General features: G+C 56.1%; 94 protein-coding genes, 1 tRNA gene and 1 pseudogene (1 of these 96 running past the window's edge). 77 read left to right on the plus strand and 19 right to left on the minus strand.

From position 1 onward, the window contains the following. Positions 1-54: 54 nt before the first annotated feature. Entirely contained in the window at positions 55-753 is a 699-nt protein-coding gene (lexA, locus tag G5S47_RS02710) for a transcriptional repressor LexA (RefSeq protein ID WP_006681700.1), read from the minus strand. 189 nt (positions 754-942) lie between these two features. Between lexA and G5S47_RS08485 the strand changes: the two genes are divergently transcribed. Both G5S47_RS08485 and nrdR read left to right on the plus strand, forming a co-directional pair. Next, entirely contained in the window at positions 943-1,413 is a 471-nt protein-coding gene (locus G5S47_RS08485; protein ID WP_006681699.1) for a LysM peptidoglycan-binding domain-containing protein, read from the plus strand. A 69-nt stretch (positions 1,414-1,482) separates the two neighbouring features. Beyond that, a complete protein-coding gene (gene nrdR, locus G5S47_RS02720; protein WP_006681698.1) occupies positions 1,483-2,028 on the plus strand; it encodes a transcriptional regulator NrdR in 546 nt (181 codons plus the stop codon). A 27-nt stretch (positions 2,029-2,055) separates the two neighbouring features. On the opposite strand, the gene G5S47_RS02725 is transcribed toward nrdR, so the two are convergent. The 3 genes from G5S47_RS02725 to G5S47_RS02735 all read right to left on the minus strand — a co-directional run bounded on the left by G5S47_RS02725 (position 2,056) and on the right by G5S47_RS02735 (position 7,385). Further along, complete coding sequence (locus G5S47_RS02725) at positions 2,056-3,777, minus strand: AMP-binding protein (protein ID WP_006681697.1); 1,722 nt, start codon at positions 3,775-3,777, stop codon at positions 2,056-2,058. Positions 3,778-3,858: 81 nt separating this feature from the next. Beyond that, complete coding sequence (gene serA, locus G5S47_RS02730; protein ID WP_040318683.1) at positions 3,859-5,064, minus strand: phosphoglycerate dehydrogenase; 1,206 nt, start codon at positions 5,062-5,064, stop codon at positions 3,859-3,861. Between the two features lie 65 nt (positions 5,065-5,129). Then, positions 5,130-7,385, minus strand: coding sequence for a HelD family protein (locus G5S47_RS02735; RefSeq protein ID WP_006681695.1), 2,256 nt, complete (start codon positions 7,383-7,385; stop codon positions 5,130-5,132). Positions 7,386-7,643: 258 nt separating this feature from the next. On the opposite strand from G5S47_RS02735, the gene G5S47_RS02740 reads away from it, so the two are divergent. Then, positions 7,644-8,804: a PAC2 family protein gene (locus tag G5S47_RS02740; RefSeq protein WP_131367668.1), complete on the plus strand. Its 1,161-nt coding sequence runs from the start codon at positions 7,644-7,646 to the stop codon at positions 8,802-8,804. A 38-nt stretch (positions 8,805-8,842) separates the two neighbouring features. On the opposite strand, the gene G5S47_RS02745 is transcribed toward G5S47_RS02740, so the two are convergent. Further along, on the minus strand, positions 8,843-9,670 hold the full coding sequence (locus G5S47_RS02745) for a spermidine synthase (RefSeq protein ID WP_103633558.1): 828 nt from the start codon (positions 9,668-9,670) through the stop codon (positions 8,843-8,845). 62 nt (positions 9,671-9,732) lie between these two features. Here G5S47_RS02745 and dinB point away from each other — a divergent pair, with 62 nt between their 5' ends. The 22 genes from dinB to dnaE all read left to right on the plus strand — a co-directional run bounded on the left by dinB (position 9,733) and on the right by dnaE (position 33,960). Next, complete coding sequence (dinB, locus tag G5S47_RS02750; RefSeq protein WP_006681692.1) at positions 9,733-10,983, plus strand: DNA polymerase IV; 1,251 nt, start codon at positions 9,733-9,735, stop codon at positions 10,981-10,983. 35 nt (positions 10,984-11,018) lie between these two features. After that, positions 11,019-11,417, plus strand: a complete 399-nt coding sequence (locus G5S47_RS02755; RefSeq protein WP_006681691.1) for a DUF3040 domain-containing protein — start codon at positions 11,019-11,021, stop codon at positions 11,415-11,417. Between the two features lie 583 nt (positions 11,418-12,000). Beyond that, positions 12,001-12,432, plus strand: coding sequence for a division/cell wall cluster transcriptional repressor MraZ (gene mraZ / locus G5S47_RS02760; RefSeq protein WP_006681690.1), 432 nt, complete (start codon positions 12,001-12,003; stop codon positions 12,430-12,432). A gap of 115 nt (positions 12,433-12,547) precedes the next feature. Further along, positions 12,548-13,528: a 16S rRNA (cytosine(1402)-N(4))-methyltransferase RsmH gene (gene rsmH, locus G5S47_RS02765; protein WP_219585775.1), complete on the plus strand. Its 981-nt coding sequence runs from the start codon at positions 12,548-12,550 to the stop codon at positions 13,526-13,528. Continuing rightward, positions 13,525-13,920 carry a cell division protein FtsL gene (gene ftsL, locus G5S47_RS02770; RefSeq protein WP_006681688.1) on the plus strand — a complete coding sequence of 132 codons (396 nt, stop codon included), beginning with the start codon at positions 13,525-13,527 and terminating at the stop codon, positions 13,918-13,920. The genes rsmH and ftsL overlap by 4 nt, the downstream gene beginning before the upstream one ends. An 11-nt stretch (positions 13,921-13,931) precedes the next feature. Further along, positions 13,932-15,692: a peptidoglycan D,D-transpeptidase FtsI family protein gene (locus G5S47_RS02775; protein WP_006681687.1), complete on the plus strand. Its 1,761-nt coding sequence runs from the start codon at positions 13,932-13,934 to the stop codon at positions 15,690-15,692. A 40-nt stretch (positions 15,693-15,732) separates the two neighbouring features. Then, positions 15,733-17,139: a UDP-N-acetylmuramoyl-tripeptide--D-alanyl-D-alanine ligase gene (locus tag G5S47_RS02780; protein WP_219585776.1), complete on the plus strand. Its 1,407-nt coding sequence runs from the start codon at positions 15,733-15,735 to the stop codon at positions 17,137-17,139. Continuing rightward, entirely contained in the window at positions 17,136-18,221 is a 1,086-nt protein-coding gene (gene mraY / locus G5S47_RS02785) for a phospho-N-acetylmuramoyl-pentapeptide-transferase (protein WP_006681685.1), read from the plus strand. Before G5S47_RS02780 ends, mraY begins: the two co-directional genes overlap by 4 nt. After that, positions 18,218-19,642 (plus strand): UDP-N-acetylmuramoyl-L-alanine--D-glutamate ligase, encoded by a 1,425-nt coding sequence (murD, locus tag G5S47_RS02790; RefSeq protein WP_006681684.1) that lies wholly within the window; start codon positions 18,218-18,220, stop codon positions 19,640-19,642. The genes mraY and murD overlap by 4 nt, the downstream gene beginning before the upstream one ends. Then, complete coding sequence (locus G5S47_RS02795; protein WP_006681683.1) at positions 19,643-20,926, plus strand: FtsW/RodA/SpoVE family cell cycle protein; 1,284 nt, start codon at positions 19,643-19,645, stop codon at positions 20,924-20,926. A 5-nt stretch (positions 20,927-20,931) separates the two neighbouring features. Continuing rightward, positions 20,932-22,047: a UDP-N-acetylglucosamine--N-acetylmuramyl-(pentapeptide) pyrophosphoryl-undecaprenol N-acetylglucosamine transferase gene (locus G5S47_RS02800; protein ID WP_006681682.1), complete on the plus strand. Its 1,116-nt coding sequence runs from the start codon at positions 20,932-20,934 to the stop codon at positions 22,045-22,047. Between the two features lie 60 nt (positions 22,048-22,107). Next, on the plus strand, positions 22,108-23,445 hold the full coding sequence (murC, locus tag G5S47_RS02805) for a UDP-N-acetylmuramate--L-alanine ligase (RefSeq protein WP_050998829.1): 1,338 nt from the start codon (positions 22,108-22,110) through the stop codon (positions 23,443-23,445). Next, positions 23,417-23,557, plus strand: coding sequence for a hypothetical protein (locus G5S47_RS02810; RefSeq protein ID WP_165544437.1), 141 nt, complete (start codon positions 23,417-23,419; stop codon positions 23,555-23,557). The genes murC and G5S47_RS02810 overlap by 29 nt, the downstream gene beginning before the upstream one ends. A gap of 121 nt (positions 23,558-23,678) precedes the next feature. Further along, a complete protein-coding gene (locus tag G5S47_RS02815; RefSeq protein WP_006681680.1) occupies positions 23,679-24,491 on the plus strand; it encodes a cell division protein FtsQ/DivIB in 813 nt (270 codons plus the stop codon). 127 nt (positions 24,492-24,618) lie between these two features. Next, on the plus strand, positions 24,619-25,884 hold the full coding sequence (ftsZ, locus tag G5S47_RS02820; RefSeq protein WP_006681679.1) for a cell division protein FtsZ: 1,266 nt from the start codon (positions 24,619-24,621) through the stop codon (positions 25,882-25,884). Between the two features lie 3 nt (positions 25,885-25,887). After that, a complete protein-coding gene (locus G5S47_RS02825) occupies positions 25,888-26,652 on the plus strand; it encodes a purine nucleoside phosphorylase YfiH/LACC1 family protein (protein ID WP_219585777.1) in 765 nt (254 codons plus the stop codon). Between the two features lie 180 nt (positions 26,653-26,832). After that, complete coding sequence (locus G5S47_RS02830; protein ID WP_006681677.1) at positions 26,833-27,303, plus strand: cell division protein SepF; 471 nt, start codon at positions 26,833-26,835, stop codon at positions 27,301-27,303. A gap of 10 nt (positions 27,304-27,313) precedes the next feature. Further along, positions 27,314-27,622 carry a YggT family protein gene (locus tag G5S47_RS02835; RefSeq protein ID WP_006681676.1) on the plus strand — a complete coding sequence of 103 codons (309 nt, stop codon included), beginning with the start codon at positions 27,314-27,316 and terminating at the stop codon, positions 27,620-27,622. A 281-nt stretch (positions 27,623-27,903) separates the two neighbouring features. Further along, positions 27,904-28,545: a DivIVA domain-containing protein gene (locus G5S47_RS02840; RefSeq protein WP_006681675.1), complete on the plus strand. Its 642-nt coding sequence runs from the start codon at positions 27,904-27,906 to the stop codon at positions 28,543-28,545. Positions 28,546-28,718: 173 nt separating this feature from the next. Next, positions 28,719-29,267, plus strand: coding sequence for a signal peptidase II (gene lspA, locus G5S47_RS02845; RefSeq protein WP_006681674.1), 549 nt, complete (start codon positions 28,719-28,721; stop codon positions 29,265-29,267). Then, positions 29,260-30,177: an RluA family pseudouridine synthase gene (locus G5S47_RS02850; RefSeq protein ID WP_006681673.1), complete on the plus strand. Its 918-nt coding sequence runs from the start codon at positions 29,260-29,262 to the stop codon at positions 30,175-30,177. Before lspA ends, G5S47_RS02850 begins: the two co-directional genes overlap by 8 nt. 231 nt (positions 30,178-30,408) lie before the next feature. Next, positions 30,409-33,960 carry a DNA polymerase III subunit alpha gene (gene dnaE / locus G5S47_RS02855; RefSeq protein ID WP_219585862.1) on the plus strand — a complete coding sequence of 1,184 codons (3,552 nt, stop codon included), beginning with the start codon at positions 30,409-30,411 and terminating at the stop codon, positions 33,958-33,960. A 113-nt stretch (positions 33,961-34,073) separates the two neighbouring features. Here the strand turns inward: dnaE and G5S47_RS02860 are convergent, their stop codons facing one another. After that, positions 34,074-34,307 carry an RNA-binding S4 domain-containing protein gene (locus G5S47_RS02860; protein WP_006681671.1) on the minus strand — a complete coding sequence of 78 codons (234 nt, stop codon included), beginning with the start codon at positions 34,305-34,307 and terminating at the stop codon, positions 34,074-34,076. Positions 34,308-34,423: 116 nt separating this feature from the next. On the opposite strand from G5S47_RS02860, the gene hisD reads away from it, so the two are divergent. The 12 genes from hisD to thiL all read left to right on the plus strand — a co-directional run bounded on the left by hisD (position 34,424) and on the right by thiL (position 44,007). Further along, entirely contained in the window at positions 34,424-35,761 is a 1,338-nt protein-coding gene (gene hisD / locus G5S47_RS02865) for a histidinol dehydrogenase (protein ID WP_050998828.1), read from the plus strand. 4 nt (positions 35,762-35,765) lie between these two features. After that, entirely contained in the window at positions 35,766-36,881 is a 1,116-nt protein-coding gene (locus tag G5S47_RS02870) for a histidinol-phosphate transaminase (RefSeq protein WP_219585778.1), read from the plus strand. Continuing rightward, complete coding sequence (hisB, locus tag G5S47_RS02875) at positions 36,878-37,495, plus strand: imidazoleglycerol-phosphate dehydratase HisB (RefSeq protein WP_006681668.1); 618 nt, start codon at positions 36,878-36,880, stop codon at positions 37,493-37,495. The genes G5S47_RS02870 and hisB overlap by 4 nt, the downstream gene beginning before the upstream one ends. A 32-nt stretch (positions 37,496-37,527) precedes the next feature. Continuing rightward, positions 37,528-38,283 (plus strand): hypothetical protein, encoded by a 756-nt coding sequence (locus G5S47_RS02880; protein WP_006681667.1) that lies wholly within the window; start codon positions 37,528-37,530, stop codon positions 38,281-38,283. 3 nt (positions 38,284-38,286) lie between these two features. Further along, complete coding sequence (gene hisH, locus G5S47_RS02885; RefSeq protein WP_006681666.1) at positions 38,287-38,922, plus strand: imidazole glycerol phosphate synthase subunit HisH; 636 nt, start codon at positions 38,287-38,289, stop codon at positions 38,920-38,922. Positions 38,923-38,952: 30 nt separating this feature from the next. After that, complete coding sequence (priA, locus tag G5S47_RS02890; RefSeq protein ID WP_179370485.1) at positions 38,953-39,681, plus strand: bifunctional 1-(5-phosphoribosyl)-5-((5-phosphoribosylamino)methylideneamino)imidazole-4-carboxamide isomerase/phosphoribosylanthranilate isomerase PriA; 729 nt, start codon at positions 38,953-38,955, stop codon at positions 39,679-39,681. Positions 39,682-39,684: 3 nt separating this feature from the next. Beyond that, a complete protein-coding gene (locus G5S47_RS02895) occupies positions 39,685-40,476 on the plus strand; it encodes an SseB family protein (RefSeq protein ID WP_257878493.1) in 792 nt (263 codons plus the stop codon). A gap of 365 nt (positions 40,477-40,841) precedes the next feature. Next, positions 40,842-41,429 (plus strand): translation initiation factor IF-3, encoded by a 588-nt coding sequence (infC, locus tag G5S47_RS02900; protein ID WP_006681663.1) that lies wholly within the window; start codon positions 40,842-40,844, stop codon positions 41,427-41,429. 42 nt (positions 41,430-41,471) lie between these two features. Beyond that, the gene (rpmI, locus tag G5S47_RS02905) at positions 41,472-41,666 is read left to right on the plus strand and encodes a 50S ribosomal protein L35 (protein ID WP_006681662.1); all 195 of its coding nucleotides are present in this window, start codon (positions 41,472-41,474) and stop codon (positions 41,664-41,666) included. Positions 41,667-41,690: 24 nt separating this feature from the next. Continuing rightward, positions 41,691-42,071: a 50S ribosomal protein L20 gene (rplT, locus tag G5S47_RS02910; RefSeq protein WP_006681661.1), complete on the plus strand. Its 381-nt coding sequence runs from the start codon at positions 41,691-41,693 to the stop codon at positions 42,069-42,071. A 33-nt stretch (positions 42,072-42,104) separates the two neighbouring features. Then, positions 42,105-42,938: a TrmH family RNA methyltransferase gene (locus tag G5S47_RS02915; RefSeq protein WP_006681660.1), complete on the plus strand. Its 834-nt coding sequence runs from the start codon at positions 42,105-42,107 to the stop codon at positions 42,936-42,938. A gap of 79 nt (positions 42,939-43,017) precedes the next feature. Continuing rightward, the gene (gene thiL / locus G5S47_RS02920; protein ID WP_006681659.1) at positions 43,018-44,007 is read left to right on the plus strand and encodes a thiamine-phosphate kinase; all 990 of its coding nucleotides are present in this window, start codon (positions 43,018-43,020) and stop codon (positions 44,005-44,007) included. 103 nt (positions 44,008-44,110) lie between these two features. Here the strand turns inward: thiL and rpmB are convergent, their stop codons facing one another. Further along, positions 44,111-44,302, minus strand: a complete 192-nt coding sequence (gene rpmB, locus G5S47_RS02925; RefSeq protein WP_006681658.1) for a 50S ribosomal protein L28 — start codon at positions 44,300-44,302, stop codon at positions 44,111-44,113. Positions 44,303-44,864: 562 nt separating this feature from the next. On the opposite strand from rpmB, the gene G5S47_RS02930 reads away from it, so the two are divergent. From G5S47_RS02930 to G5S47_RS02965, 8 genes are all read left to right on the plus strand, one after another. Further along, positions 44,865-46,532 (plus strand): hypothetical protein, encoded by a 1,668-nt coding sequence (locus tag G5S47_RS02930; RefSeq protein ID WP_219585779.1) that lies wholly within the window; start codon positions 44,865-44,867, stop codon positions 46,530-46,532. Continuing rightward, on the plus strand, positions 46,529-48,685 hold the full coding sequence (locus G5S47_RS02935) for an ATP-dependent DNA helicase RecG (RefSeq protein WP_219585780.1): 2,157 nt from the start codon (positions 46,529-46,531) through the stop codon (positions 48,683-48,685). Before G5S47_RS02930 ends, G5S47_RS02935 begins: the two co-directional genes overlap by 4 nt. Before the next feature lie 63 nt (positions 48,686-48,748). Then, positions 48,749-49,330 carry a 16S rRNA (guanine(966)-N(2))-methyltransferase RsmD gene (rsmD, locus tag G5S47_RS02940; protein ID WP_179370480.1) on the plus strand — a complete coding sequence of 194 codons (582 nt, stop codon included), beginning with the start codon at positions 48,749-48,751 and terminating at the stop codon, positions 49,328-49,330. Between the two features lie 102 nt (positions 49,331-49,432). Next, positions 49,433-49,915 carry a pantetheine-phosphate adenylyltransferase gene (gene coaD / locus G5S47_RS02945; RefSeq protein ID WP_179370479.1) on the plus strand — a complete coding sequence of 161 codons (483 nt, stop codon included), beginning with the start codon at positions 49,433-49,435 and terminating at the stop codon, positions 49,913-49,915. Between the two features lie 27 nt (positions 49,916-49,942). Further along, entirely contained in the window at positions 49,943-50,659 is a 717-nt protein-coding gene (locus tag G5S47_RS02950) for a hypothetical protein (RefSeq protein WP_006681653.1), read from the plus strand. Beyond that, positions 50,652-51,200, plus strand: coding sequence for a YceD family protein (locus G5S47_RS02955; protein ID WP_006681652.1), 549 nt, complete (start codon positions 50,652-50,654; stop codon positions 51,198-51,200). The genes G5S47_RS02950 and G5S47_RS02955 overlap by 8 nt, the downstream gene beginning before the upstream one ends. Positions 51,201-51,277: 77 nt before the next feature. Next, on the plus strand, positions 51,278-52,006 hold the full coding sequence (rnc, locus tag G5S47_RS02960; RefSeq protein WP_040318679.1) for a ribonuclease III: 729 nt from the start codon (positions 51,278-51,280) through the stop codon (positions 52,004-52,006). Positions 52,007-52,147: 141 nt separating this feature from the next. Beyond that, positions 52,148-52,762 (plus strand): response regulator, encoded by a 615-nt coding sequence (locus tag G5S47_RS02965; protein WP_040318714.1) that lies wholly within the window; start codon positions 52,148-52,150, stop codon positions 52,760-52,762. 80 nt (positions 52,763-52,842) lie between these two features. Here G5S47_RS02965 and G5S47_RS02970 read toward each other — a convergent pair whose 3' ends face one another. The 5 genes from G5S47_RS02970 to G5S47_RS02990 all read right to left on the minus strand — a co-directional run bounded on the left by G5S47_RS02970 (position 52,843) and on the right by G5S47_RS02990 (position 61,004). Continuing rightward, positions 52,843-54,486 carry a sensor histidine kinase gene (locus G5S47_RS02970; protein WP_006681649.1) on the minus strand — a complete coding sequence of 548 codons (1,644 nt, stop codon included), beginning with the start codon at positions 54,484-54,486 and terminating at the stop codon, positions 52,843-52,845. After that, complete coding sequence (gene cydC / locus G5S47_RS02975) at positions 54,486-56,243, minus strand: thiol reductant ABC exporter subunit CydC (protein ID WP_103633580.1); 1,758 nt, start codon at positions 56,241-56,243, stop codon at positions 54,486-54,488. The genes G5S47_RS02970 and cydC overlap by 1 nt, the downstream gene beginning before the upstream one ends. 4 nt (positions 56,244-56,247) lie before the next feature. Next, positions 56,248-58,131, minus strand: a complete 1,884-nt coding sequence (gene cydD / locus G5S47_RS02980) for a thiol reductant ABC exporter subunit CydD (protein ID WP_219585781.1) — start codon at positions 58,129-58,131, stop codon at positions 56,248-56,250. A gap of 189 nt (positions 58,132-58,320) precedes the next feature. Further along, on the minus strand, positions 58,321-59,442 hold the full coding sequence (cydB, locus tag G5S47_RS02985) for a cytochrome d ubiquinol oxidase subunit II (protein WP_006681646.1): 1,122 nt from the start codon (positions 59,440-59,442) through the stop codon (positions 58,321-58,323). A 17-nt stretch (positions 59,443-59,459) separates the two neighbouring features. After that, positions 59,460-61,004, minus strand: coding sequence for a cytochrome ubiquinol oxidase subunit I (locus G5S47_RS02990; RefSeq protein ID WP_103633583.1), 1,545 nt, complete (start codon positions 61,002-61,004; stop codon positions 59,460-59,462). Positions 61,005-61,535: 531 nt separating this feature from the next. Between G5S47_RS02990 and G5S47_RS02995 the strand changes: the two genes are divergently transcribed. From G5S47_RS02995 to G5S47_RS03045, 11 genes are all read left to right on the plus strand, one after another. After that, positions 61,536-64,280 carry an Rne/Rng family ribonuclease gene (locus tag G5S47_RS02995; RefSeq protein WP_219585782.1) on the plus strand — a complete coding sequence of 915 codons (2,745 nt, stop codon included), beginning with the start codon at positions 61,536-61,538 and terminating at the stop codon, positions 64,278-64,280. A gap of 213 nt (positions 64,281-64,493) precedes the next feature. Next, a complete protein-coding gene (gene rplU, locus G5S47_RS03000) occupies positions 64,494-64,802 on the plus strand; it encodes a 50S ribosomal protein L21 (protein ID WP_006681643.1) in 309 nt (102 codons plus the stop codon). Between the two features lie 33 nt (positions 64,803-64,835). After that, positions 64,836-65,096: a 50S ribosomal protein L27 gene (rpmA, locus tag G5S47_RS03005; RefSeq protein ID WP_006681642.1), complete on the plus strand. Its 261-nt coding sequence runs from the start codon at positions 64,836-64,838 to the stop codon at positions 65,094-65,096. A 108-nt stretch (positions 65,097-65,204) separates the two neighbouring features. Continuing rightward, positions 65,205-66,725: a GTPase ObgE gene (gene obgE / locus G5S47_RS03010; RefSeq protein ID WP_006681641.1), complete on the plus strand. Its 1,521-nt coding sequence runs from the start codon at positions 65,205-65,207 to the stop codon at positions 66,723-66,725. A 29-nt stretch (positions 66,726-66,754) separates the two neighbouring features. Further along, positions 66,755-67,870: a glutamate 5-kinase gene (proB, locus tag G5S47_RS03015; protein WP_219811054.1), complete on the plus strand. Its 1,116-nt coding sequence runs from the start codon at positions 66,755-66,757 to the stop codon at positions 67,868-67,870. 37 nt (positions 67,871-67,907) lie between these two features. Then, positions 67,908-69,191: a glutamate-5-semialdehyde dehydrogenase gene (locus G5S47_RS03020; protein WP_006681639.1), complete on the plus strand. Its 1,284-nt coding sequence runs from the start codon at positions 67,908-67,910 to the stop codon at positions 69,189-69,191. After that, positions 69,188-69,880 (plus strand): nicotinate-nucleotide adenylyltransferase, encoded by a 693-nt coding sequence (gene nadD, locus G5S47_RS03025; RefSeq protein WP_103633586.1) that lies wholly within the window; start codon positions 69,188-69,190, stop codon positions 69,878-69,880. Before G5S47_RS03020 ends, nadD begins: the two co-directional genes overlap by 4 nt. Positions 69,881-69,927: 47 nt before the next feature. After that, positions 69,928-70,467: a ribosome silencing factor gene (rsfS, locus tag G5S47_RS03030; RefSeq protein ID WP_103633587.1), complete on the plus strand. Its 540-nt coding sequence runs from the start codon at positions 69,928-69,930 to the stop codon at positions 70,465-70,467. A 2-nt stretch (positions 70,468-70,469) separates the two neighbouring features. Next, positions 70,470-71,273 carry a histidine phosphatase family protein gene (locus tag G5S47_RS03035; RefSeq protein WP_006681636.1) on the plus strand — a complete coding sequence of 268 codons (804 nt, stop codon included), beginning with the start codon at positions 70,470-70,472 and terminating at the stop codon, positions 71,271-71,273. Positions 71,274-71,405: 132 nt separating this feature from the next. After that, positions 71,406-71,478 (plus strand) — tRNA-Ala (locus G5S47_RS03040). A gap of 116 nt (positions 71,479-71,594) precedes the next feature. Continuing rightward, the gene (locus tag G5S47_RS03045) at positions 71,595-71,783 is read left to right on the plus strand and encodes a hypothetical protein (RefSeq protein WP_103633589.1); all 189 of its coding nucleotides are present in this window, start codon (positions 71,595-71,597) and stop codon (positions 71,781-71,783) included. Positions 71,784-72,047: 264 nt separating this feature from the next. Here G5S47_RS03045 and G5S47_RS03050 read toward each other — a convergent pair whose 3' ends face one another. Beyond that, complete coding sequence (locus G5S47_RS03050; RefSeq protein WP_103633590.1) at positions 72,048-73,265, minus strand: amidohydrolase; 1,218 nt, start codon at positions 73,263-73,265, stop codon at positions 72,048-72,050. A gap of 438 nt (positions 73,266-73,703) precedes the next feature. Here G5S47_RS03050 and G5S47_RS03055 point away from each other — a divergent pair, with 438 nt between their 5' ends. From G5S47_RS03055 to G5S47_RS03075, 5 genes and pseudogenes are all read left to right on the plus strand, one after another. Further along, complete coding sequence (locus tag G5S47_RS03055; RefSeq protein WP_219585783.1) at positions 73,704-74,936, plus strand: YPDG domain-containing protein; 1,233 nt, start codon at positions 73,704-73,706, stop codon at positions 74,934-74,936. A gap of 187 nt (positions 74,937-75,123) precedes the next feature. Then, positions 75,124-76,244: pseudogene (locus G5S47_RS03060) on the plus strand (IS1249 family transposase). Positions 76,245-76,596: 352 nt separating this feature from the next. Further along, positions 76,597-79,971, plus strand: coding sequence for a tetratricopeptide repeat protein (locus G5S47_RS03065; RefSeq protein ID WP_219585784.1), 3,375 nt, complete (start codon positions 76,597-76,599; stop codon positions 79,969-79,971). A gap of 795 nt (positions 79,972-80,766) precedes the next feature. Further along, positions 80,767-81,471 (plus strand): DarT ssDNA thymidine ADP-ribosyltransferase family protein, encoded by a 705-nt coding sequence (locus G5S47_RS03070; protein ID WP_219585786.1) that lies wholly within the window; start codon positions 80,767-80,769, stop codon positions 81,469-81,471. Continuing rightward, positions 81,464-82,174 carry a DarT1-associated NADAR antitoxin family protein gene (locus G5S47_RS03075; RefSeq protein ID WP_219585787.1) on the plus strand — a complete coding sequence of 237 codons (711 nt, stop codon included), beginning with the start codon at positions 81,464-81,466 and terminating at the stop codon, positions 82,172-82,174. Before G5S47_RS03070 ends, G5S47_RS03075 begins: the two co-directional genes overlap by 8 nt. Positions 82,175-82,401: 227 nt before the next feature. On the opposite strand, the gene G5S47_RS03080 is transcribed toward G5S47_RS03075, so the two are convergent. The 3 genes from G5S47_RS03080 to G5S47_RS03090 form a co-directional block, all read right to left on the minus strand. Beyond that, positions 82,402-82,971 (minus strand): sugar-binding domain-containing protein, encoded by a 570-nt coding sequence (locus G5S47_RS03080; RefSeq protein WP_308339594.1) that lies wholly within the window; start codon positions 82,969-82,971, stop codon positions 82,402-82,404. A 282-nt stretch (positions 82,972-83,253) separates the two neighbouring features. Beyond that, positions 83,254-85,179 carry an Eco57I restriction-modification methylase domain-containing protein gene (locus G5S47_RS03085; protein WP_219585789.1) on the minus strand — a complete coding sequence of 642 codons (1,926 nt, stop codon included), beginning with the start codon at positions 85,177-85,179 and terminating at the stop codon, positions 83,254-83,256. A 512-nt stretch (positions 85,180-85,691) separates the two neighbouring features. Continuing rightward, complete coding sequence (locus G5S47_RS03090) at positions 85,692-86,987, minus strand: alpha-amylase family protein (RefSeq protein ID WP_219585790.1); 1,296 nt, start codon at positions 86,985-86,987, stop codon at positions 85,692-85,694. A 180-nt stretch (positions 86,988-87,167) separates the two neighbouring features. On the opposite strand from G5S47_RS03090, the gene G5S47_RS03095 reads away from it, so the two are divergent. The 3 genes from G5S47_RS03095 to G5S47_RS03105 all read left to right on the plus strand — a co-directional run bounded on the left by G5S47_RS03095 (position 87,168) and on the right by G5S47_RS03105 (position 89,728). Continuing rightward, complete coding sequence (locus tag G5S47_RS03095) at positions 87,168-88,493, plus strand: MFS transporter (protein WP_103633600.1); 1,326 nt, start codon at positions 87,168-87,170, stop codon at positions 88,491-88,493. Positions 88,494-88,628: 135 nt separating this feature from the next. After that, positions 88,629-89,459 (plus strand): Sir2 family NAD-dependent protein deacetylase, encoded by an 831-nt coding sequence (locus G5S47_RS03100; protein ID WP_257878494.1) that lies wholly within the window; start codon positions 88,629-88,631, stop codon positions 89,457-89,459. 65 nt (positions 89,460-89,524) lie between these two features. Beyond that, positions 89,525-89,728, plus strand: a complete 204-nt coding sequence (locus tag G5S47_RS03105) for a PRD domain-containing protein (protein ID WP_257878495.1) — start codon at positions 89,525-89,527, stop codon at positions 89,726-89,728. 114 nt (positions 89,729-89,842) lie between these two features. Here the strand turns inward: G5S47_RS03105 and pepN are convergent, their stop codons facing one another. After that, entirely contained in the window at positions 89,843-92,398 is a 2,556-nt protein-coding gene (pepN, locus tag G5S47_RS03110) for an aminopeptidase N (protein ID WP_219585792.1), read from the minus strand. A 182-nt stretch (positions 92,399-92,580) separates the two neighbouring features. Continuing rightward, positions 92,581-94,632 (minus strand): M13 family metallopeptidase, encoded by a 2,052-nt coding sequence (locus G5S47_RS03115; protein ID WP_219585793.1) that lies wholly within the window; start codon positions 94,630-94,632, stop codon positions 92,581-92,583. Between the two features lie 326 nt (positions 94,633-94,958). Here G5S47_RS03115 and glpA point away from each other — a divergent pair, with 326 nt between their 5' ends. The 11 genes from glpA to smc all read left to right on the plus strand — a co-directional run bounded on the left by glpA (position 94,959) and on the right by smc (position 112,290). Next, on the plus strand, positions 94,959-96,590 hold the full coding sequence (glpA, locus tag G5S47_RS03120) for an anaerobic glycerol-3-phosphate dehydrogenase subunit GlpA (RefSeq protein ID WP_179370436.1): 1,632 nt from the start codon (positions 94,959-94,961) through the stop codon (positions 96,588-96,590). Further along, complete coding sequence (glpB, locus tag G5S47_RS03125) at positions 96,587-97,837, plus strand: glycerol-3-phosphate dehydrogenase subunit GlpB (protein ID WP_103633604.1); 1,251 nt, start codon at positions 96,587-96,589, stop codon at positions 97,835-97,837. The genes glpA and glpB overlap by 4 nt, the downstream gene beginning before the upstream one ends. Positions 97,838-97,848: 11 nt before the next feature. Next, a complete protein-coding gene (locus G5S47_RS03130; RefSeq protein WP_103633642.1) occupies positions 97,849-99,087 on the plus strand; it encodes an anaerobic glycerol-3-phosphate dehydrogenase subunit C in 1,239 nt (412 codons plus the stop codon). Between the two features lie 254 nt (positions 99,088-99,341). After that, a complete protein-coding gene (locus tag G5S47_RS03135; protein ID WP_219585795.1) occupies positions 99,342-100,220 on the plus strand; it encodes a DUF4349 domain-containing protein in 879 nt (292 codons plus the stop codon). Between the two features lie 346 nt (positions 100,221-100,566). Next, positions 100,567-103,845, plus strand: a complete 3,279-nt coding sequence (gene ileS / locus G5S47_RS03140) for an isoleucine--tRNA ligase (protein ID WP_103633606.1) — start codon at positions 100,567-100,569, stop codon at positions 103,843-103,845. Between the two features lie 138 nt (positions 103,846-103,983). Beyond that, on the plus strand, positions 103,984-105,651 hold the full coding sequence (locus G5S47_RS03145; RefSeq protein ID WP_219585796.1) for a bifunctional folylpolyglutamate synthase/dihydrofolate synthase: 1,668 nt from the start codon (positions 103,984-103,986) through the stop codon (positions 105,649-105,651). A 95-nt stretch (positions 105,652-105,746) separates the two neighbouring features. Continuing rightward, a complete protein-coding gene (gene dhaK, locus G5S47_RS03150) occupies positions 105,747-106,739 on the plus strand; it encodes a dihydroxyacetone kinase subunit DhaK (RefSeq protein ID WP_219585797.1) in 993 nt (330 codons plus the stop codon). An 8-nt stretch (positions 106,740-106,747) separates the two neighbouring features. Further along, complete coding sequence (gene dhaL, locus G5S47_RS03155) at positions 106,748-107,380, plus strand: dihydroxyacetone kinase subunit DhaL (RefSeq protein WP_103633609.1); 633 nt, start codon at positions 106,748-106,750, stop codon at positions 107,378-107,380. Then, entirely contained in the window at positions 107,377-108,078 is a 702-nt protein-coding gene (gene dhaM, locus G5S47_RS03160; RefSeq protein WP_103633610.1) for a dihydroxyacetone kinase phosphoryl donor subunit DhaM, read from the plus strand. Before dhaL ends, dhaM begins: the two co-directional genes overlap by 4 nt. A gap of 120 nt (positions 108,079-108,198) precedes the next feature. Next, positions 108,199-108,651 carry a nucleoside-diphosphate kinase gene (gene ndk / locus G5S47_RS03165; protein ID WP_101627233.1) on the plus strand — a complete coding sequence of 151 codons (453 nt, stop codon included), beginning with the start codon at positions 108,199-108,201 and terminating at the stop codon, positions 108,649-108,651. A gap of 123 nt (positions 108,652-108,774) precedes the next feature. Further along, positions 108,775-112,290, plus strand: a complete 3,516-nt coding sequence (gene smc, locus G5S47_RS03170) for a chromosome segregation protein SMC (RefSeq protein WP_219585799.1) — start codon at positions 108,775-108,777, stop codon at positions 112,288-112,290. Between the two features lie 148 nt (positions 112,291-112,438). Here the strand turns inward: smc and G5S47_RS03175 are convergent, their stop codons facing one another. Continuing rightward, positions 112,439-112,660 carry a DUF7455 domain-containing protein gene (locus G5S47_RS03175; protein ID WP_006681584.1) on the minus strand — a complete coding sequence of 74 codons (222 nt, stop codon included), beginning with the start codon at positions 112,658-112,660 and terminating at the stop codon, positions 112,439-112,441. A 172-nt stretch (positions 112,661-112,832) separates the two neighbouring features. On the opposite strand from G5S47_RS03175, the gene G5S47_RS03180 reads away from it, so the two are divergent. Together G5S47_RS03180 and G5S47_RS03185 are read left to right on the plus strand one after the other, a co-directional pair. Beyond that, positions 112,833-114,935: a DNA gyrase/topoisomerase IV subunit B gene (locus tag G5S47_RS03180; protein WP_219585800.1), complete on the plus strand. Its 2,103-nt coding sequence runs from the start codon at positions 112,833-112,835 to the stop codon at positions 114,933-114,935. A gap of 217 nt (positions 114,936-115,152) precedes the next feature. After that, a protein-coding gene (locus G5S47_RS03185) for a GNAT family N-acetyltransferase (protein WP_006681582.1) crosses the window boundary here: on the plus strand, positions 115,153-115,343 show its 5' end (the start). The gene runs 748 nt beyond the window's last position; the window shows 191 of its 939 coding nt (coding positions 1-191); the start codon lies at positions 115,153-115,155; the stop codon falls past the right edge of the window.

The following is a 115,343-nucleotide window of genomic DNA, read 5'->3' on the forward strand; positions in this document are numbered from 1 at the left end:
ACGTGTGTGCTGTGCGAGCAGGGGTACGAGGCCGGGGCTACGCCCCGGAAGCGACTATGCCAAGGAACGCAGGACGGTGACCACCTTGCCCAAAATGGTGGCTTCATCGCCTGGGATGGGGGCGTAGGATTCGTTGCATGGCAGGAGCCAAATATGGCCGTCTGTCTTTGAGAACACCTTGACCGTAGCTTCGCCGTCGATCATGGCGGCAACGATTTCTCCCTGGGATGCGTTCGATTGGGAACGAACAACGACGAAGTCGCCGTCCAGAATGCCAGCGTCCACCATGGACTCTCCGCTGACCTCCAGCATGAACATTTGCCCGTGGCCGGTAAGTCGAGTGGGTAGCTCGAAAACATCTTCCACGTACTGCTCTGCTGTGATCGGAGCGCCCGCGGCAATACGGCCAACCAGGGGGATTGACGAACTGTCTTCGTCAACGTGTCCGGCTGGCAGGTCAATGGTGACCACGTTCGTGACTGTTTGAGGTGCCGGAGTAGTTGGCGCGTCCACGCCGAGCTCCTGTTTCGCTGTTACGGAGAGTTCAAGGGCGCGCGGTAAGCCGGGGACTCGTTGGAGGTAGCCGGCGCGTTCCAGTGCGTCCAAGTGGTACTTCACGGTTGATGGGGAAGCAAGGTGTGCGCGTTGGGCAATCTCTCTGACAGAGGGAGGAAAACCGTGCGCGCTGACCTCTTCGTGAATGACAAGAAGGATCTCTCGCTGGCGACTAGTCAGCGTTGCTTTGTCTGTCATGAGGTTCTCCGTGAGGTTGCGTGCAATTCGGTTTCTACATGGTTGCTGATGCACTTGTTAGGTCAGATTATCTGATTCTGACGCGAAAATGAAACATTTGTTCGAATAAGTCTCGACTTTTGTTTGAAGACCTGTTATCGTACAAGTGTTCGACGAACATATGTTCGATATGTTGTGAAGGAGATCCTCATGAATGCATGTGCCGGTGCTACTCTTGCCCACGACGCTCATCCACACCTGCACCTTGTTCAGGGGATGGCTGATGGCGCCGATGTGGTCTCGATTGAGTCTGCTCCTTCCGCTCGTCGGCGCAAGGGCGTTCTTCGTCAAGATGATCCTGCAACGCGTCGTCGTCCGGCTTGTCGCCACCAATCGGTCGTGGTTCAATCGACCATGTCGATCGGACATGTCGTTCGTGGCGTGTGTGCGACGCTCGCTCTCAGCGTTGTTGCGGGCCTGGCTGGATTCGCCCTGGCTCCCGATGTCTATTCAGGTCCGACCATTGAACATGCTGTGACCGGTGGGGAATCGGTCTGGTCGCTGGCTCAAGGCGTTGATACCGATCGCAACCTGGAAGATGTTGTGACAGATATTCAGCGTTTGAATGGCATCGAAGGTGGCTTGCAGGTGGGGCAGAAGGTTATCCTTCCGCTGAACTAACACTCAGGTCCCCCCACCTCATGCGCGTTTCTTTTTCGTCTTTCTTATTTGCCGTGTAGCGTTAAAGGCGTGCATTGCCCTTTCTGTCATAACCCAGATTCACGAGTCGTCGATACCCGCATCGCAGATGATGGTGCCTCGATTCGTCGTCGTCGCGCGTGCACATCATGTAAGAGGCGTTTCACCACGCTTGAAACATCCTCGTTCCAAGTCGTGAAGCGCGCCGGTGTCGTCGAGCCTTTCTCGCGCAACAAGGTTGTTTCCGGTGTGAAGAAAGCATGCCAAGGGCGCCCCGTTTCTGACGACGATCTCGCAATCCTGGCGCAACAGGTTGAAGAACAACTCCGCTTAACCGGAGTTTCAAACGTCTCTTCCGATGAAGTTGGAAAAGCGATTCTTCCCTTCCTCCGTGACCTCGACGAAATCGCCTACCTTCGTTTTGCTTCCGTCTATCGAGCCTTTAATACCCTCGAAGACTTCGAAGAAGCCATCCGCATCCTGCGTGAGCGTAATAAAGACAATGCCTCCGCATCCACTTCGGGCTCACACTCTTCATCCAAGACGAAGAAGGCGCTATCGAACCGAGAGATTCTGGATTCTCTACTCGACTCGTGATTAAACGTTTCGGCGTCACCGTGACAGCTAGTCGTTCTTTCGATTCGTAAACTGGCGAATTTTAGTTGTCGCAGAGTCGGCGACCTCCATTACCTGTTCGCGAACACGCTTACGCATGACCTTTCCAAGCTGGGAGCGAGGAAGCTCCGTCATCACCACGAGCTGGCGTGGTAGGGCATAGTGAGCAATAGACTTTTCGGCCCACTGGCGAACATCAGCAAGAGTGATCGAAGCGCCGGCTTCAAGGACAATTGCTGCGACGACATCTTCGCCGGTCGAGCCGGCAGGAATACCGATAACCGCTACGTCGCGAACTCCTGGCATAGAGCGAACAGCGTTCTCAACCTGGCTGGGGTACACGTTAAAACCAGAGGCGTTAATCATTTCCTTACGACGATCGGCCATGTAGATGAAGCCGTCGCGCACCTGGACAAGGTCGCCCGTACGAAGCCAGCCCTCTTCGGTGAAGATCTCAGCTGTTTCCTCCGGCTGCTCCCAGTATCCGGAGAACACCTGGGGGCCTCGTGCAATGAGTTCGCCAATTTCACCGTCTTCGACATCCTTCGTCGGATTATCTTGGTCGACAATGCGGATTTGCGTGGACGGATAGGGAACGCCAAGAGCGCCCGGGCGACGGTTCTTTGCTAGAGGGGAACCTAGGAGGATCGGTGAGGCTTCGGTCATGCCATAGCCTTCAATCATCAACCCGCCAGTCTTTTCTTCCCAGCGTGATGCCAAGTCAGCAGACAGTGGCATAGCGCCCGAAAGTGAGAACGTCATCGACGTCAGATCGACATCCATGGTGGCTGCCGTAGTCAGCAAACGTTCGTACATTGGTGGAACACCAAGGAAGAACGTACAGGGAAGACGCTTCTGGCTGGTCAGAATCATGGTTGTGTCGAATTTCGGAAATAGCGCAATTGTGGCACCCAAACGCAAGCCCGACAACAAGCCAATGGTGAAGCCAAACGCATGGAACAGGGGAAGAACGCAGTAGAACACTTCAGCGTTCTCGTGCAGGATCGGTACCCATGCGATCGACTGGGCAATGTTCGCCATCAAATTACGGTGTGTAATGCAGGCAGCCTTCGGAACACCTGTCGTACCGCCCGTATGAATCAGTAGCGCCGGATCGTCAGGACTCGCAGGGCAAGAAGTGGTCCAGCGTGGAGCTTGATCTACAGCCTGGTCCCACGAACGAGCCCATGATGGGGGACGCGTCGACAAAGCGTCACGCTTCGTGCGAGCAGACTTGATCGGAAGCTTCAAAAGCAACTGGCTCGGACCGGGAAGAGCCTTCGTCAGGTTGACAGCAAAAACCGTGGTCGCACGATCAAGGAACGTCAGCTTCGACAGGGTCTTTTCCCATGCGATGACAACGCGTGCGCCGTGGCGGTTAAACTCCTCGTGAATTTCGTGGTCAGGAGCCAAAGGATTGTGCTCAACCACGATTGCGCCAAGGTGCATCGTCGCAAGAATTGCAACAACATGCTGAGGACAGTTTGGCATCGCTAGGGCAACTCGATCCCCCTGGCGAACTCCTGCATTGGCCAGCACAGTTGCTGCCCTGCGTACGCGCGTCATCAGTTGCGCGTACGTGGTTGGGCGCGAGAAGAAGTCCAGAGCAATCTGATGCGGATAACGTTTCGCTACCTCTTCAACCATCGCAGGAATGGTCTGATCCGGCACCTCAATAGTTTCAGGGACGCCGGGGGCATATTGGGCTCGAAGCTGGTCAGTAAGAGTCACGTTGTCCTCCGATTCTTTACTACCTACGATACCGTAGGTTAGTTGGGACCAGGCCGAGAAAAGACCACATAAGCGTTTTTCCTACAGGGTCGTCGTAATCAGACGAATAGTGTCCTTCATCGAGCGAATCTTCTCGATCGCATCGATCGGAAGTTCGGAAGAAATGTCGGTCAGCACATAGCCGGTTGATCCTGCAGTTCCCAGAATCTGACCACCAACATTCGCGCCCATCTCGGCAAAGGTGTGGTTGATATTCGCCAGAACACCGGGAGTGTTCTTGTGGATCAGACGAATCCTGTAGCGAGACTCTTGCGAAGCATTCAAGCTGAGGTTCGGCAGGTTGATCGACATGTCGGTTGAGCCGGTGTCCTGGTAGTCACTGATTTTCCCCGCGACGAAACGACCAATATCGTACTGAGCCTCTTCCGTCGAACCACCGATGTGTGGAGTAAGAATAACGTTATCCAGCTTGATCAAAGGTGAATCAAAAGGATCGCCATTCTTCTTCGGTTCTTGGGGGAACACGTCAACGGCAGCGCCGGCCAAGTGACCCGACACTAGCGCATCATGCAGGGCATCAATGTCGACGATAAAACCTCGCGACAAATTGATGAACAGCGCACCGGGCTTCATCATCGCGAACTCACGAGCGCCAAACAGATTGGAATTTGTTTCCTGACCATCAACGTGGATCGACACGATATCCGCTTCGCGCAATACGGATTCCATCGTCGGCATCTGGGTGGCGTTGCCCAGAGACAGGCGCTCGGCCATATCGTAGAAGATAACGTTCAAGCCCATTGCTTCAGCAAGCACGGACAGCTGAGTGCCGATATTGCCGTAGCCAATAATGCCAAGCGTGTGACCGCGAACCTCGTGTGCACCATCAGCGCTCTTGTCCCAAATGCCACGGTGGAGGCGAGAATTCTTCACGGTGACGCGACGCGACAGGTCAATGATTTCGCCGATTGCCAGTTCCACAACGGAACGCGTATTCGAATACGGAGCATTAAAGACCGAGATGCCCAGCTCGGTGGCTGCTTCCAGGTCGATCTGGTTCGTCCCAATGCAGAAAGCGCCAATCGCTTTGATCTGCGGGTTGGCTTCGAGAACGCGTCGCGTCACTTGGGTCTTCGAGCGAAGACCCAAGTACTCCACGCCCTCGAGGGCTTTAATCAGCTCATCTTCGTCCAAGGCACCCGCGTGGCGAGACACATCAATCTCGTTCTTTGCGAAAACCTCGTCAGCAACCTTATGGGGATTCTCAAGCAACAGTGCGCGTGTCATGCCACCATAGTGCCAGAAAAACACCAAGCGATTGCAAAAGTGTTCGTGCTACGGATAGAACCGTCTTACCACTGATCCATTCCCCTGGGAAGATCGCTCGAAGTGATAGCAACCAAATCATGCGTCGCACGAGTCAAGGCGACGAACAGGTCACCAACACCTTCAGCAAAGATCTCGCCGGGCTCAACCACGATAACGGTGTCGAACTCAAGCCCCTTGGAACTCGAGGCACTGAGCAAAGCAATCCGCGAATCAAGTGCGCTCTCACCTGTGGAATCGGCATGCCATGCGTGGCCTCGTGAATCTGAAACCAGAATCGCGACCCTGCCGCTTCCTTCACCCGAAGTGGCATCAAGTCGCTCACACGCCTGCGATGCCGCCTGAATTGCTGCCGCCCACGCCGGCGAATCCTCGCGTGCGACCATATCCGTATCTGCTTCAACAGTCACGACGCGGTAGCAGTCCTCAACGTCGCGGACCGCGCTCATCGGGTGAATGACAGGCTTACCTGCGCGTGCCATCACGGCCTCAGCGATGGCGGTCAATGTCGCCGGAGTACGGTAGGACACCGTCAGAACAAATTCATCGCTGTAGGCTCTGCTTGCCGGCCCCAAGGCTTCAACCCACGTCTTCGGACGCTTCGATCCGCGTCGCTGATCCAAATCACCAACAATCGTGAACGACCGCGACGGACAACGACGCAACAAACTACGCCACGCCATCGGGGAGAGATCCTGAGCTTCGTCAACGACAATATGGCCGTATGCCCACTTGCGATCGTTGGCTGCCTGCTCAGCAAGGGGAGTCCACATTCGCTGAGACAATGTGGACTCGGCAAGCTGCTCAGCATTCACGATGCCTCCGCCAAGCCCCTGGCCTTCGATCGCAGCTCGTGCGCGTTCAATTGCAGCACTTTCTGATTCTGAGGATTCGATGCGTGATGTGGGCATCGGTCCAAGCAATTCTTCGAGCTCGTCTAACAGGGGAATATCGGCATCGGTCCACTCAGCACTATGACGCTCAACGAGTGGCAACAGGCGGGGTGAAACGGGGCGGCCTGCTCGATCGTTAATATGCGCCAACAGTTGGGGACGCGCATAGAGACGACGAAGAAGAGTCTTGGCGGACGTTGGCATCCACGCAAGATTGATCGCGCGACGCGCATCAATGGAGTCGCGGATTTCGCTGATCCACTCCGCTTTATCCTCGTTGGAAGCAAGTACTCCACCGGCCGACGAGGCATCGGAGGCTAGGCGCTCTGCCAGAACCTCCATCAGCTCCAGAGCAAAACCTTCGCGCGCCTGATTGTGAGTGCGACGCGTATGCCGTGCATGGCGGATCGCTTTCGACACGTCATCCGGCGTCAGTGTCACCGTGCGACTCCACACCTGCAACGTGGTCGGTGCCGATAATTCGCGTGGCAACATTTTGACCGCTTGCTTCAGTAGCTGCGCCCAGCCGATATGACCTTTCGCTTGGGCAACGCCCAGTGGCTCCGTTCCACGTGCGTCTACGCCGGGCAACAGGTCGCCCATGGTCGTCGAAACGACGCCAGTTTCACCCAGTGAGGGAAGTACCTGTTCGATGTATCGCAAGAAAATGCGCGACGGCCCGACCAAAAGAACACCGGAACGCTCTAAGCGCTCACGTTCGGCATACAGCAGGTAGGCAATGCGGTGCAGGGCGACGGCTGTTTTACCGGTTCCCGGACCGCCTTGGACGACGATCGCGCCGTCGCGAGGAGCACGAATGATGGCATCCTGTTCGGACTGAATTGTCGCGACAATATCACCCATGCGACCGTCGCGAGCCTTATCAAGGGCGCTCATCAACGCGCCTTCGCCTTGAAGATCCATACCTTCGGCTCGCGACGAATCCAGCAGTTCATCCTCAAGCGCGACGACGGTGCGCCCGTGAGTTGTAATGTGGCGCCTTCGCACGACACCCTTTGGGTCGACGGCAGTTGCTTGATAGAAGGGCATCGCTACGGGAGCTCGCCAGTCGATCAGGAGGTGCTCGCCGTCGGCGGTCGATAGGGCAACGCGACCAATGTGGTGGTGGTCGCCGTCAGCCATGTCGAGGCGACCGAATACAAGGCGGTCTTCAACGGCCTCGAGGCGTGCTGCCATATCACCAAGGTGAGCCGAGAGTGCTTCGCGTTCTGTCCAGGCCTGAGGATTTCCTGCGCCGTGGATTGCGTGCGTTCGCGCCTGCTGGTCACGGTACTTTTTTCGAAGCTCATCCACCCTTGCATACGCGGCGTCGACATGGCGTTGCTCCGGTATGGACGCCGGCGAAGCAGAAGTCGATGAGTCAGTCATGCGCGTACTTTCGAGGAATGGACAAGATAGCGACCATCTATTGTGCCTGAAAAACTGCGACCAGGTGCAACTGTCCGCGATCTGCGACGCAGGGGAGATAGATTCACGAGGCCGACTATTCGCCCAAGGCGAATATCAGTGGGCCCGTCGGGCGCTCCGGCCTGTTTCCGAGTAGCGTTGATAGTACGAATTGTTCGTCGAGTTGAATTGACGAGCATGGCATTGGACAGAACAGAAATGAAAGGGCATGTGAACGTAATGAAACCGAATGATGCCCTTCTTTTCGAGCGAGGGCCGGCCAGTGAAACTCATTCGCGCATCCTAGTGATGCACTTCTACGGAAGCATGGATGCTGGCGGAGCCGGTCGTATGGCAGTTGCTGAAATGCTTCGCGCCCTGCCGAACGAACGTGTTGCGACTTTTGATTCCGATCAGTTCTTGGACTACCGCTCTCATCGTCCGATCATGACGGTCCGTGATTGGGTCAGCGAAGAAATGGTGACTCATGAAATCGCAATCGACAGAGTTCGCGATGACTTGGGGAACCCGATTTTGCTTCTGCACGGTCCTGAACCGGATGCAAAGTGGGAGGCATTTGCGCGCATTGTTGCTGACTTTGTGAAGGAAGCTGGTGTTGAGATCAGCGTGTCCTTCCATGGCATTCCTTCGAGTGTTCCACATACTCGTGCAACCCCGGTTCACGTGCAGGCCACGGATGCTTCTTTGATTCCGCCTCAGCCGAAGATGGCGGGGTCACTGCAGTTCCCTGCACCGGCAAGTTCCTTCGTTCAGCGTCGTCTTGCTGAACGCGGTGTGAATGGTATTGCTCTTCTTGCTGCGGTTCCGTTCTACATGGCAGAGTCTGGGTACCCGGCGGGCTCCTCTGCGCTGTTATCCAGCCTGTCTGATTTTGCTGATCTGTCGTTGCCGGTTGGTAACTTGGAGTTAGGAGCAGCTCAGGATCAGGGCACGATTGAGCAATTGATCGAAGCAAATCCAGAGATCATGGCGACTATTACGTCCCTTGAAGAGCATTATGACGCGTGGAGTCCTGGCGAATCTTCCTTTTCCTTGAACTCTTTTGGTACTCAGACTCCGCTGGGTCATACTCCTCAACAGGACAAGGACATTGGTGATGTCATTGAGCGCTACTTGGCGAACTTGTCGCAGAGTGAAACAGTATCTGACGATCAGCCGAGCGCCGACGACCAGAGCGTAGAAATGGTGGAAGAAGATCCCCTGACCGCGGCGCTCAAGCGTGTTCACCTGCGTGCAACAGATCCAGAGGCCGTTCGTGCCATGACTCCTCGTCACCGTGCCGATAGCGGGGATGACGCATCGCTGCATGTCGAAGAGCACACCACCGATGAAACCGATCCAAACGAAGAGGCGGATAGCGGAGAAACAGGCGCCATCTGAATCAGGCCTTTGCTCCACGTTTGAGTGTCTTTTCGGCTTCAGCTCGCGCCAGTTTCCTTATATCCGATGTCGGCGTCGCGCAGTGCGGGTGTGCCTGCACGCCACTTCGTCAGATTCGCACCGTGCGTCACCCGAGCGGGTAGAGGAAGGCGCCTCAGTGCGCGGTCAAGGTCTTCAACCGGATAGTCAGCTCCGACATACCCGATGACGATAATGTTGCCACGCCTACCGCTTCGCCCCACCTTCGGATCCTGGATGCTCATCACCTGGCCGAAAACCTCGGAAATAGCGGCAATCTCAGCGCGAGCATCACTGTCGCCACCGTGAGCGCTGTTGAGGATATAGAGTCCGCCGTCCTTCAACTTTTCCCGCGCAATCTTCGCGCACTCGAGAGTCGCAAGATGCGCTGGAACCTGGCCGTTAGCGAAGGTGTCGCGCACGATGACGTTGAATGTGGAATCGCGGAACGAGCTCATCACTTCCCGCCCGTCTCCAATACGTATCGATAGTGCCGGAGATTTCGGCAGATCAAACACACGTCGCGCCAAATCGGGAAGATCCGGATCGATCTCGACAGCGGTCTGCTTCGACTTTGGACGAAGGTAAGACCAGGCGAGTGGCAGAGTGCATCCCGCGCCACCAAGGTGGAGCGCGCGGACTGGGGCGGCCTCGTCAATCACGCAATCGAGAGCGCACGTCGCATGCTGCATATACTCAAACTCGAGGCTGGTCGGATCGTCCACATTCGTGCACGATGACTCGATACCGTTCAAATACAGCGTCGCAAGCGCACCATCCCAACGGATCTCAACCCTCCCAGAGGGGATCTCAAAGAATTCGCTTCCGCGCGCAGTTTTTCGGCTCACGCGTCACACTGTAGTCAGTGAACGAAAGCAGAGTCGACCGCGCTCGCACTGAAGGAGGAGCAATGTCGAACGCTCCCCGCGACGGGCGTGCCCGAAAGTTCTGGGGTGACGACGATTCCCAGACTCCCATCCTGCACGTCGACATGGACTCGTTTTTCGCCCAAGTAGAGATCGCGGAAAATCCAGATTTACGAGGCCGACCAATCATCGTCGGGCATCTCGGCGGACGAGGGGTCGTCACCAGCGCCACGTACGAGGTCCGCGCTCGCGGTGTGCGAGCCGGAATGCCGAGTGCTCGCGCACATGCGCTGTGCCCGGAAGCGACTTTTGTGTTCTCTGGTAGGGGCGTGTATTCCGAATACTCACACAAAGTGATGGCGATCCTGTCGGAAATCACTCCCGTCTTACAGCAAGTGAGTATTGATGAGGCATTCCTTGATGTGTCAGGGTCGCGTCGGCGCCTCGGGTCACCAACCGAAATTGGAAATCTGATTCGATCCCGCATCCATGCCGAAGTCGGTTTACCCGCATCGGTTGGAATCGCAGCCACAAAGTCGGTGGCAAAAATTGCCTCGTCAAACGCAAAACCTGACGGGCTACTGCTGATTCCTCGCGATCAAACGATCCCATTCCTGCACGGGCTCCCCGTTGGAGCACTCTGGGGAGTGGGCGGAAAAACGGGGGAGAGGCTTGCTCTCGCTGGCGTTGACACAATCGGTGATCTCGCGAACCTGGACATGACGTTCCTGACGCGACTTGTGGGCCTTGCAAGCGCGCGCCACCTGCACAATCTTGCCTGGGGCATCGACCCGCGTCCCGTTCGCGGTGGTCGCGAAGTAAAGTCCATGAGTACCGAACGAACGTTTGAGTCTGATATTCACGATAGGAGTGAGCTGGAGGCCTTCCTGCTACAGGCGTCTCACGAATGTGCGGCGCGTTTGCGCAGAGCCGACATGGTCGCATGGGGGATCGGGCTGAAACTGAGGGACGCCTCGTTCCACACGATCGCTCGATCTGTGAAGCTACACGCTCCGACAGATGTGGGACGACAAATCTACGCGGCTGCAAGCGAGCTCTTCGCAAAAGAGGTGATGCCGGCATCTGGGATTCGTTTGGCGGGCGTGAAGGTTGAAGTCCTTCAACCGCGATCGGCTGGCGTTGCGATAGCTCTTGACGATGATGGAAAACCGTTGGCTTCGGAGCGAGCAATGGACCAGATTCAGGGGAAATTTGGCAGGGATGCTCTACGGCCAGCAACTTTGTTACCGCAGGTCAGCGGGCACGAATCGCAATCTGCGCCCCCAACCCGTTAGACTCGTCACTAACGGATAGCGGAAAAGGATGCGTCGTGGCTCTATCTGACTATGAAAAACAAGTACTAGAAGAGATGGAACAGGAGTTCCGTCGTGACGAGCCACGTCTTGCCCGTCAAATGGAGCAGGAAGAAGAAGCTCCAGCTTTGCGGCTTTCAATCCGACGCATCGCTCTTGGAATTTTCGTTTTTATCGCAGGTCTGAGTGTCCTGGTTGGCGCAGTTTCCCTTGGATACTCAGGTATTTCCATCGTGATGGGCGTGATCGGTTTTGCCATCATGGTTGGTGGCGTCTGGTATGCGATCTCTTCGCCCGAAAAGAAAGCCGCTCCGCTTACACCTGAAGAACAGCGACGAAACCTCGGTTCGTGGTCGCGTTTTATCGAGGACCAAGAACAGCGGTGGGAAGAACGAAAGCGTCGTCGCGATTTTTAAAGAGATCGTCTTCCACCTCGCCTCGAAAAACGTAAAGAAAAGCCCATGTCCTACGGTCATGGGCTTTTCTGTTGTGTCATCTCTTCGTGTCTTCTAGATGTCGGTGCCTGGCTGAGTCTTTTCTGTTCCCGGGTGCACTTGGTGCGACGGATGTGGGTCTAAAAGCTTGGATTTGTCGCGTTGGGTGTAGTTGGTGCCGTGTGTGGGTTGGTTTTTTGTTCCCGACTGCACTTGGTGCGACGGATGTGGGTCTAAAAGCTCGGTTTTGTCGCGTTGGGTGCGGTGGGTGATGTGGTGGTGCGATTGGGGATGAGGATCCTGCCTTTTCTAGCCGAGGAGCTTGTGATGTGGCAGGCCTCGTCCTCTCACTCTCAGATGCAGGAGTAGCGGGCGGAGAGGGGCTCGTGCAGGAATAATCGGCTAGAACTAAAAATGTGCCCCACTTTTCACCACTAGATATTTTCTCGCAGAAAATCAGACTTTTTAAGAAGAGAAAGTGTTCGAAGCTGCCTCTAAATGGTACTAAAAGTAATAGGTGTGGGGTAAAGTGGTGGAAGTGGGAACCAAGGAAAGGTGGTGAGACATGTTCACTGGTACGTTCGAGCCGAAACTCGACGACAAGGGACGTGTTTTTCTGCCTGCAAAAATCCGTGAAGACATGGGTGAGCAACTTGTTCTCACAAAGGGACAGGACCGTTGCATTTACGTCTACCCGGTTGAAACCTTCAATGAGCGCGCGCAGTCGATCATTTCTGCGCCGACCTCGTCGAAGCAGGTTCGAAACTGGCGACGCGTTTTTATGGCGAGTGCGTTCCAAGAAGCTCCAGATCGACAGGGTCGTATATCCCTCCCTGCAGAACTGCGTAGCTACGCCGGACTCGGCCGTCAGCTCACCGTCATCGGTGTAGGTGATCACGCTGAAATCTGGAATTCCGAAGCGTGGGAGGAAGTCCTCACCGTCGAAGACGACGCGTTCTCGGATACGAACGAAGAGATCTTCCCAGGAATGTTCTAGTTCGTCCCTTTTGGTCTCCACCCGAGGCCCCGACTTCACTTCCCCGATGTCGGAGATCGGTGGGGGACCAAGAGGGATGAAAAGCACTCACATCATCTGCAGGAAAGGGGGCGACATGGAGCTCACCAAGCAAACGTCCGAGCGTCATATTCCCGTCCTCCTGGACGAATGCATGGGCATGATGTCTCCTGCCCTCACTGACGATGGTGCTGTTCTCGTTGATTGCACCCTGGGAATGGGAGGTCACTCCGAAGCTGCCCTCAAGCGATTCCCGAACATTCACCTGATCGGTATCGATCGTGATCCTCAAGCAATTTCGCTTGCTTCCGAGCGTCTTGCGCCGTTCGCAGATCGTTTCACCGCGGTTCACACGACCTACGACCACGTCGACGAGGTCGTTGCGACATATGCTCCGGCAGGAAAAGCTGATGCGATCCTGATGGACCTAGGGGTTTCCAGCTTTCAGCTCGACGAAGCGGAACGTGGTTTCTCCTACTCTGCTGACGCTCCGCTCGATATGCGAATGGATCCGACTAGGGGGCAGAGCGCTGCCGAACTTCTGGTCAGTGCAACTGCTCAAGAGATCACACAGATCTTGCGCGTATACGGTGAAGAACGCTTTGCCTCTCGAATTGCGCGTCGCATCGTGGAAACGCGTGAAACGCAACCTCTGACCCGCACGGGGCAGCTTGCTGACATCGTTCGCGCATCCATTCCTGCTGCTGCGCGTCGTACGGGCGGAAACCCTTCGAAGCGCACTTTCCAGGCCCTTCGCATCGCAGTGAACGACGAACTCAATATTCTCGAACGTGCTTTGCCTGCGTGCTTTGCCAGCCTGCGCATCGGTGGCCGTTTGGTTGTTGAGTCCTACCAGTCGCTTGAAGACCGCATCGTCAAGGACCTGTTCCGACGTGCGTCTACGGTGGATGTTCCCCAAGGTCTTCCAGTTATTCCAGATTCGATGGCACCGAGCGTCGAACTCCTCACTCGCAAAGTGCACCAAGCTGATGAAGCCGAACGCGCACATAACCCTCGATCCGCATCTGTGCGTCTGCGTGGCGCCCAGCTTGTTCGTGAATGGAAGGAACTCTCATGAGCAGTGCTGCAGCTTCCCGGCGCCCGGTTTCCCGTCCGGAACGTCACGAGTTTGAACTAAGAAGGGAGTTCCGAGTTGTCGAGGGGAGCAAGCCCACCCGCTCGCTTCTGATGTTGGGAATCGTCTCTATCGTCGTGATCATTGCGACGGTTCTTGCTTCGATGGTTCTTCACACTCGCATGGCTCAAACGGCGTTCGAAATCCGTACTCAGCAGATTGAGCTGAATGAGCTTGAAGCTCAGGCGTGGTCGATGCAAGCCCAAATTGAAAAGGCAGCATCGGCTTCCGAACTTGAGAAAGCTGCCACCGCTCAGGGAATGGTGAAAGGTGGTCGGACTGGCTTCATTAATCTTGGAGCTGGCACCATTGAAGGCGGAACGGCCGGACACTGACAGGAGATCGTATGACTCAGCGTTTTGGGCGATCTCTTGCCATCCTCATCATTTTCTTCTTCGGCCTGATGGCCTGTGCGATCCGCTTAGTCGATTTACAGATCATCAAGGCGCCCATGCTTGCAACCGAAGGCGAGGCCGTTCGTACGTCGCAGACGGGCATCGCCGCTAAACGAGGCTCAATTACCGACGCGACGGGCACGATCCTCGCGGACTCGATTCTGACCTACGACATTGCCGTTAATCAGATCAACTTGCGTTCTTATGTTCACTCAGAAACGACGAAGGAAAACGGGGTTGAAAAGACGAAGGTTGTGGGACGAGGCCCGGTCGAGGCCGCCCGCCAGCTGGCTCCGCTTCTGCACATGAGTGAAGCTGAGCTTGGCGGCTTGTTTTTGGGTGACTCGACCTACACGTATGTGAAGCGCAATGTTGATGCGGTGACGTATCGAGAGATTCGTGCTCTGGATATTTACGGCATTGAGTGGGAAGCCACCTACGAACGGACGTTCCCCAATGGGAATGTTGCTGCTCCGGTGATTGGTACGGTCAATGCTGAAGGCGTTGGCTCGTCGGGCATGGAATCGCAGTTCAATACGTTGCTGACGGGCACGCCTGGCTCGCAGCAGTATGAGATTGCTCCGAATGGTGCGATTATTCCTGGCGCGAAGAAGACAACGGTTGAGCCTGTTGACGGTGGTTCCCTGCAACTGACGTTGCATGCTGACTTGCAGCATCTTGTTCAGGACATGCTGGATGCTCGCGTGGAGCATCACAAGGCCGAATGGGGCACCGTTGTCGTTGAAGATGTGACGACCGGTGAAATTTTGGTGATGGCGGACTCTGAGTCGACCATCCCAGATAACGCGAATCCTCAGCCTGTGGCTTCGGTGCAGTATACGGTCGAACCTGGTTCGGTGGGCAAGGTGGTGACGTTCGCGGCCGCGTTGGATGCGGGGACGATCACTCCCACGTCGGTCTTTAATGTGCCCTATTCTTTGGATCTTCCCGATGCGGGTGGTCCGATTACAGACTTCCACGAGCACGATGGTGAAACTCTCACTGCGACGGGTATTTTGGCTGAATCGTCGAATACTGGCACCGTTCTGGTTGGTCAGACTCTGTCGAATGAACAGCGCTACGACATGATGAAAGCCGTTGGCTTTGGCGACCTGACGGGCGTGGAGCTTGCTGGCGAAACGACAGGTATTCTTCGTCCTCCAAGCGAGTGGGCGGGCCGTGATCAGTATGTGTCGATGTTCGGCCAGTCCTATTCGGTTTCACCGCTCCAAGAGACCTCGTTCATGGCCACAATCGCGAACGGTGGAGTCCACATTCCTCCCCGATTGGTCAAGTCGTGGACGAACGCTGACGGGACCGTTGAAACCCCCGAAGAGCCCAAGCCAACGCAGGCCATGAAAGCTGATACGGCGCAGAATCTGATGCTGATGATGGAGTCCGTCGTTGAAGATCATCTGGGTACTGCAGGGGCTGCGAAGGTTGATGGGTATCGCGTCGGTGTGAAAACCGGTACGGCAGATATCGTCGTCAACGGTCAGCATGGCATTGTGTCGACGACCGCCGGCCTGCTTCCCGTTGAAGCGCCTCGGCTTGCTATCTCTGTTGTTCTTTACAATCCTAAAGTTGCCTACATTTCCTCTGATTCCTCGGCGCCACTGTTCGGTGAGGTCGCGCAAGCGTCAGTGCGTAATCTAGGTATTCCAGCTTCGACGACGCCGGCAACGCTGTTCCCGACGACGCCGACTAACTGAGACGATGAAGTGAAGTCGTATGAATCGTAGAGGAAATAGCATGTACAGGTTAGCTGGGTGGATTGCTGAAGCAGTTGCAGGAACCCTGAACGGTGCTGACCGTCAGGTTGTGATGAACCGTGTTGTTACAGATTCGCGCTTGGCGTCAGCTGGTTCAGCGTATGTCGCACGAATCGGCGAGGCCAGCGACGGTCATGACTACGTCAAACAGGCCGTTGACAATGGTGCGGTTGCACTGATCGTTGAACACCTCGTTGATGTTCCCTCGTCCATTGCGCAGATTATTGTCGAGGATTCGACCTACGCTTTGGGTCGCCTTGCCCATGCTCACCTTGAAGACTTGCGTGAGCGTTTTGGGCTGGATGTTATCGCGATGACCGGCTCGGCTGGGAAGACGACAACGAAGGATCTGCTTTTCCAGATTATGAGTACTGATGCTCCCAGCGTTGCCCCTCAGCTCTCCTTCAACAACGAGGTTGGACTTCCTCTGACGGTTCTTCAAGCTGATGAAACAACCCGCCATCTGGTTCTTGAAATGGGTGCGTCTGGCATCGGACACATCAAGTATTTGACAGATATTGCGTCGCCGGATGTTGCCATTGAACTGATGGTTGGTCACGCTCACCTCGGTGGCTTCGGGGGAGTCGACGGGATTGAAAAGGCGAAGGGGGAGCTGATTACAGGTTCGCGCCCCGGTGCTCCGGTGGTCTTGAACTACGACGATCCGCGCGTCATGAATATGACGAAACTGTCGACAGGTCCGATTACGACGTTCTCGCCATCAGGCAAAGAGGGAGCCGATTTCCGTGCTCTCGACGTGGACGTTGACCACCTTGGCCACGCACACTTCACGCTTGAAGCCCCCGGTGGTCGTGGCCTCGTGAATCTGAATATCGTTGGCGTGCACCACGTGGCGAACGCACTGGCCGCCATCGCTGGCGCGGTACAGCTTGGTCTTGAACTCGATCAAGCGATTCGTGCGATCAACGAGGCTCGGGCGCTGTCTCCGCACCGAATGGATGTCGTTGAATTAAGCATTGACAGTATGAAAGTCACGATGATTGACGATGCCTACAATGCGAACCTCGATTCCATGAGAGCCGCTTTCGCTACGCTCACTTCGATCGGTGAGGGGCATACGAAGATCGCTGTTCTTTCCGAAATGCTTGAACTCGGCGACGAGTCTGCTGACATTCACCGCCAGGTTGGTCTGATGGCGAAAGATGCCGGAGTCGAGTCGCTGATTCTGTTGGGTCAAGACGGTCCCTATTACGCCGAGGGTGCTGGTGACACCATCGATGCGGAACACGTCGGTAGTGTTGATGAGGCTGTCACGGCTGTTTGTGCGAAACTAAAAGACGATTGTGTGATTCTTGTGAAGGGATCCTTGTTCTCATATTCGTGGAAGGTAGCGGACCAACTCCGCGAGAAGGGAGTCCAGCGATGATTGGCCTTATTGTCGCCTTCGTCATTGCACTGGTGATTTCCCTGTTGGGAACCCCTTTGCTGATCCGATTCCTGATCGCTCACCAGTACGGGCAGTTCATCCGTCAGGACGGACCGACCCAGCACTTGACGAAGCGCGGTACACCCACAATGGGTGGTCTGGTTTTCATTCTGGCAACCATTATCGCGTGGGTGATTGGGGCGTCGATCGCAGGATCCGGACCCTCGTGGTCCGGATGGACTCTGGTTGTTCTCTTCGCAGGTCTTGGCTTTATTGGCCTTTTGGATGACGGCATCAAGATCATGCGTCAGCGCTCCCTTGGTCTGCATCCGACCGGGAAAATTATCGGTCAGATCGCGGTTGCCGCAGTTTTCGCGTGGATGTCACTGACCCGCCCCAATGCCTATGGGACAACGCCGGGTACGCTTCACCTGTCCTTCATTCACCTGTCACCCATCACGCTCGGGTTTGCTGGCCTCGGATTGGGGGTTGTCCTGTATTTGATCTGGACGAACCTGATTGTGACCGCCTGGTCAAACGCGGTGAATCTAACCGACGGCCTCGATGGCCTTGCCACGGGCTGTTCCATTTTCGTTTTCGGCGCATACACGTTTATCGCCTACTTCCAGAAGATTCAATCCTGCTTCCCGCAGGGGCAGGCGACAACTCTCTGCTATCCGACGCGTGATCCTCTGGACCTTGCAGTTTTCTGCGCCGCGATCATCGGTTCGCTTGCTGGCTTCCTCTGGTGGAACGCTTCGCCCGCTCAGATCTTCATGGGGGATACGGGCGCGCTGGCACTCGGTGGTGCGGTCGCTGGCCTGTCGATTCTGACGAACACCGAGTTCATCGCAATCGTGATTGGTGGACTCTTCGTTGTCATCGTGATGTCCGACGTCATCCAGATTTCGGTCTTTAAGGCAACGCATAAGCGTGTCTTCCGCATGGCACCGTTGCACCACCACTTCGAGTTAAAAGGCTGGCAGGAAATCACGATCGTGATTCGCTTCTGGCTGATTGCCGCGTTGTTTGCAGTGGCCGGTGCGGGCATTTTCTACGCTGACTGGGTGACAACGCTGTGAGTGATCGTTACGCCGTCATCGGCCTGGGCAAATCGGGCAAAGCAGCAGCAAAAGCTCTGTTGAAGCGCGGGTACGAGGTTCTTGCTTTCGACCAGCGTTCCGGTACTCCCACAGACGAATTAGGTATTGACGTTCATGTTGTTCCCGATGCTGGGGATCTCGCCTGCGCCGTTATTGACGCTGGTGTTGACACGATCATCGTGTCTCCAGGAATTCCTGCGCACGCCCCTATCTTTGAACGCGCTCAAGCTGTCGGGATCCCGATCTGGGGTGAAGTTGAATTGGCGTGGCGTCTTCAAGAGCAAGGCCCCCATGCGGGTCGCCCCTGGCTGACTGTGACGGGCACGAACGGCAAGACAACGACTGTGGGCATGCTTGCGTCAATTCTTCGGGCCAACGGTGACGACGTTCTTGAGGTTGGCAATATTGGCACCCCCATCACCGAAGCAATCGACTCAGATGCCAGCGTCTTCGCTGTTGAACTCTCCAGCTTCCAACTCCATACCTCCTACACGATTTCGCCTTTGGCGTCCTTGTGCTTGAATGTGGATGCTGACCACCTGGATTGGCATGGAAGCGAAGAAGCATACGTTGCCGATAAGGCGCGCGTATACGAGAACACTCAGGTTGCCTGCATCTACCCGGCCAATGACCGAGTGGTTGAAGCGATGGTTGAAAACGCAGACGTTGTGGAAGGGGCGCGTGCCATTGGGATCACGCTGGGCTCGCCTTCGGTGTCGCAACTGGGCATCGTTGAAGGTGCGCTTGTTGACCGCGCCTACGTTGAAAACCGGCACCGTGAAGCTGCCCACCTGGGTGATTTGAGCGATTTGAGCACGGTCTATGGGGAGAGTCTTTCCCCGGCTGTTGTGATGGATGCTCTTGGCGCGGCAGCACTTGGACGCGCATACGGTGTGCGTCCGCATGCGGTTCGTGATGGCCTGCGCGTTTTTTCTCCAGCAGGACATCGCAGAGCTGTTGTCGGGCAAGTCGCTGATGTCACGTGGATCGATGATTCGAAAGCGACGAACGCCCACGCTGCCAAAGCATCCCTCTATGGGCTTCCTCCTCACTCGGTTGTCTGGATCGTTGGCGGGGACGCCAAGGGACAGGACTTTACCGACCTTATTCGCGACGTTGAGCCGGTTCTGCGCGGTGCGGTGATCATCGGCGAAGACCGTTCGGACCTACTCAAGGCTTTCCGTGCGAGCGCACCCAATGTTCCGGTCGTTGACGTCGGTGGCCATGAGGATTGGATGTTCTCCGTCGTCAATGAGGCTGTCGCTCTTTCGCGCCCCGGTGATTTTGTTGTTCTTGCTCCGGCCTGTGCGTCATGGGATCAGTTTGATAACTACGGTCAGCGTGGCGACGTGTTTGTGAACGCTGTTGAACGTTTGCGTGACCAGTGGAGTGCCAAGTAGATGGCGAAGATCAAGAGCGCCATTGATAGTGTGATCCGTCGTCTTCCGCGTTTTGTTTTTGGTGCGGATGATGAACACTATGAGATTCAACCACTGACGACGTACTACATGATTATCGTCCCCACGGTGGTTCTGACTATTTTTGGTTTGATGATGGGCTTTTCAGCTCAATCGGTGACATCAATCGCCAAGGGCGCCAACCCGTACATGGCGTATTTGCGTCCCAGTGTCATCATTGTCATCGCCCTGATCATTGCCTTCGTTGTTCATAAGATCCCTCGCCATATTTTTGTCCGTTTTGCTCCCCATGCTTTCGGGCTGGGATTGATTGTTCAGGCGATGGTCATTACCCCTCTTGGCCGTTCTGAAGGCGGCAACGCGAACTGGGTGTATTTTCCCGGTATTCCCGTCCTTGTTCAGCCGTCAGAGTTCTTGAAACTCGCTTTGATCGTCTTTCTTGCTTTCATTTTGACCGGACCGAATAGGGATTTTTCAAACTGGCGTCAGATGAGTGTTCTTGCGGGGCTACCCGTGGTTGTCACGCTGATCGACGTCATGCTGGGTCATGACTTGGGTACGTCAATGATTGTGACGGCCGCCGCCATGGGAGCATTGTGGATTGCTGGTTTGCCGAAGCGCTGGTTCGGATACGCGTTCGTCCTAGCTGTTCCGCTTTTGGTGTTCTTGGTCATTCAGAACCCGACGCGTCTTCGTCGAATCTTGGTTGTTCTTCCGGGTTTTGCTCCCAAGCGTGATTTGTCTGCCCCCGAACAGATTGATCATTCGCTGTGGGCTTTTGGCTCCGGTGGTGTTTCTGGACTGGGTCCGGGGGCCTCGCGTGAGAAATGGAATTATCTGCAGGCGGCACACACGGACTTTATTTTCGCCATCGTTGGTGAGGAGTTCGGATTGATGGGTACGTTGGCAGTGCTTACGGCTCTTGCTTTGTTGGTGTGGGGAATGTTCCGACTGGTTCGTTCAACGTCCGACCCGTTTGTCGCTATCGTCGCTGCCGGTGTGGCAACGTGGATCGGCTTCCAGGCTCTCGTGAATATTGCCTCGGTTACTCAGCTCGGCCCGGTTATTGGTGTCCCACTGCCTCTTGTGTCCTATGGTGGATCATCGTTCCTGTTCACCGCGCTGGCCATCGGCGTTGTCGCGTCCTTTGCGCGTAGTGATGCTGGTATGACTATGTGGAGATATTCTGATCCTGCTACTCGTCGTCGTGATCCTCGGGTTACTCCGAAGCTTCGACGAGCAGGTGGATCCAAAGCTCGAAAGTAGGCAACATGTTGGGCAAAGTCGTTTTGGCTGGTGGCGGTACCGCTGGGCACGTGAATCCGCTGTTGGCCACGGCGACGGTTCTTGCCAAACGTGGATATGACGTCGAGGTCCTTGGAACAGCTCAGGGCTTGGAATCAGATTTGGTTCCCGTTGCAGGGTTTCCTTTTCATGTGATTGAAAAGGTTCCTTTCCCACGTCGACCTTCCCCTTCGATTCTCACTTTCCCATTCCGCTGGCGTAAAGCAGTGAACCAGTGTCGTCTGGCGATTCGTGATGCTGATGTGGTTGTCGGCTTTGGCGGATATGTTTCAACTCCCGCGTACTGGGGCGCACGAGGCGCCGGCGTCCCGATTGTCATTCATGAACAGAATGCCAGGCCCGGATTGGCAAATAAGGTGGGGGCGCGCTACGCCAATGTTCTTGCGTTGACGTTTGCGAATACTCCGTTGAAGGCACGCAGGGGCATCACGCAAGTAACGGGTCTTCCTTTGCGTCCTGCTATCGAAGAGCTTGCGTTGGCGCGCCAAGATGCCGACGGTGTCCGTGTTGCGCGCGAGCGTGGGGCGAAGAACTTGGGCGTAGACCCCAAGAAGACGACCCTTCTTGTTACCGGCGGATCTCTTGGAGCTCTCCACCTGAACGATGCCATGATTGATGCGCTTGACGACTTGCCTGACAATGTGCAGGTGATTCACTTGACCGGCAAAGGAAAAGACGCCCCTGTGCGGAGCAAGGTTGACGAGTGTTCGGTGGGCGATCGCTACCTGGTTCTGGATTATCTGACGACCATGGAAGATGCTCTTGCCTGTGCAGACTTGGTTGTCTGTCGTTCGGGTGCAGGAACGGTTGCCGAGATGACGGCTCTGTCGTTGCCGTGCGTGTATGTTCCGCTGGCTATCGGTAATGGCGAACAGAAGCTGAATGCGCATGACCATGTTGCCTCTGGCGGAGCGCTCTTGGTTGATGATGCGTCATTCAACGCAGATACGGTGCGACAGAAGGTTTTCCCGCTACTGACTTCACCGGAACTGTCCGCTATGGCGACAGCATCGGCAGGATTAGCAAAGATCGATGCTGCCTCGCGTTTAGCTGACCTGGTTGTTTCACAGATCGCGCGCTAGGGGGAGAACGTGGAACCTATCGAAGGACACTTCCATTTCATCGGTATCGGTGGAGCGGGAATGAGTGTTGTTGCTGAACTGCTTGCTGCGCGTGGCGCGCGGGTGACTGGTTCAGATTGTGCCGATTCGGATGTTCTTGCGCGTTTGAATGAAAAAGGAATTCGCGCATTCGTCGGCCACGATGCCACTCATGTTGATGATGATGCGACGGTTGTTGTGTCAACTGCGATTCGTGAGTCGAACCCAGAGCTGACCAGGGCGCGTGAATTGGGGTTGGATGTCATTCATCGTTCGCAGGCGTTGGCGCTTGCTGCCAGTGGAATGCGTTTTGTTGGCGTTGCCGGCGCCCACGGGAAGACGACTACGTCTGGGATGATTGCGGTTGGTCTGCGTGGGGCTGGTCTGGATCCGTCGGTCGCGGTGGGTGGAATTGTTCCGCAGTTTGGTTCCGGTGCGCATTTGGGCACGTCGGACGTGTTTGTTGCCGAAGCTGACGAGTCTGATGGCTCGTTCTTGAACTACACTCCGTCGATCGAAGTTGTCACGAACGTTGAGCCCGATCACTTGGATCGCTATGGGACGCGCGAAGCGTTCGAAGCTGTTTTCGTTGACTACGCAAAGTGTCTGGTTCCGGGTGGTCTTTTGGTGTGTTGCGCTGAAGACGCGGGGACTGCCCGCCTGAGCGAGTCGGCGCGTGAGCTGGGTATTCGCGTGGTGACCTACGGGCGCTCCGATAAGTCCGTGGTGGATGCTGACGTGACGATTTGTGATGTAGAGACGACGCCTTCTTCATGTCGTGCACGAGTCAGCTACGGCGATATCAGCGCGGAGCTTTCCTTGGGTGTTCCGGGCGTGCATAACATTCTTAATGCTGTTGGCGCGTGGATTGCCGGCGTGGAGCTTGGCGTTGAACCTGGCCTGATGGCTTCGTCGCTTGCTGGTTTTACGGGGACAGCTCGCCGTTTTGAGCTCCGTGGAACTGTGGGGGACAGGCGCGTTTTTGATGATTATGCGCATCATCCGACAGAGGTTTCTGCCGCGATCGAACAGGCGCGATTGGTTGCCGATGGCGCTGATGTGACCGTGGTTTTCCAACCTCACCTGTATTCGCGTACGCGCTTATTCGCGGATCGTTTCGCCAAGGCGTTGTCGGGCGCGGATCATGTGGTTCTTGCGGATATTTATGCTGCTCGCGAGGATGATGATCCCGCCGTGACTTCCGCTCTGATTGCGGATCAGATTAAGGGTGCTGAGTGTGTCCACGATATGCACGAGGCCGCCCGAATCGGAGCGCGTCAGGCTGGTTCGCGGGGCGTTCTGATCACGATGGGTGCTGGTTCAATCACCCAGTGTGCAGATGATGTTATCGATGAGTGGCAACGCATGGATGCCTCGTGAAGCCACCTCAGCCGCGTCGAACGCCACCCGGATCGACTTCTACGCAACACCAGACGACGTCCACTTCTCGCTTGTCGTCAAAGGGATCTGCTACCCAAAAGTCTTCTTCTGAAAAACCTCCATCACGTCCGGTTGTTGCCCGACCAAAGCGACCGCATAGGGATACTCCAGAGTCTGGGCAACCCCCAGAGCGTCAACAGGCAGCACACAAGCGAGGGGCAAGGAAATCTTCGTTGCGTTCTGCTCGTGTCACACTTGCCCGGCCGGTGGGGCAGCAGGATGCCGCTGCTCTCTTAGGTGGTGAAAAGCGCAACGAGCGTTCTGAGTTTGATCTGCGTCGCCAAGAGCGAGCTCGGGCGCGTCGGATTCTCTGCATCAAGACGATGGCAATGATTGCTGCGGGACTAGCGTTTATCGGTGGTTTGGTGTGGGTATTGCTGTTTTCGCCTCTGCTTGCTTTGAGCGCGTCATCGGTGCACGTTGAAGGCGCAGATGAAACCTTGATCACCGCGGAATCAGTTCTTTCGTCAACTGCGCCGTACGTGGGCACCCCGTTACCTAGGGTTCCGACTGCGGCGATCGCTGAATCCATCGAATCGAATGTCGTTGTCGCTTCAGCTGAAGTGGAGCGACAGTGGCCAACGGGTTTGGCAATTACAATTACTTTGCGAACTCCTGCGATGATCGAGGGAAGTGCGGGCGCGTTCCGCCAGGTTGACGATGAGGGAGTGAGTTTCGCTGATGCTCCTACGTTGATCGAGGGGCTTCCATTGGTGAGCCTCCCGGAGACTGATGAAGAACGAGCCGAAGCGGCCTCGGATGTTCTTTCCTTGTGGTCAAACCTGTCTGAGGCAACAAAAGCGCAGGTTTCGGGTGTGAGTGCCGATGGTAAAACTCTGTCGTTTACGCTGACCAACGGTGCCCAAGTGAAGTGGGGAACTCCTGATGATGGGGCGCTGAAAGCACAGGTTTTGGACGTGCTGTTGGCTCAAAGGAGCGTCCGTGTGTATGACGTTTCATCGCCGACTCATCCTGTCACGTCATAGTCGATTGTTCGTTCAGCGTGTCGCCTTGAAGAAGGTCTACTCAATCCCTAGCTTTCTTCCGAACGAGAGCAGGGTGAAGTTGAACCTTCAACCTGAAGTTGAGGGTTTGATATAGAAAGAGTGACCAATGGACGAACCTCAGAAGAACAAGGCCATAATCAAGGTCGTTGGCGTCGGCGGTGGTGGCGGAAATGCTGTCGATCGCATGATCGAAGCTGGCATGGGTGGTGTCGAGTTCATCGTTGTGAACACGGACGCTCAGGATCTTCTTCTGTCGAACGCTGATATCAAGATCGACATCGGTCGCGAAATTACCCACGGCTTAGGTGCAGGTGCTGACCCTGAGGTCGGACGTAAAGCAGCCGATGACAATGTTGACCTGATCGCTCAGGCTCTCGAAGGCGCTGACATGGTGTTCGTTACCGCAGGTGAAGGCGGTGGTACAGGCACCGGCGCAGCCCCAGTTGTTGCGCGTATTGCTCGCGAACAGGATGCGCTGACCGTGGCTGTCGTCACCCGCCCGTTCTCTTTCGAGGGCAACCGTCGTGCATCCATGGCAAATAAGGGCGTCGAAGCGCTTCGTGAAGCCGTCGACGCTCTGATCGTCATCCCGAACGATCGTCTACTTGAGATTCAGGATGAAGATTTCCCGATCACCAAAGCGTTCGAAGCGGCAGATCAGGTTCTGCACTCCGGTGTTCAGGGCATTACCGATCTGATTACCATCAACGGCATGGTCAACGTCGACTTCAACGATGTGAAGTCGGTGATGAAGGATGCCGGCTCGGCCCTCATGGGTATTGGCCAGGCAACCGGCACAGATCGCGCAGTCGACGCAGTCGAGCGCGCAATCTCCTCGTCGCTCCTCGAATCGACAATCGATGGTGCGCGTGGCGTCCTCCTGTTCTTCCAGGGCGGCTCGAACCTGTCCCTGCAGGAAACCGCACGCGCATCGAAGCTTGTTCAGGAATACGTCCACCCCGAAGCCAACATCATCTTCGGTGCGGTCATCGACGAGACACTGGGCGACCAGATCATCGTCACCGTCATCGCCGCTGGCTTTGACGAGCAGGATCCGCAGACCGACATCGCGTCGCGTCCCAGCGTTATCGGAACCCAAACTCCCGCGCAGTCCACGACACCTGTTGCTACCCCGGCTCCCGTAGCTGCTCCGCAGGAAACTCGCGCGCTCGGTGAGGTTCCGTCCGCTCGCCCAGCCCATCGTGCACCTGTCCAGGTGCCGACCCGTACGGCAACGATTCCAGTTGCTACCCAGCAGCCGGTGCAAGAAGCTCCCTCCGTCGCAGAGGAACCCTCTTTGGAAGTTCCTCGTATCTTTGATGAGGAATCTGAAAGCGCAGCGGATCTGGATATTCCGGACTTCCTGCGCTGAGCGATGCTCACCCAGCTCAACGGTGCCTCGATCCATCTCGTCCAGGCGGGTCGAGGCACCGCCTCGTTAAGGAACAATGTTGCGCACCACGTGGGTGACGACTTTCAGCTGGTGAAGGAGCGAAGGCAGCTTCTTGCCAGCGAGTTTGAGCGCCCGATCCTCTGGATGAATCAAACCCACTCTCATGTGATCGGCCTCGTCGTCATGACAGCAGACGGGCACCCAACGTTGAATCTCGATACCCACGCGTCGACGCTGAACCTCAGCGACCCGATGGACACTATTGAAGCCGATGGCGTCATCATCGATGCGCGAGGCTGGCAGGACGCTCCCGGGATTGCAGTCATGACAGCGGACTGCCTACCGATTGTCCTTTCAACGGCGGACGGAACGATCGTGGCAGCCGTGCACGCCGGAAGAAAAGGCTTGTTCGACGGCATCATTACTCGAGCAGTGACTCTCATGCGTCGTCTTGCTCCAAGCCATGACATTGAGGCGTATATTGCTCCCGCAATCTGCGGTGACTGCTATGAAGTGCCCGCCCAAATGCGTGACGAGTGCGCCGTAGAGCGCCCTGAAAGTGCCTCGCGTACATCGTGGGGAACGCCCGCTCTTGATCTTCCGCGCGCAGCTCAAGCAGAACTGCGAGCGCTTGGGTGTACCCGCATTGAAATTGACCCGCGATGCACTCTCGAAGACCCCACGTTGCACTCCTATCGGCGTGACCGTGAGTGCGGTAGGAATGCCACAATCATTTTCCCGGCGTAGCGCATGTGTTGACCGACGCAGGCAGTGGCATGTCGCGCGGTGATAAAGGCTCTTGAGTCCCTTGCGGCAGGGGCGTAATCGGAATTATCCACTCTGTTTTTTCGACATACCGGCAAGGTTGCGCCGTAACGGACAGTGCGGGCATTAACGTTGCAGAGCCGACACAATCAGGAGGACACAATGGCGGATGGTTTCGGAGCTCGAGCTCGTAAGTTCATGGGCTGGTACCCGGCTGACGAAGTCGAGGATGAAGCCCAGGATTTTGATCTCTACGAAGATGAAACTACGTACGAGACTGAAATTCCGCAGAAAGAGATTTCCTCCGTCGTCACCCCTCTGCACCGTGAGGACCTTGAAGTGAAGACAACGTCTGACCTTTCGCGCATCGTCACCGTCCACCCGACCGCATACTCGGATGCCAAGACGATCGGCGAAGCCTTCCGCAACGGAACGCCCGTCATTATGAACGTCACTGATATGCGCGAAGAAGAAGCACGCCGTCTGATCGACTTCGCAGCCGGCCTGACCTTCGCTCTTCGCGGTGGTTTTGAGCGCGTGACCAACCGCGTCTTCCTGCTGTCGCCCGCAACCGTAGAGGTCACCGGCGATGTGATTGGAAGCCGTCGCGGAACCCTCTTCAACCAGGGCTGATTAGCTTTCGATGACAGCACTTGTATACGCCGGCTGGGCGATTTACTGGCTTGCGAGCATCTACCTGCTGTTCGCGTTCATTCGACTGGTCTTTGATTGGCTTGAGTTTCTTCTGCCGAACTTTAGACCGCGCGGAATCCTGCTTGTTATCGCGAATTTCGTGTACGTGCTGACAGATCCGCCGATTCGATTCCTGCGTCGAAGAATTCCGCCACTGCGCATCGGTGCCGGTTTGTCGCTGGATCTTGGATTCTTGATTGTTTTTGTCGCGCTGATCGTGTTGCAACGAGTAGGAATTTCTCTGGCAACAATTGGCTGACTTCGTGGGTTAAAGGTCGCTGATGTTGCTGGTCAAACGCTGTTATTTGACCGCAATGGTTGTTTTGAACCGTTGGAGAGGTGCCTGACTGGCCAAATCTCGCACGCATAGATTGTGAGTAATGTGTCATGTCATGTGTTCATTGTTGCGTGTGTGACTATTGAGTCAGATATGATAATCCATGATGTGTCGATGGACAGTTGTCCGGCGACTGTCCTGATGCGCAACCGACGTCAATCGCTTGGGATCGCATCGACCCGACGATATTGAGAGGCGAACACATGGCTCTGCTGACTACAGAGGACGTTCTTAACAAGAAGTTCCAGTACGTAAAGTTCCGCGAAGGTTACGACCAGGTTGAGGTTGACGAATTCCTTGACGAAGTCGTTTCGACGATCTACACCCTGAACGTCGAGAATCAGGATCTGAAGGAAAAGCTTGAAGCGGCCGAGCGTCGTATCGCCGAGCTCTCCTCCGGTGCTGAAATTGTCGAGGCTCCGGTTGCCCCGGCAGTCGAGGTCGTAGAAGAGGCTCCTGCTCCGGTTGAACAGACCGTTGAGGAGGCTCCGGTTGCAACCGTCGTCGAGACCCCTGCCGAAACCGTAGCGCCCGTCGACACCGAGTCGGCTGCTTTTGCTACCAACATGCTTACACTTGCTCAGCGCGTCCACGACGAATACGTGCGCGACGGCAAGGAAGAATCCGAGCGTATCATCGCCGAAGCTCACGCCAAGGCCGACGAGATCGTTGCAGACGCTCAGAACCAGCACGAAACCATCCTTGCGAAGCTTGACGAAGAACGCACTCGCCTTGAGGGCACCATTAACGAGTTGCGTTCCTTCGAGTCGGATTACCGCTCGTCGATCCGTGGTCACCTCGAGACCCTGCTCTCCCAGGTCAACCCGGACACCCAGCAGGACTGATCTTTTCATCAGATCTGATCTTCACATCGGTTAAATGGCGGTGGTACCTCTCAGGACCACCGCCATTACCATGTGAAAAGCTAAGAACCATCATCCTTGGCTAGCAGATAGGGCCTCGGGGCGCGTTCACTACGATAAGGCAAACACAAAGAACCCAGAAAGGAGAACCTGACATGAATACCTCCCAGTCAAAGTCTCGCTATGTTATCGCGGGAGCGATTGCGATTGTCGCAGTGGTCCTCGATCAGGTGACGAAGTTCTGGGCGTTGTCAGCATTAGCTGATGACACTCACCCGATTCCGATTATCGGCTCGCTGCTTTCTTTCCAATTGCTTCATAATTCGGGTGCCGCGTTTTCTTTGGGAGAAACGTCCACGTGGGTTTTCACCGTCCTCTCGGTTGTCATCATCGGCATCCTGATTGTTGGACTGAGTCGCTCTGTGCGTGTGAGCGCGGCGGCCTGCCTTGGTCTTCTGGGTGGCGGAGCGATCGGTAACTTGATCGATCGTCTGATCCAGCCCCCGGGCATCGGCGTTGGACACGTCGTTGACTTCATCAACTACAACGGCTTTTTCGTTGGCAATGTGGCTGATATTTGGATTGTGATTGGCGCGATTTGGTTGGCGTGGGAGTTCTCCCGTGATGGAGCGTTCTCCGGTGAAGACAACGCAGATGATGCACCTGTCGTGAATTCATTGAGTGACGAGGCCGCGCATGAGTGATACGCGTTTGCTTCCTGTTCCTGACGCGCTGGTAGAAGAACGCGTTGACGTGGCTCTTGCTCGCATGCTCGGGATGTCGCGTGCGCAGTGTGCGGGGCTTGTTGAAGATGGAAACGTCCTGATTAACGGCGTGGTTCCTTCAAAGTCGACCAAGCTCGGTGCGATGGATCTGATTGAAGTCACTATCCCAGCGCCCGATACAACCCCACCACCGGTCACCGGCATGGACATTCTTTACGACGATGATGACGTGGTTGTCGTTGATAAGCCCGTGGGCGTTGCTGCGCATACGGGGCCAGGCTGGAGTGGCCCGACGGTTCTTGGAAACTTGGAAGCGGCCGGTTATCGCATTACCTCGTACGGTCCCCCCGAGCGCCAGGGGATTGTGCACCGTCTCGATGTGGGAACATCGGGGGCGATGATGGTGGCGAAGTCAGAGCTCGCCTATTCGGTGATGAAGCGCGCGTTCAAAGAACGAACCGTGACGAAGATTTATCACGCGGTCGTTGCCGGTCATATGGATCCGCCGTCGGGCACGATTGATGCTCCTATTGGTCGCCACCCGTCGCGGGAGTGGCGCATGGCCGTCATCGATGGTGGGAAGCATGCGGTGACGCACTATGACACGTTGGAACTGATGGCGGGGGCGTCTCTGCTGGAAATCCATTTGGAGACCGGGCGAACCCACCAGATTCGTGTTCACACCGCGGCAGTGGGGCATCCGTGTGTCGGAGACGTTTTCTATGGGGCTGATCCAAAGAAGGCCAAAGAATTGGGCCTCGTGCGCCAGTGGTTGCATGCCGTTGAACTGACGTTTAACCACCCGCGTACCGGTCTGCCCACAACTGTTCGCTCACCCTATCCCGCTGATCTGCAAGCGGCTTTGGAATCGTTGAGGATCGCCGACTGATACCGCAATCATCGTAGCGGGCACCGGCAAACCACGCCGGCATGTTGTGTACTGAAAGCATATCCATGCACCCCTCACGAGTGTGCAATCTTTGGTCGCCTGATGAAGAAGGCAGGTGCGTCAATACGCCGAAAACTGCTGGTCGAGCTTGTGAATCTGCGTGATTTCAAGGAAAGCTCTCACGCTCCTTCCGGGGTGCTTAATCACCCGATGACGGCTACCATCAAGACCATGGCTGATTCCTTCGTTCACTTGCACAACCACTCCGAGTACTCGATGCTTGACGGCGCAGCAAAGACGAAGGCGATGGCTGAAGAAGCGGCTCGTTTGGGTCAGCCCGCTATTGGCTTGACCGATCACGGCTACCTGTTTGGCGCATACGACTTCTACTCGAACTGTAAGAAGGCCGGGGTCAAGCCGATTATTGGTTTGGAAGCCTATGTGACTCCCGGTACGTCGCGTTTTGACCGTCAAAAAGTGCGATGGGGAGAACCCTGGCAAAAGAGCGATGACGTGTCGGGTTCGGGTTCATACAACCACCTGACGCTGCTCGCCTATTCAACCGAGGGCATGCATAACCTGTTTCGCCTCGGTTCCTACGCCTCAACTGAAGGACAGTTTGGTAAGTATCCTCGCGCGGATAAGGAACTACTCTCTCAGTTCCACGAGGGCTTGATTGTGTTTACCGGGTGTCCTTCGGGTGCTGTTCAGACGCGTATGCGCCTTGGCCAATGGGACGAGGCAGTTCGTGAAGCAGCCGAGCTCCGCGATATTTTTGGCGCAGAAAACTTCTACGTTGAGCTCATGGACCACGGCATCGAAATGGAACGTCGCACCCAGCTCCAGCTACTGGAATTGGCGAAGTTGATGGATGCTCCGCTTGTCGTGACGAATGACGCCCACTATGTGAAGAAGGAAGACCGTCAGATCCAAGACGCTCTTCTTTGCATCAACTCCGGTTCGCGTATTTCTGACCCCGATCGATTCAAGTTTGATGGCGACGGCTACTACATTCGTCCCAGTGAAGAAATGCGCGAGCTGTGGAAGGAACTCCCACAGGCGTGCAACTCGACTCTGGAAATCGCTGAACGTTGCGAGGTGCACTTCACAACCACCGATGACGGCGCAAACTACATGCCCGACTTCCCGGTGCCCGAAGGTGAAGACAAGACCTCGTGGTTCATCAAAGAGGTTGAAAAGGGCCTCAACTATCGTTTCCCGAACGGTATTCCCGACGATGTCCGTAAGCAGGCGAAATACGAAGAAGATGTCATTATTTCGATGGGCTTCCCCGGTTACTTCCTGACGGTGGCAGACTACATTAACTGGGCGAAGAGCCAAGGTATTCGCGTTGGACCTGGTCGTGGTTCGGGCGCAGGATCAATGGTTGCCTACGCCATGAAGATTACAGAGCTGAATCCTCTTGAACACGGTCTGATCTTCGAACGCTTCTTGAACCCAGAACGTATCTCGATGCCCGACTTCGACGTCGACTTCGACGAACGTAGGCGAGATGAGGTCATTCAGTACGTCAAGGCCAAGTATGGCGAGGATCGCATTTCGCAGGTTGTCACCTACGGCACGATTAAGACAAAGCAGGCCCTGAAAGACTCTGCCCGTATCTTGGGTAAGGACTTCAAGGTGGGCGAGCAACTGACGAAGGCTCTACCGCCGTCCATCATGGGCAAGGACATTAGCGTTCACGGCATCTTTGACAAGGATGACAAGCGTTACGCCGAAGCTGTCGAGTTCCGTAAGTACTACGAAGAAAACCCGGAGACTCACGAGGTCGTTCAGTACGCGCTCGGTCTTGAAGGTTTGACCCGCCAGTGGGGCGTTCACGCATGTGCGGTCATCATGAGTTCGCATACGCTGACCGACATTATTCCGATTATGAAGCGTCCCCAGGATGGCGCGATCATCACTCAGTTCGACTATCCGACGTGTGAAACACTCGGCCTGCTGAAGATGGACTTCCTGGGTCTTCGTAACCTGACGGTCGTCTCGGACGCGCTGGAAAACATTGTGCTGAACGGCAAGGAAGAACCGGATCTGGAACACCTGGAGTTCAACGATCCAAAGACATACGAACTCCTGTCTGCCGGTGAAACACTGGGCGTTTTCCAGCTTGATGGTGGCGGTATGCGTGACCTTCTGAAGCTGATGAAGCCCGACAACTTCGAAGATATTTCCGCTGTCGGCGCCCTGTATCGTCCAGGTCCGATGGGCGCGAATTCGCACACGAACTACGCGCTACGTAAGAACGGGAAGCAGGAAATTACGCCGATTCACCCCGAATTGGCTGAGGCACTGGAATCGATTCTGGGTACGACCTACGGCTTGATCGTGTATCAGGAACAGGTCATGCAGATCGCGCAGAAGCTGGCGGGCTACTCACTTGGCCAAGCAGATATTCTGCGTAAGGCAATGGGTAAGAAGAAGCCCGAGGTTCTGGCAAAGCAGTTCGAGGCATTCCAGCAGGGAATGCTGGACAACGGCTATTCGAAGGAATCAATCCAGGCTCTCTGGGATGTCGTTGTTCCCTTCTCCGCCTACGCATTCAACAAGGCGCACTCGGCCGCATATGGTTTGGTGTCCTACTGGACCGCGTTTTTGAAGGCGAACTACAAGACCGAGTACATGGCGGCTCTGCTGACGTCCACGAAGGACAACAAGGACAAACGTGCGCTCTACTTGGCTGAAGCCCGACACATGGATATCACGGTTCTTCCCCCCGACGTCAATGCGTCGCAGGGTAACTTTGCGCCAGACGGTGAAGCGATTCGTTTCGGTCTGAACGCGATCCAGAACGTGGGAGCGAACGTGGTTGAAGCCATCGTTGAGACCCGAAAAGAAAAGGGCCCGTTTACTTCCTTCCAGGACTTCTTGGACAAGGTGCCTCAGGTTGTGTGCAACAAGCGCACGATTCAGTCGCTGATCCGTGCAGGTGCGTTTGACTCGATGGGCTACACGCGTCGTGCAATGCTGTCGTGTTGTGACGAGGCCGTTGAAGCAATCACCGATGTGAAGCGTAACGAAGCGATTGGTCAGTTCGACCTGTTTGGTGCGTTGGGTATGGATGCCGGCGCTGATAGCGGTTCACATGCCCTGGGGGTCACTATTCCGGATATCCCTGAATTCGACCGCAAGTTCAAGCTGTCTCAGGAACGCGAGATGCTTGGCTTGTACGTGTCGGATCATCCGCTTCGTGGCATTGAAGGAGCGCTGGCTCGCTATCAGGATCACGAGATTGCGCAGGTCGTCGGATCTGAGGATTCAATGTCGAATCAGACGGTGCGTATCGCGGGTCTGATTTCGAATGTTCAGACGAAGGTGACGAAACAGGGTAGTGTGTGGGCCGTTGCGACCCTCGAGGACTTGTCGGGGTCGGTTGAAGTTCTTTTCTTCCCGCGTTCTTACGAGACGATTTCAACGCATCTTGCCCAGGACATTGTGGTTCAGATTGAGGGTCGCGTGAATGTCCGCGATGAGGGCATGTCGATTTATGGCCAGTCGATGACGATTTTGGACTTGCGTGAGGACGGCGATACTCCGCTGGAGCTTCAGCTTCCTGCAACGCGGTGTACGGCGGAATTGCTGGGCGAGTTGAAAGATGTCCTTCAAGCGTTCCCAGGTGATTCTCCTGTTCGTTTACATATCCGCGAGCGCACGGGCACGACGATCGTTGAGTTGGATCAGCGTTTGCGCGTGTCGCCGACGGGACCGTTCTTCTCACATGTGAAGGCTATCGTGGGCATCGACGGAGTCCTGAGCACGCACTGAGCTACTTCGGGGGCTCGTGCTAAGAGGACGAGGCCGACCAGCGTTGTTGGTCGTTTCTCGTGTGTCGGGGTCGAATGATGGGATGGCGTGGCCTTGGTTGTTGCGCCTCAGGCTTAGTCGATCTGTGCGACGATGGCGCCATCTGATCCCATGGGGGAGTTAACCTCTACGACGTCACCGTCTGTGAGCTGACGACCTCGCCTGGTTTCAACTGTGTGGTTGACGTACACGTCGCCACCCTGGATGAGCTCGCGTGCGAGTCCCCCGTCTTCGGCAAGGTTGGCGAGTTTGAGGAACTGTCCGAGTCTGATGACTCCGCTGACTTCGATGGTGGGGAAGTCTGACATGGACGTTTCCTTTCTGGCGTTTACGGGCTGCGGGTGAGTTGTCCGCATTGTGTGCTTCTATGTTCGCGCGTTGGGCGCCGAAGAACCAAATGTGTGTGCCCGCCTATGCTTGGGGTATGGATACTCTGATGCAACGACTGGATCTTCGTGGAACTGTTCTTGAAACGACAGATCTTGCTCATGCGTTGCCTCGTGCTGCGCTGGATACGTCGAAGGCCGCAGATCAGGTTGCTCCGATCTTGAAGCGTGTTCGTGAAGAGGGCGCGCCCGCGCTGTACGACTTGGCTGAAAAGTTTGACCGTGTTCGCCCGGCTTCGCTTCGTGTTCCGGCTCAGGCAATTGCTGATGCTTTGGTGAATCTTGACCCGAAGATTCGCGAGGCGCTTGAGATGTCGATTGCGCACAACCGTATGGGGCATACTCAACAGTTGCCCGCGCCTGCTCAGGTGCAGATTATTCCGGGCGGAACCGTGTCCCAGCGTTGGATTCCAGTTGAACGTGTGGGCCTGTATGTTCCCGGTGGTTTGGCTGTCTACCCGTCGTCCGTCGTGATGAACGTGGCGTGTGCGCAGGTTGCGGGCGTGGAGTCTATTGCGTTGGCGTCTCCTCCTCAGTCAGAGTTCGGCGGTCTTCCTCACCCGACAATTTTGGCGGCGTGCGCGTTACTGGGCGTTGATGAGGTCTGGGCGATTGGTGGAGCTCAGGCGATTGGATCCTTTGCCTACGGTGTGACCGATGGTGATGACGTCTTGAAGCCCGTCGACGTGGTGACCGGACCGGGCAACATTTTCGTTGCCGCAGCCAAGCGCCTTGTTCAGGGAACCGTCGGCATTGACGCCGAAGCGGGAACAACCGAGATCGCAATCCTCGCCGATTCCAGTGCTCACCCGGCATTCGTTGCCGCCGACCTGATCAGTCAGGCGGAACATGACCCGGCTGCAGCCTCGGTCCTCGTGACCTCCAGCGAGGAACTGGCTGACGAAGTGGAAGCTGAAATCAAGGTGCAGGCGCAGGCGACAACGCACACTGAGCGTATTCTTACCGCCCTGTCAGGCCCACAGTCCGGTATTGTCCTCGTCGATGATGTGGAAGACGGACTGACTGTCGTGAACGCGTACGGCGCAGAGCACCTGGAAGTCCAGACCCTGAACTCCCGCGATGATGCTCTGAAGGTGAAGAACGCGGGTGCCATCTTTGTTGGGTCGTACACGCCGGTTCCGCTCGGCGACTACATTGCCGGCTCGAATCATGTGCTGCCCACCGGTGGCACAGCGCGCTTCGCATCGGGATTGAATGTCATGCAGTACCTGCGTTCCCAGCAGGTCGTGGAATACACGGCCGAAGCACTGGATCAGTTGAGCGACAAGCTGAACACGCTTGCGATCGCGGAAAATCTGCCGGCACACGGTCAAGCCGCCCTGATCCGCCGCACAGCTGCTAAAGACGGAGAGTGACACCATGACGATTCTTCCGATTCGATCCGATCTTAAAGGACTCTCGCCCTACGGTGCTCCGCAGCTCAACGTTCCGGTGTGCCTGAACGTCAACGAGAACCCGTATTCGCCCTCCGAAAACGTGATTGCCGATATCGCTGAGTCCGTTGCCAAGGCGGCTGCGGGTCTCAACCGTTACCCGGATCGCGACTTCATGGAACTACGTGGCGCGCTCGCGGACTACCTAGAAAAAGAATCCGGTGTTCGTCGTCGTCCTGAACTGATGTGGGCAGCGAACGGCTCAAATGAAGTGATGTTGCAGATTCTGGCAGCATTCGGTGGCCCTGGCCGGACGGCCGTCAGCTTTGCTCCGACGTACTCGATGTACCACGAGTACGCGCGCGACACGAATACCGCGTGGGTGCAGGGGCGTCGCGATGATGACTTTACATTGAACCGCGCGCTCGTTGAAGAAACACTGAAAGCGCAGCGTCCTTCTGCTGTTCTGCTGGCCAGCCCGAATAATCCGACGGGCACCGCGTTGCCGTTCGAGGACATTGAGTGGATCCTGGACATCGCGCGCGAAAGTGGCCCAGAGATTGATGGCCAGGCGTCTGCGTCGATCGTCGTTATTGACGAGGCCTACGGTGAATTCCGCAGAACCGGCACACCGTCATCTCTTGAACTCTTGGACGCGAATGAGCACCTCATCGTCAGTCGCACAATGTCGAAGGCCTTCGGCATGTCGGGCCTGCGCCTCGGCTATATGAGCGCCTGCCAAGAAATCATCGACGCGATCATGTTGGTTCGCCTGCCGTACCACCTCTCAACTCTTACGCAGGCAACGGCGCTTGCTGCTCTGCGCCACACGGATGAACTGATGGCACAGGTGGCCTCGTTGCGCGCCGAACGCGACCAGCTGGTCACGTGGCTGAAAGACAAAGGCTTCGACGCTGTCGATTCGGATGCCAACTTTGTCCTCTTCGGACGCTTCGATGACCGCGAAGCCATCTTTCAGGCTCTGCTTGATCGCGGAATTCTGATCCGAGTTGTCGGGCCTGAGGGCTGGCTTCGTGTCAGTATTGGAACACCTGAAGAAACCGCCAGCTTCAAAGCAGCACTTGAGGAGATCACGAAATGACGAACACCTTTGCTACTCCGCGTACCGCCGTCATTGACCGCGTGACGTCTGAGTCCTCGATCCACCTCGAGCTGAACTTGGATGGAACAGGCAAGAATGACATTTCCACGTCCGTGCCTTTCTACGACCACATGTTGACTGCACTGTCGAAGCACTCGCTGATTGACCTGACGGTGAAGGCGACGGGTGATATTGATATCGACGTGCACCACACGGTTGAAGATACGGCGATCTGCCTGGGTCTTGCGCTGAAGGAAGCGCTAGGGGACAAGCGCGGTATTCGTCGTTTCGGCGAGGCGACTGTTCCGCTCGACGAGGCGCTGGCTCACGCGGTTGTTGACGTCGCGGGACGTCCCTACATTGTGCATGCGGGTGAACCTGCCGGTCAGGAATACCACCTGATTGGTGGTCACTACACTGGTTCAATGACGCGTCACGTCTTCGAATCCCTGACCTTCAATTCCGGAATTTGCCTGCACATGAACGTGCTTGCTGGTCGCGACCCGCACCACATCGTCGAGGCCCAGTTCAAGGCGTTGGCACGAGCGCTTCGTGCTGGCGTTGAGCCGGATCCTCGCGTCGACGGAATTCCATCGACCAAGGGTGCGCTCTAAGCCGAGTCGAGCGTAGGTAGCAGGGGAGAGTTATGTTGCGTCGTGATGACGACTTCGATGCCGAGTTCGCGGATCTTGTCGCGTCCCTTGACGGCGAAGATTTAGGCAAGGAAACGCTTGATGGCGAAGCGTATGCCGACGATGTACTGGCGGCACACAATCTGGGAGAAAAGCCCGCTGGCGCAGATACGACGAGCGAGACAGACAACAGGGACGCATCGACCAAGGCGTTGAAAGATCCTGACGATGTCCCGGTTGATGAATCCCTCCATCTTGACGGTGGCAAGCTGTCGGTTGGTTTGGTTCTGGCCCCGATTCCATCGCCTGGCGCGCTTCACTCTCTTTTGGCTCTGTCTGGTTTGAAGCTCAGCGTCGTCCGTTTGAAGCCGTGGACGGCGATCTGGCAGCGCGTGGAAACTCAGCCGACTGACGAAGAAGAGTTGGATGCGTTGCTTTCCGGCCAGCGTCCCATGCCCGCTCCCATCGACGAGGCCGCCCGCGTTGTTTCACGCCTGTCCAAATATGGGGCGGTTGCTGTCATGTCGTGGCTGGTTGAAGGCGATGGGGTTGAACCCGGTGTTTCTGGTCGGATTACAGCCCAGCGTTATGTGAACGGACAGCCGGAGGAAACGATTCCTGCGGGTGTTTTACTTGGTGCAATGCCACAGGCAACCGAGGATCTACTGCTTGGACGTTCGACCCCCGAAGACTACGAGGACTCCGTGTCTGCGGATGGGACGAGCCGTAAGCGTCCGGGCGGTTTCTTTGGCGGATTGTGGAAGAAGTAGACGATGACGCACGTAGTTGTTTTTGACTATGGTTCGGGCAATGTACGCTCTGCGTGCCGAGCTTTGGAACATGTGGGCGCCGATGTTGAACTGACTGCAGACCGTGAAGCAGCATTGAATGCTGATGGCTTGCTGGTGCCTGGCGTGGGCGCGTTCCATGCGGTGATGCGCCAGTTGCGCGTAGCTGACGGCGAAAACATTATTGACATGCGTCTTGCTGGTGGGCGCCCGGTGATGGGTATCTGCGTTGGCCTGCAGATCATGTTCTCTTCGTCCGAAGAGAAGGGTGAAGGCGAGGGTCTTGGCCAGTGGCCGGGCGTGGTGAAGCGTTTGGACGCTGAAGTGGTTCCGCACATGGGCTGGTCGCCGATTGAGGCGGCTACCGGTTCGGAGCTTTTTGCGGGAGTCGAAGACCAGCGCTTCTATTTCGTTCACTCCTACGGTGTCCATGACGATCCGACCGCGGCGCTTGCTGGGGGAGTGACCACCCCACCGTTGACGTCCTGGGCACGGCACGGAAATTCCCGCTTCGTTGCAGCCGTAGAAAACGGCCCATTGAGTGCAACTCAGTTCCACCCGGAAAAGTCAGGAGATGCCGGTATGACGCTACTGGCAAACTGGCTCGACACACTGAAGTAACTTCACGCAATAAACGATTAAAGGATTTCCATGAACGACCTGATTCTTCTTCCCGCCGTTGACGTTGTCGATGGACAAGCCGTTCGCCTGACCCAGGGTGAAGCTGGTACGGAAACACACTACGGTCATCCGATGGACGCTGCGCGCTCTTTCGCGGATGCTGGGGCAACGTGGCTGCACCTCGTCGATCTGGATGCCGCATTTGGACGTGGGTCGAACGCTGCGCTACTTGCTGAGATCACTGCGAACGTGGATATGAATGTCGAACTGTCCGGTGGCATTCGCGATGATGAGTCGCTCAAGCGCGCTTTGGGAGCCGGTGCCCGTCGCGTGAACCTTGGTACTGCAGCTTTGGAAAATCCAGAGTGGACTGAGCGAGTCATTAAAGAATATGGTGATCAGATTGGCATCGGCTTGGACGTGCGTGGAGATACCTTGTCTGCCCGCGGATGGACCCGCGATGGAGGCAATCTTTGGGAGACAATCGAACGCCTGAACAAGGCTGGTTGCGTGCGCTACGTGGTCACTGACGTGACGCGCGACGGCATGCTGTCGGGACCGAACGTTGATCTGCTTGCCCGCGTCTGCGGCGCGACCGACGCCGCCGTTGTGGCATCCGGTGGAGTGTCAACGCTGGACGATATTGCCACCCTGCGAGGTCTCGTTGGCGTTGGCGTCGAAGGTGCAATTGTTGGCAAAGCCCTCTACGCCGGCGCGTTCACGATTGAAGAAGCCCTGAAAGTTGCGCGGGGGCTTTAAACGATGAACGAAACCATGGATTCTCGCCCAATCCCAGCTCTCGATGATGCGCAGAAGAGCCGGCTTGCTGCTCGGTTGAAGATGTCGAATCGCGATCGTGGTGACTCGGGTCAGATTCTCGAAGCGACGAGGCGTGCGCTGGCTCTTGAAGCGGATAGTGATAATGGCGCAGCCAGATTGGAAGCCCTCGCCGATGCTTTGGCTCACGATCGCGTGATTGTCCCGATTGCTGTTGAAGAGGATCCTCGTGTCACCGGACACCACGGAGGAATTGACGGCGACGGACAGGCGCCGACGGACTTTATTCGCGTTGACTGCCTGGCAGGCAAGGCGATTGCCGTATTCTCTTCGGCCGATCAACTTCGGGCTTTCGATGCTTTCGCCAGACCTACCGCTCTCGCATTCCGGAGCGTTGCCCTTGCTGCGCTGGTGGAAACCGGAGGCCGAGTTGTCATGGATCCTGCCGGGTCCAACGTTGTGATACCACGTCCCCTTGTCGCGGCACTTGCGCAGGGAGACACGTGGTTGCCAGCCTGGAAAGACCAAGAACTCGCCGAAGAGTTGAAGATGCTCGCGCAGGTAAGCCATAACGGAACCTCGCCGATCGTTGACGTGCAGCTGACCTGCGGGGCAGTCGGAAACGTGACTGTCACCCTGTTCGTCAACGCCAATGCTGATCAGCGTGGGCTTAAAAAGTCGCTGATGGAAGCGGTGTCTGCTATCGGAGATTCAAAACGTCTTCAGGTATCAGCCGACAGGATTGAGATCGTTCCACGTTGGGTGAGCGTCGCATAGCCTGCACGTCGCATAGTCCACGTGTGTGAGCGATCCCATCTGCGCCGAAGTCACTGAAATTGGTGCGCTATCAGCGCAGATGTTAAAGTTGAAGCAACCGTCTGGGCGAATGCCTGGAATGCAAGCGGAGTTTCCTCCCACCTGGATGCCCGCCTTGGCTTGCCAAGGTCCACGCAATTGGCGTGACGTGAAAGGGGATCGGGTTCTTCGGTAGACGTTTCGGCGTCTGCCAAATGGGCTGGCCTCCGTGCGCATGAAGTGCAACGGAGGCCATTTTCGTTGCTCTTCACGAAGTACCGTGGAAGGAGCCACTCATCAGCGAGACTCGCATTAACGAGCGCATCCGAGTTCCTGAGGTTCGCCTCGTGGGACCCGGAGGGGAACAGGTCGGCGTCGTTTGTGTTGAAGACGCCCTGCGCCTGGCCGAAGAGGCCGGCCTTGACCTGGTAGAGGTTGCCCCCGACGCTAAGCCGCCGGTTGCCAAGCTCATGGATTACGGCAAGTTTAAGTACGAAGCCGCCCAGAAGGCTCGCGATGCTCGCCGTAATCAGGCGAACACCCAGCTGAAAGAGATCCGCTTCCGCTTGAAGATTGACGACCATGATTTTGGCGTTAAGAAGGGACACGTTGAGCGTTTCCTTTCCCAAGGCGACAAGGTCAAGGTCATGATCATGTTCCGCGGACGTGAGCAGTCCCGTCCTGAAGCTGGCGTTCGCCTGCTTCAGCGTTTGGCTGAAGAGGTTGGTGAGCTCGCAACAGTCGAGTCGATGCCTCGCCAGGATGGTCGCAATATGACCATGGTTCTCGCGCCTACAAAACGTAAGTCTGATGCTTTGAACGAACAGCGCAAGCGTCGTGAAGCAGAGCGTAAGGAACGACGCGGTAAGCGTCAGGAACGCGCAATCAAGGACCAGGCACGTTCCGCAAAAGCGGACACCACGGACAAGAACTGACATTGACGCGTAAGCGTTGATGGAACAAAGAAGGAATAGCAAATGCCGAAGAACAAGACGCACTCCGGTGCGAAGAAGCGCTTCCGCGTGACCGGCTCGGGCAAGATCATGCGCGAGCAGGCCGGTGCACGCCACCTGCTGGAGCACAAGTCCAGCCGTAAGACCCGCCGCCTCGCCACTGACCAGGTCCTTGAGAACGCAGACGTTAAGCGCGTCCGTCGTCTCCTTGGCAAGTGAGCTTCGCAAAAGGAGATTTGAAACATGGCACGTGTCAAGCGTTCTGTTAACGCCAAGAAGAAGCGTCGTACAGTCCTCGAGCAGGCGTCCGGCTATCGTGGTCAGCGTTCCCGCATGTACCGCAAGGCCAAGGAGCAGGTCACTCACTCCTTCGTCTACTCCTACCGCGACCGCAAGGCCCGCAAGGGTGACTTCCGTCGCCTCTGGATCCAGCGCATCAACGCTGCCTCGCGCGCGCAGGGCATGACCTACAACCGTTTCATCCAGGGCCTCGGCCTTGCTGGTGTTGAGGTCGACCGTCGCATGCTCGCCGAGCTCGCCGTCAACGACATCAACGCGTTCAACGCGCTGGTGCAGGTTGCCAAGGATGCTCTGCCGGCAGACGTCAACGCCCCCAAGGCCTGACATACGGTGACTTTTCAGTCCGAGCGCCCGTCCATGCTCGCCAATCCTCACGCTGAACGCGTGAAGAAAGTGGCAGCGTTGGCCGGGCGCTCGGCACGTCGTAAGACGAATCTTCTGCTTGTTGAAGGACCACAAGCAGTCCGCGAACTTCTGGCTTTTAGCGGCCAGCATGTTCGCGATGTGTACTTCACTGACGGTGCAGCGAGTCTGCATCCCGACGTGCACGCCCTGGCTTCTTCCGTGACCCGCTGGTGCCATATGGTGACCGATGAGGTCGCTTCTGCGATGAGCTCTGATGCTCAGGGCATTATTGCCGTTGCAACACGTGACGCAGTGGTGTCCACGTTGCGCGATACTGCGCCTCGGCAGACATATGTTGTGCTCGCCCAGGGGCGCGATCCGGGCAACGTTGGTACCATCATCCGCACCGCTGATGCGATGGGATGCGCTGGTGTCATCGTCGTTGCGGGCACCGTCAATGTTGCCAGCCCGAAGGTCATCCGTTCCTCCGCAGGCAGTGTCTTCCACCTTCCGCTCATTGCTGTTCCGTCGTTCGACGAGGCCGCCCGGTTGCTCAAAACGCGCGATGCGCGCCTGCTGGGCACCAGCGGCGGAGTGGGCACCGAAGACCTTGGGCAGCTGATGACTCAGGCAATCGCTGGGGGAGCGGGTCCTCTTGCCTCATCTCATGCGTGGGTCTTCGGCAATGAAGCGAAGGGCATGAGCCAGGCTGAACTCGATGCGTGTGACACTCTTGTCCGCATCGACATGACCGGTCAGGCCGAGTCCCTGAACGTGGCCTCTGCAGCCTCAATGTGTCTTTTTGCTTCTCAGTGCGCGCGCTTGTCCAATGAAGCGCTGAAATAGTGTGCGCGGCCTCGTGAATCAATGACTGAATCAGGCGTCAGCTGTCCTTTTGTCGCCACGAACCAACTAGGCTTGAACCATGACGTTGGTAAGTGAATGCTCGGAATCTGAACTCATTCGTCGCTATCAGGAAGTTCTTCCCGTTGGTGAACGCACCATGATCGGAATCGGTGACGACTGTGCGCAGATTGCAACCCCTGAAGGATCGTTCGTCGTATCGACGGATGTCATCGTCGAAGACCAGCACTTCCACAGGTATTGGTCCGACGCTTACCAGATTGGTGCTCGTATTACCGCGCAGAATCTTGCAGATATTGCCGGTATGGGTGGGTACACGTCATCGATCGTTATCTCTGTTGTGCTCACTCCTGACACCGAAGTCGAATGGCTGATCGATGTGGTTCGAGGTATCGGCGATCGTGCTCGCGAAGTCGGTGCCGGCGTCGTCGGCGGTGATATGTCGGCGGGAGAAAAGCTGGTGCTGTCGATGACCGTCATGGGCTGGTGCGAAGGCGATCCCGTGGTGCGTTCGGGAGCAAAACCTGGTGATGTGATCGCGGTGAGTGGTCGAGTTGGCTTCTCGCACGCCGGCTTGGATCTGTTGCTGGGCGAGCACATTGACCCTGCAATTCGTGACGACGAGTCAATGGGGATTATGGCTGAAGCCCTCAACATGTATCGCGCTCCCGAGCCACCGTTGGAGACTGGGCCAGCTGCTGCGCGCGCCGGTGCCCACGCAATGATGGACCTATCTGATGGCATTGCCATGGATGGCACGCGTATGGCGAAAGCGTCTGGTGTGATCATTGACCTCGACCCGACTGCGTTGGAACGCGAAGCAGATCCGTTGCGTCAGCTCGCCGAGATCTGCGGTGTGAACCCGGTGGAATGGGTCGTCTTCGGCGGTGAAGACCACGGCATGATCGCTGCCTTTGGGCCAGATGCGACCATTCCCGAAGGATTCCGCATTGTGGGACGCGTCCGCGAGGTCGGTGAAGGGGAAAACGCGAATATGTTCCTGAACGGCCGCCCCTTGCGTGGGAAGTGGGATCACTTCAAGAACGAGTAAGAGGCACTCGAGGTGAAAAAGTCTGGCTCGCAAGGGCATCCTTGCGAGCCAGACTCATAAAGTGTGGTGACCTTTTAAAGGTCATCCAACAGGTGTGCGGCTATCAGATAGCGCGCTGAACCTTGTCGGATTTCAGGCACTTGGTGCACACGTTCAGGCGCTTCGGGGTGCCCTCAACAAGGGCGCGAACGCGCTGAATGTTCGGATTCCAGCGGCGGTTGGTGCGAACGTGAGAGTGTGACACGCTCTTGCCGAAGCCGGGTCCCTTACCGCACACGTCACAAACGGCAGCCACGATGATCTCCTCGGTTGTCAAAATAGGTTATTCCCGTTTTCACAGGACAGTATTGAGCGGTGTAGTCCACCGCAGGCAACTATGAAAGATTAACGGATTAACGCCTTCAACTCCAAGTTTTGCGCCCTTTGTGGGCTGTCAGGTAGCCCACATTCGTTGATAGAGCGCGGATTGTGTGCGGCTCGCGGCAGGGCCGCGTAGCGGCTTGAAGGCTAGAGCGGGGCGTGCAGCATCCTAGTATTGCAGTGTGGTTTCTACGACGGTGATGCAAGCGACGGCTCAGTAGGTGGCGAGCTGTGCGGTCTGGGTATCCGTCCGTGCATTCCTCGTCCATGGCAAGGCCCTGCCTGCAGTTCCGGTCGTGTGAGGCGACATTGTGGGCTCTGTGGGAAGGGGACTGTCGCCTCGTATAACTTGGGGGAGCTAGGCATTCAAAAACTAGTGTGAGCCGTGGAGTACGAAGCGATAAAAATGCAACGATTGTCGGGCTTAGATGTGTCTGGCACGCCGAACGCTGATCCCTGAACGATAATGAACGCAAAGCTAAACGGATGGAGCAAGAGTGGAACTGAATGCTGGGACTGTCGCCTCCCTGTTGCGGGTGGCAGCACATGAATCTGCCACGCTTGCTCAGTTCCTGAACGACCTCGACGGGTGGGACGGCTCAGACTGCGATACCGGCACGAACGCTGCACATACGCTGGCCTCCATGGCAAGCGCCGTCGAACGTCTAGATCCGGTCTCGTCGTTTGCTTCCGGGCTTGAAGCCGCTGTTGACGCTGGCATCATCCTTGCCCAAGGGCATATTGGCGTCATCATTACTGCTGTTCTTTCCGCATGGTCACAAGCCCTCAATGGTCCAGGTCAGATCACGCCGATTCAGCTTCGTCGCATGCTGTGTACACCACATGCGATCCAATCCGATTCCCATGTCACTGACGTTTTGCGTCGAACCCACCTGTCGAATGCGATCGTGATGGTCTTGGATACAGCCAGAACCGCCGCCACTGATTTGGGCGACACGATTGAAACAAACGAATACCTGGTCTCGTGGTACTCACTCGCAGCTCAAGAAGGCCTGATTGGCGCCACGAATGAGAGAACAGGGCGTATCGACGCAGGCGCATCCGTCCTGACCATCCTCTTCGCCTGCTTTGACTCGGTTGTTTCAGGACAAACATCAGTACTCGAGTCGCTCGCTCATATGCTCAGCGAATTAGCGGAAAACAACGGTGATATCCCCAGTCAGAACATTCCCGCCCCGAACCGCGCATTCAGTGTCGATATCGTCTGGCAAGCGACTGCAACAGACGCAGACCACTTTTTCACTTCCATTGAACTCATGGGAGCACGCCTTTCCTGCGTTGGAACGCTTGATCCATTCGGCGTAGGAATGTGGCGCCTACACATCGATACGTCCGCCCCTCTTTCAGTACGCCCCAAGACTGGATGCCTTATCAGATTCCAAGTCGCTGACGCGCGTCCAGATGAGATGCTCGGCGTCGACGAGCTCGCCGAAGAAGGCATTACCCACCGCGGTGTTCGCCTTCTCGAACGGCGCCCCATGCGACGAGTCGAACGCGCCCGAGTCCTTGTATGCACCCGAGCTCCCGGATTGATTGAAGATGCCGCCAGAACAGGTGCAATCGTTCTATACAATCCCAGCGCCCAAGACGGGGCGGGAATCATGGAAATTGCCACGTCCTCATCGACGGGCGTCAGTCTGTTCGTGCCGTGTGACGATGAGTCTTCAACACTCGGCACTATGCTTGCCTCTCGTCTGAACGCGCCCCAATCTCCGTTTGACCCCGAGCCTGCAGGCGCCACCTCGTCAAACGACGCCATCATTGTGGTGGCGCAGTCGAACGACGAACTGTCAGCGTTCTACGTCGCGCAAACATGCGCCGGCTACTTCGTCCCGCAACCCGGCGGGCACAAAGTGGGGCCAACAATGGAACGCCTACTCACCCAAGGGGCGACGCAAGCGCTTGAAAACCAGGTGACCTATTCGCTCGACTCAGACGATGACCTTGCTATTTCGCAGGTGGTCGCCGACATCGCACGCAGGAACCCCACGCAGTTCCGCCTGCTCCTGTCCGCACACGACGGTCCGGATTTGGTTGGACTTCTCCGGCAATTGGTGATGCACGCTGACTGTCTCCTCGATGACATTGATGTGATCGATGGGGGACAAGCGGGTCGAAGCCTCATAGCGGGCATGTGGGCATGAGCGAACTCGATACCCCCCTTTCTCTTCGCCTCCCTGCGTCAACCGCGCGCAAACTCGCAAAAGCAGGGTTTGAAACCGTTGAAGACCTGCTTCTTTGTGCGCCTCGTCGCTACTACCACTGGGGCGCACTGACCCCGATGTCGATGCTGCACGAAGGCGAAGATGTCACGATCCTCGCTCAAGTTGCACGAGCACACCTCGTTGCAAACCGAAGCCGTCAGGGCGTTCGCCTCGAAGTACAACTGACCGACGGCATCACCACGATGAACGCGACCTTCTTCGCGCACAATGAATACAAACTCGCCGTCCACCAGCGCCTCTTGAAACCCGGAGCCTCGTTTCTTTTCGCCGGAAAAGTCGGATCCTACCGCGGTACCCTTTCACTGGTACATCCCAGCTTCGAAGGAATGGATGACGCCAGCGACTCAGCAGAAGAACGCTCCCAACGGCCCATCCCGATCTACCCGACAAGCGGGGGGATCACCAGCTGGATCATGGCACGTAGTATCACCATGATTCTCGATTCTCTGGACGATGAATCGATCGACGACGTGATCCCGGCCGACATCCGAGAACAACGAAAACTGCCCAATCGTGCCACGGCTTTGAGGATGCTCCACCAGCCATCTACCGACGACGACTACAAACAGGCGAAAACCACATTCGCGTTCGAGGAAGCTTTCACCCTTCAGTGCATCCTGGCCGGACGACGCTACGGGGAACGCTCTTTAACTGCGCCTGCGTGTCCGCTCACCTCATCGCACGCAGTCAGTGAATTCATTGCATCGCTTCCCTTCACTCTGACCGACGCCCAATCACGCGCGCTCAAAGAAATCGACGCCGACATGGACCAGACCGTCCCCATGCAACGACTCCTTCAAGGGGATGTGGGTTCAGGGAAGACCGTTGTTGCGCTCGCAGCATTGATTGCGGCGGTTGACGCTGGACACCAGGGTGCCCTGGTGGCGCCGACTGAAGTGTTGGCCAGCCAGCATCTTGAGTCGATGCGCGCGTTAGTACAGGGTGTCATGGTCGATGGGAAACCAGTTGATATTCGTCTGCTGACCGGTTCGACACCGCCTGCCGCGCGTCGCGAAATAAGCGCGCTCATTGAATCGGGGGAGCCACTGATCGTGGTGGGGACTCACGCTTTGTTCTCTGACAGTGTTGCTTTCAAAGACCTCGGCGTTGTGATTGTGGATGAACAGCATCGTTTCGGCGTTGAACAGCGCGACACATTGCGCACCAGCGGTGATGGGCATAGCGCACACCAGCTGGTGATGACGGCGACTCCGATTCCTCGTACGGTCGCGATGACGGTGTTCGGTGATCTGGAAGAGACGCGCATGGCGGGGATGCCTGCTGGTCGTATGCCGGTGCAGACGTTCCTTGTTGATAGCGCGAATTCGGTGTGGATGGAGCGCTTGTGGACTCGAGCGCACGAAGAGATTGAGCGCGGTGGGCGTGTCTACGTTGTCTGTCCGCGTATCGACGAAACGGATGAGGTCACCGACGTTGAAGGAGAGGGAGCGAATCGCCCCCCGCTTGCGTCGGTCGAAAAGGTCAGTCAAACCCTGCGCCGTCTTCCTGCTCTTAGAGCGCACCGGATTGAAACGTTGACGGGCCGCACTCCGACGGCGGAAAAAACACAGATCATGGAGCGTTTCGCATCCGGAGAATCGCCGATTTTGGTTTCTACGACCGTCATCGAAGTGGGCGTGGACGTCAAGAGTGCGACGATGATGGTGATCGTTGACGCCCAGCAGTTCGGCTTGGCGCAGTTGCATCAGTTACGAGGCCGCGTCGGCCGTTCGTCGATGCCATCTGTGACGATGGCGGTTCATCGTAGCGATTTGAATCCGAACTCGATGGCGCGTCTTGAAGCATTTGCATCAACGACGGACGGTTTTGAGCTCGCAGAAAAAGATGTTCAGCTCCGTCGTGAGGGAGATGTGTTGGGAGCTGGGCAGTCCGGTCGCAGTTCGCACCTGCGTTTCCTTTCTGTTCGACGTGACGAACGGATTATTTCTCACGCTCGCAGCGATGCGTTGCGGATTATCGAAGAGGATCCGAAGCTGATGAATCATCCGGAGTTAGCATGTGCTTTGAGGCGCTTGTCGGCTGATTCTCTTGCTTGGATTTCGATGAGCTAAAGGGTACTACCGTGGTGATCCCTGCAATCTGGGCATTGTGCTTCGCCCGTTAGACTATGGGGCATGACTCGAATCGTTGCAGGCTCAGCCAAAGGTCGCGTGCTGAAAGTTCCCGCGAAGGGGACGCGTCCAACATCGGAACGCGTCCGCGAGGCGCTGTTTTCTCGCCTGGAACATATGAACGTGGTTGAAAACTGTCTGGTTCTTGACCTTTATGCCGGTTCGGGAGCATTGGGGTTAGAAGCCGCGTCACGAGGTGCCTCGCGCGTGGACTTGGTTGAAAAATCGGCACCGACAGCGCGAATCATTGCTCACAACATCCGCGCAACCGGTCTGAAAGCGCGGGTTCATACTGCCTCGGCGACCACTTTCTTGAGGGCGCGTGATTTTGAGACGCTCAGTGGAGAGTTTGATCTTGTGTTGCTTGATCCTCCCTATGACGTGAGCGAAGAAGATGTGGCGGAGGTGCTCTCACTTCTTGGACCGTGGATCACCCCGGATGCGCTTGTCGTTGTTGAGCGTTCCAGCAGGTCACCGGAGCCTTTGTGGCCGGATTTCCTTGTGAAGGAAGATCAGCGGACGTGGGGTGAGACCGTCGCATGGTTTGCCGGTCCGCCCGTGAAAGCCGAAGAAGAGAGCGACTGAGATCTCGGATCAATTCATTGAGCATCATCGGTAATCCCACCGAGCAACGCTTGGGGGATACTATCGACTTCAATATCCTCGAGCTACTAGAACAGGACGACAATGCGAGTTCTTTTTGCGGGATCATTTGATCCCATCACCATCGGCCACGCCGATATCATCACCCGCGCTGCCTCCTTCGCCGACGAACTGGTTGTTGCTGTGGGCATAAACCCTAAGAAGAAATACATGTTCGATCAGGACAAGCGTGTCGACATGGTGAACGCTGTCGTGGCTCAACTGGGGAACGTGCGCACCGTGAAAATGGAAGGGACGCTGATCGACTGCGCGAAGTCGAACGATGTTTCTTTCATTGTTAAGGGCGTTCGTAGCCAAAGCGATGTTGATACCGAGCTTGCCCAGGCCGCGGTGAATCGTGACCTTGGAGGGGTGGAAACTCTGTTTATTCCCTCCCTCCCAGAGCTTTCGCTGGTGTCCTCATCGATGGTTCGTGAGCTTGTCCACCTGGGATTAAGCGTTTCTCGGTATGTTCCGAACGAAATTGAGCCGTTCGTAGCGCAAAATAGAGCAAAGAAAGGTCACTGAGACCGCTTCAACGATCTGGAGGACACAATGTCGGATCCCGTAACGCCTGAACCCAGCGAAAACGAGACGTGGGATGAGAACACGGTTTACGGACCGTCGACCGTCATTGCTGCTCTCGATCAGATTGAGGCCCTCGTCGAAGATGCCCGCGCTGTTCCGCTTTCGGCAATGATCATGCTGAACCGCGCGGAGATCCTGGATCTTCTGGACCAAGCACGTGAAGCGTTGCCGGAAGATCTGGTTGCTGCCGACGCTGTTGTTGCTGATGCCGATGCCGTTTTAGGGCGCGCAGACACCGCTGCCGAAACGACTATTGCTGAAGCTAATTCTCGTGCTCAGTCAACTCTGGACGAAGCCGAAGAAAAGGCGAAGCACATCGTCGATTCTGCGAACGAACAGGCTGAACGCACGGTTGCTCGTGCGAACGAAGAAGCTGAGGCTTCCGTGAATCAGGCTCGCTCTGAAGCTGAAGCGATCCTGGTCGATGCTAACGAGCAAGCGAAGCGTCTGGTTTCCAGCGAGAACATTACTCGTATGGCCGAAGATCGTGGTCGTGAGATTGTTGGTCAGGCTCGTCAGCAGGAAGAAGAACTGCGTCTGGGCGCTGACGACTATGTTGCGAAGTCGCTGGCTGAGCTGTCGGGTATGTTGGCGGATCTGCAGCGTCGCACCGAGGCCGGTCGTCGTGCCATCGCAGAGCGCCAGGGCATCGACGTGACTGACATTGACCTCGACAATGAGTGACTCTCCTCTTGTCATCTCGTTGGTGACACTGTCGCGTCAGATTGGTTCTTTCCGCCACGAGGATCTGCATTGGGTTGCGCCCGATGATTTGGGGACTCCGTCAATGGGGGTTGAGCCGGGCACTCCTTTAGATTTTGGGGTTGATCTGACCAGCGTTGATGATGGCGTATTGGTTCGCTTGACCACCAGTGTTGACCTAGTGGGCGACTGCGTGCGCTGTCTGGATCCGGTCAGTGTTCACCATGATATTGATACGTCGGATGTCTTCTTTGAAACGGCTCCCGTGGCTACAGATGAGGACGACGAAGCCGATGACGTTCGCTTGATTGGTCAGCGTGACACGATCGATCTGGAGCCGATGATTCGCGATTCGATCGTGACGCTGGTGGATGATCGTCCACTGTGTCGGCCTGATTGTGGAGGCTTGTGTGACGTGTGTGGGCAGAAGTGGGATGAGCTCCCTGAAGATCATGAGCACTTCCAGGTGGATCCGCGTTTGGCTTCTCTTGCTTGTCTTTTGGATCAGGCCAAAGACAACTAGGACTACTATCGGTGCCCAAGCACGCTAGGGCGGCTCCTCACCGCACAATTGTACGAACAGAAGTTGAAGACGGACGTATGTCGCATAAGAAGAAACTCCCAGTTCCCGCCAATACGGACTACGACCAGCTCATGGAACGTTGGGGATCGAGTGTCGATCCTGACCTTCTGCTACTTGCCCTGACTCACCGTTCATATGCGAACGAAGCCGGGGGGTTGCCGAATAATGAACGCCTCGAGTTCTTAGGGGACGCGGTTCTGTCAGTAACGACCGCGGATCGTTTGTTCCACGACTACCCGGATGTCACGGAGTCGTCTTTGTCGCAGATGCGCGCTTCAACGGTTTCGCAAACTCCGCTGGCGCAGGCTGCTCGTCGTATTGGGCTTGGGGATTTTATTTTCCTCGGTAGAGGAGAGGCCGCTTCTGGTGGCAGTGACAAGGATTCGATCCTTTCCGACACATTCGAGGCGCTGATCGGGGCGACGTATCTGACGCACGGTATGGAGCACACGCGAGCCGTTGTGCTGGCCAATCTTGAGTTCCTTTTGAGCCAGGCCGAGGTGCGAGGCTCTCATCATGACTGGAAAACCTTGCTTGTCGAATATGCGAAGGCGCATAACCTTGGTGAAATTCGCTATGAGGTTGAAGGTTCGGGCCCGGATCATAACCGTTCTTTCACTGCGACCGTCTTCGCGTCGAATGTTGAAGAACCTTTGGCTGTTGCCAGCGCATCGTCGAAGAAGCACTCCGAGAGCGCGGTTGCGCAACAGGCTATGGAGCTTCTTTACTCTCGCCTTGGTGACTAAGAGGCGACCAAAGGACGAAGAATCATCGCAATTTAACCGGTTCTTTGCGACGTCTTGCCCGACCGTTTGATATAGGACCTAGGGCTTGTCTAGGATATGACTGTGACTGAAAACCCCAAGAATGCCAAGACTACTCGCGTCATGATCATCGATGATCATGAGATCGTTCGACGCGGTATTGCTGAGATTATTGATCGCGATGATGCCCTTGAGGTCGTTGCTGAAGCAGGTAGCGTCGCTGACGCCGTGCGTCGCGCAGATCTGGTTCGCCCAGACGTTGTTCTGGTTGACCTTCAGCTTCCCGATGGTACGGGTATCGATATTCTGAAGCAGCTTGCGGTTTCGCATCCGGAGATCCTGCCGATCGTGCTTACCTCGTTCGACGATGATGAGGCTTTGGCTGAATCTCTTGAAGCTGGTGCGCACGCTTACGTGTTGAAGACCGTGCGCGGTGCAGAAATCACGGACGTGATTAAGGCTGTTGCTGCTGGTCGTATTCTGCTGGACGAGCGCACGATCACGCGTCGTCGCGCTGATCATGATGATCCGACTGCTGACCTGACTCCGTCAGAGCGCAAGGTTTTGGAACTGATTGGTGATGGTCTGTCGAACCGCGAGATCGGTGAGAAGCTGGGCGTTGCAGAAAAGACCGTGAAGAACCACATCACGTCGCTTCTGTCGAAGATGGGCTTGCAACGTCGCACTCAGGTGGCAGCGTGGGTCGCTGGCCAGCGTGCGGCCGCGTGGAGGAACTAAAGCTTCGTTCTTTCTTACTGGTTACGAGGCCGGGGCGCAGTTCGTACGAACTGCGCCCCGGACCTGCATGAAGGTGGAACTTAGGCTAGCGGAGCGCGGAAGGTGATCCTGGCGCCGAGGCCTCCGATTCCGATTCCCTGTTCGAAGTTTCCACCACGGATTCGGGCGCGCTCGGACATGTTGGACAGGCCAGAGTTTCTGGTGTGGTTCGGGTCGATGCCTCGTCCGTCGTCGGCGATTGAAACGGTGACGTGCCCGTTTTCTCCCGTTCCCATGATGTCAACGGTCACCGAGCCCGCGGTGGCATGTGCATGGCGTGCGATATTGGATAGGCCTTCGCGCACGATGGCGACAATGTCATCTCCCAAGTCGGGGTCGATGCGATTGTCGATGGTTTCGATCATCAGCTGTTCGTCGTCTGCGACTTCGTTAATCGCGTGACCATCCAATGTGATCAACAGGGACGGGGCAAAACCAAGGAAGGAACGTGTCAGTGATGCTTCGCGTCGAATACGTTCCACCAGTGCCACTGATTTGTCGGGTTCACGTAGGTTGTGGACGATTGCTCGGATTTGGCGCACAGCCTCGTCGATGGAGGCCAGAGCACGGTCCAGTGTGGCAGTGATGGCCTCAGGATTCGGGTGTCCGCTTTCTACTTCCACCTTGGCGGCATCCAGTTGCATGCCGGTGGCGAACAGCTGTTGGATCGCGAAATCGTGCAGGTCGCGTCCGATACGATCTCGCTCGTCGAGCAGTGTGGCCACGTCTTCAGCGTGCTTGGCGGAGGCGAGCTCCAGTGCCAAGGCAGCTTGAGATGCGAGTGATTCAGCCAAAGACAATTCGGATAGATCAAATTCTGGCTGTCCGATGCGACGAAGCAGGATCAGAATGCCAGCGGAGTTACCTCGCGAACGGAGGGGCGCGTAGAGCGCCGGTCCGAAGGCCGCAAGCTGAGGAAGACGCATGGTTTGTGCCCGCGCCATGGAGTCGACGATCATGCCCGTTCCTTCGTGGAGCACGCTCATCGCGCGACCCTCGGGCGGGAAGACAACGCCGAGAAGAGTATCAGCCAGGTAGCCGTCAATGATTTCGGCAGCCCAGGTGTCACCAACGGAAGGCAGAACGATGATTGCCGTATCTGCACGTGAAACCTCTCGCACGGTCTGTGCGATCAGTTCAAGGGCTTCTTCTTCGTCGGTGCCTTCAAGCATCGTGGTTGTCAGCTGCTGGGAAGCGGAAATCCAGCGTTCCGTTCGACGCGAGTCCGCGTACAGGTGAGCGTTTTCCACTGCGACGCCCGCAGCGGGAGCAAGCATTGACAAAACATCGGCGTCAGAGGCTGTGAATCCGCCGTTCTTATCGGTCAGGAAGAGACGTCCATACACCTGCTCGTTGATCAGCACGGATACGCCCAGGAAACTGGTGATTGATGCCGGAGGAATGTCCTCGCATTCGCTCATGTCGTTGATCAGTAGGTGACCGGTAGCGGGGATCTGGCTGATCAGTTCTTCTGGCATTGAAGGCGAATGTGGCAGTGCTTCGCTGGTGTGTTCGATCAGCTGGGATGCTTCGCCCCATGTGTCAAGGACGATCAGGGCGCCGTATGGTGCGTGGGTGAGCTTGCATGCTTGGTCGACGAAGCTGGTCAGGGCCTTGCGCAGGTCGAGTGTGCTGGTGAGGTCAAGGGCGGCCTTCACCAGGGCATGTTCTGAACCCCATGGCATTAGTTTTCCTCTTCCTGGCCGACGGCCCAACGGTAGGCCTGAGATGTTTCAAGAAGGTCGGCGTGTGTGCCTCGTGCAATCAATTCTGCTTGGGTTCCTTCGCCGCCTGATCGTCCGAAGAACAGGATCTCGTCGGCGTTTTCGAGGGCGCTCAGGCGATGCGAGATGAGCAGGATGCCGCGCGTCGGATCCGAGAGTAGGTCGGAAATGAGCGCGTCAGCTGTCGACGCATCCAAGTGCTCGCCGGCCTCGTCAAGGAGTAGCAGGGGAGCGGGTGAAGCGAGGCCTCGTGCGATGAGCAGACGTCGACGTTCACCGCCGGACACTGTCGTGCCATCTGAACCGATCATGGTGTGGATCCCATCGGGCAGTGCTGCAAGCCAGCTGGCCAATCCAACGCGTTCAAGTAGAGCGATTGCACTGTCTTCGCTGAGCTCACCGTTGGCGACTCGCAGGTTTTCTAAGACGGATGCGGCGAAGATATGCGCGTCTTCGGTCGTGACATTGACGATCTTGGTGAGTTGTACGCGGTCGGCTTCCCACGCGTCCACGCCGTTCACCTGCGCAGATCCAGCCTTCGGCGGAATCATGCCAGACAAAGTCAGCGCGAGCGTCGTCTTACCGATACCCGACTCGCCCACGATCGCGATGGACTTGCCCGGGTGCAATTCCAGATCGATCGAATCGACGAGGCTGGGGCCGCTTGGCCATCCGATCGTCAGGTTCGTGGCGGTAAGTGACGGAACGTCAGTGTGCGGAACGGGGTGGGTAGCGACTTTGATGGATTCGCCGAGCATCTCGTCAATACGGACTGCCGCGGTCGCTGACTTGACCAGTTGAACGCCTGCAGGGGCTAGTTCAGCGGTTCCTTCAAACGAGGACAGGGGAGTGAGAACAAGGACTGCGAGAAGCAGGCCGGTAATCATGCCACCTGTTGTTTGAGGAATGCCGATCAGCAGTGCGGCAACAACGGCTGCTCCCATTGCTGCTCGGTCAATCCCGGAAGCGAGAGCAGCCATCCGCGCACTACGGTGTGAGGCTTCAACGAGCTTTTCTTCGGTCTCATCAATCGATGCTCTAAACGCCTCAAGTTCGCCGGACACCTGGAGTTCAGAGGTTCCCTCCATGACGGTCAGGATCTGCGTCGACAGGGCGGTGCGTGCGCGAAGCGTATCAATTTGAGCGATTCGTGCAGCGTGCATCGACAGTAGGGGGGCTCCGACCCCCGATACTAAAAGACAGAGCGCAACCAATAGCGCAGCGGGAACGGAAATGAGTCCAAGACCAATGACCGTACAGATTCCAACGATTACTGCCACGCAGGTGGGGAGCAGGGTCTTGACAACCAGATCGCCCAAATCATCCACGTCTGCGCCCGTACGAGCAAGCAGATCACCGCGCTTCATCGCGGTCAAGCGGTCGATGGGATTGTGTGCGAGGTGCTGATAGAGGTTCTGGCGCAGGGTGTCCATGCCACGCAAAGCAACGCGGTGGCTGGCCAAACGGCCCGCATATCTCAGGAGTGCGCGCGATACGCCGAATGTGCGTACGCCAACGGCAGCGACGGTCAGGAACAAAACCGGTGGGTGCTCTGATGCCCTAGCGATCAGCCAGGCAGCAGTCGCACCAAGGGCAATGGCAGCACCAAGAGCACCGGAGGCAAGCAGAACAGAGAAGACGAATGCTTTGATATCGACCTCGATGAGGGGGAAGACTCGTTTCAGAGCACGCTTTTCTTCGCGAGTAATGAACAGCATCAGTTCACCGCCTTTCCGGGTCGGTATCGGTCGCACTGACCGTCAAGATTCCTGGCAGATCAACATCGACGCTGGTCTGTGCCCAGTCATTGACCCCAAGTTGCGGATACTCTTCGATGTCTTGGATGGTAGCGGGTGCACTTTCAATCAAGATGACCAGATCGGCAATCGTCTTTAGCGCCTGGCGGTGTGCGATAACCAGAACCGTTTTCCCCTGTGCTTTAAGAGCTCGAATAGCCCGCGTGATCTCTTCTTCGCTGACAGCATCAAGATGCGCTGTCGGCTCGTCGAGGATCACCAGCGGTGAGTCATTCACCAGTGCGCGCGTCAGTGCAAGACGCTGACGCTGTCCAACTGACAAGCCAATGCCACCCACGCCAACCTTTGAATCCCACCCATCGGGCATCGCTTCAACAACGGTGTGGAAACCTGTTGCCTGCGCGGCTTCGACGAGGCTGCTTGTCACGGTTTTCAGCGCCATATTTTCAAGGAGCGTGCCGGGAAGGATCGTCGGAGCCTGAGGAACCCACGTGATTTGCGTCCACCATGAGTTTGCATCGCAGTCGCTGACGTCGCAGGGTGGCGTAGCCCCGTCAAGAGGAGCAAGGACAACGCGCCCCTTTGTCGGAGTCAGCAGGTTCAGAATCGTCAGAACAGTTGTTGACTTACCGGCCCCTGACGCACCTTCAAGAACGGTCAACTGTCCCGGCTGAATCGAAGCTGAAAGATTGTGAGGAGCCCACGTACCGCGAGCCGCCACGCTCAGATTTTCCAGCTCAATCGTGCATGATGAAATTGGGGGAGCTTGGCGCAAAGAAACAGGTGAAGTGCTGTCCCCATCCGTCCCTGAACTGGGGAAAGAAGTTGAAGTGGTGAGCGCAGCCTCGTTACTGGGGGAAGAAACGAGGGGTGAAACGATACGCGAAGCCTGCGGGCGCTCGGTCTCGATGATCTCGAAGGCACTTTGTGCGGCGGTCACACCGTTCGCGGAAGCGTGGAATTGCGCGCCAACCTGACGAAGCGGTTCGAAGACTTCGGGGGCCAACATGATGACGGCGAGGCCGGTAAAGAGGGTGACGTTGCCGGCGACAAGGCGCATACCGACCTCGACGGCAACAAGAGCAACCGACAGGGTGGAAAGGAATTCAAGGGCTGCACCCGACAGGAACGCGACGCGCAGGGTTGCCATTGTGGTGCGCGTGTTTTCTTTGCCCAGGGCTTCAAGGTGTCCGCGAGGTCCATTCTCGCGACCCAGACTGCGCAGGGTAGGCAAGCCCGCCATGAGGTCAAGAAGCTGCGAGCCCAGACGCTCCATCGCGACTAGCTTCGCCTTCGACGAATCCTGAGTAAAACGACCGATCAACGCCATGAAAATTGGAATCAACGGAATGACGAAGAGCGCGATGACGCCCGACCATGCGTCCAAATAGAGCATGACAGCCAAAGCCAAAGGAGTTGCCGTCATCGTCAGGACAAGCTGAGGAAGGAACTTCACGAAGTACGGGCCCAGATCATCTAAGCCACGCGTCAAAAGCGTTGTCGTGTCGGCGCCGTGAACTGCGCGCCAGCGGGGACCGAGTTCTTCGGTCGCACGCAAAACCTCGCAGCGAAGATCTCGGATGGCACTGTCTGCAGCGCGCTGACCGAGCGAATCGCGCACCCCAACAAGCAACCCGCGAATAATGATCACGATCACCAGCGCAACAATGAAACCTGCAACGTCACCAAGACGAGCGTTGCCGGTGATCACAGGGGAGAGCGCTGCCGAGATCAGTAGGGACTGAGTGATGACGACGATGGCAATCAGCGTGCCGATGAGCCCCGTAATAATGATGGGCATTCGTGCAGAACGCGCGTATTTCAAAAGCCGTGGATCGAAAGGTCGCATTGAACTATTTTGCCGTAATTTCTAGGGGAAGCGGTAACTGAAAAAACAGTGCGGACACGGCTGGAACGCGGGGTGAATCGAGGTGCGAAAGACCGGTATCCAGATGGTGGTGAATGTGGCACTGCAATCGTGGTGAAACACAACGGTGGCCCGGCACTGACGCACCGGGCCACCGAAGTGTTTTAAAGATCAGCCAGCAAGGAAGTTCTCACCAAGACGGATCTTGGAGGGAATCAAGCCAGGGTTCTGATCGACGTCGCCAACCGACACGCGCTTGCGGAAAGCCCAGTAGGACCATGCCGTGTAGATCAGGACGATCGGCGTGAAGATCAGAGCAACGATAGACATGACAACCAGGGTTGCCGGTGAGGACGATGCTTGGTCGATCAAAAGCGAGTACGCCGGATCGATCGAGGACTTCATGACGGCCGGAGCCATCGCCGAGAAGACCCAGGTGACGGTCGAAGCGATTGCGACAGCCATCAGGATGAAGGACAGGCCTTCGCGACGCAGTGCCTTCTGGCTGAATGCGGTCGAAGCAATGATCGCGAGTGCTGCGACGAGCAAGGGGATCCATGCCAGGACGTTAGCCGAGTAAGCGAACTGACCCCAGATCAGGAAGATTGCGGCAACGACGGTTGCTGCGATCGACAGGGGAGCTGCTAGGCCGTTTGCGCGCTCACGCACATCGCCTTCGGTCTTGAGCGCCAGGAACTGTGCACCGACTGCCGTGCAGACGGCCAGGATTGCGACGCCACCGAGGATGGTGAACGGGGTGAGCAGTGAGAAGAAGCCACCGGTCAGCTGGTGCGTTGCGGTTGCAAGCGACTGAGTGACCATATCGGGTGTGACAACAGCGCCGGTCATCTCATCGACGACCTCGATCTTCATGCCCTGAACGAGGTTTGCGAATGCAACACCGAACAGAACGGGAACCAGGACAGCGGTCACGGTGTGGATGGTGTCCCACGTGCTACGCCACTTTGCCGTTGCGATCTTTGCGCGCCACTCAAGAGCGGAGATGCGCAGGATCAGGCAGAAGAGGATGAGGAACAGAGCAAGGTACATGCCCGAGAACATCGTGGCGTACCACTCTGGGAATGCTGCAAAGGTAGCGCCACCGGCGGTGAGCAGCCAGACCTCGTTGCCGTCCCAGTGGGGGCCAATGGTGCGCAGCATCTGCGTGCGTTCTTCGTCGTTCTTGCCGATAACTTTCAGCAGGATGCCAACGCCGAAGTCAAAGCCTTCGAGGAACAGGTAGCCGGTCCAAAGAACGGCGATGAGGATGAACCAGAGGATTGAAAGTGTCATTGCAGTTTCGCCGCCTCTCAGTATCCGAAGGACAGGTCGCCGGCGGGAGTGTCGGTTTCTGTCTTCTTAGCGGTGTGGATGCCCTCGCGCACGTAGCGACGCATGAGCAGGAACCAGATAACGCCCAGCAGAGCGTAGAGCAGCGTGAAGCCGATCATGGTTGCAAGAACCTGTCCGGCGGGAACTGCCGTTGAAATACCGGTGTCGGTCATCAGCATGACGGAACCGACCGGATCGCCGTTCGAAAGACCTGCGATGTTCGGGACGACAACCCACGGCTGACGACCGATTTCGGTGAAGATCCAGCCGAAGGATGCTGCCAGGAACGGCAGAGTCAGGTTGATCAGTGCCATCGTCGACAGTGACTTCGAACCGGGGACGTTGCCCTTGCGGGTAGCCCAGAGGCCCCAGAGTGCGAAGAGCAGGGAGAGTATGCCAAGGCCGATCATGAGGCGGAACGACCAGAAGGTTGCCATCTGCGGGGGAACGAAGTTGTACTGAGCTGCATCGCCGTACTTGGCGGTGAAGTCAGCGTTCGAGTTCAGCAGTTCGACCATGCGCGCCTGCTCGTCAGCGACACCCGCGGAGGTTGCGCTGAAGTCATTGTGCGACATGAAGGAAGCAACGCCGGGGACCTCAATGAACTTGGTGGGTGCTTCGCCGGAGGAATCCAGTGGGCAGGAACCGAACTGGGCGACGGTGAAGGCAGCGCCATCGGTGTCGACGCAGATGCCTTCGGCGACTGCCATCTTCATCGGCTGAAGCTTGACCAGTTCCTGGCCCTGGAAGTGGCCGGTGCCCATGACGCCGAGAGCGCCGACAAGCATGGCGATCAGGCCGAAGCGTGCAACGGGATGCCAGACGTTCTTTGCCTGGCTGGTTGCTTCTTCGCTTCCTTCGCGCTGTGCGCGAACCATCCACCAGATGGAGATGCCGGCAACTAAAGAGCCTGCGGCAAGCCATGCGGTGGTGATGACGTGGGTGTATTCCCAGATGAGCGCCGGGTTTGTGAGGAGCTTGAAGAAGCTCATGGAACCGTCGAGGACTGCGCGTCCAGCTTCGGGGTCGTACTTTGCGCCGACCGGGTGCTGCATCCAGGAGTTTGCGCCGAGGATCCATGCGGCTGAAACGGCGGTGCCGATGGCGACCAGCCAGATTGTAGCCAGGTGCATGCCCTTCTTCAGACGACCGAAACCGAAGATCCAGAGGCCCAGGAAGGTGGATTCCATGAAGAATGCAAGGAGTGCTTCGACTGCGAGCGGTGCACCGAAGATGTCACCGACGTAGCGGGAGTATTCTGACCAGTTCATACCGAACTGGAATTCCTGGACGATACCGGTGGAAACGCCCAGTGCGAAAGAGATGATTAGGAGCTTGCCGAAGAAGCGGGTGGCGTGGAGCCATTCCTGCTTTCCGGTCTTGTGCCAGAACGTCTGCATAAGTGCGACAAGGAGTGCCAGTCCGATGTTCAGTGGAACCAGCACGAAGTGGTAGACGGTAGTGATACCGAACTGCCACCTGCCGAGCATGACAGAGTCGAGCGCTGCCTGCGCGAGGGTCATTGTGCTCGCCTTCCCTCAAATAGTTCGTTGATGGATGGTGCGCGTAGTGACTTTGGGCCCAACAAGCGGGACTATCGTCACGTGCTTACCTGTCAATTTAGCCCATGATTGTTCTCTTTTGAGTTGATTTTTGTGAAAAAGGCCGTTATCTGACAGACCCGATACTTTCGTCATTATTTGGGCTGTTTTTTGGCTCGAAAGTCCCGTCTTGCCAGTTTTCAGATGGTGCTTCGGCAATGTTCAAGTGGGTATTTAGCTCACAGTTGGTTTTATAAATTTACGAGGACGAGACGCGTCGTATATATGCGCCGTATATAACTGTGCCCCTTTAAACGGCTCGGGTAAAAATGTGGCAAACTTGAGTGTGTATCGGACATTGCGGACACACCTTCGCAATGAGATAAACGTCGAAGACGCCTCATGCGCCGACGTTTCGACCGCGATTAGCGGTAACCGTCAGGATTTCCGCCCCTAGAGGGCGAGGCCGAGGGCTGGCCCGGTGTGGGACCGTGCCCTCACAAATGGAGAATTGTGACCACTGAGAATGCCTCTTCGGCACCTTCAGCGCCTGCAGCGTCATTGCTGTTCCAGCAGCCTGCGTTCCAGGCTCCCGTTTTTCACGCACCTGTCGAGCAACCCGCCCCGGCTCGTTCGTCGCGCTCGCAGTCTCGTTCAAACGACGAGGCCCCTGCGGAAACCCCCACGCGTGAAAAGCGTTCTCGTAAGACTCGTAAGACCGCAAAGGCTGATGCCGATACCGGTGAAGCCCAGGTTGAAGAGGCAACTGATTCTGCAGAAGCCTCTCAAGCTCCTGATACGAAACGCGCGCGTCGTCGTACCAAGTCGAATGACACGGTTCAGACAGATGCGGACAAAGGTGAAGAGGCCCAGGCGGAAGACGCTGCATCGTCGGATGCTACGCAGTTAGAAGACGATGGGGAAGAGACCTCAACGCGCCGTCGTCGCCGTCGTCGCACACGTTCCACCGCGTCCGACGATGGTGACGTTAACGACCAGGTGAAGGCTCTCAAGGGGTCGACTCGTCTGGAAGCGAAGAAGCAGCGTCGCAAGGAAGGCCGTCGTGAAGGTCGCCGTCGCCACGGTATTACTGAGTCGGAGTTCCTGGCTCGTCGCGAGTCCGTGAATCGTCAGATGGTGATCCGAGATCATGATGGTCTGGATCAGATCGCGATCCTCGAAGATGATCTGCTGGTGGAGCACTACGTTGCTCGTCGCACCCAGAAGTCGATGGTCGGCAACATCTACCTCGGTCGCGTGCAGAATGTGTTGCCCTCGATGGAAGCCGCATTCGTTGATATTGGCCGTGGTCGTAACGCCGTCCTCTATGCCGGTGAAGTGAACTGGGATGCCGTTGGTCTTGAAGGCAAGCCGCGTCGCATCGAGTCTGCTCTGAAGTCGGGTGACCCGGTTTTGGTCCAAGTGACCAAGGATCCGATCGGCCATAAGGGCGCGCGTCTGACCAGTCAGATCACGCTGGCGGGACGTTACCTGGTGCTGATCCCGAACGGCTCCATGATGGGTATCTCGCGCAAGTTGCCCGATCGTGAGCGCACCCGTCTGAAGAAGATCTTGAAGCAGGTTGTTCCCACCGGTTCGGGCGTCATCGTACGTACCGCAGCTGAAGGTGCAACCGAAGAACAGATTCGTGACGATGTCGCACGCTTGAGCGCGCAGTGGGCGTCAATCGAAGAACAGCAGAAGAATACGAAGACCGCTCCGACGCTGTTGCGTGGCGAACCCGAGCTTGCTGTCCGCGTTGTCCGCGATATCTTCAACGAAGACTTCTCTAAGCTTGTGATTGAAGGAAATGAAACCTTCGAAACCGTCAAGTCTTACGTGGATGAACTTTCACCGGAACTGTCTGACCGCGTCGAAAAGTGGGTGGGCACCGATAACGTGTTTGCTGCTCACCGCATTGACGAGCAACTGTCGAAGGGTATGGACCGCAAGGTCTGGTTGCCGTCGGGAGGCACGCTCATCATTGATCGTACGGAAGCGATGACGGTCATTGACGTCAACACCGGTAAGTTCATTGGCGCCGGTGGCACGCTGGAAGAAACCGTGACGCACAACAACCTTGAGGCTGCCGAAGAGATCGTTCGTCAGCTGCGTCTACGTGATATCGGTGGCATCATCATCGTCGACTTCGTTGACATGGTGCTCGAATCCAACCGCGATCTGGTTCTTCGCCGTCTGGTCGAGTGCTTGGGTCGTGATCGTACGCGTCACCAGGTCACAGAGATTACTTCTCTCGGTTTGGTGCAGATGACGCGTAAGCGCGTGGGTGAGGGCCTCGTCGAAGCTTTCTCAACCCCGTGCGAAGCGTGTGAAGGCCGTGGCTTCATCGTTCACGAGCATCCGGTTGAGCTCTCGGGCTCGCAGTACCACACGGGGTCTGCTCCGAAGTCGAATAAGCGCAAGAAGGCTGAGCGCATCGAAGACTCCGCCGAGCACGAAAAGGCCAAGCAGGCCCTGTCCGCTATCGCCGCCGCATCGCGCAAGTCTGATGAATCCGACGCGTCTGCCTCCGCTGATTCTCCGGTCAACGAGGCCGCCTCCGCGGGTGAGAAATCTGCTCCCGAATCAAAGGGTGCTAAGGGACGCAAGCGTGTGCACGAAAAGGCCGGTTCGACCGTCGCTGACTCTGCTTCACCTGCTGTTGAAACGGGCGAAAGTGAACAGGAACAGCCTGTGAAGAAGCGTCGTCCGCGTCGCGCAGTCCGCGTGTCGTCAGAAGAAACACTCTCCTCTTCGACTGAGGCTGAAAAGAGCGAATCGAAAGCTGATGCCACCGCTCAGGTCACACCGGTTGAGTCCGGTTCCGCGGGCCAGACAGACAATAAGTCTGAAAAGACTGCGCGGCCTCGTCACCGTCGTAGGGCAGTCTTGATGGATTCTGCCCAGCCGGATGTGAGCGAGCCCATAGCACATGCTACGCCGGCGAACGAGCCTGAAGCTCAGAAGGCAAGCGGGTCCAAGACTCGCGCGCGATCGGCGTCGGCTCACTTAGCACCGTCCGCATCTACGCCTCGAAAGACGCGCAGGCGTGTTGTCACCACACCAAGCGTTGAACCGGAAAAGACGGCTCCCGCTCTGGTGTTGGACTTGCCCGCTAGGGTAGAGGCTCGCGCAACAGTGATTGCCCCCACGATGACAACGGATGCGTTGGCTTTACCTGAAGCCTCCACGTCTAGCGCTTCCAAGCCGAAGCGTCGTCGTCGCGTCGCCACCCAAAGCGGCGACGCGACTGCCTGATTTATCTAAACTAGGGTGACTCGGCGTGTCGCCAAAAGTTGCAGGGTGTGGAATCGCACAGCGTAAAACCCCTGTTTTTGGCTCATCCAAGTTGCCCTCAGATAGGCAAATCAGCTAAATTTGATCGTCGGCGCGACCAGCGCCAGCGGGATAAATATTGAAACGCTGTTCAAGCGAATCCCGTTCCGTATATCTAGAAGAGATGAGCTACACGTGGTCTACGCGATCGTCAAGGCCGGCGGCCGTCAGGAGAAGGTCTCCGTCGGTGACGTCGTCGTCGTCGACAAGGTTTCCGAAGAAATCGGTTCCAGCATCGAGCTTCAGCCGCTGATGCTGGTTGATGGCGATGCCATCACCGTCGATGCTGCCAAGCTTGGCAAGGTCACCGTCAAAGCAGAAATTGTGGACGCAACTAAGGGTCCGAAGATTTCCATCATCAAGTACAAGAATAAGTCGGGCTACCGTAAGCGCCAGGGACACCGTCAGAAGCTGTCGGTTGTCAAGATCACTGAGATCGCCTGACCTGAGACCGATTCGAGCAGAAAGTAGTTTCTGATGGCACATAAGAAGGGCCTTGGTTCCTCCCGTAACGGCCGCGACTCGAACGCTCAGCGACTGGGCGTTAAGCGCTACGGCGGTCAGCTTGTGAACGCAGGCGAGATTATCGTTCGCCAGCGTGGCACTCACTTCCATCCGGGCGACGGCGTTGGTCGTGGCAAGGATGACACCCTCTTCGCCCTGCGTGCAGGCGCCGTTGAATTCGGTGTGAAGCGCGACCGTAAGGTTGTCAACGTCGTTGAGCCGGTCTCTGCCTGAGACCGATCGCTTGAAGGGGGCGTCCGGCACATGCCGGGCGCCCTTTTCACATAGCTTTGATGTGCAGAGGTTTGTGCACAGATCCTCGGATCGCTTTAAGGAGACGAAATGGCAGACTTCATTGATCGCGTGACAATCCATGCTGCTGGTGGCAATGGCGGTAACGGTGTTGCCTCGATTAAGCGTGAGAAGTTCAAGCCTCTCGCTGGCCCAGATGGCGGCGACGGCGGCAATGGCGGTTCCGTCATCCTCGAAGTTGATCCGCAGGTGACGACGCTCCTGACGTATCACCGTGGTCCACACCAGAAGGCGAGTAACGGTACGCCCGGCATGGGTGACTTCCGTCAGGGTAAGAACGGCGAAGACATTATTCTTCCCGTTCCCGACGGCACGGTTGTGAAGTCCCCGTCCGGTGAGTTGCTTGCTGACCTCACTGGTGCAGGCGAGCGTTTCATTGTTGCTGAAGGTGGCCGAGGTGGCCTAGGTAATGCTGCGCTTGCTTCGAAGGCACGTAAGGCTCCTGGCTTCGCTCTGCTGGGGGAGCCCGGCGAAGAACGCGATGTTGTGCTTGAACTGAAGTCGGTCGCAGACGTTGCTTTGGTCGGTTTCCCGTCGGCTGGTAAGTCGTCGATTATCGCTGCGATGTCGTCTGCCCGCCCGAAGATTGCGGACTACCCGTTCACTACGCTGATCCCGAACCTTGGTGTTGTGCAGGCTGGCGATGAACGCTACACGATTGCTGACGTTCCCGGTCTGATTCCTGGCGCTTCTTCCGGTAAGGGCCTCGGCCTTGACTTCCTGCGTCACATTGAACGCTGTGGTGTGATTGTGCACGTGCTGGACACCGCCGCCTACGAATCCGAGCGTGAACCCCTGTCTGACCTGAAGACAATTGAAGCTGAACTGGCCGCCTATCAGGGCGATCTTGGCCAGATTGAAGGCTACGTTCCACTGATGGAACGCCCGCGTGTCATCGTCCTCAATAAGGTCGATGTGCCGGACGGTCGCGACTTGGCAGAGATTACGCGCCCCGAACTCGAGCAGTTCGGCTGGCCGATCCACGAGGTTTCTGCCGTCACGCACGAGGGCTTGAAGGAACTGTCCTTCACGCTGGCCGCCCTGGTGAAGAAGCACCGCGAATCCCTGCCTGAACGCGAAGCGCGGCCGGTTATTCGTCCGAAGGCTGTCGGGTCGCGTGACACCGTCACTGTTGGACGCGTCCAGATGGATGGTGAAGAGGTCTTCCAAGTTCGTGGTGATAAGCCTGAACGCTGGGTTCGCCAGACTGACTTTGCGAATGACGAGGCGATCGGCTACTTGGCTGACCGTCTTGCTGCCGCAGGCGTTGAAGACCAGTTGATGAAGGCCGGTGCCTTCGCCGGAGATACCGTCGTCATTGGTCCGCTGGATACCGGCATTGTCTTCGATTGGGAACCGACGCTTACCACCGGTCCGGAACTGCTGGGACAGCGTGGCACTGACGTGCGTATTAACCAGTCGGCTCGCCCGACGCGTAAGCAGAAGCGCGAGATCCACCATCAGGTGATGGACGCGAAGACTGCGGCGCGTGAAGAACTATGGACCGAACGCCAGAAGGGCGTGTGGACCGACCCACATAGCGAAAACTGAACCACTTATCCCTAAGGCAAGGACTCGAAGTGACTCCTTCGTGTGACGGCCGTATCAACGATGCGAACCGTATTGTCGTCAAAATTGGATCCTCGTCGCTGAGCCGCGATGATGGTGGCCTGGATCTGAACCGTATTGATTCCGTAGCGCGCTTGGTCTCGAAGTGGAAGACGCCGGGTAAAGAGATCATCATTGTCTCTTCCGGTGCGGTTGCAGCGGGTCTGGATCCGCTGGGCTTCAATTCGCGTCCGCGCGATCTGGCAAGCGTTCAGGCTGCTGCCGCGATGGGGCAGGGGCTCCTGGTTGCTCGCTGGACGGCAGCATTTCAGGCGCACCACCTTGATGTCGCTCAGTTGCTGCTCACCACTGAAGACGTCATGCGTCGCGAACACTACACGAACGTGCGTTCTGCGCTTGATCGCCTGCTCAGCTGTGGCGTTGTTCCGATTATTAACGAGAATGATGCGGTCACTACTCGCGAGCTTCGCTTTGGCGACAATGACCGTCTGGCCTCGTATGTGGCGCAGATGGTTGCAGCCGACGCGCTGATCCTGCTGACCGATGTTGATGGGCTGTATACCGCGCCTCCCAGCCATCCGGGTTCGCAGCTCATTCGCGAGGTTCATTCGACCGACGACCTACATGCTGTCTTGGTGACGGGCTCGGGATCAAAGGTGGGCACCGGAGGCATGGTGACGAAGGTTCAGGCTGCGACGATGGCTGCGACCTCCGGCATTGGGGTGGTCTTGACTAGCGCGGATGAACTGGGGACTGCACTGTCGGGGAGCGCGACGGGTACATGGTTCGCTCCTTCATCGGTTCGTCCGGCATCACGTCGCCTCTGGATTGCTCATGTTGCTCATTCTCGTGGCGAAATCATCGTCGACGAGGGGGCGGGTCGTGCAATCACCGCAGGCAAGAAGTCTTTGCTGGCTGCCGGCGTTGTTCGCATCATCGGACACTTTGATTTAGGCGATGTTGTAGATATTGCTGGCCCAGCTGGCCTGTTGGCGCGAGGCATCGTCTCCTACGACTCCGATGAGGTCGCACACATGGCGGGCTTGTCTGCTGAAGATCTGCGTCTTTCGGGTTGGGAGCATCCGCGCCCGATCGTGCATCGCGACGACTTGGCACCGCTGGTCTAGTACTGCTCAGCGCTCCAACCTGTGGGAAAATGGGGACATGACTGACCAGATTCCTGATATTTCAGATCTGACTACGGTTGCGCGCACGGCCTCCTTGTCGCTCGCCGTGGCGACAGCTGGTGTGAAGAATCGCGCGCTGGAAGCAATTGCGATTGCCCTTGAAGAACGGTCCCGCGAAATCTTGTCTGCGAACCAGCTGGATTTACTGCGAGGTCGCGAAAACGACATGTCCGCTGGGCTCTTGGATCGTTTGGCGTTGGACCAGTCGCGTATCGCGTCAATTGCTGATTCTGTTCGCGAGGTCGCCAGCTTGCCGGATCCGGTCGGCCAGATCCTCCGTGGAACCGTGAATGAGCTGGGTCTTCGTATCCGTCAGGTGCGCGTGCCTATGGGCGTTGTCGCAGTGATTTACGAAGCTCGTCCGAATGTGACGATTGATGCGACAGTGCTTGGCCTGAAGTCCGGTAACGCGGTTATTCTGCGCGGTGGTAGCGCGGCGTTTAACTCGAATCAGGCGATCATCACCGTGATGCGTGATGCTCTTGAAAGCGTTGATCTGCCCGCTGATTTAGTTCAGACGGTTGACCATCTGGGACGTCCTGGTGTGACGGCTTTGATGCGTGCTCGTGGTGGCATCGATGTGCTGATTCCTCGCGGTGGTGCGGGCTTGATCCAAGCTGTCGTCGAAAACTCGATTGTCCCTGTTATCGAAACAGGCACGGGTAACTGTCACGTTTACGTTGATGAGGGCGCAGACCTGGAAGCTGCTGAACGCATCATTATGAATGCGAAGACTCAGCGTGTGGGTGTCTGCAATGCAGCTGAGACTCTCCTTGTGCACGAAGCCGAAGCCGAGCGTTTCCTGCTGTCAGCGCTGACTCGTTTGGCAACAGCTGGCGTTACTCTGCACTTGGATCCTGCTTCTGCCCAGATTGCTCGTCAGACCCCGTCGATTGACTCCGATATGTGGGTTGAGGCAACCGAAGAAGACTGGGCAACCGAATACCTGTCGATGGATTTGGCTGTGCGGGTTGTCCCCTCGATTGATGAGGCCATCGCCCATATTCGTCGCTACTCAACCGGTCACACTGAAGCGATCTGCACCCGTTCCCTTCAATCCGCGAACCGTTTTCAGACTGAGATTGATTCGGCTGCCATTGCGGTTAACGCGTCGACCCGTTTCACCGACGGTGGCCAGGTTGGATTGGGCGCAGAGATCGGTATCTCGACTCAGAAGCTTCATGCTCGGGGTCCGATGGGCTTGGCTGAACTGACGACAACGCGGTGGATTATTGAAGGCGATGGGACGGTTCGTCCATGAGCGACCAGACTTGCGCGCAGGCCAGTAGCGTCGATGGTGTCGAGGCGCCCGATGATGCTCTGACCACCAGTGCAGCTAAAGAGTTTTCAGCCGGTCGGCCTCGTCGATCCATCGGGATCATGGGTGGAACTTTCGACCCCATTCACCACGGCCACCTTGTCGCGGCGTCGGAAGTGATGGAAGTCTTCCAACTTGACCAGGTTGTGTTCGTCCCCGCGGCGATGCAACCGTTCAAGGCCGGGCGCAAGGTGACCAGCGCCGAACACCGCTATCTGATGACGGTTGTTGCCACGGCATCGAACCCGCGTTTTACCGTGTCTCGTGTCGATATTGACCGTGGTGGGACAACGTACACGATCGATACGCTGACCGATCTTGCGGCGCAATACCCGGAGGATACGGACTTCTACTTCATTACGGGCGCAGATGCTCTGGAACAGATCGCCCAGTGGAAGGACGCGGATAAACTGTTCGAAATGGCGCATTTCGTCGGCGTTACTCGTCCAGGACATCAATTGGATGCGTCGGGTTTGCCTAGTAATTCGGTGTCGTTGGTGGAGGTCCCAGCAATGGCGATCTCGTCAACGGACTGCCGTAAGCGCGTTGAAGGTGGGCATCCGGTCTGGTATTTAGTGCCCGACGGTGTTGTCCAGTACATCAAGAAATACGACCTGTACACGGATCAGTGACGGGCATAGAATCCGCCGATTGTTGGCGTGAAGAGAGGGAAAACCACGTGAGTGAAGCGCAAAAGGATCTGCGGGACGTCATCGTAGAGGCAGCGATCGACAAGTTGGCGACGGATCCGGTGGCGGTGGACGTGGGGAATCGTCTGGCGTTGGCTGAGTCATTTCTGATTTTTTCTGCTCCTACGGATCGTCAGGTGCGCGCGATCGCTGAAGAAATCATGGATCAGACGGCGAAGCAGCTGGGTGTGAAGCCCGATCGCATCGAGGGGCGTACAGGTGGCACGTGGGTACTGATCGACTACGGTGAGCTGATCTGCCACGTTCTGACCGATGAACAGCGCGAGTTCTACGCTCTGGAAAAGCTCTGGGCAGACGGTAAGGTGACGCACCTTGCTCCCGAGGGAGAGGCCGCACGCGTTGCCGGTTTTGTTGTGGCGCCGGGCACGGTGGGTGCTGGGGTCGGTACTCCGATGTCGGCGGCTGAGGTTGTTGCGTCGATGGGTGATGCACGAGGCATGGACTTAGCGTCAGCGATTGCATCAGGCGCGATGGATTTAGCCGCCGATTCTGACGCTGAGGAAGACTGATCATGACCGAGCCTGCTACTTCTTCACCCGCTACTGTCACCGCACCTGCCAGCGACACTAACTTTGCTGTTGAGACACACGATGACGGCGCGAACCGTATTGTGTTCGTGCGTCACGGACAGACGGACTATAACGTTGAGCGGCGTTTCCAGGGCGTGATTGATCGTCCGTTGAATACTTGTGGTCGTAAGCAGGCTGAGCGCGCTGGCGAGGTTCTAGCGAAGCGTGTCCTGTCACGGAGTGCTCAGGTTGGTGTGAGTGTTGCTTCCCAGACCTCGAATAAGGTTGTGATTGTTTGTTCGCCTCTGTCGCGGGCCTCGGAAACTGCTGAGCTGATGGCTGGAGTGTTTCGTGCCCAGGGCGGCGATGTTGAAGGGCCGATCGTGGATGAGCGCCTGATTGAGCGCAACTACGGCCTGTTTGAGGGACTAACCCTGCCGGAGGCTCGCGAAAAGTATCCGGATTTGGTGGATGCGTGGCGTCAGACGGGCGAGAGTGGCGAGGCGTCAATTGAGCCATCGGATGTTGTGGGGGCGCGCGTGCGGGATGCTACTTTTGAGGCGGCTCGCCAGGCTCCTTCGGATGCGACTGTCATTGTGGTTGCTCACGGTGCAGCAATTTTGCGCGGTCTAATTACCTGCATGGGCTTGAACCCGCTTGAATTTGATGCGATGCGTGGCTTGGATAATTGTCACTGGTCAGAGCTTGTTCGCGTGGGTGGGGGAGGTTCCGGTGCGTCGGGTGCTCCGTCTTTCCGTTTGGCTGCACACAATATTGGATACCGCGAGGATGTGTTGGGCGCGTAAGCATCGCGCATCTGCTTGTCGCGTGGATCCTGTGATCGCGGCTGGTGTGATGGCCTGCACGGGGTTTCGATTTTACGAACCGGCTGGCGTTCCGTTATGCTTAACGGGTCGCAAGTGCGATGAACTGAATACGGGGCTATGGCGCAGTTGGTAGCGCGCTTCCATGGCATGGAAGAGGTCAGGGGTTCGAATCCCCTTAGCTCCACCTGAGGGGGAAGTGTCGAACTCTCGCTTTCGAGCGTAGGTTCGCACTTCCCCCGCTCTGTGTCCGCTGGACAGCGCTTCTTCTAGGTCCTCGAACTCGATGGGTGCCGTGCTGTCGTGGAAGTACGAGGCGATGACGATCTGCTCGCGACCGATGAACACCTTGTCCACGAAGTACTCGAAAAGCTGGTCGCGGGTCTCGGGCGTGTCGATCGTGGCCTGGGCGAAGCGCTCGTAGAACGAGCTAATGGAAGCTTCATCCTCAAAGAGAGGGCGGTTTTGACGTTTTCTGTTTGGATGGCTTGATTGAGATCGCGTTTTTGTTCTTCCAGTGCACGCATGGCTTCGGCAGTGGTGTCATTGAAGATGCCTTGGGATATTGCTTTGACGAAGTTGGCGAGTTGGATTTCTACATCTTAGCGGCGGGTTTCTAGGGCTTTGAGGACTTCATTTCCTTGGCCGTGTCCTTTCCTGTAATGGTCTGCCATGTCTACTGCTAGTGAGGCGAGCATTTCAGGGTCGCTGAGGAAAGACTCAATAATCTCTTCGATGCGCGTTTCGATTTCTCCTTTACTTCTTCAACCAGGCCATTACCGCAGCCAAAATCGCTTCGGTGCCGGTGGGTAGCGTGGGCTGCATAACCGGCCCAAACTTGGGGTTGTGGTTGGGATACTGGGGGTCGCCCTCATTGAAGCCGCCTAAACCCCAGTAAGTATAGGGAATCCCGAAGGCATCAGGGATGGTACTGAAATCTTCCGAGGCCGATACTTCGCCGCAATCACAGACGCGATCCGACCCGAAATGTGCCATAAACGCGTCAGTCACCTTCTGGGTGGTTTCGGCATCATTATTGGTCAGGGGATAGGAGTCGTAAAGCTCAAACTCGGCAGGCGCGGGGGCTCCGGCTGCTTTGCATTCAGCGTTCACCATCCGTTTTATTGCTTCCAATAGGTGTTCGCGCACCTCTATGTCGTAGGCGCGGATATTCAATAGTAAAGTGGCGCGGTCAGGAATGATATTCGACTTGGAACCGGCCTGCAGCGACCCCACGGTCACTACTGCCATCTTGAAGGGGTTGATTTCGCGGGAAACAATGGTTTGCAGCCGCATCACTATCGCAGAGGCGAGCACCACGGGATCTACTCCCATGTGGGGCATGGAGCCGTGCGAACCTTTGCCATGCACAATAATTTTCAAGGAGGCGCCGGTCGAGAGAATAGCGCCGGAATGGGTGCCGACTGAGCCGGAAGCCATGGGCCCGGCGAGCACGTGCTGTGCTAAGGCCACATCGGGGTGCGGAATTTTGTCAACCAAACCGTCTGCAACCATGGACTTTGCGCCCTCGGCGGTTTCCTCGCCAGGCTGGAAGAGGGCGATATAGGTGCCGCTCCACGCCTGCCGGTTTTCGGAAAGTATCCGGGCAGCACCCAGCCCGGCGGTGACGTGAAAGTCATGTCCGCAGGCGTGCATAACCGGGACTTCATTTCCCTGAGCATCCCGACGCGTCACCGTAGAGGCGTAGGAAAACCCGGTGTCCTCTTTCACCGGCAAAGCATCAATGTCGGCGCGGAACAGCGTGGTTTTGCCCTCGCCGTTCTTAAGTACACCCACAACACCGCCACCGATTCTCTGGGTTACGTACCCAAAGTCTTTTAGCTGTTTGTCAATAAAATCGCAGGTTTCGGTCTCTGCCATAGAAAGCTCGGGGTTTTGATGCAACCACAAATAGGTTTCTTCTTGCCACGAACTGAGCGCTGCTACCGCGCCCTCAATATCTAAATCGGTCATATCTTTATTACCCTTTCTTTATTTCCTAAAATCATTGCGCGACCAGGAGCACCAGCTATCCGCTGTAGATGAGTAAGGTGTACCTTACTTTACGCGATAATCCTCAGTTTTATTTTTATCAATTGGTTATTTGAACGTTGAGGTCAGCATGAGAAAAACATAAAAAACATGAAATAACTTAGTGGGTGGCGCGCTTTGCTTGTCGGTAAAAGTACCGGGTTGCTTGCGGTGGGCGTTTTGGCCCTTGAAGGGCGATTTGGATCGAAGGGGCGCTGTGGTTGCTGGGGGTGATTTGGGTTGGGCGTTTATGAAGTGAGGAGGTGAGGGGTGGCATTTTCACCCTCCCGGTACAAAATTACCCTCCCGCGACGTACCTTATGTATTTTGAGTGCGAAGGCGGTGTGGTGCCTCATTTAGTTTGGAACATATGATGTGTCGTTGTCAGGTTTGGAGGGCCTCAAAGCAAACGACCTGACAGCCTCTAGAAAGAGCAGTCTTCGCGATGATGCAACGCTAGAGGTTACAGATAATACGCCGAACATCTTTGTCGACCTGGTAAAGGCTCAGTTCCTGACGATTCGTGTGAAGGTTGACGGTAGCAACATTCCTTCGGTTAACGATCCTTCTGCGGAGAAGACTCTTCCGGAGTCAATTCGTGACCTTGTTGTCACGCTGACTTCACAAGACGGTGAGCAATACAAGTCCAGCGCAGATGCAGCACATTGGGTAAGCGGAGGTGCATACTCAGTTGCGCAGAACTTTGATCTAGAGATGCTTCCACTGGGCACTTACACAGTGTCGATTTCTGGCCTTGACGACCTCGCTAATGATGATCTGAAAGTCAAGGATGATAGCGTGATTCGTGAGGGCGCAACGGTAGAAATCACGGGTAACACTCCAGACCTCTTCATCGAGTTTGAGACTACTGATAACAAGAACTTCGAGCCTGAGTATCAGGATGGTTCTGGTAAGCCTGGTGTGGATTCGACGGTTCCTGGTCCTACGTTTAAGGACAAGGACGGTAAGGAAACCAAGGCTCCTGAGGGTACTAAGTTCACTCCTGGTGAGGGTGCTCCTGAGGGCTCTAAGGTTGATGAGAACACCGGTGAGGTAACCGTTTCGGTTCCTGAAGGTGAGAAGCCGGGCGACAAGATCACGGTTCCAGTAGTTGTAACATACCCGGATGGTTCGACCGACACGGTTGAAGTAACCGTTACCGTCGGAGAACCTGACCCTGCTGATAATGGCAAGGATTCGGATAAGTGCCAGCCTGAATACCCGAATACTACTGGCAAGGTAAATGACAAGACTGAGATTCCTTTGAAGCCCGGCGACCTGCCAGCAGACACTAAGTGTGAGGTTGATCCAAGTAGCGTGCCGTTAGGCTGGAAGGCTTCTGTGGATAAAAACTGCACTTTGACCGTAGAGCCCGGCAAGGATGCAAAACCAGGACAGAAGGCTGACATTAAGGTGAACTTCACCTACCCTGATGGCAGCATTGACACGGTGACTGCCCACTTCGAGATTGCAAAATCTGATGCGATCCAAAAGTCTAAGCTTGCACGCACCAGTGCGCAGGTAGCAGGGTTCGCTGGTATCGCAACCGCAATGGGCGTAGCAGGCCTTGGCCTGGTGCTCGTGCGTCGTCGTCGCGAAGGCGAGGAGAACTAATCGCCTAGCCGACGAAACATCGGCATAACAGTACGGGGGTGAGATCTTAAACGGTCTCACCCCCGTCACTAATTTTCAAACAAAAACTAGAATTTCTGGGCTTATAGGTCATTTCGTGTTGGTTTTTCGTGGACTTTTTGTTGTGTTGGTGGGGGAAAGTCGGGTTTGAAGTCGGTTGAATTCGAGGATGGGAAATCCTCGTTGTTTAGTTTGTGGTGGATCAACACATAAGTGGGGCAAGACTGCTGCTGGTCGAGTCAGGTTTAGGTGTAGTAAGTGTGGAGCGAGTCAGTCGCGTCGCAATGATATTCAAGCGCGGTATTTCGCTGTGTTTTTAGAGTTTGTCACTGGCCGGTTACGCTACCAGGATCTACCTGGTGGGGGTCGTAGTGCTCGGCGCCATTTTGAAATGGTTTTGGCATTTATGGCATAAATGCCCACTGGTGGATGAGGTTCATCATGTGGTGTTTGTAGATGGGATTTATCTAGCCCGTAACGTGGTGGTTTTGATTGCCTGCACTAAAAATCACGTGTTGGGCTGGTATGTGGCCAAAGGCGAGTAATCCGGAGCGTGGCAAGCCTTGTTTGATCGCATCGCCCCACCAGATGTCGTGATCTGCGATGGGGCAGGGGGATCGCTAGCGCCTTACAAGCTAAGTGGCCTACCACCAGGGTGCAAAGGTGTACTTTTCATGCTTTCAGCGCGGTGAAACGTAAAACTATCACGCGTCCTCGCACCCAGGCCGGAGTGGAACTCTACGGGCTAGCAAAGCGTTTACTACACATAAAAACCCCAGCTCAAGCCACCCAATGGTGAGTAGACCTAGCTGCTTGGAACACTACTTACAAGGCCTTCCTAGCCCAAAAAACAAGACTCGAAAACGGGGCCATAGTCCCCACCCACCGGCGGTTAATAGAAGCGCGTAACTCCCTTAACAACCTCGTACGCAAAGGCGCTCTATTTATCTACCTAGACCCCCACCTACACATCCCCACACAACCCGTCCCAGCCACCACCAACCACATTGAAGGCGCCATTAACCCCCAACTAAGACCACTACTGCCCACCCACCGGGGAATGCCTCTCAACCACCGCGTAAAAGCCGTCCTGTGGTGGTGCTACCTACACACTGAAAACCCCGCCACCCCCGCACAAATACTCACCAACACCCACACAGATCAAGAAATCACCCAACTATTCGCAACCGCCCAACACCGCGCCCAAAACAAAAACAACTACAAGGCTGGGGCACAGCCATCAACTGGACCGACCTCCACCACTCCCACCCATGGAAAGAAACCTACTAAACAAAAACCAACACGTTTTGTCCTATAAGCCACCGTTTAGCACCCTGTAAGTAATACAATTACTCGCAGGGTGCTTCTTCGTGTAATAGTTGGTTCACCATGCAACGAAGCTCTAAAAGCGCTGGTCAGAGAGGTTTTTTTGGAGGCTGATGAGCCTGTTGTCACTTGTGTGTCATCTATATAGATTCAAAGGCTCGGATACCAGTTCATTGGCTGTACCATGCGCTCGAATCAGTTATGATGAGGGATAATCTAGTAGTTATCATGGCAAGTTTTCCAAGTTACTTAGCCACGCTTTACCTTGACTAATGCGCAATTGGTACTGTGCCGTGTGCTTAGCAGGAGGGGCTGGATGCCAGAGTTATTAGGTCAACACGAATCGATAGCTCAAGACTTACACAGTCGGATTATTGAACTGTCCAATGGTACCTACTCTGGACCACACGTGGTGGTGCTTCGAGGGGCATCCGGTGTTGGCAAGACGGCAATTATTCAGCGTCTATATGAGTTGCTACGATTGGACAACTTTAATAACCCTTGGCATGGGTATGGTCAGTATTGGCCTGAGCTCAATAGCGTAGACAATAGTTCCAACCCGCTGAGAGATCGAGCATTACTCTCCCCTGAGCTGGATTCCTTTGTTTGGGCGCAGGACACGCTTCCCACGTTTGGATGGTGGTCGTTTAACTGCGAGGAGTTGCGTAATAGTCAAAAAATAGATGTTGTGGCAATGGGAAAAGAGCAGATGGCGACTCATCTGGCACCATTGTCGCTTGCGTGGTGGGAAGCATCGGGAACTCTCGCTCAAATCGGAAGTGTACTCTCAGAAGTAACGACTCGAGTGCGCAAAGATCTACAATCAGATGTTGCAGATTCATTACTTGAATCCTCCCTCGAAGCTCTGAGCATTGGGATACCGCTTCCTGCTACTCTCACATCATGGGTTACTGACATATTACGTTGGGTTGGGAAGAAACGTAAAGACTCCATAAATCTTCACCAAGATGTTTATATGGGAGAACAACAGGTTAAGGCTAAGAAGGATGCCGGTAAAGAACTGGCTGAAGCGATCAAATCCTTAACAGCAAAACGCCTGCCTGGAATTGTTGTTGTTGAAGATATGCACCTTATGGGTTCAGAACTTCGATCTCTATTGAATGCGCTAAGTGAACGCGATAATCAACGGCCCGTCATGGTAATTGGTACTGCCTGGCCTGAGGGGATGACTCAGGATGACTTTATGTTATGGCAATCAGAGATGAAAGCAAAGTCGGACGACCAGATGCGACTCATTGATGTTGACGTGCCGTCATTGCAAGAAGAATCTCTTGTTGAGCTTTTGCTTCGCTACGCCCCAGAAACCTCAGAAGATGTCGCAACAAAAGTGGTGGAGAAACTGAATACCCCTTTGTTCCTTCTACTCTGGATTACAGAACCCAATGTTGCACTAGAAATTCGACTGGCAGGAAACAAAATCCTTCTATCAGATAACTTCAAACTACCAGATAGCGTAGAGCAGGTAGTGGAAAACCGCTGGAATGCCTTGCCAGACGATGTAAGAAATGCCCTGACTACAGCAGTGGCTGGAAATCCATCAAATCCAGATATGGACAAACTGAATCGATTCGTGCCAGCTGTAATTTCAGAAGTCTTTAAGGAAATCTATCAAGTCTCGGAAGAAACCACTAAAGAGGCAATCCAAAAAGCCCGAGATCCCATCGGGTGGTGTAGAGGATCAATCGAAGTGACAAATTTCTCTGATCCCCTGCTGGCTAGGCATGTACGAAAATCCGTACAGGGTTTGTCGACTTTGAAGACGCATATGCGAAGGATTACGCAACAAGCTTGTACAAATTGGCTAGACGAACATCGTGAGCACCTTGACTTACCGAACACTACACAGGTCGAGGCAGTGGTGGACTGGTATCTCAAGTTTGCAGATGACGAATCACCACTTACTTTTGCTGCTGCGCAAATACATGTCGCAAGACGCAACATGGAAGCATACGAGTTTTCCAAGGCAATCGAACACTACAATGCGGCTTTCAACGCGATTGCAGAGGTTGCTGGGGACCGAGACCGTACCATGCTACTCCGACAGATTGCGAGTTGCTATTACGCCATATCTGAGTATAGTGATGCCGAAGCAATCATAATGGAACTGCTTCCTATACAGATTAGGCTGGATGGGCACTCACATCCAGATACCCTGGCCGTCAAACTTCTTCATGCAAGACTATTGATGAGGAGCGGGGATCCGCTAAGAGCGATGCCAGTCTTGCTTCACATCACAGAGATGTTACAGCAACATTTCTTTGGCAAGTCGATTCCAGAGAATGTAATACAAGAGATTTATATTCCGTTGGTAACACTCAAGGGAGATTTGTCCTTTGAAAGTCATGCTAATGACGATGCCATAGAATTTTACGCTCATGGTTCAGAAGCATCAGCGAAGATTTATGGTGAGCGATCCCTGAAAACACTCATTCTTCAGTTGAAACGACTACGCGCAGTACACGCAAAGACTCCCGAAAGTGAAGTCGCTTTCGACCAAGGAACCGAGTTGTTAACAAAAATTCGAGAAGTCAGCGGTGGACAATCGGCTGTGGCCCTTGAAGCAGAATCGAACTTGATTTTTTGGGGATACAAGGCACAACAGATTGAAAATGTAGAGGAAGCGTTTCGAGATTTAGATTTAAGGATTCCCAAGTTAAGAGATTATGCCTCACTTCGAGCAGATACTTATTTGTGGGCCGGGGACATCGCACTTGAAGAGCAGAGATTTGCTGATGCTCAGCATTGGTTTTCAGCTTGCTTGTCCGTGGTAAATGAGCACCACGGAGCTTATGATCCATTAAGCCTGCGTGCAGCACACCAGCTAGGCGTCACATTACTGAAACTCGAGCAATATGACTCTGCGCGGGAGGTTGTTGAGACTTTGACTGAAAATGCGCGCATTGTGGTTGGCCCTACTGGAAGTAGCGCGGTGCGTGCGGAAGTCCTCCTCTCGTTGATTTATCAAATCCTGAGGAGAGATGATGAAGCGATCAAGCGGCTTACTAAACTTCGTGCAGAATTTGTTAGTGATTCGAATGCTGACATCGAACTTGTTGAGTTGGTCGATGCCCGCTTGCGTAAGCTTAACTTGGGGGTGAAATTCACTGACTTTTACCCGCTGGTTCAAATGAAGAACGGGCGGTTTGGACGCCTGAGAGGAACTGGTGTTGACGATGATCCGCTTTGGTTCATTGAAGGTGATAGGGAGTTCCCCGAAATCACCAATCAGTTGATTGTTATTGGGAATACTGAAAATTTTCTTGAGAGAGCCCCGGAACATTGGGCCTATTACCTAAGCGTTCTTAGTCGTGCTTATCTGAATCTGGGATCATGTTACTGGAGGTCAGGCAAGATAGATGAGGCGGACCAGGCATTTGGAGCTGCCGACAAGTGCGTGAATCTGTATTTCTCTAGAGCAAGCAAGACTGGTGATATCCCTCCTGACCCGGAAATGGCTGAGATGGCTTCAAGGAGGGTGGCGCTTTCCATCAACATGGTGGGTATGCTGGTTGCCCTCAATCTAACTTCTGATATGAGAGAGGTGTTTGATAAGAACAGAGAGCGAGCTTTTGGTCTTTTGAGTCAGCTTAATAATGAAACTCAGGAGAACCTTAGGAACGTGAACCTAGAGTTACTCGAGCAGGTTCTAGTTGAACTAATACCTGAATAGAAAAGTAGACATGAGTCAGGAGCAAAAAGTTCATAAAAGCATGTGTCGAGGCTGTTGATGGAAATGTGTTCTAGAGATATGAAAATACGCCATTCTAACTATTACTTGAATTAGAAATAAATTGAAAGTCAATAGTTAGAAATGGCAGTTCTACCTGTTTCGGCAAATTGTTCATAAAACATGGGCGAGATGTAAATGGATTATTGCAGTGTTTACTCCAAGACCCTAATTAACTTATTCGGGATGTTTCAGTGACTGTTGCTGGTTCGATCTTAGTTGACCGGGCATGTACAATTCCCAACTTTGAAAATGCGGTTGAATACCCCAAATCACTAGAGTTAATATACAGGTTGGCTTAGCCCCTATTCCAAAATCTCAAACATGGCATCTAAACTCAACATCAATCTGCCCGTCAGTGGCAACCAGAATCTTCTCGGTGATGAGGTAGAGTAGGGCTTTGTCCCAGTCGAGCACGGGACTGCGGACGAAAAGTTGGGCCTTTGGGTCTGGTTTGGAGTTCGTATGTCTTCTTTGGTTGATGGGTCATGTGCATACGCTGGTGTGGTTCCTCAAGCTACCATTATAGAAGTAATTGACGACGAAGATTCGCGCTACGGGGTGGATTGGCGACAAAGAGGTCGTTATCAAAAGATCGCCAGTAAGATTGCGAAAGAATACGGGTGGCGAGAACCGTGATGATGCCATGTAATTGCATACTCTGCGGCTATTACGATGCCATGATGTTGGGAAACGAACCCTTGTTAAAATATTCTCTTCAGGCAAGGTGATACTGAGATGAGAGAAGTAGTTGAGTATCTCGAAGATAGGGGAGTCGAGCACCTCGTTCATTTTACTCCTATTACAAACTTAGGGGGTATCAAAAAACGCGGTATTCTCCCTCGGAATGAGATTGAAGGCTTCCCAGATGTCGTATTTGAGGCACTGGATGAAGTACGGCTCGATGAGCGCACAGACATGTCATGTTTCTCGATCTCGTTTCCGAACTTCTTGATGATGTACCGCTACAGAACTAAGCTTTGGAGTCGGGAAGAGGATGTTGCACTTCTATTTATCCCGATTTCCGTGTTATCTGACCTCGAGTATGACCAAGTAGTGTTTTGTCCGTCTAATGCTGCCTCAAGAGAGTGCAGACGTGCTGATCCACAAGACTTGCTCGGTCTCGCAGCAGCCGAAAAGTTGTTTGTTGAAGAGATGACTACAAGATCTGGGGTTGTATTCTCTCGACAGAGCGAAGGCTTACCAGATTTTCTAACTACGAACCCACAAGCAGAAATCCAGATTGCTGCTACGATTCCATGGGAAAAAGTGTCCTTCGTAGTTGTTAATGATTACGAAACAAAGCAATCTTTGTTGCAATCCGGAATACACAGGAATGTCTACGCCAAGTGGGCAGTCAACAATGATTCATCTTTAAATGTATTTAAGTACCCCAGTTATTGGCGAGCATGGGTGGACGCTGCGGGGGATTTGCATGGCTAAGAGACCAGTCTTTCTTGTTTTGGACCGCCTGCCGTACGTTGATGAGCGGGAGACTGAATTTACGTTCCACCCCGGTTTTTCGATACAACAAAAGCAGCGTTCGATTGCTAGCCTGCATGATTCTTTTCATCTGTTGGAACCAGATCATGCGGTTTTGGAAGTCTCATCTAAAAGTCCTGACAGCCTGGGTGTTGAATTGAGCGCATTTAATCTAATGATCCATCATCCAGGCTACGGCGAGTATTCAGTTGAATCGGCATTTCAAGCTTCGAAGGTATTTTTACGAGGTGGGCCTTTTGCTGACTTATTTGAGGTCTCAAGCCGTGAGTCAAAAAGCGATCCCCGCTTGAAGGATAGTGGTCAATTGATCGGCTTTCGTTTTTTCTCGCGGGATTTCCCGTTAGAGCCAAAAACTTACTTTTACGATTGGTTATACGCATCTGCTCTGATTCGTAAACCTGATTTGCTTTCAGCAGTCGTCAAGTATGATGCCTTTACTGACATCGAGTTTAATCCGAACAAATCAATTAACTGCCAGGCACGATCGGTTGCTAAGGCTGTTGGCCTGTGGAGGCAGAATCTGCTGGCTCAAGCCCTATCTTCCCCGGAGATTTTTCTGGAAATAGGCTACGGGCAGAAAGGCTCGGACAGCGGTGTTCCAAGGAAGCCCGAAGGAGTGCAGGTTCAAGATTTTCTTTTCTGACCTGAGCTGAACCCAAGAAATGTCGTTCAACTAATCTCATAGAACACGATAACTCTATAGTCGGTTGGGATGTTTTGCACCCACCTGTTTGGTTTTGCACCCACCTCTGGCGGTCGTGCACCCACCTAGTGCCTAAATGCACCCACCTACACTTCCGTATCCCTTTCAACGTGAAGGCAACAACCAGCCGGACTACTTCGCAGTCCGGGTTTTGTTTTGGCTGGGAGTCAGCGATACTTGCCCTTCGAAATCGCGGGGAGACTAAGGAGTTCTTGCGCAACTTCCGCGGTAGTAACAAGAGCAGTTGGGATCCCTGAACGACACACGGCGTGGATTGCTTCTGTCTTTTGTGTTCCGCCAGCAACCATCAGGACGTTAGGGACCTTCAAGATTTGCTCGACGGTTATGGAAATACGGCGATCGTTCAGGGAGAGATTGAGGTAGTTGCCGTCGGCATCAAAGAAAACGCCACTGGAATCGGCCACCGCACCACGCTGATCCAAGACTTCAATGTCGCTCTGAGGAAGCACTTGCTCAAGCTGGGTGACGCGAGAATCCCAAGCGCCGACAGATAAGACTGCGATGTCAATGTCATCGAAGAGCTCAAGGATGCGAGCAACAGCTGGTTCTTTCCTCTGAACCTTCGCCGTTTCAGCTGAAGAACTGAACAGGGGAGCGATAAGCATTCGCCCTTCAACGCCAGATTGCTGACTGATCTGTCCGATCAAAGTGATTGGAGACTTTGAAGGATCGTCACCAAGATTGCGACGTCGAGAAAACGGGGAGGCTCGGAATATTCACCACCTGAGGTGAGCTCTACGAGCTTTTCTCAAGGTGAGCAGTGTACGAATGGAGAGCACCTCAGCAACACTGATGAGGCTCGAAACCCATCGTGGCTGACGTCGTCACCAGGGATGGTGAACGTACAGACCTTGATACGTCGAATGTCGTCATGACAAGGCATCTCCTTACCGCCGTCATTGTACTGAGCCAACGAGGCCACGGTGTGCCAGAGAGACAATGCGACAGGAGCTTTAGCGCGGCGAATCATAGTGAGAAGCAACGCAAAATTCAGATATTCATTCGCGTAAGCCCTCACACACCAAAGTACGAACAGGCATCTCCTGAGCCCGCTCGTTCATGAAAGCCTTTTCAGCTTCCGACAGCCCAAAGAAATCAGCCAACTGCGAATCAATCACTGGAACTAAAGACCCCCAATCGATGCTCAAATCAGCCGGAGCCTTGCTCACCAAGTTCGGCACATTCGCCCACACCGCGCGCTTGTTATCCTGCGTCACCTTCAAAGACCCAAGAAGAAGCCTCGCGAACTTCGTATGCAAAAACGTCGCTAGTTCTTCAGCTTCCTTACGCGTCCCAAACGCGCCGATAGAAACGAATGACTGCGTATGAGCGAAACCAGGGGGCAACAGAACAGGAGGAGCAAGAACCTCACCCAACTTGCCCGCGCCATTCGACTTCGCCAGCGCAACTTTCCACGCATCCAAATTTGGATGATCGCGCACGTAACGACGATCGACACACTTCACAAGCCGGCGATTATTCTGCCGGCCAAGCACTCCGATCATTCCCCTGTGGGCAACATCGTGAAAAATCTCAGGCAACACATCGAAACAATTCGTCGTCATATCAAACGAATGCCCCGCAGAAACACGTTCAATCGTCTGTGGATGCTCGACATGCAACACCGAAGTGAACCGGTAGCTCTCGGGAGCAAACACAATCTGATCAAGAAAACTGTCAGCGACCGCATGAACTCGAGCAACAATCGAACGCAACTCATGGTCAGGAATGAACGAGCCGATCGGGGTCAAAGAAACGTTCGTATCCCGTAGCGTGACAGCGATCCCGCCCTTCACTTCAGCAGCAGGAAAAACGCGTCGACTATCCGCCTCAAACAAAGACACGCTCACATGCGGGTCTGAAAGAACCTGACGATTCCACTTCTTCGAAGTCTTCCCAGCATTAAACAGGAAGCGAGCCGGCGTTACGAAACACGCCAGAGGAGACACCCTAAACGCAAAATCCATGAAGTCCGGGTAAATCTGACGATCGCTAGTGTCAGCCATCGCCTTCTGATACGGCGGATTGGCGACCGTAACGTCAAAGGAGTCAACAGGAAGAACAACATCCGCCCCAGACGGAGACTTCAACGTCAGCCCATCCATCTGCCAGACGTTTCGGGCAATTGCATGAGCTACTTCGGTCAGTTCGTCTGTGACAAGAGAACGCCCAAGCAGAGCCGATGTTGCTTCATCAAACGAAGCCAGAAGATTCAGGCGCGCAAGCAACAAAGAATCACCCTGAAGCTCGAATCCAAAGGTCGCCCTCAATGCGCGCAACGCCCAATTAAGCGTTGCGGCCTCGTCACCCAATGAAACGGGAATAGCTGCCAACTTGCGGTCTAAAAACCCAACGCGCCCACCAAGGCCAATCGGTTCGCCCGTCGTAGCGTCATACCGGCTGGTCAAATACGGAGCCTCGCCACACGCGATTTCAAGTACCCGACGATCCACGTAGTTTTCCCACGCTCTGTCAGACATATCGTTGAACGCGGGGAGCGTTGGTCGGAGCGGACGCAATATGCTGGCAGACGCATCCAGGATCGCATCATCACAAGGCTCGTGGCCTCCAGACCACGCATGATCCACGACATCATTTTGAAAGTTCACCAGCCACGCCGGAGTGAAAATCTCAGCGCGTTCTTTCGTCCGAACAGCCTGAGCGTCACGCGCCTTCGTTGTGCGCGGAGTAATCAAGCCAGGATTCGCGTTCAAAACATCAAGGGTGATCTGCTGATCAGCATGGATTCCCAGATCCTCATAGTCTTGAGTCGCCCACACAATATTGCGCGAGAAGACACCGGTATTGCTACCGTCGGCGCCAGCAGGTGTATCCGCGTCAGTGGAAGTCGCATAATCTCGAAGCAAAAGTGGCAGTAGATCAGCGAAACGCGCGGACAGGTCAAGGGCCTGCGAGCGTTGCATCGGATCACCTCACGAATTGGACGGGACTTCCCTCATAAGGCTACCGTCCGAGATACTGATGCGAACCACCTCTCCGCTTCAGAACGTTCTCTCCGCTTCTCAACGTTGTTGAGAGGAGACATCATGATCCAACGAATGGCCTCGGTCTTCCCCGGGATCTTTCTGCTGATTATCGTTCTTTCTGCTGATTATCGTTGCGACAATATCCAGCGTTGAAATCGATGTCATTCTTCGGCCACATCCCGCACTGTGAGTGCTCTTGATTGTCTCACCAGCAGATCTCATCTGGTCTTTAATTTCAATTCGGCAGCTACGACCGAGTACTTCCATGGTGTCACGCGTCGGAACGCGCTGGGGCGACCGATTAGTGTTCTTGACGCCAGATTGTGTCTATGTGCGTGACGCGTGTGGCAGTTCTTGCAACTTCGAACGCCAAGGATTTGCAGGGGGACTGGTGTGGAGCTCGTCAATCCCTGGGACTAAGACTCGTCAATCCTTGGGACTAAGAACAGCTATTTCTGCCAGAGTGTGTGCCCGGCCTCGTCCAGGATGAGGGCGTGAGCGGTTCCGGCCTCGTCGATTGACAAATGGACATCCACGAAGGTGGAATCATCGCCTGGGGCGCATGAGCGGTAGGAGTAGCTCGTGTTAGCGACAGCGACGGTTGTTGTGAGTGCACGGGTCAGCCACGGACGCTTTCTACGTAGCCAGACCAGCGACCTCAATGCCTGGTAGGTTGTGTGCCCAAACCCTAGCAATTCGCCGGGAGATGCGGGCAGGGGAGGACGCACCGCGTCATCGCCGAACTGGCGGTCTTCTTTCACCCCCGTGAAGCCCTGCTCATCGCCGTAGTAGATCGACGGTGTACCACCCAGCGTCATGATGATCGCCTGCGCCACCAGTCCGCCATCGGCGCCAAGCAGAGACGAGATGCGCGTCGTGTCATGATTGCCCACGAACGTCTGCGGAACGAACGTCTCTAAGAATTCGCCGTGGCGTTTCAGCGTCCAATCGAGCTCAAAGAAATTCTTATCCGTGATCGACGACCACATTGCCTTCCACAATTCGTACTGCGTGACCGTATCAACGTGGGCATCCCCAACGAACGCGGGGTAGTCACCGTGAATGACTTCGCCGAGGAAGAAAGTATCGGGGTGCGAGGCCCGGACTCGGTCGCACACGTCTGCCCAGAACTCAGTTGGAACGGAATATGCTGCATCAAGTCGCCACCCATCGATGCCACGGGCACACCAATACTCCATTACCTGCTGAACAAAATCCTTGACGCACGCGTTCGTGTGGTCGAAGCGCACGAGGTCCTGGTTCCCTTCAAAGAACCAGGGGTAGGGGCCACCGTCGGACTCCCAATCAATGTGGAATAGGGGAGCATCAGGGGAATTGGGCGTTCCGAAAACGGGATCCTTGCCGGCTTCAAGAACCGCGCGCAGAGGCTGATACTGGTCGCTGACGTGCGAAAATACGCCATCGAGCATGATGTTCATTCCGTGAGCATGGCATGCCTCAACCAGCGCGTCGAAGTCTTCGACACTGCCCAGACGCGGATCGATACGGAAATAGTCGAGCGTGTCGTATCCGTGCGTCGCCGAATCAAAGATCGGGCCGAGTAGCAGTCCCGTCGCACCAAGCTCGGTGGCATAATCCAACCAGTTGATCAACATTCGCAGGCGCGGGGTTTCTGTCCGATCACCGTCGCGAATCGGCGCGCCACACGCTCCCAGCGGGTACACGTGCCACCATATGGAATCTGCTCCGGGCGTGCGATCAGAGGGTGAAACGCTGTGGGTCATAGGCAAACTGTAGCCCGTGACGCAGGGGAATCGAGGTGGAACACAAGGTGGAGCACAAACGGACAGTGCGGGTGCAGGCGTGACCTGATTGTGCGCACGCTGAACTTTAAGGGTGCGACTGTGACCAAGCAATCGCGGGCAAGTTTGCGCGCCCACAACGCACAATGCGACCCTGGATGTATGAGTTCTTCTGAGCGCGACATGACCGCCAGACCCGAAGGCGTATCTTCGTCGACTGGTGTGAAGCCACGGCGCGTTTCCACACTGTCGACCGTGATGGCGCTGGTTGCTGTCCTCACGATCTCACCCTCGATGCGCGTCGGAGCAACATCGCTCGGGCCTGTCCTGACTGGTGTCCAATCCACTTTTGGAGTGGGAGCGATGGCGGTTGGTCTGCTCTCCGCGTTGCCGTGTATTGTCTTTGCTCTCATTGGCGTACTGGCAGTTCCACTGTCAAAGCGCTTCGGACTGACGTGCGTCGTAACCGTCGCAATGGCCGTGACAACCATCGGCTTGGGTGTGCGTCCCCTCGTGTCGAACTACTGGGCGTTCCTCCTGCTCAGTGTTGCTGGACTTGCTGGTCCCGCCGTCGCTAATGTCATCGTGCCAGCGTGGATCAAACTGCACAAAGCTGGTCGCACGGTTCTGCTTCTGACGGTCTACGGTAGCGTTCTCCCGCTGGGTGGCGCGGCGGGTTCCTTCCTCAGCGCGCCGATTGGGGGGCCTGATTCATCCGGCTGGCGAACCGCGCTGTTCATCTGGGCACCGTGTGCACTGTTGGCAGTGTTCGTCTGGCTTCTCGTCTGGAAGAGTGTCGGTCGAGACACTCCGCCACTCGCTCACTCTTCTGGGCCCGTACCTGAGTCTTCTACGCTGCTGACAGGGGACGAGGCCCCCCAGTCGTCATCGCCCTCAGCTACCAACAGGCGGAGCCTGATGACGTCACCAACCGCCGTGGCGTTGATGGTCGCGTTTGGCCTTCAATCTTTGAATGCCTATGTTCAATTTGGTCAGCTTCCAACGATTCTCACAATGGTGGGAGTCGACCGAACAAGCGCAGCTGCGATGGTCGCAGCCATCAACCTGTGGACACTTGTTGGTGGCTTGATTATGCCGAAGATCGTTGACTCGGTGAAGAACTTGCCTCTTGTCTCTCTGCTCTTCGGGGTGCTGACTGCTTCCGGTTATCTCGGCCTCTTGCTTGCTCCAACCTTCTCTCCCTGGCTGTGGGTGACGCTGCTGTCGATCGGCGGCTTCATGTTCCCGCTCTGCGTCACTCTGATCCCTGCGCGCGCTCGCACTGCATCGATGACCGCGCGCCTGTCGGGTATGACTCAGCCTGGCGCATATATTGTCGCAGCATTCGGTCCGATCATTGTTGGCATGGTGCTTCAAGCAACCGATTCGACTACTCCTGTTCTGATCTTCCTGACGATCATGGCTCTCTTGATGGGCATCATTGGCATGCGAGCATCCGCTCCCGTATTCGTTGACGACGAAGTGTAAGAGCAGGCGGCCTCGTACCTGAACGGTGGCCGAATGACGCAAAAGTGGCTGGCATTTGCATCCGCCCAATCTCATAACGCACCAACATGCCACTCCTGATGGTGGTACAACGGAGAAAAGTGTTCGCGGGGAGGAATGACGATGCAAGGAAGCGTCGAAGAAGCAATCGACATTGCGCGCGGTGGTCGAATTCTGGCGGTGACTGGCGCGGGAATGTCCACCGACTCGTCCCTGCCGGATTATCGAGGCACCGGCTCAACCCCTACAACCCCAGTTGATGTCGACATGTTTACGTCCGACCCCGTGTGGTATCGCTGGCTCTGGTATCGCAATGAAGCGACGTGGAAAATCCTCGAAAACTGCCAGCCCAACGATGGGCATCGGGCGCTTGCCACGATGGAAGCATCCGGACATCTGCTGGGCGTCTCCACGCAGAACGTCGACCGGCTGGACGCGCGCGCTGGAACGCGTAACGTCTGGGAGCTCCACGGACGTTACGACACGGTTGAATGCCTGAGCTGTGGATCCGTCACGCCCCGCGCAGCATTGTCCGTGCGGTTGCGTGCGTTGAATCCGGACCTCGTCGAAGAAACCGATCCCGCGCACGTCGATATCACCCCCGATGCCCGTCGCGACTTAGCCGAAGTCTGCACGTTCACTCCCGTGTACTGTGAACGCTGTGGCGGAATGCTGAAGCCGTCCATCGTCATGTTCGGCGAAGGGCTGCCCGAGTCCGCGTTCGGTCCATCCCTCGATATGGCCGCGTCGTGCAATGTTGTGTTGGTCGCGGGCACGTCACTCGCCGTCTCCACCGGCTTGTGGGTTGTTCACGAGGCCATGCGTGCAGGTGCTGCCCTGATCGTAGTGAATAGGGGAGTGACAGCCGTGGATCGCTTCGCCGACGTTCGGATTGAGGCAGGCACGTCTGAGGTACTACCTCAGATTGCTAGTGCGCTCGCCGGCTGAACCCGTCGAGGCGTGGCAGGTTGCCCACGTTGTGCGCGGTTGAAGAACATCTCAGGTGTGACAGGGTGAAGGTAGCTGCTTGTTCTCTCGAGCACCACATGCGTGCAGTCGTTCAATCAATCGTTGACTCATATCCGAAAGAAAACACGTGTGCGAAGACAATCGCAGCACTGGTCGAGCTGAGACTCGGTTCTTCTTTGTCGACCGATGAGATCGCGTACCTGACACTTCATTGTGCACGCTTGTCGATGCCGACTCCGGCTCAGTGACGATGCTACGAAGCTGAGGCGACGTATTCTGCGCTAGTCATCACGAGGTGCAGAGTGGAAGGGGCCCCGAACCGTAACGGTTCGGGGCCCCTTCCTTCAGCTTAGAGACCTGAATCAGACGTCAGCCTTCTGAGCTTCAATCTGGCGGCGAGCAACGTCAACGCGCTCGCGGATGATGCGAACCAGAGCAGCGGACACCTCGGTGTGCGACGCGATCCACTCTTGCCCGGCAGCGACGATGTCCACGCCTTCGGCGTAGCCAGCAATGTCGGTCGGGAACATGAGGATCGCGATGTCCTCAGCAGTGTGGAATGTATTCTCTGCCCACACGCGTTCGATCAGGTTGAAGTAGTCGGCAACGAACTGAGTGTACAGAGCCGGGTTTGTGCGAGCCTGCGTCCAGAAGCCGGAAACCATAGCCCAGCGAGTGTCATTCGGGATCGACAGATCCGTCATGACCGCGTCGAAGACGTTGCGCTTGACGGTTGCGTCTTCCACGGCTGCGCGAGCACATGCTGCGTTCTGGTGGCCGGTCATCGTGCCATCTTCAGCTTCGAGAGCCACGATCTCTGCTTCGCCGGCAAGACCCAGGCGAACCAGTGCGATCAGCAGTACCCAACGGCAATCAAGGTCAAGATCGAGGCCTTCAAGAACCTTTTCACCTGCGAAGATTGCTCGGAGTTGCTCGCCTTGCTCGGCGGTGGTAGCACCGTGAGCGGCTGCGCGGATCAGTATGTTTTGTTCGTCTGATGCCGGAGCAGCTGCAACAGCAAGGTCCAGAAGTGCGCCACCAACTTTTTCGAGGGCAGCCTGACGCTCGGCCGGAGCAACAAAGGTACGAACTGCTTCTTCGATGTGACGGATCGTCAGCTGGAGCATCGACATATTCGTCTCACCCGGGATCGCCGCAAGAGCAAGATCCAAGTAGGAGCGTGCCGACATCTCACCATCGCGGGTCATATCCCATGCGGACGCCATGATGACGCCACGGGTCAGCGAATCGGTGATCGACGCAATGTTCTTTGTTGCGAACTCGAGGGACTCGGCGTCCATGCGGATCTTCGCGTATGCCAGGTCACCGTCGTTCAGCAGAATCAGCTGGGGACGAGCAAGGCCAGAGGCAGCAGGAACAACGGTGCGTGCGCCGTCAACATCGAGCTCTTGCCGGAAGACCTGCTTCAAAGAACCATCTTCAGTGGCCGAGTAACCGGCGACGGCCATGCGGTGCGGGCGCAACGAGGAACCTTCAGAGAAGGATTCCTGCACAACAGCGAGTTCGGAGATTGTGCCGTTGTCGTCGACGTTGATTTCGGGGCGGAGCAGGGTCACGCCTGCTTCTTCCAGCCAGACCTTCGACCATGCCTTGAGGTCACGGCCTGAAGCCTTCTCGAGTTCACCCAGAAGGTCGGTGAGCGTCGCGTTCGCGTAGGAATGAGCGGTCAGGTATTCGTGCAGACCGGTGAAGAATCCTTCGCGGCCAACGTAGGACACCAGCTGACGCAGAACGGATGCACCTTTTGCGTAGGTAATACCATCGAAGTTCACCTCAACGTCCGCGAGGTCACGGATTTCAGCTTTAATCGGATGAGTCGTGGGCAGCTGATCCTGCTTCAAGCCCCAGTCCTTGCGGAGCATGAAGCCTGTCCATGCATCGGTGAACTCGGTGCCCTCAGTGAGAGCCAGGTGGCTCATGAACTCAGCGAAGGATTCGTTCAGCCAGAGGTCGTTCCACCATTTCATCGTCACCAGGTCGCCGAACCACATGTGGGCGAGCTCGTGAAGAATCGTGTTGGCTCGGGTCTCAAGCTGAGCAGCAGTCGGGCGAGTACGGAACACGTAGGAATCGCGGAAGGTCACGCAGCCCGCGTTCTCCATTGCGCCAGCGTTGTATTCAGGAACGAAGATCTGATCGTACTTCGTGAAGGGGTAGGCGATGCCGTACTGCTTCTCGAAGAAAGCGAAGCCCTTGCGGGTCGTGTCAATGATGCGATCAGTGTCGAGGTGCTCGACCAGCGACGCGCGAGAGTACACGCCCAGATCAATTGTGCGACCGTCAGAGGACACCAGTGAATCGGTAACGCCTTTGTACGGGCCAGCAATAATCGCGGTGATGTACGTCGACATCTTTTCAGTTTCAGCGAAACGGTAGATCCACGTCGTGCCATCAACCTCGGGCTTAGGAGTCGGAGCATTCGAGAACACCAGCCAGCCAGCGGGAGCGCTGACGGTCAGAGTGAAGGTTGCCTTCAGATCAGGCTGCTCGAAGGTCGTGTAGACGCGGCGAGCATCCGGAACCTCAAACTGGGAGTAGCAGTAGTCTTCGCCGTCAGCCGGATCGGTGAAACGGTGCAGGCCTTCGCCGGTGTGCATGTACTGGCAGTCAGCTTCAACTTCAAGAACGTTGTGCTTAGCCAAATCGTCCAGCGCGATGCGGTGGTCAGTGTGAGCCTCGGTGGGGATTTCCTGACCATTCAGACGAATCGAACGGACGTTGTTTGAAACTAAGTCAGCGAAGGTCGAGGCGCCGGCGGTCGCATCGAACTCGATGCGCGTCGTGGAACCAAAATCAGTGGCGCCACGCGTCAGATCCAGCGTGATGTCGTAGTGGTGAACGGACAGGATCTCCGCGCGTGTCGCTGCTTCTTCGCGGGTAAGGTTCAATCCCGGCATGATGCCCTTTCAATTCAGAGGAACGTAAACAAAGAAATACTTGATCCTATCTTTTCACTGAACGACCTTTGACGCACATTTGACAATGAAAAAGCAAGCATGACCCGCCAGAGTGATCAGTCGTGAACGGGGAATAGTCCCAGACCGATGGCTGTTCGCCACGGTAGAAATGAAGCGGAGTTTTACCAGATGTGAACACGCTGTGAGGGATCAAGCCACATGTGATCGCCCTGACAGACATCGAAGGCCTCGTGGAACTGATCCATATTGCGTGCAATCTGATTGCATCTAAACTCTGCGGGCGAGTGAGGATCGATCGCCAGCATCTGCAGAGCAAACTCTGGGCGTGACGCGGTTCGCCACGCTCGTGCCCACGCGTAGAAGAAGCGTTGGGCTCCGCTCAGACCATCAATCACCGGGGCAGAATCAATAGTTAAGCCTTGTTCACTCAACGTGGCAACCCACGCATTCCATGCAATCGTCAGACCAGCAAGGTCGCCAATATTCTCGCCCAGGGTCAGTGCACCATTCACCGTTGGAACAGGTGAAGACTCTTCTTCCACCTGCGTATCTTCGCCGGCATCCAGATCATAGACCGCAAGTTGAGCCAAATCTAGGGGAGTGAGTGTGTCGTACTGTTCGACCAGTTTGCTCGTGATCTGCTCGAAGAGCTCGCGGTCGGTGTCACTCCACCAGTTTTCAAGGTTGCCCTGAGCGTCATACCGTGAGCCCTGGTCATCGAAGCCGTGCCCGATCTCGTGTCCGATAACTGCGCCGATTGCACCAAAGTTCACTGCATCGTCAGCTTCGGGATCGAAGAACGGTGGTTGCAAGATCGCGGCAGGGAAGACGATTTCATTCATCGCAGGGTGGTAATAAGCGTTCACCGTCTGAGGAGTCATCAGCCACTCGTCGCGGTCGACTGGCTCATCGAGCTTACGTAGTTCTCGCGTGGTCTCGAACTGGTAGGCCTTTGTCACGGCGTCAACCAGAGAATCACCCTGTTCAATGACGAGCCCCGACATGTCGCGCCACTTCGGTGGATACCCAATCTTCGGGCGGAAGGTTGCGAGCTTTTCAAGCGCCCGCTTCTTTGTCTCTTCGCCCATCCAGTCACATGTAGTGATTGCTTCGCCGTAGGCATTCAATAGCCCTTCGACCAACTGATCCATGCGTTCCTTGGACTCTGGCGGGAAGTGTCGTGACACCCAGATGCGCCCCAGCGATTCGCCGGCAACAGATTCAACGAGGCCGAGTGCACGCTTCCAACGAGGTCGCAGTTCCTGTGTGCCTGACAAGGTACGGCCATAGAAATCAAAGTTTTCTTCGACAAACTCCGAAGAAAGCAGACCGATCCGCGCATCCAGTACGGAGAGCTTTGACCAGATCTTCAGATCCTCGATCGGAGTCTGGCCCCAAATCTGCGCCGATCCGGCAAAGAAATCGGGTTGAGACACGCTGATCTGGGCCTCGTCCCCGATCTGCCAACCCAGGCCGCGCGCCCACGCATCCCAATTGAACCCAGGCGCACTGGCAACAAATTCGCGCCACGTCATCTGGTTATCAGACAGGAGGGGATTGCGGTTATCCACGGCACTGCGGTGATGCGAAGCAAAACGCGTTTCGAGATCCATAATCAGGCGCGCAACCCGGGCAGAGTTTTCACCAATACCGGCCAACGATGCGAGTTTCTCGAGGTGAGAAACGTAGGCATCGCGGATGGGTGCATATGAATCTTCGCGATAGTAGGCCTCGTCCGGAAGACCTATTCCGCCTTGGACAAAGGTCATAATGCGCGCATCGGAATTATGCGGATGCGTACCGCTGTAGGCCCCAAAGAAAGAATCGGCGCCACCGGCCATCAACGTGCCAGTCAATTCATCAAGTTCTTCGCGCGTAGTTACGTGATCGATGGCCTCGAAGAAGGGAAACAGGGGAGTAATGCCTGCTTCCTCAATCGCGTTTTCATCCATAAATGCACCCCAGAGGGTAGCAATAAGAGTGGCGTCCGTGTCATCAAGAGTGCCGGCAAGAGCATCGTTGCAAATATCCCGACCACGTTCTTCGGAAAGATCACGCAACGCGTGGAAAGCGCCGTCGATCGGCCGGTCAGCGGGGATTTCATGCGTTGCAATCCAGTGTCCATTGACGTGACGATAAAAATCGTCCTGCGCACGGACGTTGGAATCGATGTTTGCGGTTTCTAGGACTCGCGCCAGAATCTTTTCGCTCATGCGCTAACTGTATGGCAGAGCATGTAGATATCGCTTTGCGAAAACAGGGGAGTGGTCGGAGGGGCCATGTGCCCCCCAGCTCTTTCCTGGCAGATCCGAGTGCGAATTCCGAATCATTCGTTATGTGAAAATCTGTCATTTCACACCTGAAAAGCGCAGGTTTCCGGCGTTTCTCTACGAATGGAAAATGAGGTACGCCTAAGTTGTGAACATTTGTGCATAGGGGTTGAACAATGCAATCAAATGAGGGGAGGCAAGGCACTATTGAAGAGGCGAAGGGGCTAGCTGTGTGCAAGCCCGAAGCGAAAATGTGAAGGGAACGAATGGTGAAGACGATCAACACTGACGTTGTCGTCATTGGCGGTGGTTCCACCGGAGCCGGTGTCGTCCGTGACGTTGCAATGCGAGGGTTTAGAACCGTCCTCGTTGAACGATTCGACATCGCACAAGGTACCTCTGGCCGCTTCCATGGACTGCTCCACTCTGGTGGACGCTACATCGCGTCCGACCCCGAGTCAGCAACCGAGTGTGCAGAAGAAAACGAAATCGTTAAGCGCATCAACTCAAACGCAGTTGAAGCAACCGGTGGCCTGTTCGTGGTTACCTCGCAAGACGACGAAGAATACGCAGATAAATTCCTCGAGCGCGCTGCCGCGGCAAAAGTGCCGGCACAGGAAATCAGCGTCGCCGAGGCACTGAAGCGTGAGCCTCGTCTTGACCCCAAGCTCAAGCGTGCATTCGAGGTCCTCGACGGCTCCGTCGACGGCTGGCAGATGGTCTGGGGCGCAATCCGTTCCGCAGAGGCTTACGGCGCACAGGTGATGACCTACAACAAGGTCACAAAGATCGAACGCGAAGGTGACCGCATCAGCGCAGTCATCGTCCACAACGTTCGCACCGGCGAAGACACTCGCATCGAATGTCAGTTCGTTTTGAACTGTGGTGGCCCCTGGGCCGGTCAGATTGCCGCGATGGCTGACTGTCACGGCGTTGACGTCGTCCCCGGCGCCGGCATCATGATTGCAATGAACTTCCGCCTGACCCAGACGGTGCTCAACCGCTGCATCTGGCCAGCCGACGGCGACATCATCGTTCCTGACCACCCGGTGTGCATCATCGGCACGACGGACCTCAAGGCAGACGACCCGGACAAGCTGACGATCCCCGCCGATCAGGTTCAGCAGATGTTCGATGCTGGCGAAGCAATGGTTCCCGGCTTCCGCAAGGCTCGCGCGGTTCACGCGTGGGCAGGTGCCCGACCGCTGGTCAAGGATTCGCGTGTTGCAGCAACCGACACGCGCCACATGGCTCGTGGCATGTCGGTCATCGACCATAATTCGCGTGACGGCGTCTACGGCATGCTTACCATCGCCGGTGGCAAGCTCACGACCTACCGTCTGATGGCAGAGCGCATCGTCGACATCATGTGTGAAGAAATGGGCGAGAAACGCGAGTGCAAGACCGCCGGTGAAGCAGTCCCGACCGCATCGCCGAAGCTCTACACCATCGGCCACCGCCTACACGACATCGAGCACAAGAACGCGGCCCCCAGCCACGATCAGATCATCTGCGAATGCGAACTGGTCACCCGCAAGATGCTCGAAGACACAATGGATGCTTTGCCGGGCGGTCAGCTTGATGACGTTCGTCGTCAGGTTCGCCTCGGCATGGGCCCCTGCCAGGGTGGCTTCTGCTCCCAGCGTGCAACCGGTATCGCTCACGAACGTGGAGATATCGATTCCGAGAAGGCAAACGAACTGTTCAAGACCTTCTTGAAGAACCGTTGGATTGGTCTATGGCCGATCACCTACGGCAAGCAGCTACGTCAGGCAGCGCTTGATAACTGGATTCATGAAGGCATGCTCGATGTCGAGCACCTGCCGATGGCGCAAGGCGAGCCTGGCGAGGAATTTGTCTTTCCTGCATCAGCTTCCGAGAATAAGGAGGACGCCCGATGAGAGACGCCGTTGTTATTGGCGCTGGCCTTGCCGGTCTTACCGCAGCTCTTTATCTTGCTCGCGGTGGCGCTTCGGTCACGGTTGTAACGAAGGGGCTTGGCGGTTTGCAGCTTGGCCAGGGCACCGTCGATATTCTCGGATACTCCGAGTCTCGCGTGGATGCTCCGATCGCTCAGATCTCCGAGCACATTTCCTCGCGTCCGACGCACCCGTACACGCACTTCACTCCCGAGTTCATTGCTCACAGCGCGAACTGGTTGAAGGATGTCCTGGGTCCTGACCTTTTGGTTGGCGATCCCGAAAAGAACGTTGTGCTTCCGACCGCGATCGGTGCGCTCCGTCCGACGAGCCTGTACCAGCCCTCGATGGAAGCGGGTATTCCTGCAGACGGAGCCTCGTACCTGATCGTCGGTCTGCGTCGACTGAAGGATTTCTACCCGACCCTCGCTGCCGAAAACCTCTCGCGCCAGACCACACCGAATGGCGAACCGATCAAGGCGCGTTCGTTGATCGTCGACGTCGAGATGCGTGCAGACGAGGCCGATACGACCGGTACGAACCATGCGCGCACATTGGATCGAGTCGAGAAGCGCACCAAGCTGGTTGAGGCCATCAAGCCTCACGTTCGCGAAGGTGAAATCATCGGCCTTCCCGCCGTGCTTGGTCTCGATGACCTGAACGCCTGGAAAGACATTGCTGACCAGCTCGGACACAAGGTCTTCGAGATCCCGATGCAACCGCCATCAATCCCCGGTATGCGTATGAACCAGGTCCTGACCGCTTTAGTGAAGGCTGAAGCGCGCTTCATTCTCGGGTCTGCCGTGAAGGGCATCGAAACTGACGGCCAGAATGTCACCGCCGTGACGATCGGGACCGCCGGTCACTCGACGCGCATCGAAACGAAGAATGTCATCCTCGCTGGTGGCGGTTTCGAATCCGGCGCACTCGATATGGATTCCTACGGGAAGGTCACCGAAACGATCCTCGGCCTGCCGGTTCTCGGCGCTGAGGGCCAGCTTCTCCACGGTGACTTCTGGGGTAGCGACCAGCCGATCTTCCTCGCCGGCCTTGACGTTGACGATGAGATGCACCCGCTGGACGCAGCCAAGAAGCCCGTCTACACCAACGTTTACGCAGCCGGCGGAAACCTGGCTGGCGCAACCCGTTGGCGCGAAAAGTCAGGTGAAGGCATTGCCCTTGCCTCCGCACTCCGCGCCGCCGATTCGATCCTTGGGAGCCTGAAGTGACCATCGAAGAAATGAACGTACTGTCCCTGACCGACGAAGACTTCGGTCTGCGCTCCACCCTCGACTCCTGCGTCAAGTGCACGATCTGTGAAACCCAGTGTCCGGTCATGCGCGTGACCGATCTGTTCCCGGGCCCGAAGTACTCCGGCCCGCAGGCAGAGCGCTACCGCAAGGCAGGGCAGATCGTCGATTCGTCGATCGATTACTGCTCGTCGTGCGGCACTTGCACGCTGGTCTGTCCGCAGGGCGTGAAGGTCACCGAGATGATCCACCACGCTCGCACCGACATGAAGAAGGAAAAGGGCATTCCGCTTCGCGATCACCTGATTGGTCGTACCGGTTTCATCGGTACCGTCATGACCCCGGTTGCTCCGATCGCGAACTGGGCGCTCGATGTGAAGCCGATCCGTATTGCCATGGAAAAAGTCATCGGCGTTCACCGCAGCGCACCGATGCCGAAGGCCGCCGGTCGCACCTTCGAAGGCTGGTTCAAGAAGCACACGCCGCTGGAAGGTTCTGGCCGCAAGGGCCAGGTCATCTTCTTCCACGGTTGCGCAGGCCAGTACTTCGAGGTCGAAACGTCGATCCACTCGGTCCAGGTTCTCGAGTACCTCGGGTACGAGGTTCTGGTTCCGCCACACGGCTGCTGTGGTTTGGCATTGCAGTCGAACGGCCTGTACGACGAGTCCCGCAAGTACGTCTCGAAGCTGACAAACGATCTGCGCAAGGCCAATCGCAACGCGCCGATTATCTCCGCTTCCGGTTCGTGTGCGGGCATGCTCCGCCATGAGGCAAACGAGATCCTCGAGATGGATACTCCGGAGCTGAAGGACGTGGGCTCGCGTATGTGGGACATTTGCGAATTCCTCATGCACCTGCACGAAAAGGGCGAGTTGGATCTGAACTTCCAGCCGATGGACATCACCATCCCTTACCATGCACCGTGCCAGCTGAAGTCTCAGGGTCTCGGCCTTCCGGCCGTCGAACTGATGGAACTGATCCCCGGTGTGAAGGTCAAGGAATCGAACCAGCCTTGTTGCGGTATTGCTGGTACCTACGGCATGAAAAAGGAAAAGTACGACATTGCCCAGGCAGTCGGAAAGCCTGTCTTCGACTTCATCAAGCAGGTCAACGTTGAACTGGCCGCGTGCGACACGGAAACGTGCCGTTGGCAGTTGCGCACCGCAACGGGTGCGAACGTTGTTCACCCGATCTGGCTGATCCACAAGGCGTACGGCTTGCATAGCTGAACGTTGAATACAGGCGAGTGAGGCGGTGCGAACCCACGTGGTTCGCACCGCCTCACTGCAATCAGGGCTTAATTTCCTTCAGATACGGCACCGTTTCTTCGTAGCGACGATACGATGAAAGACCACACGACGCTAAGGAGGAGTCATGCCCCCCCCGTTTTGTCCGATCCTCGCAGACAACGCGAAAGCCATTAGTCGCCACCGCCCTTGTAGCGATAACAAGTCTGCTTTTAGCCGGTTGCGCAAGCTCAACGATGAGTTCTGACTCCAGTGGGGCGCCCGTGGGTCAGAATTACGAGTATGGCACCTCTTCGAGCGAGGCGAGTAACTCAGACTCTGACTCTTCGTATGACTCGAACAGAGAATCGCAAGGAACAACGGTTGAAGCTCAAGTGATCGTCACCGGTAATATGAGCCTCGATGTTGCTGATCCCGCTGAAGCGTTAGCTCATGCCTCCACTATCGTCACTGAAGCGGGTGGCTCAGTTGCTCATTCTTCCCTGAAGGGAGAATCGGATTCACCGTGGGGCAACGCAACATTCAAGATCCCAGCAAATAGCTTCGAAGAAACTCGTCAGAAGCTTGCAGAATTGGGGAAGGTCACTGATCAATCGACTGATACTGCCGATGCGGGGGCTGAAGTCGCTGACCTTGACGCTCGCATCACAGCGTTGAAAGCATCCATCGCCCGCCTTACCACTTTGATCGATCAGGCAGAGACTACATCGGATCTCTTGGAAGCAGAACGCGAACTCACAAGTCGTCAGGAAGAACTCGACAGTCTGAAAGCGCAGCGCGCCTGGTATTCCGACCAAGTGTCGTATTCAACTCTTGAGGTTTCTTTCCATTCGACAGCGATCACTCCGGTTCCCTCAAGCTCGGCATGGGAAGAATCCTGGCAGGCGTTCTCTCAGGGAATCGCAGGACTTGTGTATGGACTGATCATGTTCGTCCCGTGGCTTATCGTGATTATTCCGATCACGCTATTTTTCGTGTGGCTATATCGCCGTAGAAGGGCTCGCCGGCGCGCGCGAGGGGAGGCAACGCCTACCATGTCTACGGAAACTGAGCCCGAGGCTCAGGGGGATCCCGTTGCTCAGGCAACGAATACGCTGGTCGCACGCAACATGTGACCGGGCAGACTAACCGCTGATGTTGAACTCTCGCCGGAGGGATGTGAGGGACAAGCCACGTGGGCTGGCTCGGCTCTCAGTCGTAATTTCAGCTACGATAAACACCAACGTTGATCCGGCCTGCGCTACACGGCGCGGGGTATCACCGGGGAGTTTTCGGAAGAACCGGGCGCGCTCGCAGTGCGCCCACAGTAGAACCGAACGGGTGAGCCCGTTACAGCGAATAAAAGAAGCGGCTTTGCTCCTGCGGCGCGCACGCATCGGGGTGGTAGAGCAAGCGGGGTGGTACCGCGGGTCCCAGTGAAGCTGGTCCTCGTCCCTGTGAATCGAACAGACGAGGACAACAATGACGAAGCACGGCTTTTACCCGCGTCACCGCGACAACGAGGTGGACGCAAGCCCGTCCTTCCCGCAGATGGAAGGCGAAACCCTGGCCTTTTGGGCCGATAACGATACCTTCCGTAAGTCCATTGAGGCGCGCCCTGCTGGCGAAGGCGGTCAGAACGAGTTCGTGTTCTACGACGGCCCACCCTTTGCCAACGGACTTCCGCACTACGGTCACCTTCTGACCGGCTACGTCAAGGACGTTGTTGGTCGCTACCAGACAATGCTCGGCCACCGCGTTGAACGCCGTTTCGGCTGGGACACGCACGGTCTGCCCGCTGAACTCGAGGCGCAGCGTATCCTCGGCATCGAAGATGTCACTGAGATCACCCGCGAAGGTGGCCTCGGCATCGAGAAGTTCAACGAGGCCTGCCGTTCGTCTGTTCTTCGTTACACGAACGAGTGGGAAGACTATGTCACCCGCCAGGCTCGCTGGGTTGACTTCTCCGACGACTACAAGACGCTCGACCCGAACTACATGGAGTCGGTCATCTGGGCATTCAAGACTCTCTATGACAAGGATCTTGCCTACCAGGGCCACCGCGTTCTGCCGTACTGCTGGCACGACCGTACCCCGCTGTCCAACCATGAGCTCAAGATGGATGACGATGTCTACCAGGATCGTCAAGACAACACGGTCACCGTTGGTATGCGCCTCGAAGAGCCTCTTGTTGAGGGCTCTGACAAGGGTGAACTGGTCCTGATCTGGACTACGACCCCGTGGACCTTGCCGTCGAACGAAGCTGTCGCCGTTGGCCCGACCATCGACTACGTGGTCGTGCGCGTTCCGGCTGACCTCGAGTCCCCGGTTGCCGGCCAGGATGTCGTTGTCGCTCAGGGGCGTCTTGGCGCATACGCGAAGGAACTGGGCGAAGAACCGCAGATCGTGAAGACCTTCAAGGGGAGCGAGCTTGCGGGCAAGCATTACTTCCCGATCTTCGACTATTTCGACAACGCCGATCACCGCGCCAAGGGTGCGGCTCCCGGCCCGGACGGCTGGACGATCATCCCCGGCGATTACGTGTCGACGGAAGACGGCACCGGCCTGGTCCACATCGCACCCGCATTCGGTGAAGACGACATGTTCGTCTGCCAGGAACGCGGAATCCTACCGGTCATCCCGGTGGATGAAGGCGGTTGCTTCACGTCTGAAGTTCCCGACTACCAGGGCATGCAGGTGTTCGATGCGAATAAGCCGATCACCGTTGACCTGCGCGATGGTACTGGTCCGCTGGCCCGCGTTCCCGAAGAAAAGCGTGCCGTTCTGGTTCAGCAGAAGTCGTATGTTCACTCCTACCCGCACTGCTGGCGTTGCCGTAAGCCGCTGATCTACAAGGCTGTGTCCTCGTGGTTCGTGCGCGTCAGCGCTATCCGTGATCGCATGGTCGAACTCAACCAAGAGATCACCTGGGTTCCTGAGCACACCAAAGACGGCATCTTCGGAAACTGGCTTGCCGGCGCTCGCGACTGGTCGATCTCGCGTAACCGCTTCTGGGGTGCGCCGATCCCGGTCTGGCGTTCAGATGACCCGAACTACCCGCGTGAAGACGTCTACGGTTCTTTTAAGGAACTTGAGCGCGACTTCGGCGTGAAGGTGGATAACCTGCACCGCCCGTTCATCGATCAGCTGGTTCGCCCGAACCCGGATGATCCGACGGGCAAGTCGATGATGCGCCGTATCCCGGACGTTCTCGACTGCTGGTTCGAGTCTGGTTCTATGCCGTACGCGCAGGTTCACTACCCGTTCGAGAACCAGGAATGGTTCGAGTCGCACTACCCGGGCGACTTCATCGTCGAGTACATCGGCCAGACGCGTGGCTGGTTTTACACCCTGCACGTCCTGGCGACCGCTCTGTTCGACCGCCCGGCGTTCACGAACGTTGTCTCGCATGGCATCGTTCTGGGTGATGACGGCCGCAAGATGAGCAAGTCCCTGCGCAACTATCCGGACGTCAACGGCGTGTTCGACACCTACGGTTCGGATGCGATGCGTTGGTTCCTCATGAGCTCGCCTGTCGTCCGCGGTGGCAACCTCATAGTGACCGACACGGGTATCCGTGACACGGTTCGCCAGGTGCTACTGCCGATCTGGAATACCTACTACTTCTTCACTCTGTACGCGGGGGCAGCGAATGGGGGCAAGGGGTACGAGGCCACGGCCTGGGACCTCAACGACAAAGCGGTGGTTTCCAGCTTGTCGAAGATGGACCGCTACCTGCTGGCACGCACGCGCTCGCTCGCAGCCGATGTCAAGGCTGACTTGGATTGGTATGACATCGCGAAGGCATGCGAGCACGTCCGCGATTACCTGGATGTTCTGACGAACTGGTACGTGCGTACTCAGCGCCAGCGTTTCTGGGAGGAGGATTCGGCTGCGTTCAACACGCTGTACACCGCTCTTGTCCGTCTGTCTGAGATTGCAGCTCCGTTACTCCCGTTGCTCAGCGAGGAAATCTGGCGCGGTCTGACCGGTGGTGAGTCTGTCCACCTGGTTGACTTCCCGGTGATCTCGGATCTGGTTGCTGACGACGCACTGGTGTCCGCAATGGACGAGGTCCGCGACGTTGTGTCGACGGCACACGCCCTGCGTAAGAACCATCACCTGCGCGTTCGTCAGCCACTTGCCGGCATGACGATCGTCTCTGAGCAGGCGGGTGCGCTCGGCCAGTTCGCTGACCTTGTTGCATCCGAGGTCAACGTCAAGGACGTTCGCTTCCGAACGCCGGAAGAATCCGGTTTGCGTGCGAACATCGAACTGTCGCTGAACCCGCGCGCCTTTGCTCCCGAGCTCCGTAAGCTGACGTCTTTGCTGTTCAAGGCGCAGAAGTCGGGCGAGTGGACCGTGAACGAAGACGGTAGCTGTGTTTTTGCGACCGTCCAGCTTAATGGCCAGCCGGTTGTTCTGACCGGCGAGCAGTTCTTAGTGGCCACCACCGTGGACGCTGAAGAAGGCCAGGCGGCGGACGTCATGAGCAATGGCACGGTGGTCCTGCTTGATACAGAGCTGACCGCGGAGCTGGAAGCTGAAGGCTACGCACGTGACGTGATCCGCGCCGTGCAGGATGAGCGTAAGAACGCCGGCCTGCATATTGCTGACCGCATCACGCTGAACCTCGTTGTTCCTACTGATCGCGTGGACGCCGTGAACGCGCACACTGAAATGATCGCCCACGAAACGCTCGCCCTTCAGGTGAACGTGGAAGCCGGCGAGAAGCTCACGGTGAGCGTCGCAAAGCACTGATCATTTGATCGCGTGACTCGGGGCTGGGATCACATCACTACGAAGTGCTCCCAGCCCCGAACCGTATAAAATAGGCGGGTCGCTTTTTAACTGCGCGCACTTTCGATGCGCCGGGCAACATGTGCTCTGGAGGCCCTCATGTCGAACGATCACTCCGCATTCTTTGGCGATAGCGAGGAAGAAGCGGTTGCAGGCTCAATCCCTGCGGATCTGATTCCCTACCTTGAAGCGGCTGACGAGCCCGATGAGGTGGCATTGACTGACGGAACGGATCACGGGCAAGATGCCGAAGAGGCTGAACTGCAAACTGCTCTGCGGAACCTCGTCGAATCCTCCTTGCTACTTGGCCCCGATCCTTCGATTCTCGCCGAGCTGGAAGGCGATATCGACGAAGACTTCGCCGACGACGCCGAGGCAGCGCGCGCAGAACACGAAGAAGCTCTCGCGAAGGCTGCAGATTCGGTTGAGCTGGATGCTGCGGTGGCTAAGATCTACGAATCAATCGTCGAGCGCGCACCCGAACACGACATTGAGCCGAGCTTGGATCGCATCCGGATGCTGCTCGATATCCTGGGCGATCCGCAGAATACATTCCCGACCGTGCACATTACGGGTACGAACGGCAAGACATCGACCGCACGCATGATCGATGCGGTGCTGACTGCGTTCGGCGTGCGCGTCGGACGATTTACGTCTCCGCATTTGATTGATGTGCGTGAGCGAATAAGTATCGAAGGCGCACCAATTTCCCGCGAAGCCTTTATCGCAGCCTGGAACGATATCGCGCCCTACGTCGAGATGGTCGACACGAAGTCGGTTGCTGACGGAGGAGTACGCCTATCGTTTTTTGAGGTCTTTACTGCTCTAGCGTTGGCAGCGTTTGCGGATCACCCGGTCGATGCTGGCGTTATCGAGGTCGGCATGGGTGGAACGTGGGATGCCACGAACCTCATTGAGGCCGGCGTTTCTGTGATCATGCCGATCGATCTGGATCATACGAAGTGGCTGGGCTCCACGATCCGTGAAATCGCAGAAGAAAAGGCCGGGATTATCAAGCCCGGTCAGATTGTCGTGATCGCCGAGCAACCCGAAGAAGCACTAGAGGTCCTATTGGACCGCGCCCGCGAAGTCGATGCGATCGTCCGCCTTGAAGGCCGAGACTTCGAGCTCCTTGATCGCCAGATGGGTGTTGGCGGTCAGCTGGTTACTGTCCGCACTCCTTCCGCCACCTATACTGACGTTTTCGTTCCGCTCTTTGGCGAACATCAGGCTCACAACGCCGCGGCAGCTCTGGTTGGTGTCGAAGCGTTCATGGGCGGTCGCGCCTTGGATGCGAAGATCGTCGAAAATGGCATGATGACGGCGACTTCGCCGGGACGCCTGCAGGTTGTGCGCACATCCCCGACAATTCTTGTCGACGCTGCACATAATCCCGCAGGTGCTCGCGTCCTTGCCGATGCGCTTGACGATTCCTTCGCATTCGCTCACGTTGTCGGCGTCTATTCGGCGATGGGAGACAAGGACATCGAGTCCGTTCTGGCCGAAATGGAACCGCATCTGGATTCGATTGTCATCACCGAAATGCCCGGCGAACGTGCTGCGAATATCCAGCAATTGCGCGAAATTGCAATCGATGTCTTTGGTGAAGACAGGGTGGAAGTACGCGACAATCTTGGCGAAGCGGTCGATCGTGCGGCGACACTTGCTGAAGCCACCACTGACCCCGCAGACAAATGCGGCGTGGTCGTCTTTGGCTCGGTCGTTCTTGCAGGCCACATGCTTGATCTTGCTGGCATTCGTCCATAGGGGGCAGCGAGCCGTCTTTTTGCTAGTCGAGTAGCAAAAGTCGTGGCACCATAGTCCCAGAGCATGACCGCTCTGTTTTGATGCAAGGAGGCACGATGAAGAAGCTGGTCAATGACGTCCACAACGTCGTCAAGGAAACCCTCGAAGGATTTGCTCTGGCGCATGCGGATATGGTGGAGGTTCACCTCGATCCCGATTTCGTTACCCGCGCAACCCCGAAGGCTAACGGCAAGGTCGGTCTGGTTTCCGGTGGTGGCTCTGGTCACGAACCGTTGCACGCAGGCTTTGTCGGCCTGGGCATGCTGGATGCTGCCGTTCCTGGCGCCGTTTTCACGTCCCCGACCCCGGATCCGATCCTCGAAGCCACAAAGGCTGCCGATCGCGGTGCAGGCGTCCTGCACATCGTGAAGAACTATACCGGCGACGTCCTCAACTTCGAGACCGCCGCCGAAATGGCTGAAATGGAAGACATCGAGGTCCGTTCCGTTGTCGTCAATGATGACGTCGCGGTCGAAGACTCGCTGTACACTGCAGGCCGTCGTGGTGTTGCCGGCACCGTCTTTGTTGAGAAGCTTGCCGGTGCAGCTGCAGAACGTGGCGACGACCTTGACAAGGTCACCGAAATCGCTCAGCGTGTGAACGACGAGATGCGTTCCATGGGCCTCGCACTTGGCCCGTGCACGGTTCCTCACGCAGGCACCCCCTCCTTCGATCTTGGCGAAGACGAGATCGAGCTCGGTATCGGTATCCACGGTGAACCCGGTTACCGTCGTGGCAAGATGGAAACCGCTGACGCACTGGTGGAAGAGCTCTATATCAAGGTTCGTGATGACCTGAAGCTTGAAAAGGGCCAGCGTGTGATCACCCTGGTCAACGGAATGGGTGGCACACCTTCGTCCGAGCTCTACATTTGCCATCGTCGACTGGCTCAGCTGCTGGAAGCAGACGGCATTAAGATTGCTCGCACAATGGTGGGCAACTACGTGACCAGCCTTGAAATGCCTGGCGTTTCTGTCTCCCTGCTCCGTGTGGATGACGAAATGCTTGAACTGTTCGATGCGCCGGTGGCAACACCGGCATGGAAGTGAGGGACTAGATGGCGCTAGATACTGCATGGGCAATGCGCTGGATTGCGCTTACTCGCGTAGAGATTGGTGCTCAGCGTGAATACTTGATCGATCTGGACCGCCAGATCGGCGATGGTGATCATGGTGAGAACCTCGATCGTGGGTTCGGCAAGGTCATGGAAGCCTTCGAAGCAACGCCTCCGACTAGCGTTCAGGACTGCCTGAAGATCGTTGCGAAGACTCTGATGTCGACGGTCGGTGGGGCTGCTGGTCCTCTGTACGGAACAGCTTTCCTGCGCGCAGCAAAGGTTGCTGTCGACGAACCTCTGACCGCTGAAGCTGTTGCTGCCCTGATCGGCGGTGCTCTCGCTGGCATTCAGGCTCGTGGCAAGGCAGAGCGTGGCGAGAAGACCATGGTCGATGCCTGGGGTCCGGCGTATGACGCAGCTAAGGCTGCTGCAGAATCTGGCGCCACACCTGAACAGGTTCTGGCGGTTGCTTCCGAGGCCGCTCATAAGGGTGCTCTTGCCACTGAACCTCTTCAGGCAACCAAGGGTCGTGCTTCCTACCTGGGAGAGCGTTCCAAGGGACATCTTGATCCGGGTGCTATGTCGTCCGCGATCATCCTTGCGAAGGCGCTTGAAGCAGCTGAGGAGGAATGATGGCGCGCGTTGCATTTGTCATCGCAAGCCATTCGGATCTTCTGGCTCGTGGCGTAGTCGAACTTGCCCGGCAGATGGCTCCCGAGGTTTTCTTCCAAGCCGCGGGTGGTACTGATGAGGGCGGGATCGGTACGTCCTTCGACAAGATTGATGCTGCTGTCAGCGCCTGCCTCGATGAGGTTGGCGATGGCGATGGTGCAGGTGTCTTGATCCTGACAGATCTTGGTTCAGCCACGATGACGGTTGAATCGGTTCTGGATTTTGCTGACGATCCCGATCATCTGAAGTTCATTGAAGCTCCGCTTGTTGAGGGTGCTGTCGCGGCTGCGGTGCGCGCTCAATTGGGTGATTGCCTGAATGACGTTGCCGATGCTGCGCGTAATGCGATCGGACCAATGATCGAGCTTCACTCTATGCATCAGGATCGCCAGACTTCTTCAGCTCCAACCGATGGTGTCACGGACACGGCAGTTGTTGCTGATCCGGTTGGTCTGCATGCTCGTCCGGCAGCTCTTCTGGCTCGTCTTGCAGCCACATTTGATGCCGAGATTCTTGTGAATGGAACAGATGCCGCTTCCGTTCTTGAAATCATGGCTCTCGGTGTGAAGCAGGGCGAAACGGTTGAACTGCGGGCTACTGGTCCGCAGGCAGCTGAGAGCATTGTTGCTCTCAAAGAGATGATCGAAAACGTTTCGTGATGCGGTGTGGCTGTGGTGGATATTCATCCGAGTACCGCCACAGCCACGTCGTGTGAACGATGATGCGATCATCGGTTACGATATTGATTCCTTGAACAACGTGTAATGAAAGGAGGGCGAATGCCAACTCCTGATCTGCTCGACCCGAATAAGGAACACACTCTGATCCTGGTCAAGCCCGATGGGTTTGCTCGCGGTCTGACTGGAGAGGTTCTGCGTCGCATCGAAGCGAAGGGCTATGTCCTGAAGGGCCTGAAGATTAAGAAGGCCTCTAGGGAACTCCTTGAAGAGCACTACGCGGAGCACCGTGAGCAACACTTTTTTAACGGAATGGTTGATTTCATGAGCTCGGGCCCGCTCGTTGCCATCGTGGTTGAAGGTGACCGCGTGATTGAGGGTATGCGTATTCTCATGGGCACAACAAACCCGACCTTGGCTGCTCCTGGAACTATTCGTGGCGATCTTGGACGCGACTGGGGTTCGAACCACGTGGAGAACGTTGTTCACGGTTCAGATTCCCCGACTTCTGCTGAGCGTGAGATCGCACTGTGGTTCCCTGAACTGTGTTGCTGAGACTATCTTGTATGAGCGTGAACCTGTCCGAGGAGCACGCATGACATTATGAAAAAGTGGTGTTTGCATCTGCAGGCGCCACTTTTTCTTATTCTTCCCACAGTTTCCACGTATCCTTGACCCGTGCACTTAAAGAACCTGACGCTACGCGGGTTTAAGTCTTTCGCGTCTACGACGACGTTGAAGCTTGAACCCGGGATCACCTGTGTCGTGGGTCCGAACGGTTCGGGTAAGTCGAACGTTGTGGATGCACTTGCCTGGGTGATGGGCGAGCAGGGCGCGAAGAGCCTGCGTGGCTCTAACATGTCGGACGTTATTTTCGCCGGCACATCGGGACGTCCGGCTTTAGGGCGTGCGCAGATTGATCTGACGATCGATAACTCAGATGGCGCTCTTCCCATCGAATACACGGAAGTAACGATCACCAGGACACTGTTCCGCGGTGGGGGCTCCGAATACGCAATTAACGGTTCACCTGCTCGACTGCTTGATATTCAAGAATTGCTGTCCGATACGGGCATGGGACGTCAGATGCACGTCATCGTGGGGCAGGGGCGCCTCGACTCGATCCTTCAAGCAACCCCGGAAGATCGTCGCGGGTTCATTGAAGAGGCTGCCGGTGTGCTGAAGCATCGCCGGCGTAAAGAGCGTGCGCTGAAGAAGCTCGCTGACATGGATCAGAATCTCGTGCGTGTTCTGGACCTGACTGAAGAGATCCGACGCCAGTTGGGTCCTCTTGCGCGCCAAGCGAAGCAGGCGCGCAAGGCCTCGTTGATCCAAGTACGAGTGCGAGACGCGAAAGCTCGCTTGCTCGCCGACGATCTTGTGAACGTGCGCGAGAAGCTTGAACGTCAGTCGCATATTGATACCCGTCTCGAAGAGCTGAAGCGTGCGCATGAAACCAAGATTGCGGATCTGCGGGCATCAATTGAGGAAAGCGAACGCAATCAAGAAGCTCGCGCTCGCAATGCGAATGACGTGACGCGAGTCTGGCAGGAAGCGACCAGCGTCCATGAGCGTGCGAAGACGACGCTCGCAATCTCTGCCGAGCGCGTCAAACAGTATTCGCGCCCCGAAGCTACACCGACGGGTGAAGACCCGGATGTCTTGGACCAGAGGGCATTAGTTGCTTCGAATGAGGACGGGGACCTTCTCCAGCGTGTTCAGCAAGCCCAACGTGAATTGAGTAGCCTCGTACGCGCCAAGGAACAAGCGGAAGACGAAGATCAACGCGCAGCCAAAGAACTCGCCAGGGTCAACGCACTCGTCGCTGACCATCGTGAGAAAGTGGCGCGCCTGACGGGTGATGTTGGGAGTGCTCACGCCCGATTGGAAGCCGGTGAAGCAGAAGCCGGTCGTGCTCGTAGCGCGCTCGAAGCTGCACTCGCGCGAGCTGAAGAAGCGAAGAAAGCCGTTGAGGACGCGCCCGAAGAATCGGGTGGCGATTTCGATGTGAGTCGCGCGCATGCGCAGGCGGGCATCCATCGTGATCAGGCACGAGCAAAAGTTGATGCCCTCCTTGCCGCTGAACGCGAAGCTCGCGCCGATCGTGCTCACTGGGAAGCGCGTCGTGATGCCCTGACCCAGCTTCTTGCGCGTGACGATGACACGGCTCACCTGCTCGATCGTGACCACGTGCTGGGTGCCGTCCAGGATTTCGTGAACGCCCGCCAAGGAACCGAGAACGCGATCGCGACGCTACTTGGCCCATTTGCGGACGCCGTCGTCATGGATTCCCTGGATTCTGCGCTCACTCAAGCGCGCGACGCCCAGGAGTCCAATAGTGGCCAGTTACGGATGATGATCGCGAATGGGGACGAGGTCGCGCCTGCCAAGCAGAAACTACCCGAGGGCCTGACGTGGGCGCGAGAGTGCGTGACACCAGACCCGAAAGTCGCAGCGAGCGTTTCAGCCTTGCTTTGTGGCGCAGTAGTTGCCAACGATCTTGATGCTGCCCAACGTGGCATTGCGATCGACACAGTGGACGTTGCCGTTACATTGAGCGGAACAATGGTGACTCGTTCAGGTGTTATAGCAGCCGGACAGACAGCCGACTCATTACTTGCCATCAAAGCCCAACACGAAGCAGCCGCTACGAAGGCCGAGGCAGCACAACACACGTGCGATGCCCTCTCTGATGAACTCACGGCAGCGAATATTGCGCTGGACCTGGCAATACGCGGAGCGAACGAAGCCCTGAAAGCTCTGCGTGCCCACGACGCCCTGCAGGCTGAACGCGCTCAAAAGACTGCGCGACTCCAGTCCGCACTCGCAGCCAGTGAAGCTGAGGTAGGCCGTGGACGAGAAGCGCTCAAACGTGCCGAGGATCATGTCGAATGGGCTAAAGAACGCGTTGAAGAAGCGCGATCGAAAGTCGAAACACTGTCGGAGAGTCCCTCTGAAGACGTCGACGCAGCGCGCGATAAAGCTGAGGGTGCTGCCAGAACGGCGAAAGAAGCCCGTGAAGCGGAAACCTCAGCGCGCCTGGCATTGCGAGCATTAGAAGAACAATCCAGGCAGGCTGGTGCGCGTGCCCGAAACCTTCGCCAGGCAGCAGCAAAAGAGCGCGAAGAGCGTGGCCGTTATGCGAAGCGCGAAGCTCAACGCCAGGTTGCGTTGCGTGCTGCAACGGAGATTGAGGCCGACGCGCGTCAGGCAGTGAACGAGGCTGCCCAGCTACTTGCTATCGCCTCGGCCCGCCAGACGGCGGTTGCTGAAGAAACTCGGCAGGAAAATGAGCGCGTTGGTGCCCTGCGCTTGGCCGTGGATGAAGAAATGAAGCGCCTAGCCGACGTTACTGGCGAGGTTCAACGTGACGAAATTGCGCGCACTCAACTGGAATTGCAAGCGAGTGATGTTGAGCGTCGAGCAATGGAAGAGCTTGCGCTCGATGCTGACACTTTGATTGAAGAATACGGACCCCATACCCTGGTACCCGTTTTCCCATCGGACCCGGATGAAGAAGTCAGCGAAGAAGGCCAGCCTTTTGTTCGAAGCGAGCAAGAAAAGGCTTTTGAGAAAGCTTCAAACGAGCTGGTGCGCCTGGGGCGCGTGAACCCCCTGGCTTTGGAAGAACACGATGCTCTGGCTGCTCGTCATGCATTCTTGATGGAACAGGTAAAAGACCTCAAAGAATCAAAAGCCGATCTGATGAGCATCATTACCGATGTGGATCGACTGGTTGAAGAAGCATTCGTTTCCGCATTTGAAGACACGAAGAAACAGTTCGCGCACACCTTTGACGTTTTGTTCCCCGGCGGTACAGGTGATCTGATTTTGACCGACCCAGATTCGCCTTTGACCACGGGCATTGAAATTGAAGCTCGCCCCGCCGGCAAGAAGGTCAAGCGAATGAGTTTGCTGTCGGGTGGTGAACGCTCACTCGCAGCTATTGCTTTCCTCGTCGCGATCTTTAAAGCTCGTCCATCTCCGTTCTACGTGATGGACGAAGTTGAAGCCGCACTCGACGACGTGAACTTGTCGCGTCTTCTGGCAATCTTTAAAGAACTACGTGAAGAATCTCAGCTGATCGTGATCACGCACCAGAAACGCACTATGGAGATCGCCGATGCTCTCTATGGCGTCTCGATGCGTGATGGTGTGACAGGAGTTGTTTCCCAGCGTCTTGCGCGCTCATAAATAATGCCGTGTTAGTGTGAGAAACCCGTGTCCGCATCTTTATGTTTTCTGCCCGCGCGATAACAAAGACAATGGGTACGCCAGATGGCGTACCCATTGTCTATTCAGTAGTCGTGGCGTGGTCAAAGAGAACCGAGACAGCAGATGATCAGTTGTCCTTGTTCAGGAAGTGACGTTCGTCGAGGATCGAGGCGCCCGACAGCATAAGGGCGTCAAGGTTTTGCGTCGCGTGGTGGGCGCAGAAGAACAGTTGGAAGCCGGATGGCATCGTGGCACGCAGCCACGCCTTCGCGCCACACTTGTCGCAACGGTCGGCGGCGTTGAGAACCGGGGCCGTTGAGGTTTCTGGCTGAAGTGAAAGCGTTGTCATGTTTCAATCACACACTAAAGAGTCGGTAATGTCGCGTTCAAAAGCGATTGTTCACCCTCGGCGCAATCCGTACGCGAGTGTGCTCATCATGCGAGCAAGTGGAACACGCGTCATCTGGAAGAATACGGCGAGGTGAAATGGCGCTCATTCAATGATTCTTTAAGATAAGCGGGTGACTTCTTCATCTGACTATTCGGCACGGCACCTCAGCGTCCTTGAAGGACTGGAAGCTGTTCGTAAGCGCCCCGGCATGTACATCGGTTCCACGGACCACCGCGGTTTGATGCACTGTCTCTGGGAAATTATCGACAATGCCGTTGACGAGGCTCTTGAAGGTCACTGCGACACGATCAATGTGCGCCTGCACCCTGACTATTCTGCGTCGGTGGCTGACAACGGTCGAGGTATTCCGGTTGACGAGGTCCCCGGTGTCGGTTTGTCAGGCGTCGAGGTCGTGTACACGAAGCTTCACGCTGGTGGTAAGTTCGGTGGCGGTTCCTATGCGTCATCGGGTGGTCTGCACGGCGTGGGTGCGTCCGTTGTGAACGCGCTGTCCGCGCGTCTTGACGTGCAGGTTGACCGCGGCTCAAAGACATGGGAAATGTGTTTCCGTCGCGGTGAGCCCGGCGAATTCGACGATTCGAAGCAACGCACCCCGAATTCACCGTTCACTCCGTTTGAAGAATCTTCACAGCTGAAAACCGTTGGCAAGGTAAAGAAGAATGTCACCGGTACACGCGTGCGTTTCTGGGCTGACTTTCAGATCTTCCCGTCAACCGAAGGATTCTCATGGGAAGCTTTGTGTGCGCGTGCACGCCAGACCGCATTCCTTGTTCCCGGCCTGACCATCAACTGCTGGGATGAGCGCGCAGAAGAAGAGCTTCACGAGTCATTCCGCTACGACGGTGGCGTCGTTGACTTTACGAACTGGCTGGCCAGCGATGGTCCTGTGACTGACACGTGGCATATTCAAGGTGAAGGAACCTTCACCGAAACCGCTCAGGCACTCGATCCGTCAACGGGACACCTCGCTGCGACCGAAGTGGAACGCACGTGCCAGGTGGATTGCGCCTTGCGATGGGGGATTGGCTACGATACTTCACTGCAGTCATTCGTCAACATTATTGCGACCCCGAAGGGTGGCACACACGTTGCCGGTTTCGAGCAGGCTGTCTTGAAGGTGTTGCGCGCGCAGATTGATAAGAACGCGCGCAAGTTGAAGGTGGGTACCAAAGATGGGCGTCCCGAAAAGGATGATGTCCAAGCGGGTCTGACTGCCGTTGTCACCGTCCGTTTCCCCGAACCGCAGTTTGAGGGGCAGACCAAGGAAATCCTGGGTACACCACAAGTCCGTACGGTCGTGTCTCGCGTTGTCACCGACTGGCTGAATGCGAAGTTTAATTCCTCAAAGCGCGACGACAAACAGCAGACGTCTTCGTTGATGGAAAAGGTTGTCGGCGAAATGAAAGCGCGTGTTTCAGCGCGTATTCACAAGGAAATTTCGCGTAAGAAGAATGCGCTTGAAACATCCTCTCTGCCCGCGAAGCTCGCAGACTGCCGAATGGAAGATGTCTTAGAAACCGAACTGTTCATCGTCGAGGGTGACTCGGCACTGGGCACGGCAAAGGCGGCACGCAACAGCCAGTATCAGGCGCTCTTCCCGATTCGAGGCAAGATCCTGAACGTCCAAAAGGCATCGACAGCGGATATGCTGGCGAACGCGGAATGCGCGAACATTATCCAGGTCATTGGTGCAGGATCAGGTCGAACTTTCGATCTTGATTCCGCCCGCTACGGCAAGGTTATTTTGATGACCGATGCTGACGTCGATGGCGCGCATATTCGCACGTTGTTGCTCACCCTGTTCTTCCGCTATATGCGCCCCATGGTCGAAGCTGGCCGAATTTACGCTGCTGTTCCACCGTTGCACCGCATTGAAGTGAGCGCTAAGGGACGCAAGCCTCGCGAACTGATTTACACGTATTCCGAAGATGAACTCCACAAGAAGCTTGCTCAACTGCGTAAGGCGGGGCGGACATGGAAAGAACCGATCCAGCGCTACAAGGGCCTGGGTGAGATGGACGCGGACCAGTTGGCTGAAACCACCATGGATCGCGCGCATCGTTCCTTGCGACGCATCACCCTTGATGATGAAGACGCTTTGCGCGAAGCAGAAGATGTGTTCGAACTGCTGATGGGTTCCACGGTGGGACCGCGTAAGGATTTCATTGTCGAAGGATCCTCTGGCATCGACCGCATGCGCATCGACGCCTGAAAACTCCCTGTCGCCCCATCCGTGTTGGGCCTCGTCTTTTCGCACCGTGTGTATTGAGCACCTGGCCGCTGAGACCTAGCGCAGAACCTTCCCGCGTATGTGACCAAAGACCCGATGCGCACGTACACTAGGATCTATGACTGGACTTGCGCAACGTTTGAAGCCACCAGCCTCAGTTTCGTATCCGGGCACCCACATCGGATTGAGGTGGCGTTCGATGATCGCCTCCGACGCTCCGGGTGTTTATGACGTGATTCGTCAGGTTGAGGCTGCTGATGAGATGCATCATCGTATGAGTGCATCCGACATCGCCGACATGGTGGAAGGTCGCACGCAAGATTTCTGGATCGATGCGCTTGTCGGTATCGATTCGGACAATCGTATTTGCGCAGTCGCAGCCGTTCGAGT

It is taken from the genome of Schaalia turicensis (genome assembly GCF_019380255.1).
Lineage (GTDB): Bacteria > Actinomycetota > Actinomycetes > Actinomycetales > Actinomycetaceae > Pauljensenia > Pauljensenia turicensis_A.

Bases quoted from the DNA above. Each gene is read 5' to 3' on its own strand.
- lexA (WP_006681700.1), bottom strand. From the start codon at position 753: ATGACAGACAAAGCAACGCTGACTAGTCGCCAGCGAGAGATCCTTCTT.
- G5S47_RS08485 (WP_006681699.1), top strand. From the start codon at position 943: ATGAATGCATGTGCCGGTGCTACTCTTGCCCACGACGCTCATCCACAC.
- serA (WP_040318683.1), bottom strand. From the start codon at position 5,064: ATGACACGCGCACTGTTGCTTGAGAATCCCCATAAGGTTGCTGACGAG.
- G5S47_RS02735 (WP_006681695.1), bottom strand. From the start codon at position 7,385: ATGACTGACTCATCGACTTCTGCTTCGCCGGCGTCCATACCGGAGCAA.
- G5S47_RS02740 (WP_131367668.1), top strand. From the start codon at position 7,644: ATGAAACCGAATGATGCCCTTCTTTTCGAGCGAGGGCCGGCCAGTGAA.
- dinB (WP_006681692.1), top strand. From the start codon at position 9,733: ATGTCGAACGCTCCCCGCGACGGGCGTGCCCGAAAGTTCTGGGGTGAC.
- mraZ (WP_006681690.1), top strand. From the start codon at position 12,001: ATGTTCACTGGTACGTTCGAGCCGAAACTCGACGACAAGGGACGTGTT.
- rsmH (WP_219585775.1), top strand. From the start codon at position 12,548: ATGGAGCTCACCAAGCAAACGTCCGAGCGTCATATTCCCGTCCTCCTG.
- ftsL (WP_006681688.1), top strand. From the start codon at position 13,525: ATGAGCAGTGCTGCAGCTTCCCGGCGCCCGGTTTCCCGTCCGGAACGT.
- G5S47_RS02775 (WP_006681687.1), top strand. From the start codon at position 13,932: ATGACTCAGCGTTTTGGGCGATCTCTTGCCATCCTCATCATTTTCTTC.
- G5S47_RS02780 (WP_219585776.1), top strand. From the start codon at position 15,733: ATGTACAGGTTAGCTGGGTGGATTGCTGAAGCAGTTGCAGGAACCCTG.
- mraY (WP_006681685.1), top strand. From the start codon at position 17,136: ATGATTGGCCTTATTGTCGCCTTCGTCATTGCACTGGTGATTTCCCTG.
- G5S47_RS02795 (WP_006681683.1), top strand. From the start codon at position 19,643: ATGGCGAAGATCAAGAGCGCCATTGATAGTGTGATCCGTCGTCTTCCG.
- G5S47_RS02800 (WP_006681682.1), top strand. From the start codon at position 20,932: ATGTTGGGCAAAGTCGTTTTGGCTGGTGGCGGTACCGCTGGGCACGTG.
- murC (WP_050998829.1), top strand. From the start codon at position 22,108: ATGAGTGTTGTTGCTGAACTGCTTGCTGCGCGTGGCGCGCGGGTGACT.
- G5S47_RS02810 (WP_165544437.1), top strand. From the start codon at position 23,417: ATGAGTGGCAACGCATGGATGCCTCGTGAAGCCACCTCAGCCGCGTCG.
- ftsZ (WP_006681679.1), top strand. From the start codon at position 24,619: ATGGACGAACCTCAGAAGAACAAGGCCATAATCAAGGTCGTTGGCGTC.
- G5S47_RS02825 (WP_219585777.1), top strand. From the start codon at position 25,888: ATGCTCACCCAGCTCAACGGTGCCTCGATCCATCTCGTCCAGGCGGGT.
- G5S47_RS02830 (WP_006681677.1), top strand. From the start codon at position 26,833: ATGGCGGATGGTTTCGGAGCTCGAGCTCGTAAGTTCATGGGCTGGTAC.
- G5S47_RS02835 (WP_006681676.1), top strand. From the start codon at position 27,314: ATGACAGCACTTGTATACGCCGGCTGGGCGATTTACTGGCTTGCGAGC.
- G5S47_RS02840 (WP_006681675.1), top strand. From the start codon at position 27,904: ATGGCTCTGCTGACTACAGAGGACGTTCTTAACAAGAAGTTCCAGTAC.
- lspA (WP_006681674.1), top strand. From the start codon at position 28,719: ATGAATACCTCCCAGTCAAAGTCTCGCTATGTTATCGCGGGAGCGATT.
- G5S47_RS02850 (WP_006681673.1), top strand. From the start codon at position 29,260: ATGAGTGATACGCGTTTGCTTCCTGTTCCTGACGCGCTGGTAGAAGAA.
- dnaE (WP_219585862.1), top strand. From the start codon at position 30,409: ATGGCTGATTCCTTCGTTCACTTGCACAACCACTCCGAGTACTCGATG.
- G5S47_RS02860 (WP_006681671.1), bottom strand. From the start codon at position 34,307: ATGTCAGACTTCCCCACCATCGAAGTCAGCGGAGTCATCAGACTCGGA.
- hisD (WP_050998828.1), top strand. From the start codon at position 34,424: ATGGATACTCTGATGCAACGACTGGATCTTCGTGGAACTGTTCTTGAA.
- G5S47_RS02870 (WP_219585778.1), top strand. From the start codon at position 35,766: ATGACGATTCTTCCGATTCGATCCGATCTTAAAGGACTCTCGCCCTAC.
- hisB (WP_006681668.1), top strand. From the start codon at position 36,878: ATGACGAACACCTTTGCTACTCCGCGTACCGCCGTCATTGACCGCGTG.
- G5S47_RS02880 (WP_006681667.1), top strand. From the start codon at position 37,528: ATGTTGCGTCGTGATGACGACTTCGATGCCGAGTTCGCGGATCTTGTC.
- hisH (WP_006681666.1), top strand. From the start codon at position 38,287: ATGACGCACGTAGTTGTTTTTGACTATGGTTCGGGCAATGTACGCTCT.
- priA (WP_179370485.1), top strand. From the start codon at position 38,953: ATGAACGACCTGATTCTTCTTCCCGCCGTTGACGTTGTCGATGGACAA.
- G5S47_RS02895 (WP_257878493.1), top strand. From the start codon at position 39,685: ATGAACGAAACCATGGATTCTCGCCCAATCCCAGCTCTCGATGATGCG.
- rpmI (WP_006681662.1), top strand. From the start codon at position 41,472: ATGCCGAAGAACAAGACGCACTCCGGTGCGAAGAAGCGCTTCCGCGTG.
- rplT (WP_006681661.1), top strand. From the start codon at position 41,691: ATGGCACGTGTCAAGCGTTCTGTTAACGCCAAGAAGAAGCGTCGTACA.
- G5S47_RS02915 (WP_006681660.1), top strand. From the start codon at position 42,105: ATGCTCGCCAATCCTCACGCTGAACGCGTGAAGAAAGTGGCAGCGTTG.
- thiL (WP_006681659.1), top strand. From the start codon at position 43,018: ATGACGTTGGTAAGTGAATGCTCGGAATCTGAACTCATTCGTCGCTAT.
- G5S47_RS02935 (WP_219585780.1), top strand. From the start codon at position 46,529: ATGAGCGAACTCGATACCCCCCTTTCTCTTCGCCTCCCTGCGTCAACC.
- rsmD (WP_179370480.1), top strand. From the start codon at position 48,749: ATGACTCGAATCGTTGCAGGCTCAGCCAAAGGTCGCGTGCTGAAAGTT.
- coaD (WP_179370479.1), top strand. From the start codon at position 49,433: ATGCGAGTTCTTTTTGCGGGATCATTTGATCCCATCACCATCGGCCAC.
- G5S47_RS02950 (WP_006681653.1), top strand. From the start codon at position 49,943: ATGTCGGATCCCGTAACGCCTGAACCCAGCGAAAACGAGACGTGGGAT.
- G5S47_RS02955 (WP_006681652.1), top strand. From the start codon at position 50,652: ATGAGTGACTCTCCTCTTGTCATCTCGTTGGTGACACTGTCGCGTCAG.
- rnc (WP_040318679.1), top strand. From the start codon at position 51,278: ATGTCGCATAAGAAGAAACTCCCAGTTCCCGCCAATACGGACTACGAC.
- G5S47_RS02965 (WP_040318714.1), top strand. From the start codon at position 52,148: ATGATCATCGATGATCATGAGATCGTTCGACGCGGTATTGCTGAGATT.
- G5S47_RS02970 (WP_006681649.1), bottom strand. From the start codon at position 54,486: ATGCCATGGGGTTCAGAACATGCCCTGGTGAAGGCCGCCCTTGACCTC.
- cydC (WP_103633580.1), bottom strand. From the start codon at position 56,243: ATGCTGTTCATTACTCGCGAAGAAAAGCGTGCTCTGAAACGAGTCTTC.
- cydD (WP_219585781.1), bottom strand. From the start codon at position 58,131: ATGCGACCTTTCGATCCACGGCTTTTGAAATACGCGCGTTCTGCACGA.
- cydB (WP_006681646.1), bottom strand. From the start codon at position 59,442: ATGACACTTTCAATCCTCTGGTTCATCCTCATCGCCGTTCTTTGGACC.
- G5S47_RS02990 (WP_103633583.1), bottom strand. From the start codon at position 61,004: ATGACCCTCGCGCAGGCAGCGCTCGACTCTGTCATGCTCGGCAGGTGG.
- rpmA (WP_006681642.1), top strand. From the start codon at position 64,836: ATGGCACATAAGAAGGGCCTTGGTTCCTCCCGTAACGGCCGCGACTCG.
- obgE (WP_006681641.1), top strand. From the start codon at position 65,205: ATGGCAGACTTCATTGATCGCGTGACAATCCATGCTGCTGGTGGCAAT.
- G5S47_RS03020 (WP_006681639.1), top strand. From the start codon at position 67,908: ATGACTGACCAGATTCCTGATATTTCAGATCTGACTACGGTTGCGCGC.
- nadD (WP_103633586.1), top strand. From the start codon at position 69,188: ATGAGCGACCAGACTTGCGCGCAGGCCAGTAGCGTCGATGGTGTCGAG.
- G5S47_RS03035 (WP_006681636.1), top strand. From the start codon at position 70,470: ATGACCGAGCCTGCTACTTCTTCACCCGCTACTGTCACCGCACCTGCC.
- G5S47_RS03050 (WP_103633590.1), bottom strand. From the start codon at position 73,265: ATGACCGATTTAGATATTGAGGGCGCGGTAGCAGCGCTCAGTTCGTGG.
- G5S47_RS03065 (WP_219585784.1), top strand. From the start codon at position 76,597: ATGCCAGAGTTATTAGGTCAACACGAATCGATAGCTCAAGACTTACAC.
- G5S47_RS03070 (WP_219585786.1), top strand. From the start codon at position 80,767: ATGAGAGAAGTAGTTGAGTATCTCGAAGATAGGGGAGTCGAGCACCTC.
- G5S47_RS03075 (WP_219585787.1), top strand. From the start codon at position 81,464: ATGGCTAAGAGACCAGTCTTTCTTGTTTTGGACCGCCTGCCGTACGTT.
- G5S47_RS03085 (WP_219585789.1), bottom strand. From the start codon at position 85,179: ATGCAACGCTCGCAGGCCCTTGACCTGTCCGCGCGTTTCGCTGATCTA.
- G5S47_RS03090 (WP_219585790.1), bottom strand. From the start codon at position 86,987: ATGACCCACAGCGTTTCACCCTCTGATCGCACGCCCGGAGCAGATTCC.
- G5S47_RS03095 (WP_103633600.1), top strand. From the start codon at position 87,168: ATGAGTTCTTCTGAGCGCGACATGACCGCCAGACCCGAAGGCGTATCT.
- G5S47_RS03100 (WP_257878494.1), top strand. From the start codon at position 88,629: ATGACGATGCAAGGAAGCGTCGAAGAAGCAATCGACATTGCGCGCGGT.
- pepN (WP_219585792.1), bottom strand. From the start codon at position 92,398: ATGCCGGGATTGAACCTTACCCGCGAAGAAGCAGCGACACGCGCGGAG.
- G5S47_RS03115 (WP_219585793.1), bottom strand. From the start codon at position 94,632: ATGAGCGAAAAGATTCTGGCGCGAGTCCTAGAAACCGCAAACATCGAT.
- glpB (WP_103633604.1), top strand. From the start codon at position 96,587: ATGAGAGACGCCGTTGTTATTGGCGCTGGCCTTGCCGGTCTTACCGCA.
- G5S47_RS03130 (WP_103633642.1), top strand. From the start codon at position 97,849: ATGAACGTACTGTCCCTGACCGACGAAGACTTCGGTCTGCGCTCCACC.
- G5S47_RS03135 (WP_219585795.1), top strand. From the start codon at position 99,342: ATGAGTTCTGACTCCAGTGGGGCGCCCGTGGGTCAGAATTACGAGTAT.
- ileS (WP_103633606.1), top strand. From the start codon at position 100,567: ATGACGAAGCACGGCTTTTACCCGCGTCACCGCGACAACGAGGTGGAC.
- G5S47_RS03145 (WP_219585796.1), top strand. From the start codon at position 103,984: ATGTCGAACGATCACTCCGCATTCTTTGGCGATAGCGAGGAAGAAGCG.
- dhaK (WP_219585797.1), top strand. From the start codon at position 105,747: ATGAAGAAGCTGGTCAATGACGTCCACAACGTCGTCAAGGAAACCCTC.
- dhaL (WP_103633609.1), top strand. From the start codon at position 106,748: ATGGCGCTAGATACTGCATGGGCAATGCGCTGGATTGCGCTTACTCGC.
- dhaM (WP_103633610.1), top strand. From the start codon at position 107,377: ATGATGGCGCGCGTTGCATTTGTCATCGCAAGCCATTCGGATCTTCTG.
- ndk (WP_101627233.1), top strand. From the start codon at position 108,199: ATGCCAACTCCTGATCTGCTCGACCCGAATAAGGAACACACTCTGATC.
- G5S47_RS03175 (WP_006681584.1), bottom strand. From the start codon at position 112,660: ATGACAACGCTTTCACTTCAGCCAGAAACCTCAACGGCCCCGGTTCTC.